Source organism: Pseudomonas sp. B35(2017) (assembly GCF_002113645.1).
In the GTDB taxonomy this organism is placed as follows: domain Bacteria; phylum Pseudomonadota; class Gammaproteobacteria; order Pseudomonadales; family Pseudomonadaceae; genus Aquipseudomonas; species Aquipseudomonas ekonensis.
On record NZ_NEIZ01000001.1, the window covers coordinates 677511 to 791964 of the forward strand.

General features: G+C 65.2%; 97 protein-coding genes and 1 tRNA gene (2 of these 98 only partly in view). 46 read left to right on the plus strand and 52 right to left on the minus strand.

The genetic code is table 11. From position 1 onward, the window contains the following. The 3 genes from creB to creD all read left to right on the plus strand — a co-directional run. Window positions 1–277: the 3' portion of a two-component system response regulator CreB gene (gene creB / locus CAG41_RS03135; RefSeq protein ID WP_085586788.1), read on the plus strand. The gene continues 404 nt to the left of window position 1, outside the view; the window shows 277 of its 681 coding nt (coding positions 405–681); its start codon lies off the left edge, out of view; its stop codon occupies window positions 275–277. Further along, complete coding sequence (gene creC, locus CAG41_RS03140) at window positions 277–1695, plus strand: two-component system sensor histidine kinase CreC (RefSeq protein ID WP_085706695.1); 1419 nt, start codon at window positions 277–279, stop codon at window positions 1693–1695. Before creB ends, creC begins: the two co-directional genes overlap by 1 nt. A gap of 147 nt (window positions 1696–1842) precedes the next feature. Further along, window positions 1843–3210, plus strand: coding sequence for a cell envelope integrity protein CreD (gene creD, locus CAG41_RS03145; protein WP_085586790.1), 1368 nt, complete (start codon window positions 1843–1845; stop codon window positions 3208–3210). 175 nt (window positions 3211–3385) lie between these two features. Here the strand turns inward: creD and CAG41_RS03155 are convergent, their stop codons facing one another. The 6 genes from CAG41_RS03155 to CAG41_RS03180 form a co-directional block, all read right to left on the minus strand. Beyond that, complete coding sequence (locus tag CAG41_RS03155; protein WP_085629971.1) at window positions 3386–4015, minus strand: glutathione S-transferase family protein; 630 nt, start codon at window positions 4013–4015, stop codon at window positions 3386–3388. 302 nt (window positions 4016–4317) lie between these two features. Next, window positions 4318–4497 carry a hypothetical protein gene (locus tag CAG41_RS03160; RefSeq protein WP_085586793.1) on the minus strand — a complete coding sequence of 60 codons (180 nt, stop codon included), beginning with the start codon at window positions 4495–4497 and terminating at the stop codon, window positions 4318–4320. Next, window positions 4494–5624, minus strand: coding sequence for a PepSY domain-containing protein (locus CAG41_RS03165; RefSeq protein ID WP_085655821.1), 1131 nt, complete (start codon window positions 5622–5624; stop codon window positions 4494–4496). The genes CAG41_RS03160 and CAG41_RS03165 overlap by 4 nt, the downstream gene beginning before the upstream one ends. Before the next feature lie 74 nt (window positions 5625–5698). Continuing rightward, window positions 5699–8125, minus strand: coding sequence for a TonB-dependent siderophore receptor (locus tag CAG41_RS03170; protein ID WP_085706696.1), 2427 nt, complete (start codon window positions 8123–8125; stop codon window positions 5699–5701). A 217-nt stretch (window positions 8126–8342) separates the two neighbouring features. Further along, entirely contained in the window at window positions 8343–9314 is a 972-nt protein-coding gene (locus CAG41_RS03175) for a FecR domain-containing protein (protein WP_085629965.1), read from the minus strand. Next, window positions 9311–9829, minus strand: coding sequence for an RNA polymerase sigma factor (locus tag CAG41_RS03180; protein WP_085629963.1), 519 nt, complete (start codon window positions 9827–9829; stop codon window positions 9311–9313). Before CAG41_RS03180 ends, CAG41_RS03175 begins: the two co-directional genes overlap by 4 nt. A 302-nt stretch (window positions 9830–10131) precedes the next feature. Between CAG41_RS03180 and CAG41_RS03185 the strand changes: the two genes are divergently transcribed. Further along, on the plus strand, window positions 10132–10458 hold the full coding sequence (locus CAG41_RS03185) for a hypothetical protein (protein WP_085586798.1): 327 nt from the start codon (window positions 10132–10134) through the stop codon (window positions 10456–10458). 53 nt (window positions 10459–10511) lie between these two features. On the opposite strand, the gene CAG41_RS03190 is transcribed toward CAG41_RS03185, so the two are convergent. Together CAG41_RS03190 and CAG41_RS03195 are read right to left on the minus strand one after the other, a co-directional pair. Then, window positions 10512–11219, minus strand: a complete 708-nt coding sequence (locus CAG41_RS03190; protein ID WP_085586799.1) for a PolC-type DNA polymerase III — start codon at window positions 11217–11219, stop codon at window positions 10512–10514. Then, a complete protein-coding gene (locus tag CAG41_RS03195) occupies window positions 11216–13150 on the minus strand; it encodes a putative nucleotidyltransferase substrate binding domain-containing protein (protein WP_305880213.1) in 1935 nt (644 codons plus the stop codon). Before CAG41_RS03195 ends, CAG41_RS03190 begins: the two co-directional genes overlap by 4 nt. Window positions 13151–13405: 255 nt before the next feature. On the opposite strand from CAG41_RS03195, the gene CAG41_RS03200 reads away from it, so the two are divergent. Then, entirely contained in the window at window positions 13406–13864 is a 459-nt protein-coding gene (locus CAG41_RS03200) for a response regulator (protein WP_085586801.1), read from the plus strand. Between the two features lie 255 nt (window positions 13865–14119). Here CAG41_RS03200 and CAG41_RS03205 read toward each other — a convergent pair whose 3' ends face one another. Beyond that, complete coding sequence (locus CAG41_RS03205; RefSeq protein WP_085586802.1) at window positions 14120–16297, minus strand: malate synthase G; 2178 nt, start codon at window positions 16295–16297, stop codon at window positions 14120–14122. Window positions 16298–16861: 564 nt separating this feature from the next. Between CAG41_RS03205 and CAG41_RS03210 the strand changes: the two genes are divergently transcribed. Further along, window positions 16862–17380 (plus strand): glycine cleavage system protein R, encoded by a 519-nt coding sequence (locus CAG41_RS03210; RefSeq protein ID WP_085693851.1) that lies wholly within the window; start codon window positions 16862–16864, stop codon window positions 17378–17380. A 223-nt stretch (window positions 17381–17603) separates the two neighbouring features. Here CAG41_RS03210 and rarD read toward each other — a convergent pair whose 3' ends face one another. The 5 genes from rarD to CAG41_RS03235 form a co-directional block, all read right to left on the minus strand. After that, window positions 17604–18491 (minus strand): EamA family transporter RarD, encoded by an 888-nt coding sequence (gene rarD / locus CAG41_RS03215; protein ID WP_085586804.1) that lies wholly within the window; start codon window positions 18489–18491, stop codon window positions 17604–17606. 151 nt (window positions 18492–18642) lie between these two features. After that, the gene (locus CAG41_RS03220) at window positions 18643–19617 is read right to left on the minus strand and encodes a serine/threonine protein kinase (RefSeq protein WP_085706697.1); all 975 of its coding nucleotides are present in this window, start codon (window positions 19615–19617) and stop codon (window positions 18643–18645) included. 143 nt (window positions 19618–19760) lie between these two features. Further along, on the minus strand, window positions 19761–21662 hold the full coding sequence (locus tag CAG41_RS03225) for a PhoX family phosphatase (protein WP_085586348.1): 1902 nt from the start codon (window positions 21660–21662) through the stop codon (window positions 19761–19763). Between the two features lie 71 nt (window positions 21663–21733). After that, window positions 21734–22498 (minus strand): TOBE domain-containing protein, encoded by a 765-nt coding sequence (locus tag CAG41_RS03230; protein ID WP_085586346.1) that lies wholly within the window; start codon window positions 22496–22498, stop codon window positions 21734–21736. Between the two features lie 91 nt (window positions 22499–22589). Continuing rightward, window positions 22590–23327, minus strand: coding sequence for a ComF family protein (locus CAG41_RS03235; protein WP_085706698.1), 738 nt, complete (start codon window positions 23325–23327; stop codon window positions 22590–22592). A 91-nt stretch (window positions 23328–23418) separates the two neighbouring features. Here CAG41_RS03235 and bioB point away from each other — a divergent pair, with 91 nt between their 5' ends. The 11 genes from bioB (at window position 23419) to CAG41_RS03290 (ending at window position 38288) form a co-directional block, all read left to right on the plus strand. Continuing rightward, window positions 23419–24474 (plus strand): biotin synthase BioB, encoded by a 1056-nt coding sequence (gene bioB / locus CAG41_RS03240; protein ID WP_085586342.1) that lies wholly within the window; start codon window positions 23419–23421, stop codon window positions 24472–24474. Between the two features lie 154 nt (window positions 24475–24628). Then, complete coding sequence (gene bioF, locus CAG41_RS03245; RefSeq protein WP_085586340.1) at window positions 24629–25807, plus strand: 8-amino-7-oxononanoate synthase; 1179 nt, start codon at window positions 24629–24631, stop codon at window positions 25805–25807. Next, the gene (locus CAG41_RS03250) at window positions 25800–26531 is read left to right on the plus strand and encodes an alpha/beta fold hydrolase (RefSeq protein ID WP_085586338.1); all 732 of its coding nucleotides are present in this window, start codon (window positions 25800–25802) and stop codon (window positions 26529–26531) included. The genes bioF and CAG41_RS03250 overlap by 8 nt, the downstream gene beginning before the upstream one ends. Further along, window positions 26524–27333: a malonyl-ACP O-methyltransferase BioC gene (gene bioC, locus CAG41_RS03255; protein ID WP_085706699.1), complete on the plus strand. Its 810-nt coding sequence runs from the start codon at window positions 26524–26526 to the stop codon at window positions 27331–27333. Before CAG41_RS03250 ends, bioC begins: the two co-directional genes overlap by 8 nt. Then, complete coding sequence (gene bioD, locus CAG41_RS03260; RefSeq protein ID WP_085586334.1) at window positions 27330–28010, plus strand: dethiobiotin synthase; 681 nt, start codon at window positions 27330–27332, stop codon at window positions 28008–28010. The genes bioC and bioD overlap by 4 nt, the downstream gene beginning before the upstream one ends. A gap of 122 nt (window positions 28011–28132) precedes the next feature. After that, the gene (locus CAG41_RS03265) at window positions 28133–28429 is read left to right on the plus strand and encodes a pyrroloquinoline quinone biosynthesis protein PqqE (protein ID WP_085586332.1); all 297 of its coding nucleotides are present in this window, start codon (window positions 28133–28135) and stop codon (window positions 28427–28429) included. A 277-nt stretch (window positions 28430–28706) separates the two neighbouring features. Then, window positions 28707–30512 (plus strand): phenylacyl-CoA dehydrogenase, encoded by a 1806-nt coding sequence (locus tag CAG41_RS03270; RefSeq protein ID WP_085586330.1) that lies wholly within the window; start codon window positions 28707–28709, stop codon window positions 30510–30512. Between the two features lie 263 nt (window positions 30513–30775). Continuing rightward, window positions 30776–32890: a cytochrome-c peroxidase gene (locus tag CAG41_RS03275; RefSeq protein ID WP_085706700.1), complete on the plus strand. Its 2115-nt coding sequence runs from the start codon at window positions 30776–30778 to the stop codon at window positions 32888–32890. A 209-nt stretch (window positions 32891–33099) separates the two neighbouring features. After that, the gene (locus tag CAG41_RS03280; RefSeq protein ID WP_085629952.1) at window positions 33100–34389 is read left to right on the plus strand and encodes a GGDEF domain-containing protein; all 1290 of its coding nucleotides are present in this window, start codon (window positions 33100–33102) and stop codon (window positions 34387–34389) included. Window positions 34390–34480: 91 nt separating this feature from the next. Next, a complete protein-coding gene (locus CAG41_RS03285) occupies window positions 34481–36277 on the plus strand; it encodes an acyl-CoA dehydrogenase C-terminal domain-containing protein (protein WP_085586323.1) in 1797 nt (598 codons plus the stop codon). A gap of 232 nt (window positions 36278–36509) precedes the next feature. Beyond that, window positions 36510–38288, plus strand: a complete 1779-nt coding sequence (locus CAG41_RS03290) for an acyl-CoA dehydrogenase C-terminal domain-containing protein (protein WP_085586321.1) — start codon at window positions 36510–36512, stop codon at window positions 38286–38288. A gap of 256 nt (window positions 38289–38544) precedes the next feature. Here CAG41_RS03290 and CAG41_RS03295 read toward each other — a convergent pair whose 3' ends face one another. Continuing rightward, window positions 38545–39444 carry a LysR family transcriptional regulator gene (locus CAG41_RS03295; protein WP_085586319.1) on the minus strand — a complete coding sequence of 300 codons (900 nt, stop codon included), beginning with the start codon at window positions 39442–39444 and terminating at the stop codon, window positions 38545–38547. Window positions 39445–39613: 169 nt separating this feature from the next. On the opposite strand from CAG41_RS03295, the gene CAG41_RS03300 reads away from it, so the two are divergent. Further along, entirely contained in the window at window positions 39614–40891 is a 1278-nt protein-coding gene (locus tag CAG41_RS03300; protein ID WP_085693856.1) for an aspartate aminotransferase family protein, read from the plus strand. 184 nt (window positions 40892–41075) lie between these two features. Beyond that, entirely contained in the window at window positions 41076–41234 is a 159-nt protein-coding gene (locus CAG41_RS03305) for a YqaE/Pmp3 family membrane protein (protein WP_065259115.1), read from the plus strand. A gap of 48 nt (window positions 41235–41282) precedes the next feature. Here CAG41_RS03305 and CAG41_RS03310 read toward each other — a convergent pair whose 3' ends face one another. From CAG41_RS03310 to CAG41_RS03355, 10 genes are all read right to left on the minus strand, one after another. Further along, the gene (locus tag CAG41_RS03310) at window positions 41283–43091 is read right to left on the minus strand and encodes a S9 family peptidase (protein WP_085706701.1); all 1809 of its coding nucleotides are present in this window, start codon (window positions 43089–43091) and stop codon (window positions 41283–41285) included. After that, window positions 43057–44229, minus strand: coding sequence for a pyrroloquinoline quinone biosynthesis protein PqqE (gene pqqE / locus CAG41_RS03315; protein ID WP_085586313.1), 1173 nt, complete (start codon window positions 44227–44229; stop codon window positions 43057–43059). The genes CAG41_RS03310 and pqqE overlap by 35 nt, the downstream gene beginning before the upstream one ends. Then, a complete protein-coding gene (pqqD, locus tag CAG41_RS03320) occupies window positions 44201–44476 on the minus strand; it encodes a pyrroloquinoline quinone biosynthesis peptide chaperone PqqD (protein WP_085655808.1) in 276 nt (91 codons plus the stop codon). Before pqqD ends, pqqE begins: the two co-directional genes overlap by 29 nt. Continuing rightward, the gene (gene pqqC / locus CAG41_RS03325) at window positions 44473–45225 is read right to left on the minus strand and encodes a pyrroloquinoline-quinone synthase PqqC (RefSeq protein WP_085693859.1); all 753 of its coding nucleotides are present in this window, start codon (window positions 45223–45225) and stop codon (window positions 44473–44475) included. Before pqqC ends, pqqD begins: the two co-directional genes overlap by 4 nt. 134 nt (window positions 45226–45359) lie before the next feature. Beyond that, window positions 45360–46271, minus strand: coding sequence for a pyrroloquinoline quinone biosynthesis protein PqqB (gene pqqB / locus CAG41_RS03330; protein ID WP_085586306.1), 912 nt, complete (start codon window positions 46269–46271; stop codon window positions 45360–45362). 84 nt (window positions 46272–46355) lie between these two features. Further along, window positions 46356–46430 (minus strand): pyrroloquinoline quinone precursor peptide PqqA, encoded by a 75-nt coding sequence (pqqA, locus tag CAG41_RS03335; RefSeq protein WP_003422658.1) that lies wholly within the window; start codon window positions 46428–46430, stop codon window positions 46356–46358. 164 nt (window positions 46431–46594) lie between these two features. After that, entirely contained in the window at window positions 46595–49021 is a 2427-nt protein-coding gene (gene pqqF / locus CAG41_RS03340; RefSeq protein ID WP_085706702.1) for a pyrroloquinoline quinone biosynthesis protein PqqF, read from the minus strand. A gap of 48 nt (window positions 49022–49069) precedes the next feature. After that, window positions 49070–49864: a carbon-nitrogen hydrolase family protein gene (locus CAG41_RS03345; protein WP_085706703.1), complete on the minus strand. Its 795-nt coding sequence runs from the start codon at window positions 49862–49864 to the stop codon at window positions 49070–49072. Between the two features lie 12 nt (window positions 49865–49876). After that, window positions 49877–51559, minus strand: a complete 1683-nt coding sequence (locus CAG41_RS03350) for an NAD(P)/FAD-dependent oxidoreductase (protein WP_085586300.1) — start codon at window positions 51557–51559, stop codon at window positions 49877–49879. Window positions 51560–51780: 221 nt separating this feature from the next. Further along, window positions 51781–52242 carry an Lrp/AsnC family transcriptional regulator gene (locus CAG41_RS03355; protein ID WP_046029956.1) on the minus strand — a complete coding sequence of 154 codons (462 nt, stop codon included), beginning with the start codon at window positions 52240–52242 and terminating at the stop codon, window positions 51781–51783. A 182-nt stretch (window positions 52243–52424) separates the two neighbouring features. Here CAG41_RS03355 and CAG41_RS03360 point away from each other — a divergent pair, with 182 nt between their 5' ends. The 3 genes from CAG41_RS03360 to prfH all read left to right on the plus strand — a co-directional run bounded on the left by CAG41_RS03360 (window position 52425) and on the right by prfH (window position 57055). Continuing rightward, window positions 52425–54782, plus strand: coding sequence for a glucose/quinate/shikimate family membrane-bound PQQ-dependent dehydrogenase (locus CAG41_RS03360; RefSeq protein ID WP_085706704.1), 2358 nt, complete (start codon window positions 52425–52427; stop codon window positions 54780–54782). A gap of 516 nt (window positions 54783–55298) precedes the next feature. Further along, window positions 55299–56435, plus strand: a complete 1137-nt coding sequence (locus tag CAG41_RS03365) for an RNA ligase RtcB family protein (protein ID WP_085586296.1) — start codon at window positions 55299–55301, stop codon at window positions 56433–56435. Continuing rightward, complete coding sequence (prfH, locus tag CAG41_RS03370; RefSeq protein ID WP_085706712.1) at window positions 56435–57055, plus strand: peptide chain release factor H; 621 nt, start codon at window positions 56435–56437, stop codon at window positions 57053–57055. Before CAG41_RS03365 ends, prfH begins: the two co-directional genes overlap by 1 nt. Before the next feature lie 186 nt (window positions 57056–57241). Here the strand turns inward: prfH and CAG41_RS03375 are convergent. The 5 genes from CAG41_RS03375 to rpsU form a co-directional block, all read right to left on the minus strand. Continuing rightward, window positions 57242–57318: transfer RNA gene (locus CAG41_RS03375), tRNA-Ile, on the minus strand. 15 nt (window positions 57319–57333) lie between these two features. Continuing rightward, entirely contained in the window at window positions 57334–61080 is a 3747-nt protein-coding gene (locus CAG41_RS03380; protein WP_085586294.1) for a bifunctional diguanylate cyclase/phosphodiesterase, read from the minus strand. A gap of 123 nt (window positions 61081–61203) precedes the next feature. Next, window positions 61204–63051, minus strand: a complete 1848-nt coding sequence (gene rpoD, locus CAG41_RS03385) for an RNA polymerase sigma factor RpoD (RefSeq protein ID WP_085586292.1) — start codon at window positions 63049–63051, stop codon at window positions 61204–61206. A 67-nt stretch (window positions 63052–63118) separates the two neighbouring features. Beyond that, window positions 63119–65086 (minus strand): DNA primase, encoded by a 1968-nt coding sequence (gene dnaG / locus CAG41_RS03395; protein WP_085637143.1) that lies wholly within the window; start codon window positions 65084–65086, stop codon window positions 63119–63121. Window positions 65087–65561: 475 nt separating this feature from the next. Continuing rightward, on the minus strand, window positions 65562–65777 hold the full coding sequence (rpsU, locus tag CAG41_RS03400; protein WP_002551877.1) for a 30S ribosomal protein S21: 216 nt from the start codon (window positions 65775–65777) through the stop codon (window positions 65562–65564). Window positions 65778–65976: 199 nt separating this feature from the next. On the opposite strand from rpsU, the gene tsaD reads away from it, so the two are divergent. After that, entirely contained in the window at window positions 65977–67005 is a 1029-nt protein-coding gene (gene tsaD / locus CAG41_RS03405; RefSeq protein WP_085586288.1) for a tRNA (adenosine(37)-N6)-threonylcarbamoyltransferase complex transferase subunit TsaD, read from the plus strand. A 20-nt stretch (window positions 67006–67025) separates the two neighbouring features. Here the strand turns inward: tsaD and plsY are convergent, their stop codons facing one another. Continuing rightward, window positions 67026–67595, minus strand: coding sequence for a glycerol-3-phosphate 1-O-acyltransferase PlsY (gene plsY, locus CAG41_RS03410; RefSeq protein WP_085586286.1), 570 nt, complete (start codon window positions 67593–67595; stop codon window positions 67026–67028). Window positions 67596–67669: 74 nt separating this feature from the next. Between plsY and folB the strand changes: the two genes are divergently transcribed. Beyond that, window positions 67670–68026, plus strand: a complete 357-nt coding sequence (gene folB / locus CAG41_RS03415) for a dihydroneopterin aldolase (protein WP_085586284.1) — start codon at window positions 67670–67672, stop codon at window positions 68024–68026. Continuing rightward, window positions 68017–68541, plus strand: a complete 525-nt coding sequence (gene folK, locus CAG41_RS03420; protein WP_085586282.1) for a 2-amino-4-hydroxy-6-hydroxymethyldihydropteridine diphosphokinase — start codon at window positions 68017–68019, stop codon at window positions 68539–68541. Before folB ends, folK begins: the two co-directional genes overlap by 10 nt. 121 nt (window positions 68542–68662) lie before the next feature. On the opposite strand, the gene CAG41_RS03425 is transcribed toward folK, so the two are convergent. The 11 genes from CAG41_RS03425 to CAG41_RS03475 form a co-directional block, all read right to left on the minus strand. After that, a complete protein-coding gene (locus CAG41_RS03425; RefSeq protein WP_085693862.1) occupies window positions 68663–69892 on the minus strand; it encodes a multifunctional CCA addition/repair protein in 1230 nt (409 codons plus the stop codon). Window positions 69893–69955: 63 nt separating this feature from the next. Next, on the minus strand, window positions 69956–71518 hold the full coding sequence (locus tag CAG41_RS03430) for a SpoVR family protein (RefSeq protein WP_085586278.1): 1563 nt from the start codon (window positions 71516–71518) through the stop codon (window positions 69956–69958). Beyond that, a complete protein-coding gene (locus CAG41_RS03435; protein ID WP_007959907.1) occupies window positions 71515–72786 on the minus strand; it encodes a YeaH/YhbH family protein in 1272 nt (423 codons plus the stop codon). Before CAG41_RS03435 ends, CAG41_RS03430 begins: the two co-directional genes overlap by 4 nt. Window positions 72787–72991: 205 nt before the next feature. Continuing rightward, complete coding sequence (locus tag CAG41_RS03440; RefSeq protein WP_085586276.1) at window positions 72992–74914, minus strand: PrkA family serine protein kinase; 1923 nt, start codon at window positions 74912–74914, stop codon at window positions 72992–72994. A 296-nt stretch (window positions 74915–75210) separates the two neighbouring features. Continuing rightward, on the minus strand, window positions 75211–75540 hold the full coding sequence (gene glpE, locus CAG41_RS03445) for a thiosulfate sulfurtransferase GlpE (RefSeq protein ID WP_085586274.1): 330 nt from the start codon (window positions 75538–75540) through the stop codon (window positions 75211–75213). A gap of 33 nt (window positions 75541–75573) precedes the next feature. Beyond that, window positions 75574–76455 carry a symmetrical bis(5'-nucleosyl)-tetraphosphatase gene (locus CAG41_RS03450; protein WP_085706705.1) on the minus strand — a complete coding sequence of 294 codons (882 nt, stop codon included), beginning with the start codon at window positions 76453–76455 and terminating at the stop codon, window positions 75574–75576. Then, a complete protein-coding gene (gene apaG / locus CAG41_RS03455; protein ID WP_085586270.1) occupies window positions 76455–76835 on the minus strand; it encodes a Co2+/Mg2+ efflux protein ApaG in 381 nt (126 codons plus the stop codon). The genes CAG41_RS03450 and apaG overlap by 1 nt, the downstream gene beginning before the upstream one ends. Before the next feature lie 107 nt (window positions 76836–76942). After that, window positions 76943–77761, minus strand: coding sequence for a 16S rRNA (adenine(1518)-N(6)/adenine(1519)-N(6))-dimethyltransferase RsmA (gene rsmA / locus CAG41_RS03460; RefSeq protein ID WP_085586268.1), 819 nt, complete (start codon window positions 77759–77761; stop codon window positions 76943–76945). Continuing rightward, window positions 77758–78747 (minus strand): 4-hydroxythreonine-4-phosphate dehydrogenase PdxA, encoded by a 990-nt coding sequence (pdxA, locus tag CAG41_RS03465; RefSeq protein WP_085657163.1) that lies wholly within the window; start codon window positions 78745–78747, stop codon window positions 77758–77760. The genes rsmA and pdxA overlap by 4 nt, the downstream gene beginning before the upstream one ends. Further along, the gene (surA, locus tag CAG41_RS03470) at window positions 78744–80060 is read right to left on the minus strand and encodes a peptidylprolyl isomerase SurA (protein WP_139831412.1); all 1317 of its coding nucleotides are present in this window, start codon (window positions 80058–80060) and stop codon (window positions 78744–78746) included. Before surA ends, pdxA begins: the two co-directional genes overlap by 4 nt. Beyond that, a complete protein-coding gene (locus tag CAG41_RS03475) occupies window positions 80041–82854 on the minus strand; it encodes an LPS-assembly protein LptD (RefSeq protein WP_085636824.1) in 2814 nt (937 codons plus the stop codon). The genes surA and CAG41_RS03475 overlap by 20 nt, the downstream gene beginning before the upstream one ends. Before the next feature lie 130 nt (window positions 82855–82984). On the opposite strand from CAG41_RS03475, the gene CAG41_RS03480 reads away from it, so the two are divergent. The 3 genes from CAG41_RS03480 to CAG41_RS03490 are packed head-to-tail and all read left to right on the plus strand — an operon-like array spanning window position 82985 to window position 85441. After that, window positions 82985–84004 (plus strand): aminoglycoside phosphotransferase family protein, encoded by a 1020-nt coding sequence (locus CAG41_RS03480; protein ID WP_085586260.1) that lies wholly within the window; start codon window positions 82985–82987, stop codon window positions 84002–84004. After that, window positions 84001–84672, plus strand: coding sequence for an N-acetylmuramate alpha-1-phosphate uridylyltransferase MurU (murU, locus tag CAG41_RS03485; protein ID WP_085586258.1), 672 nt, complete (start codon window positions 84001–84003; stop codon window positions 84670–84672). The genes CAG41_RS03480 and murU overlap by 4 nt, the downstream gene beginning before the upstream one ends. 1 nt (window position 84673) lies before the next feature. Next, a complete protein-coding gene (locus CAG41_RS03490) occupies window positions 84674–85441 on the plus strand; it encodes a TerB family tellurite resistance protein (protein ID WP_085629938.1) in 768 nt (255 codons plus the stop codon). Window positions 85442–85555: 114 nt separating this feature from the next. Here the strand turns inward: CAG41_RS03490 and CAG41_RS03495 are convergent, their stop codons facing one another. Continuing rightward, complete coding sequence (locus CAG41_RS03495) at window positions 85556–86545, minus strand: alpha/beta hydrolase family protein (protein ID WP_085586254.1); 990 nt, start codon at window positions 86543–86545, stop codon at window positions 85556–85558. 73 nt (window positions 86546–86618) lie between these two features. Between CAG41_RS03495 and CAG41_RS03500 the strand changes: the two genes are divergently transcribed. The 10 genes from CAG41_RS03500 to trpE all read left to right on the plus strand — a co-directional run bounded on the left by CAG41_RS03500 (window position 86619) and on the right by trpE (window position 99119). Further along, on the plus strand, window positions 86619–89015 hold the full coding sequence (locus tag CAG41_RS03500; protein ID WP_085636818.1) for a PAS domain S-box protein: 2397 nt from the start codon (window positions 86619–86621) through the stop codon (window positions 89013–89015). Window positions 89016–89063: 48 nt separating this feature from the next. Continuing rightward, window positions 89064–89705, plus strand: a complete 642-nt coding sequence (locus CAG41_RS03505) for a response regulator transcription factor (RefSeq protein WP_170929946.1) — start codon at window positions 89064–89066, stop codon at window positions 89703–89705. 410 nt (window positions 89706–90115) lie between these two features. After that, window positions 90116–91240: an ABC transporter ATP-binding protein gene (locus CAG41_RS03510; RefSeq protein ID WP_085586250.1), complete on the plus strand. Its 1125-nt coding sequence runs from the start codon at window positions 90116–90118 to the stop codon at window positions 91238–91240. 47 nt (window positions 91241–91287) lie between these two features. Continuing rightward, the gene (locus CAG41_RS03515; protein ID WP_085586248.1) at window positions 91288–92331 is read left to right on the plus strand and encodes an ABC transporter substrate-binding protein; all 1044 of its coding nucleotides are present in this window, start codon (window positions 91288–91290) and stop codon (window positions 92329–92331) included. Window positions 92332–92485: 154 nt separating this feature from the next. After that, on the plus strand, window positions 92486–93733 hold the full coding sequence (locus CAG41_RS03520; RefSeq protein ID WP_085586246.1) for an ABC transporter permease: 1248 nt from the start codon (window positions 92486–92488) through the stop codon (window positions 93731–93733). A 13-nt stretch (window positions 93734–93746) separates the two neighbouring features. Next, window positions 93747–94571 carry an ABC transporter permease gene (locus tag CAG41_RS03525; RefSeq protein WP_085586244.1) on the plus strand — a complete coding sequence of 275 codons (825 nt, stop codon included), beginning with the start codon at window positions 93747–93749 and terminating at the stop codon, window positions 94569–94571. A gap of 246 nt (window positions 94572–94817) precedes the next feature. Then, window positions 94818–95966 carry an iron-containing alcohol dehydrogenase gene (locus CAG41_RS03530; protein ID WP_085706706.1) on the plus strand — a complete coding sequence of 383 codons (1149 nt, stop codon included), beginning with the start codon at window positions 94818–94820 and terminating at the stop codon, window positions 95964–95966. Between the two features lie 112 nt (window positions 95967–96078). Then, on the plus strand, window positions 96079–96753 hold the full coding sequence (gene rpe, locus CAG41_RS03535) for a ribulose-phosphate 3-epimerase (protein ID WP_085586240.1): 675 nt from the start codon (window positions 96079–96081) through the stop codon (window positions 96751–96753). After that, window positions 96750–97568, plus strand: a complete 819-nt coding sequence (locus tag CAG41_RS03540) for a phosphoglycolate phosphatase (RefSeq protein WP_085629932.1) — start codon at window positions 96750–96752, stop codon at window positions 97566–97568. The genes rpe and CAG41_RS03540 overlap by 4 nt, the downstream gene beginning before the upstream one ends. 72 nt (window positions 97569–97640) lie before the next feature. Then, window positions 97641–99119, plus strand: a complete 1479-nt coding sequence (gene trpE / locus CAG41_RS03545) for an anthranilate synthase component I (RefSeq protein WP_085586235.1) — start codon at window positions 97641–97643, stop codon at window positions 99117–99119. Window positions 99120–99188: 69 nt separating this feature from the next. Here the strand turns inward: trpE and estP are convergent, their stop codons facing one another. Beyond that, window positions 99189–101099, minus strand: a complete 1911-nt coding sequence (gene estP, locus CAG41_RS03550) for an esterase EstP (RefSeq protein WP_085629928.1) — start codon at window positions 101097–101099, stop codon at window positions 99189–99191. A gap of 428 nt (window positions 101100–101527) precedes the next feature. Between estP and CAG41_RS03555 the strand changes: the two genes are divergently transcribed. From CAG41_RS03555 to CAG41_RS03570, 4 genes are all read left to right on the plus strand, one after another. Then, on the plus strand, window positions 101528–102121 hold the full coding sequence (locus tag CAG41_RS03555; RefSeq protein ID WP_085586231.1) for an aminodeoxychorismate/anthranilate synthase component II: 594 nt from the start codon (window positions 101528–101530) through the stop codon (window positions 102119–102121). Window positions 102122–102130: 9 nt separating this feature from the next. Further along, window positions 102131–103180: an anthranilate phosphoribosyltransferase gene (trpD, locus tag CAG41_RS03560; protein ID WP_085586230.1), complete on the plus strand. Its 1050-nt coding sequence runs from the start codon at window positions 102131–102133 to the stop codon at window positions 103178–103180. Continuing rightward, on the plus strand, window positions 103177–104013 hold the full coding sequence (trpC, locus tag CAG41_RS03565) for an indole-3-glycerol phosphate synthase TrpC (RefSeq protein ID WP_085586228.1): 837 nt from the start codon (window positions 103177–103179) through the stop codon (window positions 104011–104013). Before trpD ends, trpC begins: the two co-directional genes overlap by 4 nt. Before the next feature lie 133 nt (window positions 104014–104146). Next, a complete protein-coding gene (locus tag CAG41_RS03570) occupies window positions 104147–104842 on the plus strand; it encodes a lipoate--protein ligase family protein (RefSeq protein WP_085706707.1) in 696 nt (231 codons plus the stop codon). A 10-nt stretch (window positions 104843–104852) separates the two neighbouring features. Here the strand turns inward: CAG41_RS03570 and crp are convergent, their stop codons facing one another. Next, window positions 104853–105497 (minus strand): cAMP-activated global transcriptional regulator CRP, encoded by a 645-nt coding sequence (gene crp, locus CAG41_RS03575; protein WP_085586224.1) that lies wholly within the window; start codon window positions 105495–105497, stop codon window positions 104853–104855. A 236-nt stretch (window positions 105498–105733) separates the two neighbouring features. Between crp and CAG41_RS03580 the strand changes: the two genes are divergently transcribed. Together CAG41_RS03580 and speD are read left to right on the plus strand one after the other, a co-directional pair. Continuing rightward, window positions 105734–106156, plus strand: a complete 423-nt coding sequence (locus CAG41_RS03580) for an OsmC family protein (protein WP_085586222.1) — start codon at window positions 105734–105736, stop codon at window positions 106154–106156. A gap of 237 nt (window positions 106157–106393) precedes the next feature. Continuing rightward, window positions 106394–107188, plus strand: a complete 795-nt coding sequence (gene speD / locus CAG41_RS03585) for an adenosylmethionine decarboxylase (RefSeq protein ID WP_085586220.1) — start codon at window positions 106394–106396, stop codon at window positions 107186–107188. A 66-nt stretch (window positions 107189–107254) separates the two neighbouring features. On the opposite strand, the gene coq7 is transcribed toward speD, so the two are convergent. From coq7 to hemJ, 6 genes are all read right to left on the minus strand, one after another. Then, complete coding sequence (gene coq7 / locus CAG41_RS03590; RefSeq protein ID WP_085586218.1) at window positions 107255–107902, minus strand: 2-polyprenyl-3-methyl-6-methoxy-1,4-benzoquinone monooxygenase; 648 nt, start codon at window positions 107900–107902, stop codon at window positions 107255–107257. 131 nt (window positions 107903–108033) lie between these two features. Continuing rightward, window positions 108034–108372, minus strand: coding sequence for a histidine triad nucleotide-binding protein (locus CAG41_RS03595; RefSeq protein ID WP_003228789.1), 339 nt, complete (start codon window positions 108370–108372; stop codon window positions 108034–108036). Between the two features lie 80 nt (window positions 108373–108452). Then, a complete protein-coding gene (locus CAG41_RS03600) occupies window positions 108453–109241 on the minus strand; it encodes an SDR family oxidoreductase (protein ID WP_085586350.1) in 789 nt (262 codons plus the stop codon). A 60-nt stretch (window positions 109242–109301) separates the two neighbouring features. Next, entirely contained in the window at window positions 109302–110252 is a 951-nt protein-coding gene (locus tag CAG41_RS03605) for a DUF805 domain-containing protein (protein WP_085629922.1), read from the minus strand. Window positions 110253–110340: 88 nt separating this feature from the next. Then, entirely contained in the window at window positions 110341–111309 is a 969-nt protein-coding gene (locus CAG41_RS03610; RefSeq protein WP_085629920.1) for a nitronate monooxygenase family protein, read from the minus strand. Between the two features lie 33 nt (window positions 111310–111342). Beyond that, window positions 111343–111774, minus strand: coding sequence for a protoporphyrinogen oxidase HemJ (hemJ, locus tag CAG41_RS03615; protein ID WP_085586212.1), 432 nt, complete (start codon window positions 111772–111774; stop codon window positions 111343–111345). A 133-nt stretch (window positions 111775–111907) separates the two neighbouring features. Here hemJ and argC point away from each other — a divergent pair, with 133 nt between their 5' ends. Next, window positions 111908–112942, plus strand: a complete 1035-nt coding sequence (gene argC / locus CAG41_RS03620; RefSeq protein WP_085586210.1) for an N-acetyl-gamma-glutamyl-phosphate reductase — start codon at window positions 111908–111910, stop codon at window positions 112940–112942. 167 nt (window positions 112943–113109) lie between these two features. Continuing rightward, window positions 113110–113460, plus strand: coding sequence for an iron-sulfur cluster insertion protein ErpA (gene erpA, locus CAG41_RS03625; RefSeq protein ID WP_003228776.1), 351 nt, complete (start codon window positions 113110–113112; stop codon window positions 113458–113460). Between the two features lie 72 nt (window positions 113461–113532). Here the strand turns inward: erpA and CAG41_RS03630 are convergent, their stop codons facing one another. Beyond that, on the minus strand, window positions 113533–114454 hold the 3' portion of the coding sequence (locus CAG41_RS03630; RefSeq protein WP_085636803.1) for an anhydro-N-acetylmuramic acid kinase. 170 nt of this gene lie beyond the right edge of the window; only the last 922 of its 1092 coding nucleotides appear in the window; its start codon lies beyond the right edge, outside the window; the stop codon is at window positions 113533–113535.

A 114454-nucleotide genomic window follows, 5' to 3' on the forward strand; every position in this document is an offset into this window, starting at 1 on the left:
TGCCGAGCGCGTGCAGATCTGCTACCGAGGCCAGGCCCTGAGCCTGACCCGCCATGAGTTCCGCCTGCTGCAATGCCTGCTCGAACAGCCGGAGCGGGTGTTCAGCCGCGAACAATTGCTCGATGCCCTGGGCGTGGCCGCCGATGCCGGCTACGAGCGCAGCATCGACAGCCACATCAAGAGCGTGCGCGCCAAGCTGCGCCTGGTGCGCGCCGACGCCGAGCCGATCCAGACCCATCGCGGCCTCGGCTACAGCTACAGTCCGGGGCACAGCTGATGCCGCTGGGGCTGCGGATCTTTCTGGTGTACGTGCTGTTCATCGGCCTGACCGGCTATTTCGTGCTCAACACCGTCATGGAAGAGATCCGCCCCGGCGTGCGCCAGTCCACCGAAGAGACCCTGGTGGACACCGCCAACCTGATGGCGGAGATCCTGCGCGACGACTTCAAGGCCGGCACCCTCAACCAGAACCGCTGGCCGCAGCTGCTGCGCGCCTATGGCGAGCGCCAGCCGAAGGCGACGATCTGGGGCCTGCCGAAGAACCAGGTCAACCACCGCATCTACGTCACCGACGCCAACGGCATCGTGGTGCTGGACTCCAGCGGCGCCGCAGTGGGCCAGGACTATTCGCGCTGGAACGACGTCTACCTGACCCTGCGCGGCGAGTACGGCGCCCGCTCCAGCCGCAGCGACCCGGACGACCCGGCCTCGTCGGTGATGCACGTCGGCGCGCCGATCCGCGACAGCGGGAAAATCATCGGCGTGGTGACGGTGGCCAAGCCCAACAGCTCCCTGCAACCGTACGTGGACCGCACCGAGCGCCGGTTGCTGGGCTACGGCGCCGCGCTGATCGGCCTCGGCCTGCTGTTCGGCGCGTTGCTGTCGTGGTGGCTGAGCCGGGCCCTGCACCGTTTGACCGGCTACGCCCAGGCCGTGAGCGAGGGCCGCCGGGCGCAAGTGCCGCACTATCGCGGCGGCGAGCTGGCGCAACTGGCCACGGCCGTGGAGCAGATGCGCACCCAGCTCGAAGGCAAGGCCTATGTCGAACGCTATGTGCACACCCTGACCCACGAACTGAAGAGCCCGTTGGCGGCGATCCGCGGGGCGGCGGAGCTGTTGCAGGGGGACATGCCGGCGGAGCACCGGCAACGCTTCGTCGGCAACATCGACAGCGAAAGCGCGCGGATGCAGCAGTTGATCGAACGGCTGCTGAACCTGGCCCAGGTGGAACAGCGCCAGACCCTGGAGGAACAGGTGACGGTGCCGTTGGCGGAACTGGTGGACGGACTGTTGCAGGCCCAGGTCGCCCGGATCGAGGGCCGGCGATTGCGCGTCGAACAGGCCGTCCCGGCGGATTTGGCGTTGACCGGCGAGCCGTTCCTGTTGCGCCAGGCGCTGGCCAACCTGCTGGAGAATGCGTTGGACTTCACGCCGGCCGGCGGTTTGCTGCGCTTGAGCGCCGAACGTGACGGCGGGCAGGTGCTGATCCGCCTGTTCAACGAGGCCGAGCCGATTCCCGATTACGCCTTGCCGCGCCTGAGCGAGCGGTTCTATTCGTTGCCCCGCCCGGACAGCGGGCGCAAAAGCACGGGGTTGGGGCTGAACTTCGTCGAAGAGGTGGTCAAACTGCACGGCGGCTCGATGGCGGTCGGCAATGCCGAGAACGGCGTGGAAGTGATCCTGCGCCTGCCTTGAGCGCGTGTCGCTGTCTTTGCTGTCTTTGTGCAGGCGCGAGCCTGCTCGCGATCAGGCAGGCCAAATCTCCACACAAACTCCACACATCCCCCACATTCCCCCCACACCGCCCAACCAGACTCTGCCCACCGAAACAGGGAGAGTCCCATGAACAAGAACCTTGCATTGAAACTCGGGGCGATCGCCCTGCTGATCCTGCTGTTGCTGGTGCCTTTGCTGATGATCGAAGGCGTGATCGATGAGCGCCAGCAGTTGCGTGACGGGGTGCTGGAAGACATCGCCCGCAGTTCCAGCTACAGCCAGCAGGTGAGCGGGCCGGTGATGGTGGTGCCGTACCGCAAGACTGTCCGTATCTGGAAGACCAACGAGAAGACCAACCAGCGCTATGAAGAGCTCAGCGAAGCCCGCGGACGGCTGTACTTCCTGCCGGAGCGCTTCGAGCTCGACGGCCAGGTGCAGACCGAACTGCGTGCCCGCGGCATCTACGAGGCCAGGCTGTTCCATGCCGACAACCGCCTCAGCGGGCATTTCTCGCTGCCGGCGCAATTGGGCATCAAGGAAGACTTCGCCGACTACCGGTTCGAGGCGCCGTTCCTGGCCGTGGCCATCAGCGACATCCGCGGCATCGAAAACGCGCTGAAGCTGGAACTCGACGGCCAGCGCCTGGACTTCGTGCCCGGCACCGAAGTGGGCTGGCTCGGCGAAGGCGTGCGGGTGACGCTGCCGCCGCTGGACGCCGGCAAGGCCACGCAGCTGACGTTCGGCTTCGACCTGCGCCTGCAAGGCACCGGCTCGCTGCAGGTGCTGCCGGTGGGCAAGACCAGCCGTGTGAGCCTGGCCGCGAACTGGCCGCATCCCAGCTTCGTCGGCAACTTCCTGCCGGCCAAACGGGAGATCACCGATCAGGGCTTCACCGCCGACTGGCAGACCTCGTTCTTCTCCACCAACCTGCAGGAGGCCATGCAGCACTGCGTGGCGGGGGATTGCGAAGGGTTCAACGGGCGCCGCTTCGGCGTGAGCTTCATCGATCCGGTGGACCAGTACCTCAAGAGCGACCGGGCGATCAAATATGCGCTGCTGTTCATCGTCCTGACCTTCGCCGGCTTCTTCCTGTTCGAGGTGCTCAAAGGCCTGGCGGTGCACCCGGTGCAATATGCGCTGGTGGGCGTGGCGCTGGCGTTCTTCTATCTGTTGCTGCTGTCGTTGTCGGAGCACATCGGCTTCGCCCTGGCGTATCTGCTGTCGGCCGGCGCCTGTGTGCTGCTGATCGGTTTCTATGTGTGCCACGTGCTGCGCAGCGTGCGCCACGGGCTGAGTTTCTCGGCGGGGCTGGCGGCGCTGTACGGCCTGCTCTACGGCTTGCTGAGCGCCGAGGACTACGCGCTGCTGATGGGCTCGCTGCTGTTGTTCGGGCTGCTGGGCGTGTTCATGGTGCTGACCCGCAAGCTGGACTGGTACGGGATCGGGCAGAAACCGGCCAAGCCGCTGGAGTTCGACCTGGGGGCGGTGCAATGAGCCGGTCGTTGGGGTTGCGCGAGGACCGGCGCGAGGCGCAGGTGCTGGTGACGCTGATCCTTGGGTGGTTGCCGGAGGAACCGAGGTGGCGCCGTCGCGAGCAGGCTAGCTCCCGCACGGAGCCGCAGACACCTGTGGGAGAAAGGCCGCTCGCGGTGAGGCCCGGACGGCCGGCCTAGGCCTTGGGCATCGTCGCGATCATCGAAGGCCGCTGGCTCACCTCGAAGTACCAATCGGCCAGTTGCGGGTTGGCCGTGCGCCAGTCCATGTCCGGGAAGCGCAGGTCGAGGTAGCCCAAGGCGCAGGCCAGGCTGATCGCGGCGATGTCGAAGTGGCTGGTGAGTTCGGCGATGGCGTCGCGCTCCAACAGCGCGAGGGTGCGGCGGATCTTGTCGCGCTGGGCGTCGAGCCATTCTTCCCAGTGCTTTTCCGGGGCGCGCAGGGCCTGTTCGTAGCGCACCGTGACGGCGGCGTCCATGATCCCGTCGGCCATCGAGGCCAGGGTCAGGCGCCGCCAGCGGGCCGAGCCGTCGCGGGGGATCAGCGGGTTGCCGACGTGCTGATGGTCGAGGTAGTCGAGGATCACCCGGCTGTCATGGATGACGTTGCCGTCGGCCAGGCGCAGGGCCGGGATCTTGCCCAGGGGGTTGTCGTGGTTCAGCGCCGCGTCCGGGCTGACGGGGCTGAGGACGCAATCGTGCAGGGCCACGCGGTTCTGCTGGCCGGTCTCGTGCAGCAGCACCATGATCTTGCGCACGAATGGGGACAGGGTGTTGTGGAACAGGGTCATGCTGGGGGCGGACATGGGCAAACCTCGGCAATCGGCGAAAATGCAGAGGTCTAGCCTAGAGAGTTCCGGCGCGGCTGGCGAGGGCTTGATGGTGTCTGGTCAGGCCCTTTCGCGGGCAAGTCCGACCGCGCAGGTCTTGTGCACGACATAGATCCTGTGGGAGCAGCTGTCTTGCTTCTGTCCTGCGGCGCCTGGACTGCCGCCATCGCTGGCAAGCCAGCTCCCACAGAGTTCTCGGTTGAATGCAAAGTGAGGGGGCACCGCAAAACATTGTGGGAGCGGGCTTGCCCGCGATGAGGCCCGGCAGGCCTGCACGCTCACCGGCGCGCGAGCAATCCCCTCATCCCCAGCCACGCCGGCACGCCCAGGCCGATCCAGCTCAAGGCGTCCCAGATCCCGTCCCCCAGCAGCGCCGCGAACAGCCCGGCGGCGCTGAGCAGCGCGATCACCAGCGGCGTGCTGAAGACTTTCCAGAAATTCGACCGGCGCGGCTTCATGCTGACGCCTCCGTCGCTTGCGGCAAGGCCTTGGCCGCCTTGCGCCGCACCACCCACAGGTACACGCCGCTGCCGAGCACGATGATGGTCAGCACATCGAGGGTGGCCCACAGGATTTTCATCGGCATGCCGCCGTAGTCGCCGAAGTGCAGCGGCTGGGACATGCCCATGGCGTCCATGTACCACGGCCGCTCGGCCACGGCCGTGACCTTGAGGGTGCTGGCGTCGATCAGCACCGGCGTCAGCAGGTGCGAGGTCAGGTGGGTGCCGCCCTTCATGAACACCGCGTAATGGTGCTCGCTGGAGAACCGCGTGCCGGGGAAGGCGATGAAGTCCGGCTGCATGTCCGGCGCGACTTCGGCGGCGATGTCGAGCAGGCGGGTGGCCGGTGCCCGCAGGGTCAGCGGCGGCGCGTCGCGGTAGGGCTCGACCAGGGCGGCGAGCGCGTCGTTGCGCCAGGCGGAGATGAGCAGGTCGGCGCAGGCGCTGATGACGCCGGTGACCCCCACCACCAGCGCCCAGGTCAGGGTGACGACGCCGATCAGGTTGTGCAGGTCGAGCCAGCGCAGGCGGGCGGACTTGTCCCGGCGCACGGTGGCGAACTCCAGCCGGCGCATGAACGGCAGGTACAGCACCGTGCCGGAGACGATCGCCACCACGAACAGCACTCCCATGAACGCCAGCAGCAGCTTGCCCGGCAGGCCGGCGAACATGTCCACGTGCAGGCGCAGGATGAACAGCATCAGGCCGCCGTTGGCCGCCGGCGTCTCCACGGCTTCGCCGGTGCGGGCGTCGAGCATGAAGGAGTGCGACGAGTTGGGTTCGGTGCCGGCGGTCTTCGCCATGATCGCCAGCACGCCGTTGGGTTCGTCCTCTTCGAAACCGAAGTACTGCACGACTTCGTCGGGGCGATGGCGTTCGGCGGCCTCCACCAGTTGCGCCAGGTTCAGGCGCGGGGTGTCGGCGGGCATTTCGCGAAACTCCGGCGCGTCGCCGAGCAGGTGTTCGATCTCGTGGTGGAACACCAGCGGCAGGCCGGTCAGGGCCAACAGCAGCAGGAACACGGTGCAGATCAGGCTGGTCCAGGTGTGCACGAACGACCAGCGACGAATTGTTTTGCTTTTCATTTCATGACCTTCAGAAACGCCAAAGCCGTCCCCGGGGGGACGGCCTGGCTGCGGGGCCGGTTCAGCTCAGTCGCTTACCACTTGTAAGTGGCGCTGGCGACGACGCTGCGCTGGTCGCCGTAGTAGCAGTAGAAGCTGTCGCAGGTGGAGATGTAGTCCTTGTCCAGCAGGTTGGTGGCGTTGATGGCCACCGACGCGCCCTTGAGGCTGTTGTCCAGGCGGCCGAGGTCGTAGTGCACGGCGGCGTCGAACACGGTGTAGGCGTCGGCCTTGCCCAGCCAGGTGTTGGCCTTGTCGCCGTAGGTGTTGCCGGTGTAGCGGGCGCCGGCGCCGATGCCGAAGCCGTCGAGCACGCCGGTGTGCCAGGTGTAGTCGGCCCACAGGGACGCCTGTTGGTTCGGCATCAGTTGCAGGCGGTTGCCCTTGTCGTCACCTTTCTGCACTTCGGACTTGGCCAGGGTGTAGGCGGCGATCACCTTCAGGTTGTCGGTGACGTCGGAGACCGCTTCCAGCTCCAGGCCCTTGACCTTCACTTCACCGGTCTGGCTGGTGAGCGGGATGTTGTTGACGGTGGTGGTGACCGACACGTTTTTCTGGGTCAGGTCATACACGGCGGCCGTCAGCAGGGTCTTGCTGCCGGGCGGCTGGTACTTGATGCCCATTTCCCACTGCTTGCCTTCGGTCGGCTTGAGCGATTCGGTGGAGCTGGAATCGGCGCCGCTGGTGGGCTGGAAGGACTCGGCGTAGGAGATGTACGGCACGAAGCCGTTGTCGAACACGTAGCTCAGCGCCGCGTTGCCGCTGAAGGCCTTGTCGCGGTCGGTGCTGGTGGCGTTGCCCTTGTTGAAGAACTTGGTGCCGGTGTGCACCCAGTCCTCGCGGCCGCCGAGGGTCAGGCGCCATTGGTCGAGGGCCATCTGGTCCTGCACGTACAGGCCGGTCTGGTGGGTCTTCTGGTCGTAGTCGTAGAACGCGGTGGAGCGCGCCGGACGGGTGATTGGCAGCCCGTGGATCGGGTTGTTCACGTTGATCGACGGCGCGCTGCCGAAGATCGAGGTGTAGTTGGTGTTGCTGCGCTGGTGATCCAGGCCCAGCAGCAGGGTGTGGCGGATGTCGCCGGTGGCGAAGTCGGCCTGGAAGTTGTTGTCCACGGCGAACTGGCTGATGTCTTCGTCGACGATGGTGGTCGAGCGGCCGACGTTGCCTTCGTTATCCACCTGGGTGAACGGGTAGGAACCGACGGTGATGCCCTGGAACGACAGGTCCGACTTGGTGTAGCGCAGGTTCTGCTTGAACTGCCACACGTCGTTGAGGCGGTGCTCGAAGGCATAGCCCAGCGCGTAGTAGGTGCGGTCGTAGTATTCCCAGTCCGGATCGCCCAGGTTCTTGTGGTGCGAGACCTTGCCGAACGGCATGTCGATCTTGGTGCCCTGCACCGGCAGGAACTGGCTGGTGATGCCGGTGTCGTCGCGGGTGAACTGGGTCAGCAGGGTGAACTTGGTGTCGTCGTCGATGTTCCAGGTCAGGCTCGGCGCGAGGTTGTAGCGCTTGTTGTCGACGTGGTCGATCTGGGTGCCGCTGTCGCGCACCACGCCGCTGATGCCGTAGAGGAACTGACCGGCGTCGTCGATCTTGCCGGTGCTGGCGAAGTTGATCTGGCGGTGGTTGTCGCTGCCGTACTGCAGTTGGATCTCGCTGCTGGCGATGTCGCTGGGACGCCGGCTGACCATGTCCAGCAGGCCGCCCGGCGGGGTCTGGCCGTAGACGGACGAGGCCGGGCCGCGCAGCAGGGCGAGGCGGTCCAGGTTCCAGGTTTCCTGTTTCGGGTTGGCGTAGACGCCTTTGGGCAGCGGCAGGCCGTCGAGGAACTGGGTCGGTTCGAAGCCGCGCACGCGCAGCCAGTCGGCGCGGGTGTCGCTGCCGTAGCTGCTGGCGGTGATGCCGGGCATGTAGCGCACGGCGTCATCGAGGCTGTGCACGCTGCGGTCGTCCATCTGCTGGCGGGTGGCGACGGAGATCGAGCGCGGGGCTTCGACCAGCGCGGTGTCGGTCTTGGTGCCGGCGGCGGTGCGGGTGGCGGTGTAGCCTTCGACCGGGCCCCAGGCGCTTTCCGTGTTCTCGACGCCGATCACCGAGGTTTCCGGCAGGGCCATCACGCCGTCCGGCACGGCCACCAGGGTGTAGGTGCCGGTGCCGCTCTGCTCCAGTTGCAGGCCGGTGCCGCGCAGGGCCGCGCGCAGGGCGCCGGCCGCATCGTACTGGCCGTTGACCGGCGCCGAGGTCTTGCCGGCCGCCAGCGCGGGATCCAGCGACAGCGCGAGGCCGCCCTGGCTGGCGATCTGGTTCAGGGTGGTGGACAGCGGCGCCGCCGGCAGGTTGTACGCGCGTACGTTCGACGCCTGTTCAGCGGCGATCAGTTGGCTGCTCGCCAGCGGGGTGCAGAGGGCGATGGCGACCGCCAGCAAACTGGGGCGCAACAAGGTGTCTAGCGAACGGGACATACGGCGGCTCCTGAATGGAAATATTTCTCAATTGCCTGTGTGCCGGACGAGATTCGAAAAGTGATAGGGCTGGGTGAAATTTTTTCGGGCGGCGGGGTCAGCCCTCTTCGGTGCGGCGGATGGCCCTGTCGCGAGCAAGCCCGCTCCCCCAGGTTTGCGGGTGTTCTCGGGATTCCATGTGGGGGCGCGATGGCGAACGTGCGGACAACGCGATTCTTCAGGGCTTGGCATCGGCCTTGGCGACGGTGACCCACCACGGCGTGTGGTGTTCGATCTGCACCGGCAGGGTCGGCAGCAGGGCGCTCAAGGCCTTGTCGGTGTCGTGCAGCGGGAAGCTGCCGGTGATGCGCAGGTCGGCGACCTCCGGCGCGGTGCCCAGATGGCCGCGGCGGTAGCGGCCGATCTCGCGCACCAGGTCTTCCAGCCGGGCATTGTCCACCACCAGCATGCCGCGGGTCCAGGCATCGGCGCCGGGGTCGAGCGTCGCCACCGGATCCAGGCCGTCGCGGCGGATCAGCACCTGCTGGCCTTCGCGCAGGATGCGCTCCTGCAGGTCGCTCTGCGGATGGGCGGCCACCGCCGACTGCAGCACGCTCAGGCGCGTGCCGTGTTCTTCGCGCTTGACCAGGAACCGCGTGCCCAGCGCCCGCATGCTGCCTTCGCGGGTCTCGACGATGAACGGCCGGGCATCGCCGTGGCCGGTCTCGATGAGGACTTCGCCTTCCTGCAGCACGATCAGCCGTTGCCGCTGATCGAAGCGCACATCCACCGCGCTGTGGGTGTTGAGGTTGAGCAAGGTGCCGTCCGTCAGGCGCACGGTGCGCTGTTCGCCGGTGGCGGTGCGCTGGTCGGCCAGCCAGTAGTCCAGCGGCAGGTAGCGCTCGCTGGCGAACAGGGCCAGGCCGACCACCGCCACCATCCCGGCCAGGCCGCTGCCCAGCTTGCGCACCCGGCGGCGGATGCCTTCGCGCGATTGCAGCAGGGCCGTGCGCGCCGGCCCCTTGGCTACGCTGAAACGCTGGTCGAGCATGCCCAATTGGCGCCAGGCGCGGGCGTGCTCTTCGCTGGCGGCGTGCCATTTGGCGAACTCTTCGCGCTCCAGCGGACTGCTGGAATCCAGGGTCAGTTGCCAGGCGATGGCCGCGTCCAGCACATGGGCCGGCACCGGCCGGGAACCGGCGGGGCTCATGTCGGTTCACCGTACAGGGCGATGTAGCACTGGCGGATGCCCTGGGCCAGGTACTGGCGCACACGGGGCACCGACACGCCGAGCTTCTCGGCGATCTCGGCATGGCCGAGGCCGTCGAGGCGGTTATAGAGGAAGGCGGCGCGGGCCTTGGTCGACAGTTGGCCGAGCATCCGGTCGATGGCCTTGAGGTCTTCGAGGATCAGTTGCTGTTCTTCCACCGACGGCTGTTCGCCTTCGGGGATCAGCATCAGTTCGGTCAGGTAGGCCTGTTCCAGCGCGGCGCGGCGGAAATAGTCGAACAGCAGGCCCTTGGCGATGGCCACCAGGAAGGCCCGGGGCTCGCGGGGCACCGGCAGCTTGTCGCGGCCGAGCAGGCGCACGAAGGTGTCCTGGCTCAGATCCTCCGCCCGCTGCGGACACGCCACATTGCGCCGCAACCAGGCCAGCAGCCAACTGCGGTGGTCGCGATACAACGCACCGACGAGCTCACTGTGGGGGCTTTGGGCTGACGACACGATGCATCACCGACTGGGAAGTGTTAACCAACGAGAATTGTTCGCGATTGTGTCAGAGGTGGGAATCGTTAGCAATTGGCCACCGGTCGGGTAATCCCGAGGCGCCGTTGCCTGTGGATGGGATCGCCGGGCGATCAATCCCGTCGACGGCGTAAGTGAGACGGATGATGAAACTTGATCCGGGCGGTGCCGAACGGGTGGGCAACAAGGTAGGATAGGCGGAGTTTATGGCGATATGATGTCATTCGCCTTTCGTTCGTTCGCTTGCAGACGATCGGACGCCGACCCGGAGAAACACCCTGATGAAACTGATTTACCTCGCATTGCCCAGCCTGATTTTCATGGCGGCATGGATTGGCGCATTACTGCTGGGCGAGGCAGGGCGAGTCGGCTGGAACTGGATCGACGACAACGAGCGGCCCATCGAGCGCAATCCCGTGATGGCCCTGGTGCTCAAAACGTTCTTCCGCGAAGGCGGGGACATGCTGGATGTGTGGCTGCAAGTCGTGCTCATTACGTTGTGGCCCCTCTATCTGGCCGGGGCGCTGGTTTACTTCGTCGGATTGCACGCACGCCAACGGCGCCGTCTCGCCAAGCAAAAAAGCCGGGACGGCGTCGCCGTTCAATGAGCCTGTGAACAGGCCTGCCCTGCGTCTCCCCGCCCTGCGTCGCGGAGCGGGGATCAGAACGAAGGTGCCTGTTGCCGGCGCCTCCACTGGCCCAGGCGCTGCTGCAGGTTCAGCGGGCTGTGGATCTGCTGTTGCCGGGCACGGCTGAACAGGATCAGCGCCAGTTCGGCGGTGGCCAGGGCATCGGCGCTGGCGTGATGGCGCTCGAACACCTCCAGCCGGAACCAGCCGATCCAGTCGTCCAGCCCGGCTTCACGCAAATGCGCCTGCGGACACAGCAGCGGCGCGAGGTCCGCCACGTCGAGAAACACCGACTGCAACTTGTGGCCCAGGTGTTCCTTCACGGCCCGGCCCAGCATGTGCCGGTCGAACGGCGCATGGAAGGCCAGCACCGGGCTGTCGCCGATGAACTCCAGAAGATCGAGCAGCGCCTCGGCCGGATCGCTGCCGGCGGCGATCGCGCTCGGCCCCAGGCCGTGGATCAGCACGCTGGGCCCCAGCTTCATTTCGCGGCATTGCAGGGTGCGTTCGAACTGTTGGCCGAAGTCCACCGCGCCGTCCTCGATCACCACCGCGCCGATCGACAGCACGCGGTCCTTGTTCAGGTTCAGCCCGGTGGTTTCCAGGTCCAGCACCACCCAGCGCTGTTCGCGCAGGCTGCATTCATCCAGCTCGCGGGGCGGCGGCAGCTTCGCCAGCCGTTGCCGCAACGGATCCGGCAGGTCGGGCCCGGCCGGTCGCAGCCACGAGAACAGGTTCATAGCTGATACCGCAACGTCAGGCTGCTTTGCAGGCGTTGGGCCTGGCGCAGGGACTCGCGCAGGATGCGCCGATCCAAGTGGTTGAGGCTGTCGGGATCGACCCGGTTGGAGTACGGCAGGTTTTCCCGGGTCTGGATCTGATGCTGCTGGAGGCGGGTCTGCTGGATGAAGTGGTAGGCCTCCTCGTAGGCTGCGCCGTCCAGGCGGTCGATGACGTCCTTTTCCACCAGGCTGCGGAAGCGTTCCAGGGTGTTGTTGGCGTCGATGCCGTGGGCAAGCGCCAACAGACGCGCGCCGTCGACGAACGGGGTCAGGCCCTGGACCTTCAGATCCAGCGTGGCCTTTTCGCCGCCCTTGCGCGTCAGCACGAACTCGCGCAGGCGCCCCACGGGCGGACGGTTGCGCAGGGCGTTCTCGGCCATCATGCGCTGGAACAGGCGGTTGTCGCCGACCTGCTCGAGAATGCCGCGGCGCAGTTGCTCGCAGCCTTGCCCGTCGCCCCAGACCACCCGCAGGTCGAAATAGATGCTCGATCCCAGTAGGTTCTCGGGTGTCGCCTCGCGGATGAACGCGGCGAAGCGCCGGGCCCATTCGGCGCGGGACAGGCACAGCTGCGGGTTGCCGGCCATGATGTTGCCCTTGCACAACGCGAAACCGCACTGCGCGAGGCTGTGGTTGATCTGCTGGGCGATCGGCAGCAGCTTGCCGCGGATCTCGGCGGCGTGCGCCGCGTCGCGGGCCTCGAACAGGATGCCGTTGTCCTGGTCGGTGTGCAGGGTCTGTTCGCGTCGGCCCTCGCTGCCGAAGCACAGCCAACTGAAGGGCACGCCGGGATCGCCCTTGTCGGCCAGGGTCAGTTCGATCACCCGGCACACGGTGTGGTCGTTGAGCAGCGTGATGATATGGGTGATCTGGGTGGACGACGCGCCGTGGGCCAGCATCCGCTCCACCAGTTGGCCGATCTCGCCGCGCAGGGCCACCAGTTGCTCGACGCGCTGGGCGCTGCGGATCGTGCGCGCCAGGTGCACCAGGTCGACCCGCTGCAGGGAAAACAGGTCGCGTTCGGACACCACGCCGCACAGGCGCTGCTCCTTGACCAGGCAGACATGGGCGATGTGCCGCTCGGTCATGGCGATGGCCGCGTCGAACGCGCTGTGGTCCGGCGACAGGCAGAAGGGCGACGGGGTCATGTGGCGTTCGATGGGTTCGCTCAGGTCGCCGACGCCTTCGGCCACCACGTGGCGCAGGTCGCGCAGGGTGAAGATCCCCAGCGGCGCCTTGTGCCCGTCCACGGCGACGATGCTGCCGACCTGCTGCTCGTGCATCAGCTTCACCGCGTCGCGCAACGGCGTGGCCGGGGCGCAGGTCACCGGATGCCGCATCGCCAGTTCGCCGAGGCGGGTGTTCAGCGAGTATTGGGTGCCGAGGGTCTCCACGGCCTTTTGCTGGACCTGCTGGTTGACCTGGTCCAGCAGGCTGCTGACGCCGCGCAGGGCGAAATCGCGGAACGGGCCGGAGAGCGCGAACAGTTTGATGAACGCCGGTTTGTTCAGTTGCAGGCAGAAGGTGTCTTCGCCGGCCAGGTGTTCGGTGCGGGTCGCCCGTTCGCCGAGCAGGGCGGCGAGGGGAAAGCACTCGCCGGCGGTGATTTCGAACGTGGTTTCGGTGCCGCCCTTGGCGGTATGGGGCCGTTCGCCGACCACCCGGCCCTGCTTGACGATGTAGAAGTGTTCGACCGGCCCGTCAGCGGGCTTGACGATGCTCTCGCCCTGGCCGTAGAAGCGCAGTTGGCACTGCTCCACCAGGTAGGCCAGGTGGGCATGTTCCATCTGATTGAAGGGCGGGAAGCGCTGAAGGAATTGCAGGGTGCCCTGGATGTTCTGCAATACGGCGGTTTTCCCTGCCTGGGTGAAGGCGTCCGCTTTACTCATGACCATGACCGCAGTTTCTTTGAATTGTTGTTGGAGCGTTGTCGCCATGGTCGGCCCCTGCGGCCGGGGTGCCCATTGGACGTAAGTCTAGGTGGGCAATGCCGTTCGGGGCATTTCGGAAATGCCCTACGTTATCAGTCGGATTTTCTTTTTCCGGCCCCTTGGAAAACAATCCGACGAAGTGCACATTGAAGCTCTGTCCAGCGATGTCTGACCACTGTGCCAGGGGAACGACTTGCCTACGTAGAGAACGCCATGTCCGATCACGATATTTTGAGCGACGCCGAACAGGAGGCGCTGCGGGACGTCATGCTCGAGCCCGCGCTGCCGCCTCAACGGGCATTGATCGTCGACGACGACAAGGACGCCCGGGAGTTGCTGGCGGAGATCCTCGCCTTGGACGGCATCGATTGCGTGACCGCCTCCAGCGGCGAAGAGGCGCTCAGGATGCTGATGCCCGACACGGACAACAAACGGCGGATCGGGTTGGTGATCACCGACCTGCGCATGGAGCACGTGGGGGGGCTTGAGCTGATTCGTCGGGTGCGCGAGTCGGAGCGCGCGGCCCTGCCGATCATCATCGTGTCCGGCGACGCCTCGGTGAAGGACGCCATCGCCGCCATGCACCTGAGCGTGGTGGACTTTCTGCTCAAGCCCATCGACACCGCCAAGCTGCTGCAGTTGGCGAGGCGTGAATTGGGGATGGCGCCCTGACCTTGTTGTGAAGGTTTGCGAGGCCGGTATCTGCAGCCTCTTTTTACCCCGGTTCCATGCCCGTTGCGGTGGTCTCGCTGACGCCATCGCCAGCAGGCTGGCTCCCACACGGAATCTTGGGTGAATGCGGTACCTGCGAACGCTGCAAGACCAGGTGGGAGCCTGCCTGCTGGCGATGGCGTCAGCCAAGGCGCACCCCAAAAAAAAGCCCTGACCGCAAGATCAGGGCTTTTTCGTCTCCGGCGTCAGCGCGGGTTACAGGCCGTTGGCCTTCTTGAACTCGCGGCGGCGGCGGTGCAGCACCGGCTCGGTGTAGCCGTTAGGCTGTCGGGTGCCTTCGATCACCAGTTCGACCGCCGCCTGGAAGGCGATGTTGCGGTCGAAGTCCGGCGCCAGCGGGCGGTACAGCGGGTCGTTGGCGTTCTGACGGTCCACCACCGGCGCCATGCGCTTGAGGCTTTCCATCACCTGGGCCTCGGTGACGACGCCGTGGCGCAGCCAGTTGGCGATGTGCTGGCTGGAGATGCGCAGCGTCGCACGGTCTTCCATCAGGCCGACGTCATTGATGTCCGGCACCTTCGAGCAGCCCACGCCCTGGTCGATCCAGCGCACCACGTAACCGAGGATGCCCTGGGCGTTGTTGTCCAGTTCGTGCTTGATCTGCTCCGGCGTCCAGGTCGGGTTGACCGCCAGCGGGATGGTCAGGATGTCGTCCACCGACGCACGTTCGCGCTTGGCCAGTTCGGCCTGGCGGGCGAACACGTCGACCTTGTGGTAGTGCAGCGCGTGCAGCGCGGCGGCGGTCGGCGACGGCACCCAGGCGGTGTTGGCGCCGGCCAGCGGGTGGGCGATCTTCTGTTCGAGCATCGCCGCCATCAGGTCGGGCATCGCCCACATGCCTTTGCCGATCTGCGCACGGCCTTGCAGGCCGGCGCGCAGGCCGATGTCGACGTTCCAGTTCTCGTAGGCGCCGATCCACTTCTCGGCCTTCATGTCGGCCTTGCGCACGACGGGGCCGGCTTCCATGGAGGTGTGGATCTCATCGCCGGTGCGGTCGAGGAAACCGGTGTTGATGAACACCACGCGCTCGCTGGCCGCCTGGATGCACGCCTTGAGGTTGACCGTGGTGCGGCGCTCCTCGTCCATGATCCCGACCTTCAGGGTGTTGCGCGCAAGGCCCAGCACGTCTTCGATGCGGCCGAACAGCTCGTTGGTGAACGCCGCTTCTTCCGGGCCGTGCATCTTCGGCTTGACGATGTAGATCGAGCCGGTGCGGGTGTTCTTGCGCGAGGTGTTGCCGTTGAGGTTGTGCATCGCCGCCAGGCAAGTCACCAGACCGTCGAGGATGCCTTCCGGCACTTCGTTGCCGTGCCGGTCGAGGATCGCGTCGATGGTCATCAGGTGGCCGACGTTGCGCACGAACAGCAGCGAGCGGCCGTGCAGGGTCAGTTCGCTGCCGTCGGCCTTCGTGTAGGTGCGGTCGGGGTTCATGGTGCGGGTGAAGGTCTGGCCGCCCTTGGCCACTTCTTCGGCCAGGTCGCCCTTCATCAGGCCGAGCCAGTTGCGGTAGATCACCACTTTGTCGTCGGCGTCGACGGCGGCCACGGAGTCTTCGCAGTCCATGATGGTGGTCAGCGCCGCTTCCATCAGGATGTCTTTGACGCCGGCGGCGTCGGTCTGGCCGACCGGGGTGGCGGCGTCGACCTGGATCTCGAAGTGCAGGCCGTTGTTTTTCAGCAGGATGGCGAGCGGGGCGTTGGTGTCGCCCTGGAAGCCGATCAGCTGCGCCGGGTTGCGCAGGCCGGTCTCGCTGCCGTTCTTGAGCGAGACGGCCAGTTTGCCGTCAACGATCCTGTAGCCGGTGGAATCGACGTGGGAGCCGGACGCCAGCGGCGCGGCTTCGTCGAGGAAGGCGCGGGCGAAGGCGATGACCTTGTCGCCGCGCACCTTGTTGTAGCCTTTGCCCTTTTCCGCGCCGCCGGCTTCGCTGATGGCGTCGGTGCCGTACAGGGCGTCATACAGCGAACCCCAGCGGGCGTTCGAGGCGTTGAGGGCAAAGCGTGCATTCATCACCGGCACGACCAGTTGCGGGCCTGCGGTGCGGGCGATCTCGTCGTCGACGTTTTGCGTCGTTGCCTGGAAATCGGCGGCTTCGGGCAGCAGGTAGCCGATCTCTTGCAGGAAGGCTTTGTAGGCCGCGGCGTCGTGAGGCTGACCGGCACGGGATTGGTGCCAGCCGTCGATACGGGCCTGGAAATCATCGCGTTTGGCGAGTAGGGCTTTGTTCTTCGGCGCCAGGTCGTGGATGACCTTGTCGGCGCCTTCCCAGAACTGCTCGGCGGTGAGGCCGGAACCGGGAATGGCTTCGTTGTTCACGAAGTCGAACAGGACTTTGGCGACCTGAAGGCCACCGACTTGAACGTGTTCAGTCATTGCTTGCCTCACTCTGCTCAGCTATTTCGCTTTTCAGCTCTTCGAATTGACGATGAAGCCACTGGCCACTTAAACCACAAACCCCTCTACCAGTACATGCCGTCGCCGGCGGCTGGGTTGGCATCCAATCAACGGCTTGGGGCCTTGCTGACGGGGCTTTCGGGGTTGCGGACGTGCCTTGGGCAGACATCGGTCCAACATTATGTAGTGCGCGCTGCGGCATACTACATGATGACCTGCGGTTGTGAAAATCAGACTAATTACGTCGTTCTGCGACCCCATGACGCATTGCGGTCACGGCGCGGAACGGGATGTTCTCAAAAAAGTGCTGGATTGTTCCAGCTAAATATAAAAAGTTGTACACGATTTGTTTTGTGGCCGGGATCGGCGGCGCCTGGGTTCGCGGGCAGGCCCGCTCCCGCAGAAGCTGGGGCGCCCTGGCGGGCGCCATCGCCAGCAGGCTGGCTCCCACCGTTCTGTCGGTGTCGACGGCCCCGCCGCACAGTCTGCCCGCTTGCCTATACTTGCCTTTCCATCACAAAAGTCACGACAGAGGGCTGCGCCATGGATCACCTCGTACTCACCGTCTTCGCCCCGGACAAGCCGGGCCAGGTCGAGCGCATCGCCCAATGCATCGCCGAGCACGGCGGCAACTGGTTGGAGAGCCGCATGTCGCGGATGGCCGGGCAGTTCGCCGGGATCCTGCGGGTGGGCGTGCCGGCGGAGGCTTACGAAGCTTTAGTCGATTCCCTACAGGCGCTGTCGGCCCAGGGCATCCGCGTGCAGATCGCCGAGAGCGGCATCGAGCAGGCCTGCACCTGGAAACCGATCGCCATGGAACTGGTGGGCAACGACCGTCCCGGCATCGTGCGGGACATCACCCGGTTGCTGAGCGAGCAGGGGGTGAACCTGGAGCGGCTGGTGACCGAAGTGCGTCCGGCGCCGATGAGCAGCGAGCCGCTGTTCCACGCCGAGGCGATCCTGGCCGTGCCGCTGACCCTGTCGCTGGATGTGCTGCAGTCGCGGCTGGAGACCCTGGCCGACGACCTGATGGTGGAACTGGTGCTGCGCACAGACCCTTGAGCGCCGGACAGGTTATCCCGTGAAAAACTGAACCTGGCTGTGGATAACCTGTAGAGACCGCGCGCCAGGCCACGCCGGCCGTGGCTTGGCGAAGATTGATCAAAAAATCACCGCCAATCACCGACTTGCGCACAATCGGCGGGGATCACGCTGTGGATAACCTTGGGAAGGAACGGTGCAGGCCACGAGAACCGTGGCCTGCGCAGGGGTGTTCGTTTTTTGATCAGGCGCGCCGGCGCAGGCTCAGCCAGGCATCGACGCTGTACACCGCCAGACCCGCCCAGATGAACATGAACGCCACAAGGGTGCTCGACGACAGGTGCTCGCCGAACAGCAGCACCGCCTGCAGCAGCACCAGGGTCGGCGCCAGGTACTGAAGAAAGCCCAGGGTGGTGTAGGGCAGGTGCCGCGCGGCGGCGTTGAAGCACACCAGCGGCACCAGCGTCACGGGCCCGGCCGCCACCAGCCACCAGGCTTGGGACGTGCTCCAGAATTCGGCCTGGGCGCTGGCCGCGGTCGGGTTGAGCAGCAGCCAGGCGAGCGCGATCGGCACCAGCATCCAGGTCTCCACCACCAGCCCCGGCAACGCCTTGACCGGCGCCTGCTTGCGGATCAGTCCGTAGAAGCCGAAGGACAACGCCAGCGCCAGGGACACCCACGGCAGGCTGCCGACCTGCCACACCTGCTGCGCCACGCCGATGGCCGCCAGCGCCACCGCCAGCCACTGCATGCGCCGCAGGCGTTCGCCGAGGATCAGCATGCCCAGCAGCACGTTCACCAGCGGGTTGATGTAGTAGCCCAGGCTGGCCTCCAGCATGCGGCCGTTGTTCACCGACCACACGTAAGTCAGCCAGTTGGCCGCGATCAGGGTGCCGCTCAGCGCGAGGATGGCCAGGCGCTTGGGGTTTTCCCGCAGTTCGCGCCACCAGCCCGGGTGTTTCCACACCAGCAGCAACAGCGCGCCGAACAGGGCCGACCAGAGCACCCGGTGGATGATGATCTCGACGGCCGGCACGGCGGCGATGGCTTTGAAGTAGAGCGGGAACAGGCCCCAGATGATGTAGGCGCTCAGTCCCAGGATGTACCCGCGGCGCGGGTTGGCGGCTTGCATGCAGAGTCCTTGCTTAGGCAGCTAACAAAGGGGGGATTGTAAGGAGTTTCGCCCTGGAATGTCGCAGTCGATCGCTCAGGAATTCGCGCACAAAAAACGGTGGGAGCGAGCCTGCTCCCACAGGGGAACCTTCCAGGTCGAGGGGGCGGGATCAGAACAGTTTCAGCGGCTCTTCATCCAGCGCCGCCGTTTGCTCGCGCAGCGCCAGCACCTGATCGCCCCAGTAGCGCTCGCTGCCGAACCACGGGAAGCTGCGGGGGAACGCCGGGTCGTCCCAGCGCCGGGCCAGCCAGGCGCTGTAGTGCATCAGGCGCAGGGCCCGCAGCGGCTCGATCAGCGCCAGTTCGCGCGGGTCGAAGTCGTGGAACTCGTTGTAGCCGTCCATCAGCTCGGCCAGTTGTCCGAGGCGTTCCTGGCGGTCGCCGGCCAGCATCATCCAGAGATCCTGCACCGCCGGCCCCATGCGGCAGTCGTCGAGGTCGACGATGTGGAACACGTCGTCGCGGCACAACAGGTTGCCGGGGTGGCAGTCGCCGTGCAGGCGGATGTTGCGGTGCGGGGTGGCGGCGTAAAGGTCTTCGACGTGCTTGAGCAGGTCGCGGGCGACGGATTCGTACGCCGGCAGCAGGCTCTTGGGGATGAAATTGCCTTGCAGCAGCGTGTTCAGCGAATCATGGCCGAAGTTGTTCACGGCCAGGGCTTCGCGGTGTTCGAACGGTTGGGTCGCGCCCACGGCATGCAGGCGCCCGAGCAGTTGGCCGAGGCGGTACAACTGATCGAGGTTGCCCGGCTCCGGCGCCCGGCCGCCGCGACGGGGGAACAGGGTGAAGCGGAAACCCTGGTGTTCGTGCAGGGTGTCGTCGTTGTGGATCAACGGCGCCACCACCGGGATCTCGCGTTCGGTCAGTTCCAGGGTGAAGCGGTGCTCTTCCAGGATTGCCGCATCGCTCCAGCGCTGCGGGCGGTAGAACTTGGCGATCAGCGGCTCGCTGCCTTCGATGCCGACCTGGTACACGCGGTTTTCGTAGCTGTTGAGCGCCAGGATGCGCGCGTCGCTGAGGAAACCGATGCTCTCGACGGCGTCGAGCACGAGGTCTGGGGTGAGGGTTTCAAACGGGTGGGCCATGCTGACTCCTGCGCGCGGCAGGCGGCCGCGTCCGGCCCGGCATGGTAACGCAGGTGGGCGGTGGGTGTCTGTGCTGACGCCATCGCGGGCAGGCTGGCACCCCCGTTTCCTGTGGGAGCCAGCCTGCCGGCGATGAGGGCCGGTCAGGCGCCGACGATCCCGCCGTCCTCACGGGTGATCGCCATCACCGACGAGCGGGGCTTGCCGTTGGGCAGGTGCTCGGGGAAGGTCGAACCGCCGTTCTCGCCCGGATGCTGGATCCCCACGAACAGGGTCTTCTGGTCCGGCGAGAAGCTGATCCCGGTCACTTCGCAGCCGATCGGCCCGACCATGAACCGGCGGATCTCACCGGTGGCAGGGTCTGCGCAGAGCATCTGGTTGTTGCCCATCCCGGCGAAGTCGCCGGCGTTGCTCGAATCGCCGTCGGTGAGGATCCACAGGCGCCCGGCCTTGTCGAAGCCCAGCCCGTCGGGGCTGTTGAACATGTTCTGCGGGGTGATGTTGGAGGAGCCGGCCTTCGGCGTGCCGGCGTGCACGCCCGGGTTGCCGGCGACCACGAACAGGTCCCAGGCGAAGGTCTTGGACGCGTGGTCGTCGCGGTCGGTGCGCCAGCGCAGGATCTGCCCGTAGACGTTCTTCGCCCGCGGGTTCGGTCCGCCCACCGGCTGGCCGTCCTCGCCGCGCTTGGCGTTGTTGGTCAGGGTGCAGTAGACCTGGCCGTCCTTGGGGCTGACCACGATCCACTCCGGACGGTCCATGCGCGTGGCGCCGACCACGGTGGCGGCCATCCGCGCGTGGATCAGGACTTCGGCCTGGTCGGCGAAGCCGCTGCTGGCGTCGATGCCGTTCTTGCCGTGGGTCAGTTCGATCCACTGGCCCTGGCCTTTCGGATGGTCGGGGTTGCCGTCGCCGGCGTCGAACTTCGCCACGTACAGGGTGCCGTGGTCGAGCAGGTCGCGGTTGGCTTTCGGGTTGCGGTGGTTGATGCGGTCGCGGCTGACGAACTTGTAGATGAACTCGCCGCGCTCGTCGTCGCCCATGTACACCACGGCGCGGCCGTCGTCGGTTTCGGCCAGGGCGGCGTTCTCATGCTTGAAGCGGCCCAGGGCGGTGCGCTTGACCGGGGTCGACTGCGGGTCGAACGGGTCGATCTCCACCACCCAGCCGTGACGGTTGAGTTCGTTGGGGTTCTTGGCCATGTCGAAGCGCGGGTCGTACGGGTGCCAGTTGATCTCGCGGCTGGCGGCGGACACGCCGTAGCGCTTCTGCGCCGCATCGAACTGTTGCTGGGCGTTGCTGCTGCCGAAGCAGTCGGTGAAGTTCTCTTCGCAGGTCAGGTAGGTGCCCCACGGGGTCTTGCCGTTGGCGCAGTTCTGGAAGGTGCCGAGGACTTTCTTGCCGTGCTTGTCGGCGCTGGTCTTCATCAGTTCGTGGCCGGCGGCCGGGCCGCTGATGCGCAGCGGCGAGTTGCCGTGGATGCGTCGGTTGTAGCGCGAGCCCTGGACGAACTGCCACTGGCCGTTCCTGCGCTGCACCTCGATCACCGACACGCCTTCGCAGGCCAGGGCCTTGCGCACGTCCTCGGCCGACTGCGGCAGGCCGCCGTGGGGGTAGAGGTAGCGGTAGTTGGTGTATTCGTTGTTGATCGCCATCAGCGCGCGATTCTTGTCGCCGGGGAATTCGAACAGGCTCATGCCGTCGTTGTTGTCGCCGAACTGCACTTCCTGCGCGGCGGCGGTGCCGTTGCCGCTCGGATCGAAGGCCGGGCCGTTCTTGTGCAGGGGCTGGCCCCAGCTGATCAGCACCGACGAGGTGTAGCCCTTGGGCAGGCTGATGCTGTCGGCGGTGGCGGCGGGAATGCTGTCGAAGCCCAGCAGTCGGCTGTTGCCGGCGCTGACGCCGGCGGCCAGGACGCTGCGGCTCAGCAGGTTGCCGCCGAGGAACATCGCCGCGCCGCACAGCGCGCCGGCGCTGATGAAACCGCGGCGGCTGAGGCCGACCATTTTCTCGAGGTCGGTGGATTGGTTTTCTTCTAATAGGCTCACATCAGGCTCCCTGCTTGGTTTTGGCAGCCAACCTTAATGTGGGTCGATGACGCTTTCGTTGCAGGTGCCGGTCAGAGCGGCGTGCCGATCAGCACATTGGAGGGCGAGAACTGCACGCGCACCGGCCGGCCCGGGCCCAGGCCGCGGGTGCGCAGCTCCAGCGGTTCGGCCAGGGCGCAGAGGGTCTGGCCGTTGGGCAGGACGATGCGCACTTCGCTGGGGCCGTCCTCGGCGTCGAGGATCGCTTCGAGGGTGCCGTCCAGAAGATTGTGACCGGGTGTTGCAGGCTGATCCTTGCCCAGCAGTTCGAGCCAGCCGGCCTTGATCAACGCCACCACGCCGGTGCCCGGCTCAAGCTCCAGGTGCACGGTGCTGTCGTGGGTGATCTGCGCCGCGATGCAGAGGTGCTCGGCCAGTTGCAGGCGGATCAGGTCGTTGCGGCCCTGTCCTTCGATGGCCACGACCTTGCCGTGCAACTGGTTGCGGGCGCTGGTGCGCAGCATCAGTCGGCCGAGCAGGTCCAGGTCGCTGGCGTCCTCGGCGGCTTCCAGCACCTGGGCCTGCAGGGCCTGGAGCTTCTGGTACAGGCGCAGCACCCGTTCGCCCTCTTCGGACAGCTTCGCCCCGCCGCCGCCCTTGCCGCCCACGGCCCGTTCCACCAGCGGCTTCTGCGCCAGGTTGTTCAGTTCGTCGATGGCGTCCCAGGCGGCTTTGTAGCTCAGGCCGGCACTCTTGGCGGCGCGGGTGATCGAGCCCTGTTCGGCGATGTGCTGCAGCAGGGCGATGCGCTGCGGGCGACGGGCGATGTGCTGGGACAACAGGGTGGGCAGGGACATGGCGGTGGCTTTGAACTCGGCTGATGGGGTGTGAAGTTGGCGGCTTGCGCCACCGGAGTCAAGCCAGGCGCAGCGCCTGGCAGGCTCGCGCCTAGCGGGGGCCGGGCTTCGGCGTGCGCGCCAGGCAGTAGACGTCCACCCGCGCGGCCCCGGCATTGCGCAACAGCCGGGCGAGGGCCTGGGCGGTGGCGCCGGTGGTCAGCACGTCATCGACCAGCGCCAGGTGCCGCCCCTTGACCGCTGCGTCCGGCGCCAGGGCAAACGCCGTGCGCAGGTTGCGTTTGCGCGCTTTCGCGTCGAGGGCCTGCTGGGCGTCGGTGTCGAGGACTCGCTGCAGTATGTCGTCCTCGCTAGGCAGCCCGAGCCGCTCGCCCAGCCAGCGGGCGAGCATCTGCGCCTGGTTGAACCCTCGTCGGCGCAAGCGCTGGCGCGCCAGCGGCACGGGCAACAGGGCGTCCGGGCGCGGCAGGCCCTCATCGAAGCGATAGTGCAGGAACTGGCCGAGAACGTCGGCGAGCAGGTGGCCGAGCGGCCATTTGGCGTTGTGTTTGAAGCGCGTGATCAGGCTGTCCACCGGAAAGCCGTAGGCCCAGGGCACGGCGACCTGTTCGAACGCCGGCGGATCATTCAGGCAGTCGCCGCAGGTCAGGCCGGGCGCCGGCAAGGGCAGGGCGCAGGTCAGGCACTGATCGCCCAGCCATGGCAACTCGGTTTCGCAGGCCGGGCACAGGGGTGTTTCGGCGTCTGCCGGCTCATCGCAGAGCAGGCAGGTCTGATTGTTTTTTAACCAGATGTAAACCGGCCAATTGACATGTGGTTGACAGTGCATCGCTCTTCCTTAAATATGGCGAACATCCGTGTCGCGCCTGTGGGTATTCCATTGCCTGCGGCGCCAGCCAAGCATAACCAAGGAAACGCCCATGAGCGCGAGCACCACTGCCACCCTGCGTCACGATTGGTCTTTGGCCGAAGTCAAAGCGCTGTTCGTCCAGCCGTTCAACGACCTGCTGTTCCAGGCGCAGACCGTGCACCGCGCGCATTTCGACGCGAACCGCGTCCAGGTGTCCACCCTGCTGTCGATCAAGACCGGCGCCTGCCCGGAAGACTGCAAGTACTGCCCGCAGTCCGGCCACTACAACACCGGGCTGGAAAAAGAAAAACTGATGGAAGTGCAGAAGGTGCTGGAAGAGGCCGCCCGCGCCAAAGCCATCGGCTCCACCCGCTTCTGCATGGGCGCGGCCTGGAAGCACCCGTCGGCCAAGGACATGCCTTACGTGCTGAAGATGGTCGAGGGCGTGAAGGCCCTGGGCCTGGAAACCTGCATGACCCTGGGCCGTCTCGACCAGGAGCAGACCCAGGCCCTGGCCAAGGCCGGTCTGGACTACTACAACCACAACCTCGACACCTCGCCCGAGTTCTACGGCAGCATCATCACCACCCGCACCTACAGCGAGCGCCTGCAGACCCTGGCCTATGTGCGCGATGCGGGCATGAAGATCTGCTCCGGCGGCATCCTCGGCATGGGCGAATCCCTCGACGACCGCGCCAACCTGCTGATCCAGCTCGCCAACCTGCCGGAGCACCCGGAATCGGTGCCGATCAACATGCTGGTGAAAGTCGCCGGCACGCCGCTGGAGAACGCCGAAGACGTCGACCCGTTCGACTTCATCCGCATGCTGGCCGTGGCCCGGATCCTGATGCCCAAGTCCCATGTGCGCCTGTCCGCCGGCCGTGAGGCGATGAACGAGCAGATGCAGGCCCTGGCGTTCTTCGCCGGCGCCAACTCGATTTTCTACGGCGAGAAACTGCTGACCACCGCCAACCCGCAGGCCGACAAGGACATGCGCCTGTTCGCTCGCCTGGGCATCCAGCCTGAGGCCCGCGAAGAGCATTCCGATGAGGTGCATCAGGCCGCCATCGAGCAGGCCCTGGTGGAGCAGAAGAGCAGCGAGCAGTTCTACAACGCCGCCGTCTGAAGTTCGCGCGCATTCCCCTGAAGGAATGCACAAGACCTGCGGGAGCGGACTTGCCCGCGAGAGCGGAGCGTCAGGCAGCCTCAATGCCGGACGCGCCGCTATCGCGGGCAGCCCCGCCGCAGGGGATCCGAGTCAATTGAAAGCCGAGGCCTGCATGTCTTTCGATCTCGCCGCACGCCTTGCCGCCCGCCGTGCCGAAAACCTCTATCGTCAGCGCCCCCTGCTCGAAAGCCCGCAAGGGCCGCAAGTGGTGGTCGACGGCCAGCCGTTGCTGGCGTTCTGCAGCAACGACTACCTGGGCCTGGCCAATCATCCGCAGGTGATCGAAGCCTGGCGCGCCGGAGCCGAACGCTGGGGCGTGGGCGGCGGTGCTTCGCATCTGGTGATCGGCCACAGCGGCCCGCACCATGCCCTCGAGGAAGCCTTGGCCGAATTCACCGGCCGGCCGAGGGCATTGCTGTTCACCACCGGTTACATGGCCAACTTGGGCGCAGTGACGGCGCTGCTCGGCCAGGGTGACACGGTGCTGGAGGATCGCCTCAACCACGCCTCGCTGCTGGATGCCGGGCTGCTGTCCGGCGCACGGTTCAGCCGCTACCTGCACAACGACGCCGAGAGCCTGGCCAAGCGTCTGGAGAAGGCCACCGGCAACACGCTGGTGGTCACCGACGGCGTGTTCAGCATGGACGGCGACCTGGCCGACCTGCCCGCGCTGGCCCGTGAAGCGAAGGCCAAAGGCGCGTGGCTGATGGTCGACGACGCCCACGGCTTCGGCCCGCTGGGCGCCAACGGCGGCGGGATCGTCGAGCATTTCGGCTTGAGCCCGGACGACGTGCCGGTGCTGGTCGGCACCCTGGGCAAGGCGTTCGGCACCGCCGGCGCGTTCGTCGCCGGCAGCGAAGAGCTGATCGAGAGCCTGATCCAGTTCGCCCGCCCGTACATCTACACCACCAGCCAGCCGCCGGCGCTGGCCTGCGCGACCCTGAAAAGCCTGGAGCTGCTGCGGAGCGAACATTGGCGGCGCGAGCATCTGCAGACGCTGATCCGCCGCTTCCGCCAGGGCGCCGAGCAGATCGGCCTGGAACTGATGGACAGCTTCACGCCGATCCAGCCGATCCTGATCGGCGACGCCGGGCGCGCGGTGCGCCTGTCGCAGATGCTGCGCGAACGCGGGTTGATGGTCACGGCGATCCGTCCGCCGACCGTGCCGGCCGGCAGCGCGAGGCTGCGGGTGACGCTCACCGCCGCCCACAGCGAAGCTCAGGTGCAGCAATTGTTGGACGGTCTGGCCGATTGCTGTGCCCGACTGGCCTTGGAGCCGAACCATGCGTGACCGACTGATCCTGTTGCCCGGCTGGGGGCTGGGCGCATCGCCGCTGGAGCCGCTGGCCGCCAAGCTGCGCGGGCTCGACGAACACCTGAAGGTCGAGATCGAGCCGTTGCCGGCGCTGGACTCCGGCGACCCGCAAGACTGGCTGGATGAACTCGACCGACGCCTTCCCCAGGACGCCTGGCTCGGCGGCTGGTCGCTGGGCGGCATGCTCGCCAGCGAGCTGGCGGCGCGGCGCGGCGAACATTGCTGCGGCTTGCTGACCTTGGCGAGCAACCCGTCCTTTGTCGTGCGCGAGCAATGGCCGAGCGCGATGGCGCAGGACACCTTTGAGGCGTTTCTGGCCGGGTGCCGCGCCGATCCGCAGGCGACCCTCAAGCGTTTCTCGCTGTTGTGCGCCCAGGGCGCGCAAGACCCGCGCGGCGTGTCGCGGCAGTTGCTCGGCGGTGCGCCGGAGCCGTCGCCGGCCGCGCTGACGGCCGGGCTGCAGGTGCTGGCCGGGCTCGACACGCGCGCTGCCTTGCAGGCATTCCACGGGCCGCAACTGCACCTGTTCGCCGGTCTCGACGGGTTGGTGCCGGCCGAGGCGGCAGGCGAACTGTTCGCGTTGATCGCGGATGTCGAGGTCGGTCTGGTCGAGCAGGCCAGCCATGCATTCCCGCTGGAGAACCCCGAGGGGGTGGCGGGCGCGATCCAGGCTTTTCTACATGAGTGCGGTGATGACTGAATGGTCCAGCGCTGCACCCGGCGGCTTGCCAGACAAGCGCCAGGTGGCGGCTTCCTTTTCCCGGGCGGCGGGCAGCTACGACAGCGTCGCCGAGTTGCAGCGCGATGTCGGCAACCAGTTGATGCAGCGCTTGCCTGAGGGCTTCGTGCCGTCCCGCTGGCTTGACCTGGGCTGCGGCACCGGGCATTTCACCCGTGCCCTGGCCGCACGTTTCGACGCCGGCCAGGGGCTGGCCCTGGACATCGCCGAAGGCATGCTCAATCACGCCCGTCCTTTGGGCGGTGCCGACTACTTCGTGGCGGGCGATGCCGAGCGTCTGCCCCTGCGGGATTCGACCTGCGACCTGGTGTACTCCAGCCTGGCGGTGCAGTGGTGCGCCGACTTCGGGGCGGTGCTGGCCGAGGCGTCGCGGGTGCTGAAACCGGGCGGAATCTTCGCGTTTGCTAGTCTTTGCACAGGGACGCTGTACGAACTGCGCGACAGTTGGCGTCAGGTCGATGGCCTGGTGCATGTCAACCGGTTCCGCGAGTTCGAGCGGTACGGGCAATTGTGCGCGGCCAGCGGCTTGCGCACGGTCAGCCTGGAAAACCGGCCCCATGTGCTGCACTACCCGGACGTGCGCAGCCTGACCCATGAACTCAAGGCCTTGGGCGCGCACAACCTCAACCCCGGCCGGCCCGACGGGCTGACCGGGCGGGCACGGATTCTCGGGTTGGTCGAGGCGTACGAACGGTTTCGGCAGGCACAGGGACTGCCGGCGACTTATCAAGTGGTCTATGCCGTGTTGGAGAAACCCTTATGAGCGCAGCCTATTTCATCACCGGAACCGACACCGACGTCGGCAAGACCACCGTGGCCGCCGGCTTGCTGCATGCCGCGCGGTCGGCAGGGCTGAGCACCGCGGCAGGCAAACCGGTGGCCTCCGGTTGCGTGGTGACGCCCAAGGGCCTGCGCAATTCGGATGCGTTGGCGTTGCAGGCCGAGTGTTCGTTGCCGCTGTCGTATCAGCAGGTCAACCCGGTCGCTTTCGAGCCGGCCATCGCACCGCATCTGGCGGCGCGGGAAGCGGGCGTCGCGTTGACCGTGCAGTCGCTGCTGGCGCCGATGCGCGAGATCCTGGCGCTGAACGCCGATTTCACCCTGATCGAAGGCGCGGGCGGCTGGCGGGTGCCGTTGGCGGACCAGGACAATCTGTCGGATCTGGCGATCGCCTTGCAGTTGCCGGTGATCCTGGTGGTCGGCGTGCGCCTGGGGTGCATCAGCCACGCGCTGCTGACCGCCGAAGCGATCGCACGGGACGGGCTGCAGCTGGCGGGTTGGGTGGCGAACATCATCGATCCGAAGACTTCGCGGCTGGAGGAGAACCTGGCGACGCTGGCCGAGCGGATCCCGGCGCCGTGCCTGGGCCGGGTGCCGAAGCTCAAGCCGGCCAGCGCCGAGGCGGTGGCTGGGCACCTGCACCTGGATCTGCTCGACTGAGCGGTTCGAAACGCGGCTTTTGCCTATGACAAGGCAGTGTGCCATTAGTGTTTTTGACGGGCGTTTTTCGGGCGGCTCTGGTTCAATGGTCGCCATTGATCCTTCCCAGGGACGAGAGCTCCATGGAAATTTCCGGAAATACCGCTTTCTATGCCGGGCTGAGCACCATTCAGACCGGGCAGAACCGCGTCGATCAGGCGGCCAGCCAGATCGCCGGCAACACCATCGAACGTGCCGCCACCAGCCAGTCGTCGGAGCTGCAGGTCGAGCGCTTGCGCGGCGTTGACCGCAGCCAGCAATCGGACCTGGCCAGCAACATGGTCGAGATGGCCCAAGGCAAATTCCAGGCGGAACTGGGCGTGAAGGTCGCCAAGGCTTCCGATGAAGTGCTCGGTACGCTGATCGACACCTACGCCTGATTTTTTTGTTGCCCCGCTTTGCCCGACGCCGCGACCTGTTCGCGGCGTTTTCGTTGTAAGTCCTTCTTCCTCAACTAATCTTTTTTCATCCTGCGTGCATTCGCCCGGTGCGCGGCGCACGGCTGCGTCCGGCGTTCGCCGATCACCATGACAAACGGCCAGAGATCGACGCTTGACAAGATTTCGGCGTAAACGTATGTTTCAAACAACTGTTTGACCGTCACAACAAATCTACGCGGTCGTTCATTCCCGGTTACATCAGCAGAGGTTTATCGCTATGCCTGACTACAAGGCCCCCTTGCGTGATATTCGCTTCGTACGTGACGAACTGCTCGGCTACGAGGCGCACTATCAGAGCCTTCCGGCCTGCGCCGAAGCAACGCCGGACATGGTTGACGCCATTCTCGAAGAGGGCGCCAAGTTCTGTGAGCAGGTGCTGGCACCGCTGAACCGCGTGGGTGACACCGAAGGCTGCACCTGGAGCGAGTCCGGCGTGAAAACCCCGACCGGCTTCAAAGAGGCCTACAAGCAATTCGTCGAAGGCGGCTGGCCGAGCCTGGCCCACGACGTCGAGCACGGCGGCCAGGGCCTGCCGGAATCGCTGGGCCTGGCGGTCAGCGAAATGGTCGGCGAAGCCAACTGGTCGTGGGGCATGTACCCGGGCCTGTCGCACGGCGCGATGAACACCATCTCCGAGCACGGCACCCCCGAGCAGCAAGAGGCCTACCTGACCAAACTGGTCTCCGGCGAGTGGACCGGCACCATGTGCCTGACCGAGCCGCACTGCGGCACTGACCTCGGCATGCTGCGCACCAAGGCCGAACCTCAGGCCGACGGTTCCTACAAAGTCACCGGCACCAAGATCTTCATCTCGGCCGGTGAACACGACATGGCCGACAACATCGTCCACATCGTGCTGGCCCGCCTGCCGGACGCTCCGGCCGGCACCAAAGGCATTTCCCTGTTCATCGTGCCGAAGTTCCTGCCGAACGCCGACGGCACCGTCGGTGCCCGCAACGCTGTGGCCTGCGGTTCGATCGAACACAAGATGGGCATCCACGGCAACGCCACCTGCGTGATGAACTTCGACGGCGCCACCGGTTTCCTGATCGGCCCGGCGAACAAAGGCCTCAACTGCATGTTCACCTTCATGAACACCGCACGTCTGGGCACCGCGCTGCAAGGCCTGGCCCACGCCGAGATCGGCTTCCAGGGCGGCCTGAAGTACGCTCGCGACCGTCTGCAGATGCGTTCCCTGACCGGCCCGAAAGCGCCGGACAAGGCCGCTGACCCGATCATCGTGCACCCTGACGTGCGCCGCATGCTGCTGACCATGAAGGCATTCGCCGAAGGCAACCGCGCGATGGTGTACTTCACCGCCAAGCAGGTCGACATCGTCAAGTACGGCGTGGACGAAGAAGAGAAGAAGAAGGCCGACGCACTGCTGGCCTTCATGACCCCGATCGCCAAGGCGTTCATGACCGAAGTCGGCTTCGAGTCCGCCAACCACGGCGTGCAGATCTACGGCGGCCACGGCTTCATCGCCGAGTGGGGCATGGAGCAGAACGTTCGCGACAGCCGCATTTCGATGCTGTACGAAGGCACCACCGGCATCCAGGCCCTGGACCTGCTGGGCCGCAAAGTGCTGATGACCCAAGGCGAGGCCCTCAAAGGCTTCACCAAGATCGTCCACAAGTTCTGCCAGGCCAACGAAGGCAACGAAGCGGTCAAAGAGTTCGTCGGCCCGCTGGCCGCACTGAACAAAGAGTGGGGCGAACTGACCATGAAGGTCGGCATGGCCGCCATGAAAGACCGCGAAGAAGTCGGCGCGGCGTCGGTGGACTACCTGATGTACTCCGGTTACGCCTGCCTGGCCTACTTCTGGGCCGACATGGCACGCCTGGCCGCCGAGAAACTGGCCGCCGGCACCACCGACGAGGCGTTCTACACCGCCAAGCTGCAGACCGCGCGCTTCTACTTCCAGCGCCTGCTGCCGCGTACCCGCACCCACGTGGCGGCCATGCTGTCGGGCGCGAACAACCTGATGGACATGAAAGAAGAAGACTTCGCCCTGGGCTACTGAGCCTCGGCGCTGTCCGCTTGAAGACCGCTGCCCCCTGTGGGGCAGCGGTTTTTTTTGCGCTCGGTTTTCCCCGATATCGGGGCAGGTTCCCCACTGGCCGTGGTGCAGGCCGGAGCCGAAACTCTATGTTTATTGATTCCAAATGTTTCAGAAAGGAGTGGCAAATTAATTGCACCGCGCCTGTCAACCGGCGCTGACGAGAACTGCCTGCTCATAGAAGCATCACGCCCGGCCACTTGAACACAACCGTCAGGGTGAAGCCTATGAACATCAGTCGACCCGTTCGTTTGACCTTCTGGATTCCGTTCGCGCTGTGCGCTCACGGCGCCATGGCCGCCGATCCGGCGGAAATCGATCCGCCGGTTCCGGAAGTCCCCAGCCTGCAATCCCTGCGCGGCATGCTGCCGCCGGATCCTTCGGGCACCGAGGGCGGACGCAAGGTCGACCTGATGACCGACTACGTGCTCAACCGCCAGGCGGCGATCCTGCTGGGCAAGGCGCTGTTCTGGGACATGGAGATCGGCAGCGACGGCGCCACCGCCTGCGCTTCGTGCCATTACCACGCGGGCGTCGACCACCGCATCACCAACCAGCTCAACCCCGGCCAGGCGCACACCGACCCCAACGTCGCGTCGATCTTCAACAAGCCGTTCGTGGCCTCCAACATTCCGGGGGACGTGGCGTCCTACGCCACCCTGTCCGGCGGCAAGGGCGGCCCGAACTACACGCTGAAGAAAACCGACTTTCCGACCCATGTGCTGAGCAATCCCCTGGAGCGCAATTCGCCCATCGTGTATTCGACCGATGACGTGGTCGGCTCCCAGGGCGTGTTCGACGCCAACTTCGTCAAGCCCAACCAGGCGCGGTTCGACAAGTGCACCCAGCAGCCGGACGGCATCTTCCAGATCGGCGGCGTCAACGTGCGCCGCAGCACCGGGCGCAACGCTCCGTCGGTGATCAACGCGGCCTTCAACGTGCGCAACTTCTGGGACGGCCGGGCCAACAACGTGTTCAACGGCTTCTCGCCGTTCGGCAACCGCGACCCGGACGCTGGCATCTACGTCACCGCCGGCAGCAGCGGCGTGGCGCAGAAAGTGAGGCTGGCACTCAACGACGCGTCCGCCGCCTCCCAGGCCGTGGGCCCGCCCGGCAGTGCGGTGGAGATGTCCTGCGGCGGCCGCACCTTCGCCGACATCGGCCGGCGCATGCTCGACACGCTGATGCTCAAGCAGCAGCGGATCTCGTCCACCGACTCGGTGCTGGCGCCGGTGTCCGGCGCACGCCGCCCGACCTACCGCGAGCTGATCAAGAACGCCTTCCAGCCGCGCCTGTGGAACGCCACGCAGAACGTGTTGGTGGGTGGTGCGCCGTATACGCAGATGGAGGCCAACTTTCCGCTGTTCTTCGGGTTGGCGATCCAGATGTACGAAGCCACGCTGGTGTCCGATCAGGCGCCCATCGACGCCTACCTGCAAGGCGACACGACGGCGATGAACGCCCAGCAGGTCGAAGGCATGAACCTGTTCCTCGGCAAGGGCAAATGCGTCAACTGCCACGGCGGCCCCGAGTTGACCAACGCCGCCAGCCGCCTGCTGATGCACCCGCGTGAACGCATCGAGCGGATGGTGATGGCGGACAACCTGACCACCCTCTACGACAACGGCTTCTACAACACCGGCGTGCGGCCGACGGCGGAAGACCTGGCCTTGGGCGGATCGGACGCGTGGGGCAATCCGTGGTCGTTCACCCGCCAGTACAACACCGTGCTGCAGGGCGGGCAGATTCCCGACCCGCTGAATGTCGATGTGTGCACCTTCGAGGCGCCGCTCAGCGCCGCGATCCCGTGCGACGCCACGCTCAAGCCGAACGTCGGTTTCCGCGATTCGGTCGACGGCGCCTTCAAGACGCCGACCCTGCGCAACATCGCGCTCACCGGGCCGTACTTCCACAACGGCAGCCGCGCGACGCTCAAGCAAGTGATGGAGTTCTACAACCGCGGCGGCGACCGGCGCGGGGAGGACGCCAACAACACCAGCGGCTTCGAGCACCCGGCGGTGAACCAGCACAACACCTCCAACCTCGACCCGGACATGACCGCGCTGAACCTGACGCCGGACGAGGTCGACGCGCTGGTGAAATTCATGGAAGTGGCCCTGACCGACCCGCGCGTCGCCTGGGAGCGGGCGCCGTTCGATCATCCGTCGCTGGTGCTCCCGCAGGGCCACGTCGGTGACGTGAACGCCGTGACCCAGCGGCCCGCCAGTCCGAAGGTGACGACCCGTCAGGCGGCGGACGCGACGATCAGCCTCAAGCCCTACGGCGCCGAAGGCCGGCGGCCGGAAGAAGGGCCGTTGCTGCCGTTCTACAACGATCTGTGAGGGAGATTGGCCAGCATGGCCACCAGGAATGGTGGCCATGCTGGCCCGCACGTCCGGCCGTTGTAAAAAACCTGAGTCCTGCGCTCAGAAATCGAGGGTTTCGGCCGTTAAAGAGACTGGCTGTGATGTGGATCACATTGTGTGTGCCCATCAGTCCACATTGCAGGCACAATGATATCTCTTTGCTATGACGGGTCGGAGCTTTACCCTTGCCGCGTTCTTCTGCTGTACGTTTCAGTCATTTCCTACCTTCACTGCTGTTGTTGCTCGCGGGGTTGGCGGCTGCGTACGTCAAAGACCTCAACGTGTTCTTCACTTCGCTGTTCAACGTGCTGCCGACCCTGGTGCTGTTGCTGGGCGGTTCGTACTGTGCGGTCTACCGTCGCCAGCGCGAACTGTTCCTGATGGTCACCGTGTACATCGCCTACTTTCTGCTCGACACCCAGACCGACTATTACCGCGACAACGGCCGGGTGCGCGAGGACGCGGCGGTGGTGTTCCATCTGGTCTGCCTGCTGCTGCCGCTGCTGTTCGGCCTGTTCGCCGCCTGGCAGGAGCGCACGCACCTGTTCCAGGACATGGTGGCGCGGTTCGCCGTGCTGCTTGCCTTCGGCAGCGTGGCGTTGGGCCTGGAGCAGAGTTATCCCCAGGCGCTGCTGATGTGGCTGTCGGAAATCCGCTGGCCGGCGCTGCACGGCGCGTGGATGAGCCTGATCCAGCTGTCGTACCCGGTGTTCCTGTCGGCCTTCCTGCTGCTGGCCTGGCAGTACTGGCGCAACCCGCGTCCGCTGCACGCCGCGCAGCTGGTGGGGTTGCTGGGCGTGTTCTGGATGTTGCCCAAGACCTTCATCCTGCCGTTCACCCTGAACATCATGTGCAGCCAGGTGATGCTGATGATCGCCGCCGCCGTTGCGCACGAGGCGTACCAGATGGCGTTCCGCGACGAGCTGACCGGCCTGCCCGGGCGCCGTGCGCTGAACGAGCGTATGCAGCGCCTGGGCCGCAACTATGTGCTGGCGATGACCGACGTCGACCACTTCAAGAAATTCAACGACACCCATGGCCACGACGTGGGCGACCAGGTGCTGCGGCTGGTGGCCAGCAAACTGTCGAAAGTCACCGGCGGCGGCCGGGCCTACCGCTACGGCGGCGAGGAGTTCGCCGTGGTGTTCGCCGGCAAGACCCTGGAGGAATGCCTGCCGCACCTGGAGCTCATCCGCGAGGCGATCGCCTCCTACAACATCCAGTTGCGCAACCAGGAGAACCGCCCCCAGGACGACCACCAGGGGCGTCAGCGCCGCGGCGGTTCCGGGGCGTCCAGCGTGTCGGTCACGATCAGCATCGGGGCGGCCGAACGCCTGGAGCAGCGTACGCCGGAAGAGGTGCTCAAATCCGCCGACCAGGCGCTCTACAGCGCCAAGGGCGCTGGGCGCAACTGCGTGATGGCGTTCGGGCAGACCCGCCGCGGCGCGGTGCGCACGGAGAATGCTGCGGGCTGACTGATGACGGCGCATTCAGCGCCTGTACATTGATTGTGGGGGCAGGGCGGCCGGCGGTAGGTTGAGGGCAAACCGCTGAAGGAGAAGCACCATGCCCGAGTACAAGGCCCCCTTGCGCGACATGCGCTTTCTGATCGACCACGTCTTCGGTTTCCATGCCCACTACGCGGCCCTCGGCGCCCACGACGCCAGCCCGGACATGGTGCATGCGATCCTCGAAGAGGGTGCGAAATTCTGTGAGAACGTGCTGGCGCCGCTCAACCGCAGCGGCGACGAAGAAGGCTGCCGTTTCGACAACGGAACGGTGACGACGCCCACAGGGTTCAAGCAAGCGTTCGCGCAGTACGTCGAAGGCGGCTGGCACGGGCTGGCGGCGGATCCGGCCTACGGCGGCCAGGGCCTGCCGAGCTCGCTGGGGCTGGCGGTCAGCGAGATGGTCGCCTCCAGCAACACCTCCTGGGGCATGTACCCGGGCCTGACCCACGGCGCCATGTCGGCGATCCACGCCCACGGCAGCGACGCACAGAAACAGACCTACCTGAACCCGCTCACCGCCGGCCGCTGGACCGGCACCATGTGCTTGACCGAAGCCCACTGCGGCACGGACCTGGGCCTGATCAAGACCCGCGCCGTGCCCCAGGCCGACGGCAGTTACGCGGTCACCGGCAGCAAGATCTTCATCTCCGCCGGCGAGCACGACATGAGCGCCAACATCATCCACCTGGTGCTGGCCAAGCTGCCGGACGCGCCGGCCGGCACCAAGGGCATTTCGCTGTTCATCGTGCCCAAGTTCCTGCCTGATGCGGCGGGGGAGGCGGGCGAGCGCAACGGTGTGACCTGCGGCTCCATCGAACACAAGATGGGCATCAAGGGGTCGGCCACCTGCGTGATGAACTTCGACGGGGCCAAAGGCTTTCTGATCGGCGAGCCGAACAAGGGCCTGAACTGCATGTTCACCATGATGAACCACGCGCGGCTCGGCACCGGCATGCAAGGCCTGTGTCTGGGAGAGGCGAGCTTCCAAGGCGCGGTCCGCTACGCCAACGACCGCTTGCAGATGCGCTCGCTGACCGGCGCCAAGGCACCGGACAGGCCGGCCGACCCGATCATCGTCCACCCGGACGTGCGGCGGATGCTGCTGACCATGAAAGCCTTCAACGAAGGCAACCGCGCCTTGACCTACTTCACCGCGCAGATGCTCGACATCGCCCACCTGAGCCGGGACGAGGCCGCCCGCCGCGAGGCAGAGGACCTGTTGGCGTTCCTCACGCCGATCTGCAAGGCGTTCATGACCGAGACCGGGCTGGAGGTGACCAACCACGGCATGCAGGTGTTCGGCGGCCACGGCTTCATCCGCGAATGGGGCATGGAGCAACTGGTGCGGGACTGCCGGATCGCGCCGATCTACGAAGGCACCAACGGCATCCAGGCGCTGGACCTGCTCGGGCGCAAGGTGCTCGGCAGCCAGGGCAAGCTGCTGCGCGGATTCACCCGGATCGTGCACAAGTTCTGTCAAGCGCACGCCGGCCATGCGCAGTTGGGCGGGTTCGTTGCGCAGCTCGATCAGCTCAACCGACAGTGGGGCGAATTGACTCTGCTGGTCGGCGGCGCGGCGATGAAGAACCCGGACGAGGTGGGTGCCGCGTCGGTGGACTATCTGATGTACAGCGGCTACATCGTCCTGGCTTACCTGTGGCTGCGCATGGCCCAGGTGGCCCAGGCGCAACTGGAGGCGGGCGAGGGCGACGGCGATTTCTGCCGGGGCAAGCTGGCCACCTGCGAGTTCTATTTCAAGCGCCTGCTGCCGCGCACCGCCGCTCATCGGGCCGCGGTCGAGGCGGGCAGCGATTGCCTGATGAAGCTGCCGGCGGAGCTGTTCTCGCTCTGACATCTCCTGTGGTTTGCTCCCGCTCGAGTGCGCAGCGCTGACTTTGGGTCGGCTGCGCTGTCGGCGGGAGCAAGCGCCCTCGCCACAAGGCCTTCACGTGCGGAATGCGGTGACCAAAAATTACATAATGGTCATCTGTTGACCCTATGTGTCGCAAAAGTTGTTGATGTACACTCCGGCTCAACGAAACCACCACTCCACGAATCACCTGTTTAGATCTGCGAGGTTTGCCATGGCTGACTACAAAGCGCCGCTGCGCGATATGCGCTTCGTCCTCAATGAAGTGTTCGAGGTCGCCAAGCTCTGGGCCGAACTGCCGGCGTTGGCCGAGACCGTCGACGCCGAGACCGTCGAAGCGATTCTCGAAGAGGCCGGCAAGGTCACCAGCAAAAGCATCGCGCCCCTGAGCCGGGCCGCCGACGAAGAAGGCTGCCGTTGGGCCGACGGTGCCGTCACCACGCCGGCCGGTTTCCCGCAGGCTTATCAGACCTACGCCGAAGGCGGCTGGGTCGGCGTCGGCGGCGATCCGGCCTACGGCGGCATGGGCATGCCCAAGGCCGTGTCGGCCCAGGTCGAGGAAATGGTCAACTCCGCCAGCCTCGCGTTCGGCCTGTACCCGATGCTGACCGCCGGCGCGTGCCTGTCGATCAACGCCCATGCCAGCGAAGAGCTGAAGGCCGCGTACCTGCCGAACATGTACGCCGGGGTCTGGGCCGGTTCCATGTGCCTGACCGAGCCGCACGCCGGCACGGACCTGGGCATCATCCGCACCAAGGCCGAGCCTCAGGCCGACGGCACCTACAAGGTCAGCGGCACCAAGATCTTCATCACCGGCGGCGAGCACGACCTGACCGAGAACATCATCCACCTGGTGCTGGCCAAGCTGCCGGACGCGCCGGCGGGCCCGAAAGGCATCTCGCTGTTCCTGGTGCCGAAGTTCCTGGTCAACGCCGACGGCAGCCTGGGCGCCCGCAATCCGGCCACCTGCGGCTCGATCGAGCACAAGATGGGCATCCAGGCCTCCGCCACCTGCGTGATGAACTTCGACGAAGCCGAAGGCTATCTGGTCGGCGAGCCGAACAAGGGCCTGGCCGCGATGTTCACCATGATGAACTACGAGCGTCTGGGCGTGGGCATCCAGGGCCTGGCCACCGGCGAGCGCTCCTACCAGAACGCCCTCGAATACGCCCGTGACCGCCTGCAGAGCCGTGCGCCGACCGGCGCGCAGAACAAGGACAAGGTCGCCGACCCGATCATCGTCCACCCGGACGTGCGCCGCATGCTGTTGACCATGAAGGCCTCGAACGAAGGCGGCCGTGCGTTCTCCACCTATGTGGCGATGCAACTGGACACCGCCAAGTTCAGCGAAGACGCCGCGACCCGCAAGCGCGCGGAAGACCTGGTGGCGCTGCTGACCCCGGTGGCCAAGGCGTTCCTCACCGACCTGGGCCTTGAGACCACCGTCCATGGCCAGCAGGTCTTCGGCGGCCATGGCTACATCCGCGAGTGGGGCCAGGAGCAACTGGTGCGTGACGTGCGCATCACCCAGATCTACGAAGGCACCAACGGCATCCAGGCGCTGGATCTGGTGGGGCGCAAGATCGTCGGCAGCGGCGGTGCGTTCTACAAGCTGTTCGCCGATGAGATGCGCCACTTCACCGCGACCGCCGACGCCGGTCTCGCCGAGTTCACCCAGCCGCTGAACGCGGCGGTCGATGTCCTCGACGAACTGACCGCCTGGCTGCTGGACCGCGCGAAGACCAACCCGAACGAAATCGGCGCGGCTTCGGTCGAGTACCTGCAAGCGTTCGGCTACGCCGCCTACGCCTACATGTGGGCACTGATGGCCAAGGCCGCGCTGGGCAAAGAGGCGCAGGACGATTTCTACGCGAGCAAGCTCGGCACCGCCCGGTTCTACTTCGCCCGCCTGCTGCCGCGGATCCACTCGCTGAGCGCTTCGGTGAAGGCCGGCAGCGAGTCGCTGTACCTGCTGGACGCGGCGCAGTTCTGAGTCAGCCACGTCATGTAAGCTTTCGCTTACATGACGTGCCGCTTTTCTCCCCTATGCGCAGATTGGATCCAGAGCTAATCTTCTTTCCATGGACGTCGCGCAGGAAGCGCAAAGCAACAACACGGACACGTAGGATTCTGCCAGGGTGGCGGAGTGAAATGGATGTCAGGGAAACAGTCTGCAAAGCCCCGCTTCGGCGGGGTTTTCTTATGCCCGCAGAAAAGTTTCCACCCCTCGCCTCAAGGCCTTTCGCGGACTACAGCGGATCGGCCTCACGCTGCATCACCTCTTCCAGCAAGGTTCGCAGCAAGCTCATCGAAGCCTGCTGGCGTTGCACGTCGCGACACACCAGCCCCACCGTCAGCGGCACCCGCGGTTCGCTGAGCGGCTTCCACAGCAGGCCCTGATCGTCGTACTCCTGCTGCGAACGGCCGGGCAGCACCGTCGCCAGCCGCGTGTGGTGCAGGCTGTCGAGAATCCCCACCATGTTGTTCAGTTCCGCCTGCACGTGCGGGCGTCGCCCGAGCCGGGTCAGTTGCGCCTGCCAGATCTGGCGGATCTGGAACTCTTCCCCCAGCAGCAACATCGGCAGTTCGGCGGCCTGGCTCATCGAGACTTTCTTGAATTCCCGCAACGGGTGATCCGCCGGGATGACCAGCGTGAGTTCATCTTCGTACAGCTTCACGCCATGCAACCCGGGCTGGCGCGGCGGCAAGTAGCTGATGCCGATGTCCAGCGAGCCGTTGAGCAGGCGCCGTTCGATCTCCAGCCCCGTCAGCTCATAGATCTGCACCACCAGATGGGGCTGGGCCTTGCGCACCCGTTCGAGCATCTGCGGCACCAGGCTGGTGTGCACGGTCTGCAGCACGCCGATGGCCAGGGTGCGCAGAGCCTGGCCCTTGAAGTTGCCCAGGGCTTCCCGGGCCCGCTGCAGGCCGTCGAGCAACGGCAGGGCGTGGTTGTACAGGGTGTGGGCGGCGAGGGTGGGCAGCAGGCGTTTGCTGCTGCGCTCGAACAGGGTGACGTCGAGGTGCTGTTCAAGCTGGCGGATCTGCTGGGACAGGGCCGGCTGGGAGATCGACAGCCGCTCGGCCGCCCGCCCGACATGACCTTCCTCGTAGACCGCGACGAAATAGCGCAGTTGTTTGAAATCCATAAGCGTTACTTATCGAAAATGCTGGTAAATCGAAATGGCCCGACGCCGGGAACCGGCCTAGTCTAACCGCATTCACAGGGCTTGCAGGGCCGGAAAGGGCAATGACCAGCGTTTGTTTCAACCGAGTTTGCATAGGCAGTTCAAAAAACCTCAAACGAGGTTTTTTCCAATGACGCTGTTCGGATTGCGGCGTCCGGCGCCGAGCCTCGATGACCTGGCTTTCGAAGCCGGGCAAACCGATGCCGGCGACGGCGTGGAGCGCCTGATGTCCGGCGTCGAGCGCCCGCAGCAGGTATTCGTGCGCGGCCAAGGCTCGTGGCTGTGGGACAGCAACGACCGCGCGTACCTGGACTTTTCTCAGGCCGGCGGCGCCAACAGCCTCGGCCACAGCCCTTCGGCCCTGGTCAAGGCCATCGCCGGCCAGGCCCAGGCCTTGATCAACCCCGGCTTCAACCTGCTCAACCGCGGCATGCTCAGCCTCGCCGAGCGCCTGTGCGCCGGCACCGCCAGCGATCAGGCCTACCTGCTCAACAGCGGCAGCGAAGCCTGCGAGGCGGCGATCAAGCTGGCGCGCAAATGGGGGCAGCGGCACCGCGGCGGCGCCTCGCGGATCATCGTGGCCCGCCAGGGTTGCCACGGCCGCAGCCTGGCGACGATCTCGGCCTCGGACAGCGCCAACCTGACCAACCGTTTCGCGCCGCTGCTGCCGGGTTTCGACCAAGTGCCGTTCAACGACCTGCCGGCCTTGCATGCGGCGGTGGACGCGCAGACCGTGGCGATCATGCTTGAGCCGATCCAGAGCGATGCCGGGGTGATCCCGGCCAGCGAGCATTACCTCAAGGGCGTCGAGCGCCTGTGCCGCGAACTGGGCATCCTGCTGATCCTCGATGAGGTGCAGACCGGCATCGGCCGCTGCGGCACGTTGCTCGCGGAGCAAACCTTCGGCGTGCGCGCCGACATCGTCGTGCTCGGCAAGGGGCTCGGCGGCGGTGTGCCGCTGGCGGCGCTGCTGGCGCGGGGCACCGCGTGCTGCTTCGACGCCGGCGAGCTGGGCGGCACCCATCACGGCAATGCGCTGATGACCGCCGCCGGCCTGGTGGTGCTCGACAGCGTGCAGGACCGCGCCTTTCTTCAGCACGTGAACGACAACGGCCAGCATCTGCGAGAAGGCCTGGCCCGGTTGGCCCATCGATACGGGCACGGCGAATTGCGCGGTCAGGGCCTGTTCTGGGGGCTGAGCCTGTCGGACGACTCGGCGGATGCTGTGGTCAAAGCCGCGCTGCATGAAGGCCTGCTGCTCAACGCGCCGCAACCGGACTGCCTGCGCTTCACCCCGGCGTTGACGGTCAGCCAGGCCAACATCGACGAGATGCTGGTTCGCCTGGCGCGGGCCTTCTCCCGGGTGCGCACCGCGCAGGTGCAATGCCGCAAAGGGATTGCCGTCTGAGCTGACGTTTCCCACCCGAATTCAAGAACCGTCTCGCGGTATAACGCACGCCTCACGCCTGATTCTTTTCGCGTGGGGCGTTTTTTTGTGCCGTGAGCGGCGATTGCACTGAACCCCTGACCCGGCGTGCAGGTCGATTGGCTTGTACGGCTTGAGCCGACCCCATCCCGAACAGGAGCTGCCCATGGACTTCATCCGCATCATCATCGCCATCATCCTGCCGCCGCTGGGGGTGTTCCTTCAGGTCGGATTCGGCGGCGCGTTCTGGCTGAACATTCTGCTGACGTTGTGCGGGTACATTCCGGGGATCGTGCATGCGGTGTACATCATCGCCAAGCGTTGAGCGCTACGGCGTCTGACTGACCCCATCGCGAGCCTGCCCGCGATGGGGTCAGTCCATCGAATCCATCACCCGCCGATAGAACGCCCACTCCTGCTCCAGCGCATGGGCCTGGTTCGCGGCGCGGCGGAAGCCGTGGCGCTCATCGGCGTAATAGTGCGCCTCGACCGGAATGCCGTTGCGCTCAAGCGCCGCCACCATGTCGCGGGTCTGCTGCGGCACCACGACCGCATCCAGTTCGCCCTGAAAGAAAATCACCGGCACACCGATGTTGCCCGCATGCAGCAGGGGCGTGCGGGCGGCGTAGCGTTCGGCGTCCCGCTGCGGATCGCCGATCAGCCAGTCCAGGTAATCGCCCTCGAACTTGTGGGTCGCCCGGCCCAGCGCCAGCGGATCGCTGACTCCGTACAGGCTGGCGCCGGCGCGGAACACCCGGTGGAACGCCAGGGCGCACAAGGTGGTGTAGCCGCCGGCGCTGCCGCCTCGGATAAAGGCGCGTTCGCCGTCGATCATGCCGCGTCCGGACAGATGCGCCACCACCGCGCAGGCATCCTCGACGTCCACCTCGCCCCAGTTCAGGTGCAGGGCCTGCCGATATTCACGGCCGTAACCGCTGCTGCCCCGGTAGTTGAGGTCGGCGACGGCGAAGCCGCGTTGCGCCCAGTACTGGATGCGCGGATCGAGAATCGGGTAGCAGGCTGACGTCGGGCCGCCGTGGATGAACACCACCAACGGCGGCCGTGCGTCGCCGTTGGTGGCCGGATAGAAGAAACCGTGGGCCTCCCCGCCGCCGCTGGGGTAGCGCAGGGTCTGCGGTCGGCTGATGCGTTCGGCGGGCAGCGGCGCAGCGCCGCCGGCCAGTACCGTTACCTCGTGCGAGGTTCGGTCGATGGCGATGACCGCCGACGGGCTCACGGGGGAGGCGGCGATGGCGTAGATGAAACGCTCATCCAGCGCGAGATGACGGAAGCGGCTGTAAGCGCCGGTGAAGTCTTCGCCGGCGAGTGCCAAACGACCGAAGCCGCCTTCGCTCCAACTGGCCAGAAACGTCTCGCCCTGCGGCAGCCACGTGCAGCCGCCCATCTGCCAGGGCGCCGGGGCGTGGTCGGCCTCGGCGCTGGCCAATGGCTGCAGGCCGTCTGCGGACTCGACCCATGGCTGCCAATGCCCGCCACGGTCGGTCAGGCACCCCAGCCGTCCGTCAGCATCGAAGCGCGGTTGCTGGACCGACTCTTCTGGCCCGTCCCCGGCGAGGCATCGTGCCGCGCCAACTCCCTGCGCCGTGCGTTCGGCCACCATCAACCGGGTCGACGTCCACGGCTGATGCGGCCGGCTCCATTCGATCCAGGCCAGACGCCGGCCGTCGGGGCTCACGACCGGAGCGGCGTAGAAGTCCGCGCCTTCGGCCAGCACCTTTCGGTGGCCGTCAGCCAGTTCGACGGACACCAAGCGGTGCCGGTCGCGCTGTTCTTCGACCGCCAGCACCTGGCCACCGTAGAAACCCAGGTCGCCATAGCGGCACTCGCCGGAGGTCAGCGCCTCGGGCGCCCCTTCCGGCGTTTGGCGGTAAAGCTGCTGATCCGCCTCGTTGACGAACACCACCCCGTCATCCGTCAGGCAGAACGCCCCGCCGCCGTATTCGTACACGCGGCTGCGCACGCTGAACCCGGGCGGGGTCAGGCATCGGGCCTGCCCGTCCCGCCAGTGCCAGATCCGGCATGCGGCGTCTTGGGGACGGTATTCGTTCCAGAACAGGCCAAGGGCGCCCAGTTGCAGTTCGGCGAAATCCACCCCGGCGGTGACGGCGGCGGTGGCGCTGAACGGTTCAGCCCTTGGCGATGAGGCGCGAGTTTCGTTCATTGCGAAAGGCCAGTTGATCGATGGTCTGGGTGGCGTGCTCGGCCTCTTCGCGGGCGGCCAGGATCACGCCGTGGTGTTCGGACTTGCTGCACACCGGGTCGGCGTTGCTCGCATCGCCGGTGAGCATGAAGGCCTGGCAGCGGCAGCCGCCGAAGTCCTGTTCCTTCTCGTCGCAGGAGCGGCACGGCTCGGGCATCCAGTCGTAGCCGCGAAAGCGGTTGAAGCCGAACGAGTCGTACCAGATGTGCTGCATGCTGTGGTCGCGCACGTTGGGGAACTGCACCGGCAACTGCCGGGCGCCGTGGCAGGGCAGGGCCGTGCCGTCCGGCGTGACTGTCAGGAACAGGCTGCCCCAGCCGTTCATGCAGGCCTTGGGGCGTTCTTCGTAGTAGTCCGGGGTGACGAAGATCAGCTTGCACGGATGCCCTTCGGCCTCCAGTTTGGCGCGGTACTCGTTGGTGATGCGCTCGGCGCGCACCAGTTGCTCGCGGGTCGGCAGCAGGCCGACGCGGTTGAGCTGCGCCCAGCCGTAGAACTGGCAGGTGGCGAGCTCGACGAAATCCGCCTCCAGCGCCAGGCACAGCTCGATGATGCGGTCGATCTTGTCGATGTTGTGCCGGTGGGTGACGAAGTTGAGCACCATCGGATAGCCATGGGCCTTGACCGCCCGGGCCATCTCCAGCTTCTGGGCGAAGGCCTTCTTCGAGCCGGCCAGCAGGTTGTTCACCTGCTCGTCGCTGGCCTGGAAGCTGATCTGGATGTGGTCGAGGCCGGCTTTCTTGAAGTCACTGATCTTCTGCTCGGTGAGGCCGATGCCCGAGGTGATCAGGTTGGTGTAGAAGCCCAGCTTGCGCGCCTCGCCGATCAGTTCGGCGAGGTCCTGGCGCACCAGCGGTTCGCCCCCGGAAAAGCCCAGTTGCGCCGCGCCCATCTCCCGCGCCTCGCGGAACACCTTGAGCCACTGTTCGGTGCTCAGTTCCTGGCCCTGCTGCGCGAAGTCCAGCGGGTTGGAGCAGTACGGGCATTGCAGCGGGCAGCGGTAGGTCAGCTCGGCGAGCAGCCACAGCGGCAGGCCGACCTCGGGTTTGGGCGGCACCTGCACCGACGGTTCAGGCAAGGGTGATCCAGTGCTCTGCACGGGCGACCTCCATGAATTGCTCGATGTCGTCACCGAGCTCCGGCACGCCGGGGAACTGCAGCGCGAGGGTGGCGATGATCGCGGCGACATCCCGCTCGCCATCGATCAGGCCGCCGATCAGCGCGGCACTGTCGTTGAGCTTGATCATGCCCTCGGGGTACAGCAGCACGTGGCCTTTCTGCGCCGGTTCGTACTGGAAACGGTAGCCGGGACGCCAGTGCGGGGTCAGGCTGCGGTCGAAGCTCATAGGGTGATTCCTTTATGCCAGACCCGTTCTCCGGTCACGCTGTGATACGGCGGGCGGTTCAGTTCGTAGGCCATGCTCATGGCGTCGAGCATGCTCCAAAGGATGTCCAGTTTGAACTGGAGAATCTCCAGCATGCGCTCCTGGCCCTCGCGGGTCTTGTAGTGCTCCAGGGTGATCGCCAGGCCGTGCTCCACGTCCCGGCGCGCCTGGCCCAGGCGGGTGCGGAAGTATTCGTAGCCGGCCGGGTCGATCCACGGGTAATGCTGGGGCCAGCTGTCGAGGCGCGACTGGTGGATCTGCGGCGCGAACAGCTCGGTCAGCGAGCTGCTGGCGGCTTCCTGCCAACTGGCGCGGCGGGCGAAGTTGACGTAGGCGTCGACCGCGAAGCGCACGCCGGGCAGCACCAGTTCCTGGGAACGCAGTTGATCCGGGTCGAGGCCGACCGCCTGGCCCAGGCGCAGCCAGGCCTCGATGCCGCCGTCTTCGCCGGGCGCGCCGTCGTGGTCGAGCAGGCGCTGGATCCACTCGCGGCGGATTTCGCGGTCCGGACAGTTGGCCAGGATCGCCGCGTCCTTCAGGGGAATGTTCACCTGATAGTAGAAGCGGTTGGCGACCCAGCCCTGGATCTGCTCACGGGTGGCCCGGCCTTCATACATCGCCACGTGGTACGGGTGATGGATGTGGTAGTAGGCGCCCTTGGCGCGCAGCGCCGCCTCGAATTCGGCGGGGGACATCGGGGTGTCGCTCATGTCGGTTCTCCGGGAACAACCGTTGGATTCTTGGGTGCCGGTCAGGACGCCTTCGCCGGTCAGCCAGCTGCCACAGGTTTTGTGTGTATCACGGAACCTTGTGGGAGCTGGCTGGCCAGCGATGATGCCATCAACTAGAGCACCAGGCTCATGCCGTCATAGGCCACTTCGACCTCACGCCGCGCCAGCTCCGCCCGCTCCGGCGAATCCTCGTCGAGGATCGGGTTGGTGTTGTTGATGTGGATGAGCACCTTGCGCTGCTTAGGCAATTGCTCCAGCACTTCGAGCATGCCGCCGGGGCCGTTCTGGGCCAGGTGGCCCATCTCGCGGCCGGTGCGGGTGCCGACGCCGCGGCGCTGCATCTCATCGTCGTCCCACAGCGTGCCGTCCACCAGCACGCAGTCGCTGCCGGCCATGATCGCCAGCAGCGGCGCATCGACCTTGCCCAGCCCCGGAGCGTAGAACAGCTTGCCGCCGGTGTTCAGGTCTTCAACGATCAGGCCGATATTGTCGCCCGGGTGCGGGTCGAAGCGGTGCGGCGAATACGGCGGCGCGGCGCTGCGCAGGGGCAGCGGGGTGAAGCGCAGGTTCGGGCAGGCGGCGATGGTGAAGCTCTGGTCGAGCTCGATGCGGTTCCAGTCCAGGCCGCCGTTCCAGTGCTTGAGCATGTTGAACAGCGGGAAACCGGTGCTCAGGTCTTCGTGGACCATGTCCGTGCACCAGACCTGATGCGGGCAACCTTCGCGCAGGCTGAGCAGGCCGGTGGTGTGGTCGATCTGGCTGTCCATCAGGATGATCGCGCCGATGCCGGTGTCGCGCAGGGCCCGGCCCGGCTGCATCGGGGCGAAGCCCTGGAGCTGGGCGCGGATGTCCGGCGAGGCGTTGCACAGCACCCAGTTCACGCCGTCATCGGAGATCGCGATGGACGATTGGGTGCGGGCCCGGGCGTTCAGGCTGCCGTCGCGAAAGCCGGCGCAGTTGACGCAGTTGCAGTTCCACTGCGGAAAACCGCCGCCGGCGGCCGAACCCAGAATCTGGACAAACATGAGCGCTCCATCATTTCAACGCGGATAACAAAACGCCCCGGCGGGCCGAGGCGTTGCACTGCTGTGTTCTGCCTGGGGCAGGACTCAGCGGCTGGCGAAGTACATGGTGACTTCGAAGCCGATGCGCAGGTCGGTGTAGGCCGGTTTGGTCCAGGACATAAGGTGACTCCTCAATGGTTTCGGGTGGTTGAGACAGCGCTATCCATAGGTATAGTCCACGGCAGCGCGATGACGTTCAAAATAGTTAGGCGGCTATGTTACTCAAAATTTCAGAGGCTTTGCCCGTGAATCTGCGAGAAAGCTCATTGCAGCTCAGGTAATGATCATTTTGCCGTTCGCCACGGCGCACCCGGCGAAGGGCTGTCGGCCAGGCAGCGCCAGCCGCCTTCGGCGCTGATCAGGCGCTGCGCGGCGTCGGTCAGGGCCACACGGTTCGTCTCGCCGATGGCGCAGGCCAACTGCGCCAGATAATCCGACGGATGGCCGGCCAGCCTGGCCTGCCACAGCAGTTCGGCGGCGTCCTTCAGGGCGAGGCCGTTGACGTCGAACTGATCGGCCAGCGCCTGGCGCTGTTGCCGGAACGCTTGATCGTCAAGGCTTTCGGTAAGCGCCGCAAGCGCGTCCATGAACTGCCGGATGTGTTCGAGCAACCCGGCAGGCGCAACGCTCGGCGACTGCACGCCGAACAGCAGCCCGGTCTGGCCGTGCACCGAGCGGATCCCGCTGAACACCGCATAACCCAATTGCAGCTCGACCCGCAGGCGTTGGTAGAACGGCGTCTGGCCAATGTGGGCCAGCAGGCGCCAGGCTGCTTCGTCGTCGAGTCCGTGGCGGGCGGCCGGGCAGAACAGCAGCAGCGCATGCTCGCGGGACGCGGTATCGATGTGAGTCCAGAGCCGTTCGCCGTTGATCGCCGGCTGCGGCGGCAATTGATTGTCCGCGGTGCCCGGAATGCGGCTCAGGGCCAGGCCCATGGCCGACTGGGTCCTGGCGTTGAGGCCGAGGGCCAGACCGTCCCAGCGCGCCGTTGTCCACAGGTGCGCGGCGTCGTCAGCGCTGCCGACGGATTCCAGGCCTTGCTCCGGCAACGCCTTGAGCAACTGGCGGATCGGCATCAATGGCCTCTCCGGTTCGGCCGGCGGGGCATCGCCGTCCGTTTGCGTCAGCGTTTGCAGCGCAGATTCGAGGACCGCCGGCATCGGCTCCTGCAGGCCGGTGAGTTTCAGCAGCCATTGATTCCCCGTTGTCGCGAAGGTCAGCTCGACCCCGGCCTGACGCGCGTCCTCGCCCACGTCTTGCAGAGCCCGTTGCAGCCTCGCCGGCAGCCCTTCGGCCGGGGCCGATGCGAGCACCCAGCGCACAAACACCGCGCCTTCTTCGCCGGTATCCGGCAAGGCCTGGCTGAACTGCATCGCCGAGCGTTCCCGGCGGCTGCGCGAGCGATCCTGGGCAAAGGTGCGCAGGCCGCGGTGGGCGCTGGTCTGGCCGCGGATCAGGTTGGCGTTGGCCAGCGGCGGCGCTTCACGCAAGAACGGATTGGCGGCGGGCAGATGCCAACGGTCGCTGAAGTTATCCACAACGCCGAGCTGGCGCAGGAGTTGTCCGAGCGCAGCGGCGCCGGCATCGGACAGGCTGCTTTCCGATTGCTCGCTGTCCGCCTGCGCCGATTGCAGCGCGCCGCTGACCTGTTGCCGGCGTTGCAGCAGCGTCGCGTATTCCTGGCGCAATGCCGGCCAGTCCCGCTGCGCGGCAAAGAAGCTCAACCAGTCGTGCAGCGTTTCGACGAGGGCTTCTGCACCCGTGGCGGGAGTGCTGAACTGCACATGCAGCAAGGCTTGCCCGCCGAAGCGGTACAGCGGCTCGGCCTTCAGGGCTTGCGCCAATCCCTGATGGCGCAGGTGGGCGAGCAGCCCGCCGGGTTTGGCGCTGTTCAGCCAATGGCAGAGGAACGCCATCGCTTCGGCGGATCCGTCCGGCAGATCCTCAAGAGCGAACAACTGGTGAAGCACTCCTTCACCGACCTGTTGATAACTTTTCGCCGAGCCAGCCACCAAGGGTACGGGAGGCGTTTGCGCAACCTTATCCCCAACCGGCAGCGCCGCGTCGAACTGCCGGGCCAGGGCCAGCAGCGCGTCGAGGCTCTGCGGGCCGACCAGGCTCAGGGTCATCTGGCCGGTGCGATAGAACCGCTGATGGAAGGCCTTCAGCGCCTGCTGAAATTTCGCCTGGGGCACCGGCAGGCTGTCCCGATTGCCGGCATGGAAGCCGCGCAGCGGATGGTCGGCCGCCAGACCTGCATACAGCGCCTGTTGCTGCTGGGCTGCCGCATCCTGCGACCAGGCGACGAATTCCGCGTGCAGCACTTCCCGTTCGCGCAACTGATCGTCCGGATTCATGCGGGGATGGGCGAGCATGTCCGACAGACGCTCAAGCCCTTCGCTGAAGGACGCAGTCGGTAGCTCAATGAAAAAGTCCGTGGTGCGTTCGCGGGTGCTGGCGTTCACCTGGCCGCCGTGGCGCTGCACGTAGGCCATCAACCCCTGCTGCGCGGGAAAGCGCTCGGTGCCGAGAAACAGCAGATGCTCCAGGAAATGCGCCATGCCCGGCCATGCCAACGGCACGTCATGGCTGCCGGCGGCCACCCGCAGCACGGCGGCGCTGCGCGTCAGGCCGGGCACGTGGCGCAGGGTCACGCGCAAGCCGCTGGCCAGGGTTTCGGTGTGGGGGCGGGAATGAGTCGGCGCAGGCATGGGCACTTCCAGAACGGTGAGGTGCCCATGCTAGCGGATTACGCAGGGTCAGCGTTTGTTCAGTGCGTCGTACAGCTCGGGGCGACGGTCGGTGAAGTAGCGGTTGGCGGCGCGGGAATCGGCCATCAGGCGCCGGTCCAGTTCGCCGACGATCAAGGCTTCGTCCAGGCCGGCCTGGGCGATGCGGCTGCCGTCCGGCGCGGCGATGCTGCTCTGGCCGCAGTAATGGATGTCGCCTTCGTGGCCGCAGTAATTGGCGTAGGCCACGTAGCACTGGTTTTCGAAGGCGCGGGCACGGACGGTGACGTCGGCGATGAAGTCGTACGGCACCATGTTCGCCGTCGGCACCAGGATCAGCTCGGCGCCTTGCAGGGCCAGGCGCCGGGCGTTCTCCGGGAACTCCACGTCGTAGCAGATCAGGAAACCGAGCTTCCAGCCGTTGAGCTCGACGATGGGAAACTCATCTTCGCCGGGGCTGAACATCGACCGGTCGAGATCGCCGAACAGGTGCGTCTTGCGGTAGTTGCACAGGCGTTCGCCCTGGGCGTCGATCAACTGCACGGCGTTGTAGATCTGCCCGTCGGCGGTGCGCTCCGGATAGCCGTAGAGGATCGCCAGGCCGGCGGCCTTGGCGATCCGTCCGATCTGTTGCGCCCATTCGCCGTTGTAGACCTCGGCCAGCGTGCCGACCGCTTCCTGGCCGATGTTGTAGCCGGTCATGAACATCTCCGGCAGCACCAGCAGGTCGGCGCCCTTGGCCTCCATCGCCACTCGCTGGAGGCGCTGCAGGCTCGCGGCCGGTTCCAGGGGCAGCGGCGGACATTGGTAAAGGGCTACACGCATCGGGGGTTCCTCTTACTCAGGCAGGGCGACAGGGCCGATGTCTTTGAACACATCACCCGGGCCCGGGTTCTCTTTATGTGTGGCGCCGCCGAAGTGTTTCATGATTCCCCACACCGCGTTGAGCGAAGTCTGCACCGCGCCTTCGACCCACGCCGGGGTCCACGACACGTCGTCGCCTGCGATGAAGATCCCGCGCTGCTCGGCCGGCATCTCGTCCTGCATGAAGTGCGCGTACATGCGCTGGTTGTAGCGGTAGTGGCCGGGCAGGGCGCCTTTGAAGGCACCGAGGAAGTGCGGGTCGGCTTCCCACGACACGGTGATCGGATCGCCGATGATGCGCGAGGCGATGTCGACCTTCGGGTAGATCTTCTTCAATGCATCCAGCGCCAGTTTCACGCGCTTTTCCACCGGGTGCGGGAGCATCTTCAGCGCATCGCTCATCCACGAGTACGACAGGCAGATCACGCCCGGCTTGTCGTCGCCGTTGTCGAACAGGTACGTGCCGCGGGTGAGGCGGTCGGTGAGGGTCATGCTCATCAGGTCGCGGCCGGTTTCCGGATCCTTGTCCTTCCAGAACGGCCGGTCGACCATCACGAAGGTTTTCGACGACTGCATGTAGCGGGTGCGGTCGAGGGCCATCCACATCTTTTGCGAGAACAGGGTCTCTTCGCACTCGATCTGGGTGGTCAGCAGCCAGCTCTGGCAGGTGGTCAGCACGGCGGCGTATTCCCGGGTGTCGCCGTTGTTGTCGGTGACGGCGAAACGGCCGCCCGGCGCGTGGGCGATCTTCTTCACGCCCGAACGCGGCGCGCCGCGGTGCAGCGACTTCAGGCTGGTGCCTTGCGGCCAGTGCACGCAGCGCTCCGGCACGTGCCGCCAGATGCCCTGAGGCACCTGTTCGACGCCGCCGACCACCAGGTGCTGGTGATCGTCGCAGTTGGTCATCACCACGCGGAAGATTTCCAGCATCGAGTTGGGGAAGTCCGAGTCCCAGCCGCCGGTGCCGAAACCGACCTGGCCGAACACTTCGCGGTGGTGGAACGACAGTTTGGCGAAGGCCTTGGACGTGGCGACGAAGTCATAGAAGGTGCGGTCGTCCCACAGCGGCACGAGGGTGTTCCACAGCTCTTTGAGGCGCGGCACGTCGCGGTCGCGGATCGCCTGCTGGATCTCGCCGAAGCGCGCGCCGTCTTCCAGGGCGTCTGCCCAGGCGTCGGCCACTTCCTGGAACAGTGCAGGAAGATCCGCCAGTTTCTGTGCGTAATGGGTTTTGCCTTCCAGGTCGATCACGGTGCTGCCGGAGGCCGGCGTCAGCGGGTTGGGGAAGGGCTTGGTTTCCAGGCCGAGCTTGTCGACATAGTGGTAGAACGCGGTGGACGACACCGGGAAACGCATCCCGCCCAGTTCCGCGACGATGCCGTCGGTGCCGTTGAACGCCTGGGAGCGCAGGCGGCCGCCCAGCTTCGAGGCCTCGTAGACCACGGGCTTGAGGCCCAACTTCATCAGCTCGTAGGCGGCCACAAGCCCGGCGATGCCGGCGCCGACGATCGCCACTTCCGCGCCGTGGTGCTGCTCAGGAATGCTGCCCAGGCCGGCTGGGTGTTCGATCCAGTCGTCGAAGGCGAATGGGAAGTCCGGGCCGAAGATGGTGACCGGCTTTTTACCGTCTGCAGGATGGCGATTGTTCTTGTTCATGGCTGACCTTGCTGGCGACCCGACGCCGGATGCGCGTCTGAGTATAGGAAAAGATGCCGGCCATTCTAGGGAGCGCAGAACACGTTAATAAGACGCAAAGTGTCGTCGTTATGCTGATTCATCAGTCGATATGACGAAGCTGGTGTGCATAGTGAGCAAAACAGGAGCGAGCCTGCTCGCGATGAGGCCCGACCGCACGACCGAAATGCCGAACCCGACGGTCAAACCGGCTGCCCCCGGTCGATCTTGCTGCTCAGGATGATCGACGTGGTCGTCTTCTCCACCCCGTCCACGCTGCCGATCTGGTCGAGCAACTGATCCAGTTGCTCCGGCGAGTCGGTGCGCAGCCACGCCACATAATCAAATTCGCCACTCACCGCACACAGCTGTTGCACCTGCGCCATGGCGCTGAGCCGGCGCAGCACCTCTTTGCCGGAGCGCGGCTGCACGGTGATGCCCACGTACGCCTGCAATCCGCCGTCCACCACCCGCTGGCCCAGGCGCACGCCATAACCGGTGATGACCTTGGCCTTTTCCAGCCGCGCCAGCCGCGACGTCACGGTGGTGCGGGCGATGCCCAATTGCCGCGCAAGCATCGCCACGCTTTCGCGGGCGTTGATTTGCAGGGCGGCGATCAGCTGGCGGTCGATTTCGTCGAGCACGGGCGGGCGGATGTCAGGCAAAGGGCGTCTCCAGGGGCGCGGACGGATGGGCTGCATGTTACAGATTCAGGCGCGAGAACGCTTACGGCCGATAATCGAACGGTTTTTTGGACTGTCTGGTTCATTTCTATTGCGACAAATTGCCATAAGTAACCGTCCGGTACATTATTCCGCCCTTGTCACAAATGGGAACAACGTCCGACATGAACGATTCTGGGGCTGCCGCCGGCAGCAAATGGCTGCTGCGCGGTCTGGGTGTGTTGATTGCCTTGATCGGGCTCGGTCTGGCCGGCGGCGGTGGCTGGCTCGTCGCCTTGGGCGGCAGCGGGTACTTTCTGCTGATGGGCCTGGCGATGCTGGTGTCCGGGGCAATGATCGCCCGTGGCCAACGGCAAGGGGCATGGCTGTACGGCGTCGCGTTGATCCTCACCGTGATCTGGGCACTGTGGGACGCTGGCCTGGAATACTGGCCGCTGGTTTCCCGGGTGCTGACCTTCGCCGTGATCGGCTTCGTTGTGGCGCTGGTCTACCCGACGCTGGCGCGGGTCTCCGGTGCCAAGGCAGGGCGGGGCGCCCACGGGCTGGCGGGCGTGCTGGGCGTCGGCATCGTCGCGGCCCTGGCCTACATGTTTGTGCCGACCCACGTGGTCGAAGCCTCCAGCGTGCCGGCCGTCACCCCAGTCACGCCGGGCACGGAGCAGAAGGACTGGGCCCATTGGGGCAACACCACCGCCGGCAACCGCTTTGCCGCGCTGGACCAGATCAACAAGGCCAACGTCGACAAGCTCCAGGTGGCCTGGACCTTCCACACCGGCGACATCCCGCAGAGCACCGGTGCCGGCGCCGAAGACCAGAACACGCCGCTGCAGATCGGCGACACGGTCTACGCCTGCACCGCCTACGGCAAGGTCTTCGCCCTCGATGCCGACACCGGCACCCAGCGCTGGAAGTTCGACCCTCAGGGCAGCGCACCGAACTGGCAGCGATGCCGGGGATTGGGTTACTTCGAAGCGCCTTCAGACGGGTCGGCCGCTGCCCCGGCAGCCTGTGCGAAACGTCTGTTCCTGCCGACCGGCGATGCGCGCCTGATTGCGATCAACGCCGAAACCGGCGAGCCCTGCGCCGACTTCGGCGACAAAGGCACCGTCGACCTGAAAACCGACATGGGCGACGTCAAACCGGGTTACTACCAGCAGACCTCGACCCCGCTGGTGGCCGGCGACGTGGTGATCATCGGCGGCCGCGTGGCCGACAACTACTCCACGGGCGAGCCGCCGGGCGTCATCCGCGCCTACGATGTGCGCAGCGGCGAGCTGGTGTGGGCCTGGGATCCGGGCAACCCGAACATCACCAAACGCCCGCCGCCCGGTGAGACCTACACCCGCGGCACGCCGAACGTGTGGTCGGCCATGTCCTACGACGCCAAACTCGGACTGGTCTACCTGCCGACCGGCAACGCCACACCAGACTTCTTCGGCGGCCAGCGCACCGAGTTCGACGACAAGTGGAGTTCCTCCATCGTCGCCCTCGACGTGAAGACCGGTCAGGTGCGCTGGCACTTCCAGACCACCCATCACGACCTGTGGGACTTCGACCTGCCGGCCCAGCCGCTGCTGTACGACCTGCCGGACGATCGGGGCGGCACGCAGCCGGCGCTGGCGCAGGTGACCAAGCAGGGCGAGATTTTCTTGCTCAACCGCGAGACCGGCAAACCGATCGCCCGCGTCGAGGAACGCAAGGTGCCGCAAGGCAACGTGCCCGGCGAACGCTACTCGCCGACCCAGCCGTTCTCGGTGGAGATGCCCTCCATCGGCAACCAGACCCTGACCGAATCAGACATGTGGGGCGCCACGCCGTTCGATCAACTGATGTGCCGCATCCAGTTCAAGGGCATGCGCCACGAAGGCGTCTACACCCCGCCGGGCATGGATCGCGCCCTGCAGTTCCCCGGCTCCCTCGGGGGCATGAACTGGGGCAGCGTGTCGGTGGATCCGAACTCCCATTACCTGTTCGTCAACGACATGCGCCTGGGCCTGGCCAACTACATGATCCCGCGCAACCGGATCGCCGCCGGCGCCAGCGGCATCGAGATGGGCGTGGTGCCGCAGGAAGGCACCCCGTTCGGCGCGATGCGCGAGCGCTTCCTGTCGGCGGCGGGCATTCCGTGCCAGAAGCCGCCGTTCGGCACGATGTCCGCCATCGACCTGAAGACCCGCAAACTGGTCTGGCAAGTGCCGGTCGGCACCGTGCAGGACACAGGCCCCTTGGGCATCCGCATGCACCTGCCGATCCCGATCGGCATGCCGACCCTGGGCGCCTCGCTCGCCACCCAGTCCGGCCTGCTGTTCTTCGCCGGCACCCAGGACTTCTACCTGCGCGCCTTCGACACCGGCACCGGCGACGAAATCTGGAAATCCCGCCTGCCGGTGGGCAGCCAGTCGGGGCCGATGACCTACGTGTCGCCCAAGACCGGAAGGCAGTACATCCTGCTGACGGCGGGCGGGGCCCGGCAGTCGACGGATCGGGGGGATTATGTGATTGCGTATGCGTTGCCGCGGTGAGGGCTGAGACGCAGACATGAAAAAGCCGCGCATTCGCGCGGCTTTTTGGTGTCTGGTGGGCCCACACGGACTCGAACCGTGGACCAAAGGATTATGAGTTGCCTGGAGACGCTGCAAACCCAGTGAAACCGTGCGTAGCTTAGCGTAGGCATAGTTAGCTGGAAGTAACGTGGTTACTGGTGTTTAACGCAATTTGGCAAAATGGGTGGAAGCTGGGCACTGTACCGCCAGTGTATTGTTTTTTGTACCGCGGAGCGGTCAGGTTTTTCGGCCATGACGTTGTTCTCCTGGTAAAAATGTGATCAAGGTTGTTGCAAGGTGGCAATTACACCACCTAAGATGCCCGCCTTCTCTCACCCGACAGCAAAGGAGGTACATCATGCAACAGTTGATCACCCTTTGCAGGTCGCGCCTGGCTTGATCGCATTCGCCGCTACTCGTTAGCGGTACCGCAACGCCCGGCCTCTGGCCTGCCAATCCGAACATCTTTTTGTTTCAACCCATCAGGATTGGACTATGGGCACTTGCATTCGCAATTTGTCCGACGGCGCCGTATTGGTCGCCGCGGACGACACCTGGATCGAAGGAAAAGCGATCCAACAACTCGAAACCACCGCTCGCCTAGGGGGCATGCATCGGGTGGCCGGCATGCCGGACCTGCATCCGGGGCGTGGCTATCCGGTCGGCGCGGCATTCTTTTCCGTGGGGCGTTTGTACCCGGCGCTGGTCGGCAATGACATCGGCTGTGGCATGGCGCTGTGGCGCACGGACATCCCGACCGCCAAGCTGCATCTGGACAAACTGGAGAAACGCCTCGGCAACCTCGACCTGCCGCTCGACGAGACGTGGCAGGAGGCCGTCGCCAGCTTCGGTTTGCCTGCCACGGGGCACGAGCGTTCTCTAGGCACCATTGGTGGTGGTAACCACTTCGCCGAGCTGCAGCAACTCGATGAAAACTACGACGATGCGGCCCTGGCAGCCTTGGGCATCGAGCACAAACACCTGCTGTTGCTGGTGCACAGCGGCTCGCGTGGTTTGGGCGAGGCGATCTTGCGTGAGCAGGTCGACCTGTTCGGTCATCACGGACTGGAGGCGGGCAGCGAGGCCAGTACTCATTACCTGGGCCGGCACGATGGCGCGCTGCGTTTTGCCGAAGCCAACCGTCAATTGATTGCCCGGCGCATGCTCGACCGCTTGCGTGCCGATGGCGATGTACTGCTCGACATCCACCACAACCTGGTGTCGCCAGCGCAGGTCGACGGGCTCGATGGTTGGCTGCATCGCAAAGGCGCCACACCGTCGGATCAGGGGGCGGTGGTGATCCCTGGTTCGCGCGGCGACTACAGCTACTTGGTACAGCCGATCGCCGACGAGCGCAGCCTGTTGTCCCTGGCCCATGGCGCCGGACGCAAATGGATGCGCAGCGAGTGCAAGGATCGCCTCGCCTCGCGCTACAGCGTCGAGCAACTGAGTCGTACGGCACTAGGCAGCCGCGTGATCTGCGCCGACCGGGCGCTGATCTACGAGGAAGCGCCGGAGGCCTACAAGGCTATCGACTCGGTGGTGGGTGCCTTGCGTGAAGCGGGGTTGGTTCGCGTGCTGGCACGACTGAAACCGGTGCTCACCTACAAGACGCGCGGAGGGTGCTGCTGATGATCCTACTGCAACTCTCGGCGGCTCAGGGGCCGGAAGAATGTGCCCTGGCAGTGGCCAAGGCATTGCTCAGGCTGCAGACCGAAGCGGATGCCCAGGCCGTGGCGGTACGGATACTCGAAGAAGAGCCGGGGTCGCGGCGCGGTACCTTGCGCTCGGTATTGCTGGCATTGGATGGCGAGCAGGCCGAGCGCCTGGCGGATCACTGGACGGGCTCGCTGCAATGGACGTGCAGCAGTCCGTACCGGCCGGGGCATGCGCGCAAGAACTGGTTCTTTGGGGGCGCACGGTTTGCGCCACCGGCACCGGAATTGGCGAGCGAGATCCACTTCGAGACCTTGCGTTCGTCCGGGCCGGGTGGTCAGCATGTCAACACCACCGACTCGGCAGTGCGCGCCACGCACCTGGCCAGCGGCGTCAGCGTCAAGGTACAGAGCGAGCGTAGCCAGCACGCCAACAAGCGCTTGGCGCTGCTGCTCATCGGTCAACGCTTGGCGCAACAGGCGGAGCAGGTCGACAGCGAACTGCGCGCGGAGCGGCGGTTGTTCCATCACCGCATCGAGCGTGGCAATCCACGTCGGGTGTTTCGTGGCGATCGCTTCGAGCCGGCTGACAAGTAGATTGTGTGCGAATAGTCGTCGAGCAAAAGTCAGGCCGGGCGGCGTAGGCGATGTAGGCCCCACAAAAACGGATGAGGAAAGGCCCCGGCTCGCACTCGGGTTTACGAGTTGCAAATGAGTATTCCGTATCTGAGGCGATCCCGCCAAAAACGCAAAAGCCGCGCATTCGCGCGGCTTTTTGGTGTCTGGTGGGCCCACACGGACTCGAACCGTGGACCAAAGGATTATGAGTCCTCTGCTCTAACCGACTGAGCTATAGGCCCTCAGTAGGCGGCGGATTATAGCGACGGTTTGGCGGCTGTGCTATCCGAAAAATCCGATACGGCAATGCGCAGAAACGTGGCGGCGAACTCTTCGGGCGGCAGGGGCAGGCTGACGATGTAGCCCTGGATCTGTTCGCAGCCTTCGGCGGCGAGGAACTGCTCCTGGGCCTGGGACTCCACGCCTTCGGCGATCACGGTGAACTGCATGCTGCGGCCCAGGGCGATGATGGCGCGGACGATGGCTGCGTCGTGCGGGTCGTCGGGCAGGCCGCGGACGAAGGACTGGTCGATCTTGAGGATGTCCAGCGGCAGGCGCTTGAGGTAACTGAGCGAGGAATAGCCGGTGCCGAAGTCGTCGATGGCCAGTTGCACGCCCAGGCGCTTGAGCTGGTGCAGCACGGCGAGCGCCTCTTCGGCCTGGCTCATGATGAAGTTCTCGGTGATTTCCAGTTGCAACAGGTCCGGCCTGAGGCGGTTGTCCTTGAGCAGTTGCTCGATGCGGCCCAGCAGGTTCGGCTGGCGCAGCTGGGCGCCGGCGAGGTTGACCGACAGCGGGCCCAGGCTTTCGTAGATCTGGCTCCACTCGAACATCTGCCGGCAGGCGGTCTCCAGCACCCAGTCGCCGATCTGCAGGATCATGCCGTTCTCTTCGGCCAGCGGAATGAAATGCTCCGGCGGCACCTCGCCGAAGTTGGGGTGACGCCAGCGGATCAGGGCTTCGGCGCCGACCAGGCGGTGGTCGTCGAGGCTGATTTTCGGCTGGTAGTAGAGGTACAGCTCATCGCGTTCGATGGCCCGGCGCAGTTCGTGCTCCAGGGCCACGCGTTCGCTGGCCTGGGCGGTGAGGTCGCGGGTGTAGCTTTCGACGCGGTTGCGGCCCTTGGCCTTGGAGCGGTACATCGCCGCATCGGCGTTCTTGACCAGCGTGGCCACGTCGCAGCCGTCCCGTGGATAGAGGCTGGTGCCGATGCTGGCGCTGATGAAGAACTCGTGCTCGCCGGCCTGGAACGGCGCGCTGAAGCAGTGCAGCAGCTTGTTGGCGATGTAGTCGGCGTCGCTGGCCTGCTGCAGGCCGGGTAGCAGGATGATGAATTCGTCGCCGCCCAGGCGGGCGACGGTGTCGATGTCGCGCAGCTGTTCCTTCAGGCGCACGGCGATGCCCTTGAGCAGCAGGTCGCCGACCGGGTGGCCGAGGCTGTCGTTGATGTGTTTGAAGCGGTCGAGGTCCAGGAACAGCACGGCACCCTGGCCACCGTCCTCCTGCTGGCTGTTCAGCGCCATCAGCAGGCGGTTCTCGAACAGGGTGCGGTTCGGCAGGCCGGTGAGGGGGTCGTGGTGGGCTTGATAATCGAGCTTGGCCTGGGCGTGCTTGAGGCTGGAGATGTCGGCGAACACCGCGACGAAGTGGGTGATGGAGCGGTCGCGGTTGCGCACGGCGCTGATGGTCAGCCAGCTGGGGTAGAGCTCGCCGTTCTTGCGCCGGTTGGAGATTTCGCCCTGCCAGTGGCCTTCGTCGGTCAACTGGTGCCACATGGCAGCGTAGAAGGCGCTGTCGTGCAGGCCGGACGCCAGCAGGCGAGGGGTGTGGCCCAGGGCCTCGCTTTCGCTGTAGCCGGTGATCTCGGTGAAGGCACGGTTGACGGCGCTGATGTGCTGCTGGGTATCGGTGATCAGTACGCCTTCGGCGGTGCTTTCGAACACCGTGGCCGCCTGTTGCAGTTTCTCCTGCATCAGGTGCCGCTCGGTGATGTCCCGGGCGATGGTCAGCATGCAGTCGTCCTCGCCGATCGGCAGCGGTCGGCTGGAGACCTCGCAGAGGCGGATCTGCCCGTCGCTGCGACGAATGTGGCAGCTGAAGTCGCGCACGTAGCCGTCGCGGTGCAGCAGGTCGAGCATCTGCTTGCGTTCGTTGAGGTTGACCCAGATCCCCAGATCCAGCGCCGAGCGATCCACCGACATGGCGCTGTTGTAGCCGGTGATGCGGCTGAAGCCTTCGTTGACCTCCAGCAGCAGACCGTCGCTTTGGCGCGACAGGAGCAGGCCGTCCGGCGAGGCATGGAACGCCTTGGCGAACTTTTCCTCGGAGGTCTGCAGCTGTTGCTGGGTTTCCTTGAGCTGGGAGATGTCGCGCACCACCACCACCAGGGCCGGCGTGGTGTCCAGGTCGAACGGCTCGGCGGAGATCAGGCCGGTGAACAGTTGGCCGTTGCTGCGCCGAAAGGGCATCTCCAGGTTGCGGATGCTGCCGGCCTGCAGGCGTTGCAAGAGTCCCGGGCCGACACCGGGAATCCCCCAGATGTTCAGTTCGGTGGCGGTCTGGCCGATCACGTCTTCGGCCTTCAGCCCGATCTGTTCTTCGAAGGCTTCATTGACCTCCAGCAGGCAGCCGTCGGACAGCCGGGCGATGACCAGGATGTCCGGGCACTGCTGGAACACCGAGGCGAATTTCTGCTCCGACAGCCGCAGCGCCTCTTCGGTGCGCTTGGCTTCGCTGATGTCGATCATCAGGCCGCGCATCACCGGCTCGTGGCCGTGCTCGATCAGGCTGACGATGTCGCGGACCCACAGGCAGCGGCCGTCGGCGGTGATCACCCGGTAGTCGAGGCTGTGGTCGCGCCCGGCCTCTACCTCGTGGTCGCAGAAGCTCTGGGCCCGGGTCAGATCCGCCGGGTGGATGATGTTGCGCCAGAAACCCGGGATCAGCCAGTGGGACAGCGGATAGCCCAGCAGATCCTCGGCATGGGGCGAAACGTAGCTGTAGGTGAAATCGCTGATCCGCGCTTCCCAGGCGATGGCCGACAGGCTCTCCACCAGACCGCGGTAGTGGTACTCGCTGCTGCGCAGTTCCTGCTCGAGGTCGATGCGCCGGGCGATCTCCGAACTCAGGCGGCGGTTGATGCGGATCACCACCGCCAGCACGCTGAACAGCAACAACAGGCCTGGCAGGCCGTATATCAGAAGATCCGACCAGAATGTCCGGTGATCGAGGACGTTGCCGACCCAATGCTCCTGGATGCTGCTGATCTCCTCCGGGGACATGTCGGCGAGCACCTTGTCCAGGATGGTCACCAGCATCTTGTTGTCCCGGGGGACGGCCATCGCCAACTGATAGCGATAGGGTGTTTCGCCGCTGACGTACAGGCCGTCGAGCTTGAGTTGGCGCAGGCTCCAGACGCTGGAGGCGAGGTCACCGACCACGGCGTCCACTTCGTCGGTCGCCAGGGCCTGGAGCGCTGAGCTGACGTTGGGCATGGCCACCAGGTTCAGGTCGGGATGGTGGGTGCGCAGCAATTCATGGGGCGCGTAGTTTTCCACCACGGCGATCTTCAGGCCGTACAGGTCGTCCAGCTTGCGCGGCTGCGGGCCGCCGACGTGGGCGAGGATGACGATCGGGAAGTCGAGGTAGGGGCGGGTGAACGCCAGGTAGGTCTGGCGCTCCGGGGTGGACATGATGCCCGGCAGCAGGTCCAGGCTGCCCTCCTTCGCTTGCGCCAGCACCACCGTCCAGCTCACCGGCTCGATGGGCGTGAGCTTGATCGCCAGGCGCTGGCGGATCACGTCGATGTAGTCCGCCGCCAGGCCCTGGTAGCGGTTCTGGTCGTCCCGGAACTCGAAGGGCGGCCACGAGGCGTCCACGCCCAGGCGCAAATCCGGGTGAGCCGCCAGCCAGGCACGTTCTTCGTCGGTCAGAGTCAGCGCGCCAGCCGTTGCGGTCCAGGTGATCAGCGACAGCAAAAAAAGCACGGTCGGCAGTCTGGGCATAACGGTCTCGTTATGGCACGGGGGAATGCTTCGAGTGTAGACGGGCTGCGCGGGGGGAGGGGGAGGCGGGGGATTTAATCTGCCGCAAAACAAAACCCCCGGCCTGGGCCGGGGGTTCTGGTGTCACTCGTCGAGGAAGGAGCGCAGATGCTCGCTCCGCGTCGGGTGGCGCAGCTTGCGCAGCGCCTTGGCTTCGATCTGACGGATCCGCTCGCGGGTCACGTCGAACTGCTTGCCGACCTCTTCCAGCGTGTGGTCGGTGTTCATGTCGATGCCGAAACGCATGCGCAGCACTTTGGCTTCACGGGCGGTGAGGCCGGACAGCACTTCGCGGGTCGCTTCCTTCAGGCTTTCCACGGTGGCGACATCGATCGGCGACTGCATGGTCGAGTCTTCGATGAAGTCACCCAGATGGGAGTCTTCGTCATCGCCGATCGGGGTTTCCATGGAGATCGGCTCTTTGGCGATCTTCAGTACCTTGCGGATCTTGTCCTCAGGCATCTCCATGCGCTCGCCCAGCTCTTCCGGCGTCGGTTCGCGACCCATTTCCTGCAGCATCTGGCGGGAAATGCGGTTGAGCTTGTTGATCGTCTCGATCATGTGCACCGGAATACGGATGGTGCGCGCCTGGTCGGCGATCGAACGGGTGATGGCCTGACGGATCCACCAGGTCGCATAGGTCGAGAACTTGTAGCCGCGACGGTATTCGAACTTGTCCACCGCCTTCATCAGGCCGATGTTGCCTTCCTGGATCAGGTCGAGGAACTGCAGGCCGCGGTTGGTGTACTTCTTGGCGATGGAGATCACCAGACGCAGGTTCGCCTCGACCATCTCTTTCTTCGCGCGGCGGGCCTTGGCCTCGCCGATCGACATGCGACGGTTGATGTCCTTGATCTCGGCGATGGTCAGGCCGGTTTCGGTCTCCAGCGCGACCAGCTTCTGCTGGCAACGGATGATGTCCGGCTGCAGGCGGGCAATGGCTTCGGCGTACTTGCCTTTGCCTTTGGCCAGGGCGTCGGACCAGCTCTCGTCGACTTCGTTGCCCGGGAACTGGCGCAGGAAGTCGGCACGCGGCATGCGGGCATCACGCACGCACAGCTGCATGATCGCGCGCTCTTGCTGACGCAGGCGGTCCAGGGCGCTGCGGACACGCTCGACCAGGCCTTCGAATTGCTTCGGCACCAGTTTGATCGGCATGAACAGGTCGGCCAGGACCAGCAGTTCGGCAATCGCCGCCTTGTTGTGGCGACCGTGCTTCTTCAGCGCCTTGCGGGTGATTTCCATCTGCTCGGCGACAGCGCCGAAACGCTGGGCGGCGATGACCGGATCCGGGCCGCTTTCGGCTTCTTCTTCGTCATCGGAAGATTCGGCCTCGTCATCGTCGTCGGACTCTTCCTCTTTCGCGGCCTTGGCGTCGAGCGGCGGCGGCACTTCGGCGGCCGGCGGCGCGGTGCCGTCGTCCGGATCGATGTAGCCGCTCAGCACGTCGGACAGGCGGCCGCCTTCGGACGTGACGCGGTCGTACTCGGAGAGGATGTGCTCGACGGTGCCGGGGAAGTGGGCGATCGCGCTCATCACTTCACGGATGCCTTCTTCGATCCGCTTGGCGATCTCGATTTCGCCTTCGCGGGTCAGAAGCTCGACCGTACCCATTTCACGCATGTACATGCGCACGGGATCCGTGGTGCGACCGATGTCGGTCTCCACCGCCGCGAGCGCGGCGGCTGCTTCTTCCGCAGCGGCCTCGTCGGTATCGGCGTCGGCCAGCATAAGGGCGTCCGCATCCGGAGCACTCTCGTGTACGGGGATCCCCATGTCGTTAATCATGCGGATGATGTCTTCCACCTGCTCCGGATCTGAAATATCCTCGGGCAGGTGGTCGTTGACCTCGGCGTAAGTCAGATATTTCTGCTCACGGCCCAGTTTGATCAACTCAATAATACGAGACTGCTGTTGCGCTTTTCCGGACATAACACCCTATCCACTGAAGGTCTTGGCGGGCAAAAAACAAGCCGAGGATTATACCTGAGCTATGACCTCACGCGCCAGTTGAGGTCGGGTTTGATGCGGGAGCATTGCGACTCAACAGGTCGCGCAGCTGGTTTTTTTCGTCGCTGCTCAGTTCGCTTTGACGGGCTTTCCTGAGCAGTTGTTCCAGATTCCGTTCGCGTTGACGGGCTGACAGACTGGAAATGGTGTCGAAAAACTGTTGTTCAAGGTTGTCTCCGTCGATCAGCCATTCCTTCTCGGCCAGCGCCCTGAGCAGGCGACCCTGTTCGGTTCCGTGCCATCGCGCGATCAACTGAATTGAGTTTAGCTTGGGATTCTTCTGTACGGCTTCGAGCAGGGCCACCAGCAATTGTGCGTTGGTCTGGCTTTCGTCCGCGAAGTGCCCGGCGTCCTCGACCTTGTCCGCCAGTTGCGGATGATGCAGCAAGGTCCGCAGGGCGGCCTGGATCGGCGGCTCGACGGCGGCAGGCACCCGAGGGGCGCGCGGCTGGTCGCGGTCACCGCCGCGCTTGCCGTTCTTGTCCCAGGGCTTCTTTTCCCATTTCTTGCCGCCGGAACCGGATTTCTTCGGCGTCCACTCCTGCTGCGGCGCGTACATGTCCGCCGCCTGCGGTTGATGGTAGTCGCTGTAGTCCGGCATCGCGCCGTAATCGATGCCGGGATCGTACGCCGGCGGCGCTTCCTGCGGTGCGCTCTGGGCCAGCTGGCTGACGGTTTCGCTGTTCAGGCCGGTGATTTCGGTCAGGCGCTGGCGCATCAGGATCCGCAGGTTGGCGCCTGGCACCTTTTCGATCAGCGGTGCCGCCAGTGTGACCATGTGCGCCTTGCCTTCGAGCGAACGCGGATCGGCCTCTTCGGTCAGTTGCTGGAAGAAGTAGTCCGCCAGCGGCTGCGCATGTTGGTTGATCCGGGCGCGGAAGGCATCGGTGCCCTCGGCGCGGATCAGCGTATCCGGGTCTTCGCCTTCGGGCAGGAACAGAAAGCGCGCGCGGCGGCCGTCCTGCAGGCTCGACAGCGTGGCTTCCAGCGCCCGCCAGGCGGCGTTGCGGCCGGCCTGGTCGCCGTCGAAGCAGAACAGGACGTTGGGCACCACGCGGAACAGGCGCTTCATGTGCTCTTCGCTGGTTGCCGTGCCGAGCGTCGCGACGGCGTTGCGCAGGCCTTGCTGGGCCAGGGCGATGACATCCATGTAGCCCTCGACGACGATGATCTCGTCGAGGTTGCGGTTGTTCTTGCGGGCTTCGTACAGGCCATAGAGTTCCTGGCCCTTGTGGAACACCGGGGTCTCCGGCGAGTTCAGGTACTTGGGCTTGTCGTCCCCCAGCACCCGGCCGCCGAACGCGATGATCCGGCCGCGGGTGTCGCGGATCGGGAACATCACCCGGTCGCGGAAGCGGTCGTAGCGCTTGCCGGTCTCGGCGTTCTCGATCAGCAGCCCGGCATCGATCATGGCCTTTTGCTGCAGGGTGTCGCTGCTCAAGTGCTTGAACAGGTTGTCCCAGCCCGGCGGGGCGAACCCCAGGCCGAAGTCCCGGGCGATCTCGCCGGTCAGGCCGCGGCCCTTGAGGTAGTCCACGGCGGCCTTGCGCGCCGGGTGGCTCTTGAGCGCCTGGCGGTAGAAATCGGCGGCCGCGGTGAGCAGCGGGTACAGCGGCGAATCGGTAGGCTGGCGCGGCTTGTGCGAGCGGCTGCCTTCCTCCCGCGGGACTTCCATGCCGGCGGCCTTGGCCAGGTCCTCGACCGCCTGGGGAAAGTCCAGGTTGTCGTGGTCCATGAGGAAGCCGAGGGCGTTGCCGCCCGCGCCGCAGCCGAAGCAGTAGTAGAACTGCTTGTCGGGGCTGACGCTGAACGACGGGGTCTTTTCCTTGTGGAACGGGCAGCACGCGGTGAAGTTCTTGCCGGCCTTCTTCAATTGCACGCGCGAACTGACCACGTCGACGATGTCGGTGCGGTTCAGAAGGTCGTCAATGAAGCTCTGGGGGATCAACCCGGCCATGGCGTTCTCGTCGTCTGCGCTCAAAGGATCCGATGCGATGGGCGCAAAGGACGTGGCTCATCCGGCGGGGCGCGTGCTTTCGGCGGCTCGACCGGTGTCGTCTGCGTGATCGCTGTCGGGAAGTGTATCTGCCGAAATTCCCTTGGCGTTAGCAGCCATCGGATTTCGACCGTTTGAAAGTGTTGCGCTGAATCCGCTGACGGCCGGATTGCGGCCTCGGATAGCTCATGAAGCAGGCAGGTGCCTTGGGCTGATCGTCGTGAGAGGAATCAGTGGGTGTGCTCGTCGGCAGCCTCGAAAGACCCGTCAGAAAAGACGTGCACCGCTGGCAAAGAAGCCAGGCCTGACGCGGTGAAGCGGATTTGTCTCGGTCGCATGTGCGGCTTCGACGGTGAAGCATCAAGCGTTTTCCGCAAATGCCATAAGCCCGGCGGAAGGCCGGGCTTGGCAGAAGCTTGCTACGAACGTCTGTGTATCAGTACAGACGAACGGCGCGGCGCTGTTCGCGCTGAACTTTCTTGGCGTGACGCTTAACAGCGGCTGCTGCCTTGCGCTTACGCTCGGAAGTTGGCTTCTCGTAAAATTCGCGGCTACGAACCTCAGCCAGTACACCGGCTTTTTCGCAGGAGCGCTTGAAACGACGCAGAGCTACGTCGAAGGGTTCATTCTCTTTAACTTTGACGGCTGGCATCCAGAGCTACCTTCATTCATTACCGGGGTCAACATCCTCGCGGCAAAAGAGCACTTGAAGACGTCGGTTTTTAAGGGTTGCGGATGTTAACCCCTCAACGCTCGGAATGCAAAGCCTCTGATCGAAAACCGCTGGTCGGGGCATCACGCGGCGACTATCATGCGCGCCTTCGAATTTAGCCTAAACAAGGCCAGAACCCATGCTAGTACTGGGATTGGAAACGTCCTGCGACGAAACCGGCGTCGCGCTCTACGACAGTGAACGCGGCCTTCTGGCGGACGCGCTGTTCAGTCAGATCGACCTGCACCGCGTCTACGGCGGCGTGGTGCCGGAGCTGGCCTCCCGCGATCACGTCAAGCGCATGCTGCCGCTTATCCGGCAGGTGCTGGCGGAGGCCGACTGCGTGCCGACCGAGATCGACGCGATCGCCTACACCGCAGGCCCAGGCCTGGTCGGGGCCCTGCTGGTGGGCGCCTCCTGCGCCCAGGCGCTGGCGTTCGCCTGGGGCATTCCGGCGCTGGGCGTGCACCACATGGAAGGCCATCTGCTGGCGCCGATGCTCGAGGCGCAACCGCCGGAGTTTCCGTTCGTCGCTTTGTTGGTCTCCGGTGGCCATACGCAGTTGGTCCGGGTCGATGGCATCGGCCAATACGCCTTGCTTGGCGAAACCCTCGACGATGCCGCCGGCGAAGCCTTCGACAAGACCGCCAAGATGATGGGCCTGAACTATCCAGGCGGGCCCGAGATCGCCAAGGCCGCCGAGCGGGGCGTCGCCGGCCGGTTCACCTTCCCGCGTCCGATGTGCGACCGTCCGGGTCTGGACTTCAGCTTCAGCGGCCTGAAGACATTCGCCCTCAACACCTGGCAGCAGAGCGTCAGCGCCGGGGACGACGGCGAGCAAGCCCGTTGCGACATCGCGCTGGCGTTCCAGCAGGCCGTGGTGGAGACTTTGACCATCAAGTGCAAGCGTGCCCTCAAGCAGGCCGGCATGAAGCGCCTGGTGATCGCCGGCGGCGTCAGCGCCAACCGGGCGTTGCGTGCGTCGCTGGAGAAAATGCTCGGCGACATGAAGGGCAGCGTGTTCTATGCCCGTCCGCAGTTCTGCACCGACAACGGCGCGATGATCGCGTTCGCCGGTTGCCAGCGGCTGCAGGCCGGCCAGCAGGAAAGCCTGGCGATCACCGTGCAGGCGCGCTGGCCGATGGAGCAGTTGTCCGCGTTGGGATGAGCGTCGTTCAAGGGCGGCATTCAAAAATGCCGTTCGCGCCCGGCGAACAGGTCGCGTAGATTGCCCCGGTGCCGCCAGACGATCAGCAGCGTGAGCGTGCTCATCGGCAGCAGGGCGGCCGGTTCCTGCCAGGCCAGCAGCGGCAGGGTGAGGGGGGTGGCGATGAGGGCCGCGAGCGAGCTGGTGCGGGTCAGGTAGAACGTCAGCAGCCAGGCGGCTATGGCCAGCAGTGCGGCGGGCGGATACAGCCCCAGCAGCATGCCGGCCGCCGTGGCGACGCCTTTGCCGCCGCGGAAACGGAAATACAGCGGGAACAGGTGACCGATCACGGCGCAGACGCCGATCCAGGCCTGGTCCTGCGGCGACAGGCCTGCCGCCGAGGCGATCAGCACCGGCAGCAGGCCTTTGCACAGATCGCCGAGCAAGGTCAGGACCGCCAGTTTGCGGCCGGCCAGGCGCAGCATGTTGGTGGCGCCGGCATTGCCCGAGCCGCTCATTCGCGGATCCGGGTTTCCGGTCAGGCGGCTGAGCAAGATGGCGAAGGACAGCGAGCCGAGCAGGTAGGCGAAAACCGCCAGTGACCAAAACATGCTAACTATTCCGGGCGAGGACGCCCTGATTCTAACGGCGCAACGCGCCCTTGTCGTGCAACGGAGAAAAGTGCTTGGACAGAGTGTTTATCGAGGGCCTGGAAGTCGACACCGTGATCGGTGCCTACGACTGGGAGCGCGGCATCCGACAGTGCCTGCGCCTTGATCTGAGCTTCGCCTGGGACAATCGTCCGGCCGCCGCCGGCGACGACCTGACCCTGGCGCTCGACTACGCCAGCGTCTCCACGCGGATCCAGGCCTTCGCCGAGCAGGCGCAGTTCCAGTTGGTCGAGACCTTCGCCGAACGGCTGGTCGAGACGCTGATGGACGAATTCAAGATCACCTGGGTGCGCCTGAAGCTGACCAAGCCGGGCGCCGTGCCGGCCGCCAAGGGCGGCGTAGGTGTGGAGATCGAGCGCGGATGTCGCTGACTCAGGTCTACCTCGGCCTCGGTAGCAATATCGAGCGTGAAACCCATTTGCGCGCCGGGCTCGAGGCCCTGGCCGCGTTCCTGGTGGATATCCGCTGTTCGGCGGTGTTCGAGAGCCAGCCGGTGGGCATCAAGAGCGGTCCGTTCTTCAATTTCGTGGTGTCGGCGTTCACCGACCTGCCCCTGATGGAGCTGGATCGCCGCTTGAAGTTCATCGAGGCGGACAACGGCCGTTACGCGCCGGACCGCAAGGGCCTGCCGCTGGACATCGACGTGCTGCTGTACGGCGACCTGACGGGCAATTTCGACGGGCTGGTCCTGCCGCGGGCGGAGATCCTGAAAAACGCCTTCGTGCTGTGGCCGCTGTCGCTGATTGCGCCGGAGCGGGTGCATCCGGGCGTGGGAAAAAGCTTTGCTGCGCTGTGGGCAGAGGCGCAGATCGATCAGGAACTGGCACCGGTGGCCTTTGAGTGGCGGGGCGAGCCGTTGACCCCCGAGGATCTGTTGTCGGCCTGAGCGGTGTCTTCACTGACGCCCTCTTCAGCAGGCTGGCTCCCTCACTTTTGGGGGAGCACAGAATCCGTGAGCGCCGCCGTTCCCTGCGGGAGCGGCGGCGCGACGATTCGGACTGCCCGTTTCAGGAGGCCGCCGCCTCCTTGTACGCCTTCAACGCCTTGAGCCGTTCGCGCTTGAGCGCCTCGCCCAGTTCCGGGCCTTTGAAACCTTTCTCCAGCAACGGCTGTACCGCCACGCTGCGCGCCACCGTCGCGGCGCCGCGCAAGTAATCCGCCTGTGGATAACTGCGCTGTTCCAGGCCTTTTCGCCCGCGGGCGTCCATCTCGCAAGCGGCAATGAACTCCTCGAAACGCTGCGGCCGGCGGTAGACGTCGAAGCTCTGCAGCAACTCCAGCAGCGTCGTGGCTTTCAGCTCAAGGGCGCGGTGCCCGTGGGTGTGGTACTGGCCGACCAGCAGTGCCAGTTCCTGGCACTCCTTCGGAGCCTTGAAGCGTTCGTTGACCGCTTTGATCAACTTCAGCCCTGTGTGCTCGTGGGCGATATGCCTCGGCCATTCCTCTTGCGGCGTCAGGCCTTTGCCCAGGTCGTGCAGCAGGCAGGCCCAGCGCACGGTCAGCGGTTGCCTGTGCAGCGCCGATTGCTCCAGCACGCTCAAGGTGTGGATGCCGCTGTCGATTTCCGGGTGATGGGCTTCCGGCTGCGGCACGCCGAAGAGCGCATCCACTTCCGGCATCAGCACCTTGAGCGCGCCGCAGTCGCGCAGCACCTGAATGAACACCTGCGGCTGCTCTTCCATCAGGGCGCGGGAAATCTCCTTCCAGCTGCGTTCGGCGGTCAGGGCTTCCAGCTCCCCCGATTCGCTGAGGGTGCGCATCAGTTCAAGGGTCTCGGGCGCGACGGTGAACCCCAGTGCCGCATAACGGGCGGCGAAACGCGCCACCCGCAGCACCCGCAGCGGATCTTCGGCGAACGCCGGGGAAACGTGACGGAGTATGCGGTCTTCAAGGTCGCGCTGGCCGTTGTAGGGGTCGGTCAGGTTCTGACCGTCGTCCTCAGCCATGGCGTTGATGGTCAGGTCGCGGCGGATCAGGTCTTCCTCAAGCGTGACCTCGGGGCTGGCGTGGAAGGTGAACCCGCCATAACCGCGGCCGCTCTTGCGCTCGGTGCGGGCAAGGGCGTACTCCTCGCCGGTCTTGGGGTGAAGGAACACCGGGAAGTCCGCGCCGACCGGGCGAAAGCCCTGGGCGAGCATCTCTTCGGTGGTCGCGCCGACCACCACCCAGTCGATGTCGGTGACCGGTTTGCCCAGCAGGCGATCGCGCACGGCGCCGCCGACCTTGTAAATCTGCATAAAAAACCTCCGTTGGCCCGACAGGATAACCCTTGCGCCGGACTTTCGGAGGCTGGAACGGGATCAAAGATGAATGACGGCCAAGTCGAGCCGACCGTAGTCCCCTTCGCTGTGCTCGTTTCGCGGCGGCACATGGTGGGTCTTCATCACCTGGTCGCCCTGCAGGGTCTCCAGGTGGATGTCGAAGCCCCACAGCCGGTGCAGGTGCTTGAGCACTTCTTCCGTGGAATCGCCCAAGGGCTTGCGGTCATGCTGCTGGTGGCGCAGGGTCAGCGAGCGGTCGCCGCGGCGGTCGATGCTGTAGATCTGCACGTTCGGCTCGCGGTTGCCGAGGTTGTACTGCGCCGCCAGGGTCTCGCGGATGATCCGGTAGCCGCCCTCGTCATGGATGGCCGGCACCAGCAGGTCGTCCCGCTGGTCGTCGTCGAGGATGCTGAACAGTTTGAGGTCGCGGATCACCTTGGGCGACAGGTACTGCAGGATGAAGCTCTCGTCCTTGAAGCTGCTCATGGCGAACTTGATGGTCGACAGCCAGTCGGAGCCGGCGATCTCCGGGAACCAGCGGCGGTCTTCCTCGGTGGGCTCCTCGCACATGCGCCGGATGTCCCGGTACATCGCAAAGCCCAGGGCGTAAGGGTTGATGCCGCTGTAGTAGGGGCTGTCGAACCCGGGCTGGAACACCACGCTGGTGTGGGACGTCAGGAACTCCATCATGAAGCCGTCGGTGACCAGGCCTTCGTCGTACAGGTCGTTCATCAGCGTGTAGTGCCAGAAGGTCGCCCAGCCTTCGTTCATCACCTGGGTCTGGCGCTGCGGGTAGAAGTACTGGGCGATCTTGCGCACGATGCGCACGATTTCCCGTTGCCACGGCTCCAGCAGCGGCGCGTGCTTCTCGATGAAGTACAGGATGTTCTCCTGCGGCTCGGCGGGGAACCGGGCGTTGTCCTTGTCGCTGAGCTTGTCGGTGCCCTTGGGGATGGTGCGCCACAGGTCGTTGATCTGCTTTTGCAGGTGCTCTTCGCGGTCCTTCTGCCGCCGCCGTTCTTCCTCGGCGGAAATCGGATACGGCCGTTTGTAGCGGTCCACGCCGTAGTTCATCAGGGCATGGCAGGAATCGAGCAGATCCTCCACCGCATCGATGCCGTGGCGCTCCTCGCACTGCATGATGTACTGCTTGGCGAACACCAGGTAATCGATGATCGAGCTGGCGTCGGTCCAGGTGCGGAACAGGTAGTTGCCCTTGAAGAAGCTGTTGTGGCCGTAGCAGGCGTGGGCCACCACCAAGGCCTGCATGCAGATGGTGTTCTCTTCCATCAGGTAGGCGATGCACGGATCCGAGTTGATCACGATCTCGTAGGCCAGGCCCATCTGCCCGCGGCTGTAGGATTTTTCGGTGCTGAGGAAGTGCTTGCCGTAGGACCAGTGGTGATAGCCCAGCGGCATGCCGACCGACGCGTAGGCGTCCATCATCTGCTCGGCGGTGATCACCTCGATCTGGTTGGGGTAGGTGTCCAGCGCATAGCGGGCCGCGATGCGGGCGATTTCGCGGTCATAGGCCTGGATCAGCTCGAACGTCCATTCGGAGCCGGTGGAGATGGGTTGGCGCTTCTGCTCTTTGGCGGTCATGTCACTAACCTGCGCTGGAAGAGTTCACGGAAGACCGGATAGATATCCCCGGCCGAGACCAGTTGCTGCTGGGCAAACGTGTCGGAAAAGGCTTCGGCGATGCGTTCGTACTCGTACCAGAGGGCCTGGTGCTCGCGGGGGGTGATCTCCACATAAGTGTAGTACTGCACGAACGGCATGATCTGGTTGATCAGGATGTCGCGGCAGATGGGCGAATCGTCGTTCCAGTTGTCGCCGTCGGAGGCCTGGGCGGCGTAGATGTTCCACTCGTTGCTCGGATAGCGCTCGGCCATGATTTCCTGCATCAGCTTCAGGGCGCTGGAGACGATGGTGCCGCCGGTTTCCCGCGAATAGAAGAACTCTTCCTCGTCCACTTCCCGGGCGCTGGTGTGATGGCGGATGAACACCACGTCGATCTTGTCGTAGTTCCGCTTGAGGAACAGGTACAGCAGGATGAAGAAGCGCTTGGCGATGTCCTTGGTCGCCTGGGTCATGGAGCCGGACACGTCCATCAGGCAGAACATGACCGCCTTGGAGCTGGGGTTGGGCTGCTTGATCAGCAGGTTGTACTTGAGGTCGAACGTGTCGAGGAACGGCACCCGATGGATGCGGGCGCTGAGTTTCTCGATTTCCGCTTCCAGATCCTGGATATCGCCGAAGTTGTCCGGCTCTTCGCGTTTCAGCCGGGCCAGTTCTTCCTTCACCTCGCGCAGTTTCGCCCGGCTGCTGCCGGACAGCGCGATGCGCCGGGCATGGGCCGAGCGCAGGGTGCGGATGATGTTGATGCGCGAGGGGTTGCCCTCGTTGCTGATGCCGGCGCGCACGGTCTTGAAGGTGTCGGTGCCGGTCAGGTTGCGTTTGACCAGGTTCGGCAGTTCGAGGTCCTCGAACATGAATTCGAGGAATTCCTCCTGGGTGATCTGGAAGACGAACTCGTCCATGCCTTCGCCGGAGTTGCCGGCCTTGCCGGGCCCCCGGCCTCCGCCGCCTCCCGGCGGGCGGGCGATGTGTTCGCCGGCGGTGAACTCCTTGTTGCCGGGGTGCACGACGGTCTGCTTGCCCCCGCGGCCGTGGTGAAGCACCGGTTCGTCGATGTCGCGACCGGGGATGCTGATCTGCTCGCCGTGCTCCATGTCGGTTATGGAACGCCGGCTGACGGCTTCTTCGACAGCCTTCTTGATGTGGTCACGGTAGCGCCGCAGGAAGCGCTGGCGGTTCACCGTGCTCTTGTTCTTGCCATTGAGGCGTCGGTCGATCACATAGCTCATGACTGCTCCTTAGAAGCTGTCCTGCAAAGGGCCGAGCGCTCATGCAGCATTGAACCGAATGCCAAGGGACGTACACGCTCCCCCAAGCGCTTTGGGTGCTGCCTGAACCCCGCTACCGCCTTTGGAACACCTTCCTGAGGCCTGTGTAACAGAAAATGCGCACACAGGCCCCGGGCTGACGACAACCGGTCTGACCGGCCGCGGGTTACTGTGATTTCCTGACCCGCAGGTACCACTCGGAGAGCAGCCGTACCTGTTTGTCGGTGTAGCCGCGTTCGACCATCCTGGTGACGAAGTCGTTGTGCTTTTGCTGGTCCTCTTTGCTGGCCTTGGCGTTGAAGCTGATGACCGGCAGCAGGTCTTCGGTGTTCGAGAACATTTTCTTCTCGATGACCACCCGCAGTTTCTCGTAGCTGAGCCAGGTCGGGTTCTTGCCGTTGTTGTTGGCGCGGGCACGCAGCACGAAGTTGACGATCTCGTTGCGAAAATCCTTCGGATTGCTGATGCCGGCCGGTTTCTCGATCTTTTCCAGTTCCTCGTTGAGGGCGACGCGGTTGAGGATCTCGCCGGTTTCCGGATCGCGGTATTCCTGGTCCTGGATCCAGAAGTCCGCGTACAGCACGTAGCGGTCGAAGATGTTCTGGCCGTACTCGCTGTAGGACTCGAGGTAGGCGGTCTGGATCTCCTTGCCGATGAACTCGATGTAGCGCGGGGCGAGGTACTCCTTCAGGTAGCGCAGGTAGCGTTCGCGGGTCTCGGCCTGGAACTGTTCCTGTTCGATCTGCTGTTCCAGCACATAGAGCAGGTGCACCGGGTTGGCAGCGATCTCGTGCGGGTCGAAGTTGAACACCTTGGACAGGATCTTGAAGGCGAACCGGGTCGACAGGCCGTTCATGCCCTCGTCGACGCCCGCCGCATCGCGGTATTCCTGGATCGACTTGGCCTTCGGATCGGTGTCCTTGAGGTTTTCCCCGTCGTACACGCGCATCTTCGAGTAGATGTTGGAGTTCTCGGGCTCCTTGAGGCGCGACAGCACGGTGAACTGCGCGAGCATCTTGAGGGTGTCCGGCGCGCAGTGGGCCCGGGCCAGGGAGCTGTTGAACAGCAGCTTGTCGTAGATCTTCACCTCATCGCTGACCCGCAGGCAGTAAGGCACCTTGACGATGTAGATCCGGTCGATGAAGGCTTCGTTGTTCTTGTTGTTGCGGAAGGTGTGCCACTCCGATTCGTTGGAGTGGGCCAGCAGGATCCCGGTGAACGGAATCGCGCCCAGGCCTTCGGTGCTGTTGTAGTTGCCTTCCTGGGTGGCGGTCAGCAACGGGTGCAGCACCTTGATCGGCGCCTTGAACATCTCGACGAATTCCATCAGGCCCTGGTTGGCCCGGCACAGCGCCCCGGAATAGCTGTAGGCGTCGGCGTCGTTCTGCGGGAATTCCTCCAGCTTGCGGATATCGACCTTGCCCACCAGCGCGGAGATGTCCTGGTTGTTCTCGTCGCCCGGTTCGGTCTTGGCCACGGCGATCTGGTTGAGGATCGAGGGGTACAGCTTGACCACGCGGAACTGGCTGATGTCGCCGCCGAACTCGGCCAGGCGCTTGGTCGCCCAGGGCGACATGATGGTGTTCAGGTAGCGGCGGGGGATGCCGAAGTCCTCTTCGAGGATCGCGCCGTCTTCGGTGGCGTTGAACAGCCCCAGGGGCGATTCGAACACCGGCGAGCCCTTGATGGCATAGAAGGGCACCTTCTCCATCAGTTGCTTGAGCTTCTCGGCCAGGGACGACTTGCCGCCGCCCACCGGGCCGAGCAGGTAGAGGATCTGTTTCTTCTCTTCCAGGCCCTGGGCCGCATGGCGGAAGTACGACACGATCTGGTCGATGCATTCTTCCATCCCGTGGAAGTCCTCAAAGGCCGGATAGCGGCGGATCACCTTGTTGGAGAAGATGCGTGACAGCCTCGAATTGGTCGAGGTGTCGAGCAGCTCGGGTTCGCCGATGGCCAGCAACAGACGCTCGGCGGCGGAAACGTAGGCGCTGCGGTCCTTTTTGCACAGTTCCAGGTATTCCTGCAGCGAGAATTCTTCCTGGCGTGTGGACTCGAAGCGTTGTTGGAAGTGGCTAAAGATACTCATGACGTCACCTCGCTCGATACGTGGAGCCGACGCCGGATCACTCAGTCGATGCTGGCAAGCAGCCGCTTGAGCAGCTGTTGTTTACCCCCCAGAACTCTTCCGCGCCGACAACCGCGAAAGCTACTCCCGATGACCCGTGCGCCGGTGTACCGGCTCTCCCCTGTTTTGGATGGCCTGGGCTTAAGGATAGTTGGGAATTGGCGAGGTAAAGGCGAGATGCGTAATTAGTTGTGGCAGACCGTTCGTCCGCCACCGTGCAAGCCCGCGGGAGCCGGGGCTTGCAGGTCGCAAAAAAATTATTCGGCGGCGCCTTGGGCGGTTTCCGAAGGATAGGTCGCACGCCACAGCTCGAAGCCGCCGTCCAGGCTGTACACGTCGGAGAAGCCCTGGCCCACCAGGTAGGCGGCCGCGCTCTGGCTGGAGTTGCCGTGGTAGCAGACCACCACCGTCGGGGCGTCGAGGTCGGCGTTGCGGATGAAGTCGGCGACCGAGTGGTTGTCCAGGTGGTGCGATCCGGTGACGTGCCCGCTGGCGAAGGCTTGCGGGTCACGGATGTCGACCACCACGGCGCCTTGCTCGCGCAGGGCCTTGGCCTGTTCCGGGGGGATGCGTTTGAATTCGCTCATGGCGGGTTCCTGTGGTCCGGCGGGTGACGCAGTCTAGCGCGGGGCGCTGGCTGACGTGGAGTGGGGGATAAGGGGGGCGACGGTCGGCAGGGCGTTGCCGTGGTCGTCGCATTTGCACGACAGGCGCTCGCCGCTGTCGACGTTCATCAGGGTGAGGCTGCCGCCCCACACGCAACCGGTGTCGAGGGCGCAGATGCCGGGCTCGTGGACGATGCCTTCGAGCGCCGCCCAATGGCCGAAGATGATCCGCAGGCCGCGGGTCCGGCGCTCCTTGTGCTGGAACCAGGGCTTGTAGCCGGGCGGGGCGGTGTCCAGGCCTTCCTTGCTCTTGAGGTCGAGCTTGCCCTCGGGGGTGCAGAAACGCATCCGGGTGAAATAGTTGGTGATCACCCGAAGGCGCGTCACGCCCTTGAGGCTGTTGTCCCATTTCGCCGGATCGTTGCCGTACATGCCGTCCAGGTAGGCGGGGAACAGGTTGTCGTCGCGCAGGGCCGACTCGACCTCTTCGGCGCACTTGAGCGCCTTGCGCAGCGACCACTGCGGCGGGATCCCGGCGTGCACCATGGCGATCTCGCGCCGCTCGTCGTAGTGCATCAGCTTCTGCCGGCGCAGCCAGTCCAGCAGCTCGGGGCCGTCGGGGGCTTCGAGGATCTCGCGCAGGGTGTCGCTCTTCTTCATGCGCTCGATGTTCTGGCCGGCGGCCAGCAAGTGCAGGTCATGGTTGCCCAGCACGCACACCAGCGAGTCGCGCAGCCCGTACAGGTAGCGCAGGGTCTCCAGGGACTGCGGGCCGCGGTTGACCAGATCGCCCACCAGCCACAGACGGTCCAGCGCCGGGTCGAAGGCGACCTGGCGGAGCAGGCACTTGAGCGGTTCGAGGCAGCCTTGCAGGTCGCCCACGGCGTAGGTCGCCATCAGTGCAGGGCTCCGGGCACGGCGAGGCGGAAAGGCTTGATGACGGCGTCGAAATGCTTGCCGTCGTCGGCGACCATTTCGTAGGAGCCCTGCATGGTGCCGACCTGGGTGGTCATCACCGTGCCGCTGCTGTAGGTGTGGCTCTGGCCCGCTTCGATCAGCGGTTGCTGGCCCACCACGCCGGCGCCGCGGACTTCCTCGACATGCCCGTCGCCATCGGTGATGACCCAGTGCCGCGACATCAGTCGGGCCGGCCGGTCGCCGTTGTTCTGCACGGTGATGGTGTAGGCGAAGGCGAAGCGGTCGTGCTCGGGTTGCGATTGGTCTGCCAGGTAGCGGGTGACCACGCTGACGTCGACCTGATAACGGGGATCGGACATGCAAAAGGCCTTAAGAGCGAAGCGCAACGCAGGGGTGCGGCTGATGGGGATTCAGTCTAGGCAAGTATCGGGCAACAGACCAGCGCGGCGGTTGCCCGATGACGCCGTCAGTCGGCCTTGGGCGGCTGCTGGGGTTTCTCGGCGAGCTGGTCGGCCAGGCGTACGAACGCCGCCAGGTCCAGTTGCTCGGGACGCAGGCTGCCGTCGACGCCCGCCGCTTCGATCTCGGCGCTGGTGAGCAGTTGCTTGAGGGTGTTGCGCAGGGTCTTGCGGCGCTGGTTGAACGCCTCGCGCACCACGCGCTCGAGCAGCCGGTGATCCTTGGCCGGGTGCGGCAGCACGGCGTGGGGCACCAGGCGGACGATGGCCGAGTCGACCTTCGGCGGCGGGTTGAACGCGCCGGGGCCGACGTTGAACAGATGTTCGACCCGGCAATGGTACTGGACCATGATCGACAGGCGACCCCAGTCGCCGCCGCCGGGGCCTGCGGCCAGGCGCTCGACCACTTCCTTCTGCAGCATGAAGTGCATGTCGCGGATCAGGTGCGAGTTGTCCAGCAGGTGGAAAATCAGCGGGGTGGAGATGTTGTACGGCAGGTTGCCCACCACCCGCAGCGTGTTCGGCGCGGCGTTGAGGGTGTTGAAGTCGAACTTCAGCGCATCGCCCTGGTGCAGGTTGAAGTTGCTCTTGCCGGCGAACTGACTGTTGAGGATCGGGATCAGGTCCTTGTCCAGCTCGACCACGTCGAGCTGGGCGCCGGCGCCGAGCAGGCCTTCGGTCAATGCGCCCTGGCCCGGGCCGATCTCCAGCATGCGGTCTTCGGGCTTGGCGTGGATGGCGCGCAGGATGCGGTCGATGATGCCCGCATCGTGCAGGAAGTTCTGGCCAAAGCGTTTGCGCGCCTTGTGTTGGTATTGCTCGGTCATAAACGGGTCTCGGCCATCTGGTAGGCGGTTTCCAGGGCGACCTGCAGGCTGCCGGTGTCGATCCGGCCGCTGCCGGCCAGGTCCAGGGCGGTGCCGTGGTCGACGGAGGTGCGGATGATCGGCAGGCCCAGGGTCACATTGACCGCTGCGCCGAAGCCTTTGTACTTCAGCACGGGCAGGCCCTGGTCGTGGTACATCGCCAGCACCGCGTCGCAGTGCTCCAGATATTTGGGGGTGAACAGGGTGTCGGCCGGCAGCGGGCCGCGAAGGTCCATGCCTTCGCTGCGCAGACGCTCCAGCGTCGGTTCGATGATGTCGATTTCTTCATGGCCCAGGTGGCCGCCTTCGCCGGCGTGCGGGTTGAGCCCGCAGACCAGGATGCGCGGCCGGGCGATGCCGAACTTGTCTTGCAGGTCGGCGTGCAGGATCCGCGTGACCCGCTCCAGCCGCTGCGGCGTGATCGCGTCGGCGATCTCGCGCAGGGGCAGGTGGGTGGTGACCAGCGCCACGCGCAGGCCGCGGGTGGCGAGCATCATCACCACCTGGGCGGTGTGGGTCAGGTCGGCGAGGAATTCGGTGTGCCCGGAGAAGGCGATGCCGGATTCGTTGATCACGCCCTTGTGCACCGGGGCGGTGATCATCCCGGCGAAGTCGCCGTTCAGGCAGCCTTGGCCGGCGCGGGTCAGGGTTTCGAGGACGAACGCGGCGTTGGCCTTGTCCAGTTGCCCGGTGACCACCGGGGCGCTCAGCGGCGTGTCCCAGACGTACAGGCTGCCGGCCGGCGCCGGAGCGTCCGGCCAGTGGTCAGGGGTGACGGCCAGCACGTCGACGGCCAGCCCCAGCTGCGCGGCCCGCTCAAGGAGCAGGTCGCGGCTGGTGATGGCGATCAGGGGGTGCGGCTGGGCCTGCGAGGCGAGCAGCAGGCACAGGTCGGGACCGATGCCGGCCGGTTCGCCGGGTGTCAGCGCGAAACGCTTGGGTTTCACTGCGCTGCCTGGTCTGCGCCAGGGAGTTTGATTTCAACGTAGGCTTCGTCACGGATCTGACGCAGCCAGGTCTGCAGCTCTTCGTCGTACTTGCGGTTGCGCAGCACGGTCATCGCTTGCTGCTCCCGCGCCTGGGCGGTGCTGTCGGTGGCGCGGCGGCCAAGGACTTCCAGCACGTGCCAGCCGTACTGGGTCTGGAACGGCTTGGACAGCTGACCCTGCGGGGACTTGGCCATCACGGCGCGGAACTCCGGCACCAACGCGTTCGGGTCGATCCAGTTCAGGTCGCCGCCGTTGAGGGCGGAACCCGGGTCTTCCGAGTATTTCTTCGCCAGCTCGGCAAAGTCTTCGCCGGCTTCGATGCGGTTGTACAGCGACTGGGCCAGCTCTTTGGTCTTCGCCTCGTCACGGACCGGACTTGGCTTGACCAGGATGTGGCGCACATGCACTTCGTCGCGCACCTGGCCTTCGCCGCCGCGCTTCTCCAGCAGCTTCAGGATGATGAAGCCGCCCGGGGTGCGGGCCGGTTGGGTGATTTCGCCCGGCGACATGCTGCTCAGTTCGCGGTCGAACGGCGGCGGCAGCTGGGCGGCCTTGCGCCAGCCCATGTCGCCGCCTTCCAGCGCGTTGTCGCTGGCGGACTTGGCCACGGCCATCTGGCCGAAGTCGGCGCCTTGTTTGAGCTGCTGGTAAACGTCCATGGCCTGGCGGGCGGCGCTCTGAATCGCTTCGGAGTTGGCGCTTTCCGGGGTCGGGATCAGGATGTTGGCCAGGTGCAGCTCTTCGGAGAGCTGCATCTTGCCCAGGTCCGAGGCCAGGAAGTTCTTCACTTCCTGTTCCGACACCTGGATGCGTTCGGCCACACGGCGCTGACGCACGCGGCTGATGACCATCTCGCGGCGGATCTGGTCGCGGGCTTCGTCGTAGGACAGGCCGTCGCGGGACAGCGCGGCGCGGAACTGGTCCACGGTCATGTTGTTGCGCTGGGCGATGGTGCCTACGGCCTGGTTCAGCTCTTCGTCGGTGATGCGGATGCCGGAGCGTTCGCCGATCTGCAGTTGCAGGTTCTCGACGATCAGGCGTTCCAGCACTTGCTGGTCCAGCACGCCCGGAGGCGGCAGGCCGCCGCCGCGCTTGGCGATGGTTTTCTGCACCTCGTGGACGCGTTGGTCCAGCTGGCTCTGCATGACCACGTCGTTGTCGACGATGGCCACCACTTTATCGATGGACTGCACCGCGGCGCCGGCCGAAGTACCGAGGAACAGCGCGCCCAGCATCAGCGGGCGCAGACAATCAGAAAGCTTGGTCTTCACGTTGACGATAACCTTGGATGCCTTTGTCGAGGAAGCTCTCTACCTTGGTGCCTACGACACCGCCGAGGCCTTTCAGGACGATTTGGAGGAAGACGCCGTGGTCGCCTTTTTCGTTTTGCGGAGCCTGCTGACTGAACTCGTCGTAGGACACCCAGTAACGGTTGATCAGGCGCAGTTTCCAGCAGCAGTTGTCGTACTCGAAACCACCGAAGGCTTCCAGCGTGCGATTGCGGTTGTAGTCGTACTGCCAGCGGCTGATGGCGCTCCACTGCGGCACGATCGGCCAGATCGCCGAGAAGTCGTGCTGCTTGATCTTGTAGTAGTCCTTCACGTAGTTCGGATCGCCCGGTACGCCGTAGTCGCCGCCGCCCACCGACCATTTGCCGGTGTTCTGGTCGTAGCGGACCTGGTCGTTGCGGTAGCGGTAACCGAAGTTGACCACCTTGTTCGGGTTGTCTTCAGGCTGGTAGTGGAACATCGCGCTGCCCGAACGCGGGCTGCGGCTGTCCGGATCCCAGTTGTAGTCCGCGGTGGTGCGCCAGTCGCGGTTCCAGCGGTACTCGTATTCCAGCGCGTACGGCGAGACGTTGGAGTGCGCGTCGTCGCGGGTCTTGGCGTCGATGCCCGGCAGCTGGACTTCGCGATCCTTGAAGTAGAGGGCCTGGCCGACGCTGATGCGTTGACGCTCGAAGCCGTCGTCCTCGATCCAGCGGCTGGTCACGCCCAGCGACAGCTTGTTCTCGTCGCCGACGCGGTCGGCGCCGGAAAAGCGGTTGTCGCGGAACAGCGAGGCATAGTTGAACGTGTATTCGCTGGTGTCGAATACCGGGATGTCCTCTTGGTCGACCTCCGGTACGTAGAGGTAGAACAGGCGCGGTTCCAGGGTCTGGCGGTAGTTCTTGCCGAAGTAGGACGTGTCGCGGTCGAAGTACAGGCCGCTGTCGATGCTGGCGATCGGTACGCCGCGGTTCTGGTTGCTGCCGAACTTGCCGCCGAGGTACTTGGTGCCGGCAGCGGCTGCCGCCGCTTCCTGCTGCACGATCTGGTTCTTGCCGGTGCTGTCCAGGTCCAGCTGGTACTGGGTGTACTGGTACTTGAGCGATGGCTTGAGGAAACCATAGGTCCAGTTCAGCGGCAGGCTGACACCCGGCTTCAGGTTCAGGCGGTCGCCGTTGGCGCGGGCCAGGCCGGTAACGTTGTTGTCGAGACGGCTTTCGACGCTGCCGTCCTCGTTCACGAAGTTGCCGTTCTTCAGGTCACGGTCGAAGCGAACCAGCTCCGTCTCGTAGTCGAAGTCCAGGCCTTCCGGATGGTAAGGCAGCTGGCCGTTGAAGGTGATCTGCGGCAGGCGGTCATACGGCGTGATGTTCGACACGGTCGCCAGTTGGTAAGCCTGGGCGTTCAACCGGGCGGTGTAGCTGTCGCCGCGGTAGGTGACCGAGCCTTGCTGGTTCACGTAGTCGGCGCTCTTCACGCCGATCTGGTCGGTTTCCAGGTCTTGGAAGTAGTACGGGTCGCTGATCTTGGTGTAGTCGACCTGGGTGAACACGCGGGAGTCGAGACCGCCCTTGTGCTGCCAGTTGTACATGTACCGGTTCTTCTGGTAGTCGGTCTGCTTGCTGCGGTCGGTGTCCTCGTCATTGAGGTACGCCGCACCGAACTGCCCTTCGCTGGACTTGGTCAGGTAGCGGAACTCGCCTTCCATCAGCAAGCCGCGCTTGGCCATGTAGCGTGGGTACAACGTGGCGTCGTAGTTCGGCGCCAGGTTGAAGTAGTACGGGGTGACCAGCATGAAGCCGGTGTCGCTGCTGGTGCCGATGCTCGGCGGCAGGAAGCCCGACTGGCGGCGGTCGTCGATCGGGAAGTAGATGTACGGGGTGTACAGGACCGGAATGTCCTTGACCCGCAGCGTCACGTTGGTCGCGGTGCCGAAGCCGGTGGCCGGGTTCAGGGTGATGTTGTTGCCCTTGAGCTGCCAGGCGTTGCTGTTCGGTTCGCACGTGGTGTACGTGCCGTCCTTGAGGCGGATGATCGCGTTCTCGGCCCGTTTGGCGTACAGCGCGTTGCCGCGGATGCGCGACTTGTGCATCACGTACTCGGCGTTGTCGACCTTCGCTTCACCGGTGTCCAGCTGCACGTCGGCGTGGTCGCCGACGATCAGCGCGCCGTTGTCGCGGATGCGCACGTTGCCCGCCAGTTCGCCGCGGCTCTCGGCCTGGTATAGGTTGGCCTCGTCGGCCTCGACCTGCATGCTGCCCTGACGCATGACCACGTCGCCGGCCAGGCTCGCGACCTGCGAATCCTGCTGGTAGCGGGAGGCCTTGGCGCCGATGAAGGTCGGTGCGTCACTTTTGTTCGTCTTGTCATTCATGCCAGGACGAATCGGTTCGATATAGGAACCAGAGCAGTAAGGACCTGTCTCGGCCAGTTGGGCGGCGGTGAGCTTCTCGCGCGGCACCCAGTCGAGGTGACTGTAGTCTTCGCTGCGGGATTTCAGGCCACGGCCCTTGGACTCGGTGACGAGCACGGGTTTGGGGCCGGTGTCCTGGCTGGCGCCGCTTTCGGCCGGCGCTTCGCCGGCGGCGCTGACGGCGCTGCCGTCATGCACCGGACGCGGCGGCAAGGCAGCGGCCGTGGACTTGGGCGCACAGGCCCAGCCGCCCGACTCCGAGACGGAGCAGTCATACTGCTCGGCCGCGGTGACGAAGGAACTGGCCAGAGGTTGCATGGCCAGCAGGCTGCCGGTCATCAACAACGGAAATTTTTTACGAAACGCGGGGGATTTCAATGCCATCTTATTAGTCCGGGCTTCCTGCGTGCCATCTGCCCGCGGTGTGGGCCGCACGCCTCTCGATGGTCTGAAAAAGATGCTGGATAATAAAGCATGACCCGCTTGACGGCTAGCGCCGTCGGAGACCCTTGCAATGCCTGACCAAGATGTACGCTTGCAACACCTGAAAGTTTGGCTCGACGAACAGCTGGCGACGCTTTTCGCCGAGCAGCAGTGGGGCGCCGTCCCCCCGGCCACCTTGACCGCGGCCAGCAGCGACGCGAGTTTCCGCCGTTATTTCCGCTGGGAAGGCGCCGGGCGCAGCTTCATCGTGATGGACGCCCCGCCGCCCCAGGAAAACTGCAAACCCTTCGTGGATATCGCGTTTCTGCTGGCCAAATCCGGCATCAACGTGCCGAAAATTTATGCGCAGGACCTGGAACGCGGCTTCCTTTTACTCAATGACCTGGGTAACAAGACCTATCTGGACGTGATCGGCAGCGACAACGCCGACGCGCTTTTCGACGATGCCCTGAAGGCGCTGCTGGCGTTTCAGCAGTTGCCGATGGTGGCGCCGCTGCCCAGTTACGATGTCGCTTTGCTCACGCGCGAGCTGGAGCTGTTCCCGGAGTGGTACGTCAAGCGCGAGCTGGGCATCGAGTTCGATCCGGCCCAGCAACGGCAGTGGCAGCAGGTCAGCGAGCTGCTGATCGACAGCGCCCTGGCCCAGCCCAAGGTGCTGGTGCACCGCGACTACATGCCGCGCAACCTGATGCTCAGCGAGCCGAACCCCGGCGTGCTGGATTTCCAGGACGCCGTGTACGGCCCGGTGACCTACGACGTGACCTGCCTGTTCAAGGATGCCTTCCTCAGCTGGCCGCCGGAGCGTGTGCGCGGCTGGCTGCATGGCTACTGGCAACAGGCCTCGGCGCTGAACATTCCGGTGCAGCCGGATTTCGAGGCGTTCCTGCGTGCCAGCGACCTGATGGGGGTGCAGCGCCACCTCAAGGTCATCGGCATCTTCGCCCGCATCTGCCACCGTGACGGCAAGCCGCGCTACCTGACCGATGTGCCGCGCTTCTTCGCCTATATAGATGAAGTGATCGCCCGCCGTCCGGAGCTTGAGCCGTTGCAGGCGCTGCTCGTCAGCCTGCGTGCCGGGGTGAATGCATGAAGGCGATGATTCTGGCGGCAGGCAAGGGCGAGCGCATGCGCCCGCTGACCCTGACCACCCCCAAGCCGCTGGTGCGCGCCGGCGGCATCCCGCTGATCGAGTACCACCTGCACGCCCTGGCGGCGGCCGGTTTCGATGACATCGTGATCAACCACGCCTGGCTCGGCCAGCAGATCGAGGACTACCTGGGCGACGGCTCGCGCTACGGCGTGCGCATCCGCTATTCGCCGGAAGGCGAGCCGCTGGAGACCGGCGGCGGGATATTCCGGGCGTTGCCGCTGCTGGGCGACGAGGCGTTCCTGGTGGTCAACGGCGACATCTGGACGGACTACGACTTCAGCGTGCTGCATCAGCCGATCGCCGGTCTGGCGCACCTGGTGCTGGCGGACAACCCGGCCCATCACCCGGCCGGCGATTTCGTCCTCGACAACGGGCGTGTCCAGGATGGACAGCCACAGGCGCGGACCCTGACCTACAGCGGCATCGCCGTCCTGCACCCGCAGCTGTTCGACGGCTGCGGGGCGGGCGCGTTCAAGCTCGCGCCGCTGCTGCGCGACGCCATGGCGCGCGGCCAGGTGACGGGCGAACGGCTGAAGGGGCAGTGGGTGGATGTCGGCACCCATGAACGTCTGGCCGAAGCCGAAAAACTGATAGAAGCGAGCCGTTGATATGTTGTGGCCAGGGACTCTGATTGGAGCCGGAGCGGGTTTTGCGATCGCCAGCATTCCGGGGGCCATGCTTGGGGCGTTGTTGGGGCAAGCGCTGGATCGGCGCCTGCACCTGCAGAGCTGGGGACATTTGCGCGAACGGCTCGGCGGCAGGCCGATGCTGCGCAACGATGAATTGCTGTTCGTGCTGCTGGGGCGTCTGGCCAAGAGCGACGGGCGCGTCACCGACGGGCATATCCAGCAGGCGCGCCACGAAATGCGTGCGCTGGACATGGGCGAACCGGCCCAGCGCCGGGCGATCGCCGCGTTCAACCGCGGCAAGTCCGGCAACGACAACCTGCGCAGCTATCTGCGGCGGCTGGGGGCCCAGCCCCATGCGGCCGAAGGCGTGCTGCGCGCGTGTTGGCGGATGGTCTGGGCCGACGGCCGGGCCGGCGTGAGCGAGCGCGAACTGTTGGCGCAGTGGGGCAAGTGGCTGGGCTGGACGACGCATCAGGTGCAGGCGCTGGCGGCGGACTACGAGCCGCACAAGCGGCCCATCGTCAGTGCGGCGGTGAGCTATCAGGAAGCGATGCGCCTGCTCGGGGTGTCGGCGACCAGCGAGCCGGCGCAGATCAAGCGGGCGTACCGGCGGCTGCTCAGCCGCCATCACCCGGACAAGGTCGCCGGCAGCGGCGCGACGCCTGCGCAAGTGCGTGAAGCCACGGAGAAGACCCGCGAACTGCACACCGCCTACACCTTGATCCGTGAACGGCGGGATTTTCGCTAGGCACGGTGTTCCGGGGTGTTTGGATCAGTCGAATCGCGAGCAGGCTCGCTCCTACAGTTGACCGTGTTCAAACTGTAGGAGCGAGCCTGCTCGCGATGGGTTCGACGGGTTCTCTCAGTCCGCGCTCTGCGGATTCAGCCAGCCCTTCACCCGACGGAACAGTTGTTCCTGCTCGGCCTTCTTGTCCGGCAGCGCCTTGAGCCCCACCTGGCTGAACGCCGAGGTCTTCAGGCGTTTGCTGGCTTGCAGGCGCTCCAGAGCCGCGTTGCGGTCCGGCGCCTTGTCCATGTAGTAGAGGTCGGCCGTCGGCAGTTTCAGGGTCGGCGTCAGTTCCGCCAGCTCAGGCTTGGCCTTGAGCGGTGCCTGGGCGGCGACCATCACCAGTTTTTCCACTTGCGCGGTCTGCCGTTCGCTCAGGTAGCGCGCCGCCCAATAGGCGCCGGTGCCGTGGCCGAGCACGACGACGCTGCGGGCGCTCTGCTGTTCGGCGTAGGCGATGGCGGCGTCGATGCGGGCGAAGATCCGCTCGGCGTCGGCCTTGGCCTGCTCTTCGGTGGTTTCGGCGACGACCTTGTCGGCCACCTCGGCCTCGCCGCCGGCGGCCTGTTCGATCGGCTCGGCGGTGGTGGAGTCCTTGCTGCCGGGATCGGCGGCTTTCGGCGCCGCCGGCGCTTCGGCGGTGCGCGGCGCGATGGCGTCGCCTTGCAGGTCCGGCAGGGTGATGCTGAGGCTGCTCCACTGCGCATCCGGCAGCTTCTGCCGCAGCGGCGCGATCGCCTGGGGCCAGTCGGCGGTTTCGCCGGCGCCGGGGACGATGATCACCGCACCTTTGGGTTCAGCGGTATTGGCGGGTTTCCACAGGGCGAGGAAACTGTCGCCGCCGGCCTGCAACTGCTGCTGTTCCTGCGCCGGAACCTTGCGTTCGAGTGCCGCCGACTCTTCCTGACTACGCTCAGGCAGTGGCTGGCGTTCGGCCGGCTTCTCGCCGGCAGGTTGTTCTGCCTGGGCGGCAGGGGCCGGATCGGCGGCTTCGACAGAAAACGCACAAGGCAGGATCAGCGACAGGCACAATGCTGGCATTGCCAGGCGGTAGACAGGGGGCATCGGTTATTCCAGGCCAGAAAGTATCCCGGCAGCCTAATGGGTTGGTCAGAATTTGTCAGTGTACGAGACTTCGATGATGCGATTTTGCTGCCTGTGGGTTATCGGCTGTTTGTGGTTTCCCTTGATGGGCTGGGCCGCGCCTGCGCCCACGGCCCATGCCGCGCAGTTGACAACCGGCGAGCGGCAATGGCTGGCGCAGCACCGCGAGTTGCGGGTCGGCCTGGTGCTGCAGGCGCCGTATGCGCAGTACGACCGGCGCCTGCAGCGGTTGTCCGGGCCCAACGTCGACCTGATGAACTGGCTGGCCAAGGCCCTCGACGTCGAACTGACCTGGCGTAACTTCCCTGACCTGGCGCAGTTGGAGGCCGCCGCCCAGGACGGCGAGATCGACATCGCGCCGGGCCTGACCCAGACGCCGGCTGCGCTGCGCCTGTGGCAGTTCTCCGATCCGTACATGCGCGTGCCGCAACTGGTGGTCAGCGACCAGAAGGCCGGCGGCACGGTGGAGCTGGAGAAGCTCGACAGCCAGACCCGCGTCGCCGTGCGCATGCCGAGCGTGACGGCGGACTATCTGCGCAGCAACTACCCGCACCTCAACCTGCAAGGCGTGCCGATGGAGCGTCAGGCCCTGCAATTGCTGCTCAGCCAGCAGGCCGGCTACGCGGTGGTCGACGAGGCGCAGCTGGGGCGCCTGTCGGTGGAGCCGGAGTTCTCCGGTCTGGTGGTGGTCGGCGACATCGGCCTGCCGCAATTGCTGCGGGTGGCCACGCGCCGGGACTGGCCGGAGCTGGCCGGCATTGTCGAAAGCGCGCTGCGGTCGGTTCCGGCCAAGGATCTGGAGCGTCTGCACAGCCGCTGGCTGCAGCCCAAGTATCCGCGGCTGACGGAGTCGCCGGGGTTCTGGCAGAACCTGAGCCTGCTGTTCGCGGTGCTGCTGCTCATCTGCGCGGCCCTGGTGGCCTGGCAGCGGCGCCAGCAGCACAGCCTCGAACAGCGCCTGCTGGCCGCACGGGAGGACATCGCCCTGCGCGCCGCCAGCGAAGAGGCCCTGCGCCTGACCCAGTTCTCCATCGACCAAAGCACCGTCGGCATCCTCTGGGTCAACTGGGACAGCCATGTGCGCTACGCCAACCGGGCGGCGGAGACCATGCTCGGCTATCCGCCGGGCGGGATCATCGAGCGTCCCCTGATCGACTTCGAACCGGGCCTGCACATGGATCGTTGGCTGAACCTGTGGAAGCGCGCCAGGACCCGCGAGGAAGAACCGCTGAGCTTCGAAAGCCTGTGCGTGCGGGCCGACGGCAGCGTGCTGCCGGCGGATGTGTCGCTGAGTTTCCTCAGGTTCCGCGACAGCGAGTACCTGGTGGTCTACCTCACCGACGTCACCGAACGCCGCCGGGCCCTGGCGGCCTTGCAGGAAAGCGAAGCGCGGCTCAAGGGCATCGCTGCCAACGTGCCGGGCCTGGTGTTCCGGCTGGAGCGGGCGCCGGTGACCGGGCAAATCGATTTCGCCTACATCAGCGAAGGCAGCGAGACCCTGGTGGGCTACGCCCCGGCCGCCATCGCCCACCGCGACATGGGCCTGCGCAGCCTGGTGCATCCGGATGACCGGGCCAGCTATCACCAGACCCAGGACCGCGCCCTGGACACCGACAGCGACTGGTCGTGGCAGGGCCGCATCCTCACCCGCCAGGGCGAGCAGCGCTGGGCCGAGATCAAGGCGATCACCCGTCGACTGGAGGACGGTGCCTACGTCTGGGACGGCATCGTCTGGGACATCAGCGAAAGCAAGCGCATCGAACTGGAGCTGGCGGCTTCCCGCGAGCAGCTGCGTGAACTGTCGGCGCACCTTGAGAGCGTGCGCGAAGAGGAAAAGGCGCGCATCGCCCGGGAAGTGCACGATGAGCTGGGGCAAATGCTCACGGTGCTGAAACTGGAGACATCGATGTGCGAACTGGCCTACGCGCAGCTCGACCCTGGCCTGCACGAACGCCTGAACAGCATGAAGCGCCTGATCGCCCAGCTGTTCCAGTTGGTGCGCGACGTGGCGACGGCGCTGCGCCCGCCGATCCTCGACGCCGGGATCGCGTCGGCCATCGAGTGGCAGGCCCGGCGCTTCGAGGCGCGCACCCAGATCCCGTGCCTGGTGCAAGTGCCGGACAACCTGCCGGCCCTCAGCGACGCCAAGGCCGTCGGCCTGTTCCGGATCCTCCAGGAGGCGCTGACCAATGTCATGCGCCATGCCCAGGCGCATACTGTGGAAGTGACGCTGGCCCTTGAAGGCGACGAACTGTGTCTGACGGTCAGTGACGATGGCGTAGGATTTGTCGCCGCAGCCGGCCGGCCGACATCGTTCGGCCTGGTGGGCATGCGCGAGCGGGTGTTGATCATGGGCGGCAGCCTGCAGCTCGACAGCGAGCCGGGAGAGGGCACCAGCCTGGTGGTGCGGGTGCCGGTGAATGAGGCCTGACGGTGCGGCGCCTTGTCCGCGAATGAAATGGGCTCTGAAACAACAAGAATGGAGAGCGACGTGATCCGTGTACTGGTAGCCGAAGACCACACCATCGTGCGCGAGGGCATCAAGCAATTGATCGGCCTGGCCAAGGACCTGCAGGTGGCGGGGGAGGCGAGCAATGGCGAACAGTTGCTCGACACCCTGCGCAACGTGCCGTGCGAGGTGGTGCTGCTGGACATCTCGATGCCGGGCGTCAACGGCCTGGAGGCGATTCCGCGGATCCGTGCGCTGAACAACCCGCCGGCGATCCTGGTGCTGTCGATGCACGACGAGGCGCAGATGGCCGCCCGGGCGCTGAAGGTCGGCGCCGCCGGCTACGCCACCAAGGACAGCGACCCGTCGCTGCTGCTGACCGCCATCCGCAAGGTCGCGGCGGGCGGGCGCTACATCGACCCGGAACTGGCCGACCGCATGGTCTTCGAAGTCGGCCTGACCGATGCCCGGCCGTTGCATTCCTTGCTGTCGGAGCGCGAATTCTCCGTGTTCGAACGCCTGGCCCAGGGCGCCAACGTCAACGACATCGCCCAACAACTGGCCTTGAGCAGCAAGACCATCAGCACCCACAAGGCGCGGCTGATGCAGAAGCTCAACATCACCTCCCTCGCTGAACTTGTGAAGTACGCCATGGAACACAAGCTGCTCTGACCTTTGCCGTTGCCCTGTGGCCGCCATCGCCAGCAGGCTGGCTCCCACAGGGGGTTTGGTTGAACGCAACGTTTGCGGTCACTGTAGAACCCTGTGGGAGCGGGCTTGCCCGCGAAGGGGCCGTCACATTCAACACCCATGCTGGCAGGTCCGACGCTTTCGCGGGCAAGCCCGCTCCCACAAGGAAAGGTGTCGGCATATCCATCCGCGACACGGCCCCTGCCCGCACTGGCGGCACGTAGCTGCAAGCGTGCCGCTGCATTTGCCCAAACGCGCCATCCTTGTAGGGCGATCCCTACCCCCAACCTTCCATCCGGCTGAGGCGAATCTCTCCTGCACCCCGATTTGCGCGGCTGGGGACAGCCACTAGGCTTAAGCCCACAGCAGTCATCAACAACAAAGGTGCGGGTATGAGCCAGGTCGAAACAAACGCAGGGGCCAGCGATGTGCTGGTCAGCTTTCGTGGAGTGCAGAAGAGCTACGACGGCGAGAACCTGATCGTCAAAGACCTCAACCTGGACATCCGCAAAGGCGAGTTCCTGACCCTGCTCGGGCCGTCCGGGTCGGGCAAGACCACCAGCCTGATGATGCTCGCCGGCTTCGAGACGCCGACAGCCGGGGAAATCCTGCTGGCGGGCCGTGCGATCAACAACGTGCCGCCGCACAAGCGCGACATCGGCATGGTGTTCCAGAACTACGCCCTGTTCCCGCACATGACCGTGGCCGAGAACCTGGCGTTCCCCTTGACCGTGCGCGGCCTGAACAAGAGCGACGTCACCGACAAGGTGAAGAAGGCCCTGGGCATGGTGCAGCTCGATGCGTTCGCCCAACGCTATCCGGGGCAGTTGTCCGGCGGCCAGCAGCAGCGTGTGGCCCTGGCCCGCGCCTTGGTGTTCGAGCCGCAATTGGTGCTGATGGACGAACCTCTGGGCGCCCTCGACAAACAGCTGCGCGAACACATGCAGATGGAGATCAAGCACCTGCACCAGCGCCTCGGCGTGACCGTGGTCTACGTGACCCACGACCAGGGCGAAGCCCTGACCATGTCTGACCGCGTCGCGGTGTTCCACCAGGGCGAGATCCAGCAGATCGCGCCGCCGCGCACCCTCTACGAAGAGCCGAAGAACACCTTCGTCGCCAACTTCATCGGCGAGAACAACCGCCTCCACGGCCGACTGGTCAGCCAGGACGGTGAGCGCTGCGTGGTCGAGCTCGGCCGCGGGGAGAAGGTCGAGGCGCTGGCGGTCAACGTCGGCCAGAGCGGCGAGCCGGTGACCCTGTCGATCCGTCCGGAGCGGGTGAGCCTCAACGGCTCCAGCGACCGCTGCGTCAACCGCTTCTCCGGACGGGTGGCCGAATTCATCTACCTGGGCGACCACGTCCGGGTGCGCCTGGAAGTCTGCGGCAAGACCGACTTCTTCGTGAAACAGCCGATCGCCGAGCTCGATCCTGCGCTCAGCGTCGGCGACGTGGTGCCGCTCGGCTGGCAGGTCGAGCACGTCCGCGCGCTCGACCCTCTTCAAGAGGCGCATTGATCGCCCCCGCAACACCAACACCAACCTGCACGTGGAGAGAACAATAAATGTTGAGATCCCTGAAGTTCACCGCCCTGACCCTGGGCCTGATGGGTGCGGCAAGCGCCATGGCCGCAGGTCCCGACCTGACGGTGGTGTCGTTTGGCGGTGCGAACAAGGCCGCGCAAGTCAAAGCCTTCTACGCCCCGTGGGAAGCGGCGGGCAACGGCAAGATCGTCGCCGGCGAGTACAACGGCGAGATGGCCAAGGTCAAGGCCATGGTCGACACCAAGAGCGTGTCGTGGGACCTGGTGGAGGTCGAGTCGCCGGAACTGTCCCGCGGTTGCGACGAAGACATGTTCGAACAGCTCGACCCTGCGCTGTTCGGCAAGGGCGAAGACTACGTCAAGGGCGCGATCCAGCCGTGCGGCGTCGGCTTCTTCGTGTGGTCGACCGTGCTGGCCTACAACGCCGACAAGCTCAAGACCGCACCGACCAGCTGGGCCGATTTCTGGGACACCAAGAAATTCCCGGGCAAGCGCGGCCTGCGCAAGGGCGCCAAGTACACCCTCGAATTCGCTCTGATGGCCGACGGCGTCGCGCCCAAGGACGTCTACAAGGAGCTGGCCAGCAAGAACGGCCAGGATCGTGCCTTCAAGAAACTGGACGAGCTGAAGCCGAACATCCAGTGGTGGGAAGCCGGCGCCCAGCCGCCGCAGTACCTGGCCTCCGGTGACGTGGTCATGAGCTCGGCCTACAACGGCCGGATCGCGGCGGTGCAGAAGGAATCCAACCTCAAGGTCGTATGGAACGGCGGCATCTACGACTTCGACGCCTGGGCCATCCCGAAAGGCCTGGACAAGGCCCGCGCGGAAGCGGCGAAGAAGTTCATCGCGTTCTCGGTGCAGCCGCAGCAGCAGAAGACCTACTCGGAAAACATCGCCTACGGTCCGGCCAATACCCAGGCAGTGCCGCTGCTGGCCAAGGATGTCCTGAAGGACATGCCGACCACCCCGGAAAACATCGCCAACCAGGTGCAGATCGACGTCAGCTTCTGGGCTGACAACGGCGAGCAGCTGGAGCAGCGCTTCAACTCCTGGGCAGCGAAGTAACACGCCCCGCAGGGGTGGGTTCGCCCCCACTCCTGCGGGAGCGAGCCTGCCCGCGAAAGCGCTCGTCCGGTCAGCCTGAAAGTTGTACGTGCTGACCTCTTCGCGAGCAGGCTCGCTCCCACATTACCGATCCTGAAGATTTGCGGAGTACGTCATGGCCATCGCCGTTCCCCTGAACGAGGGCAACAGCCCCACCTTGAAGCAGCGGCTCAAGCACGCCGAGCGGGTCAACCGCTGGAAGGCCCAGGCGCTGATCGCGCCGCTGGTGCTGTTTCTGTTGCTGGTGTTCCTGGTGCCGATCGTGGCGCTGCTCTACAAGAGCGTCGGCAACCCGGAAGTGGTCGGCGGCATGCCGCGCACCGTGGCGGCCATCGCCGGCTGGGACGGCCGCGGCCTGCCCGCCGAAGCGGTCTACAAGGCGGCCGGCGAAGACCTCGCCGAGGCCCGCAAGAATCAGACGCTGGGCGATCTGTCCAAGCGCTTGAACATGGAGTTGGCCGGCTACCGCAGCCTGCTGACCAAAACCGCCCGGGGCCTGCCGTTCGCCACCGAACCCGCCTCCTATAAAGAAGCGCTGGAAGGCCTCGACGAACGCTGGGGCGATCCGGCCTACTGGCAAGCGGTGAAGCGCAACACCAGCAGCCTCACCCCGTTCTACCTGCTGGCGGCGGTCGATCACCGCATCGACGACCTCGGCGAACTGGCCCCGGCCACCCCGGACCAGGCGATCTACCTGGACATCTTCGCCCGCACGTTCTGGATGGGGCTGGTCATCACCGGCATCTGCCTGGTGCTGGCCTATCCGCTGGCGTACCTGCTGGCGAACCTGCCGTCGCGCCAGAGCAACCTGCTGATGATCCTGGTGCTGCTGCCGTTCTGGACCTCGATCCTGGTGCGGGTCGCCGCGTGGATCGTGCTGCTGCAGTCGGGCGGCCTGATCAACAGCGCGCTGATGGCCATGGGCATCATCGACAAGCCGCTGGAACTGGTGTTCAACCGCACCGGGGTCTACATCTCGATGGTGCACATCCTGCTGCCGTTCATGATCCTGCCGATCTACAGCGTGATGAAGGGCATCTCGCCGACCTACATGCGCGCCGCGATTTCCCTCGGCTGCCATCCGTTCGCCAGCTTCTGGCGGGTGTACTTCCCGCAGACCTACGCCGGCGTCGGCGCCGGTTGCCTGCTGGTGTTCATCCTCGCCATCGGCTACTACATCACCCCGGCGCTGCTGGGCAGCCCGAACGATCAGATGGTCAGCTACTTCGTCGCGTTCTACACCAACACCAGCATCAACTGGGGCATGGCCACCGCGCTCGGCGGGCTCTTGCTCCTGGCCACCGTGGTGCTTTATCTGATCTACAGCTGGCTGGTGGGCGCAAGCCGCCTGCGCCTGGGTTAAGGGGAATACCGAGATGCTGAGTCCTTACATGTCGCCCGTCGAACGGGTGTGGTTCTACAGCCTGCGGATCCTCTGCGGCCTGATCCTGCTGTTCCTGATCCTGCCGGTGCTGGTGATCGTGCCGCTGTCGTTCAACTCGGGGAGTTTCCTGGTGTACCCGCTGCAGGGCTTCTCGCTGCAGTGGTACCACGATTTCTTCGCCTCGGCCGAATGGATGCGTTCGCTCAAGAACAGCATCATCGTCGCCCCGGCCGCGACCGTGCTGGCGATGGTGTTCGGCACCCTGGCGGCCATCGGCCTGACCCGCGGGGACTTCCCCGGCAAGTCGCTGGTGATGGCGCTGGTGATTTCGCCGATGGTGGTGCCGGTGGTGATCATCGGCGTGGCCAGCTACCTGTTCTTTGCGCCGCTGGGGCTGGGCAACAGCTTCTTCTCGCTGATCGTGGTGCATGCGGTGCTGGGGGTGCCGTTCGTGATCATCACCGTGTCCGCGACCCTGCAGGGCTTCAACCACAACCTGGTGCGCGCCGCCGCCAGCCTCGGCGCCTCGCCGCTGGTGACCTTCCGCCGGGTGACCTTGCCGTTGATCGCGCCGGGGGTGATCTCCGGGGCGCTGTTCGCCTTCGCGACGTCGTTCGACGAGGTGGTGGTGACCCTGTTCCTCGCCGGCCCCGAGCAGGCGACGCTGCCCCGGCAGATGTTCAGCGGCATCCGCGAAAACCTCAGCCCGACCATCGCCGCCGCCGCCACGCTGCTGATCGCCTTTTCGGTGATCCTGCTGCTGACCCTGGAATGGCTGCGCGGGCGCAGCGAGAAACTGCGTACCACCCAGGTCTGAGGCCGTCCCATCCACTGCGGGAGCCACTGTCTTGCGGCGCCTTCACCGGCGCCATCGCCAGCAGGCTGGCTCCCACAGGGATACTCGCTGGATACGGCATCCGCATTCAACGCAGCCAACATTGTGGGAGCCAGCCTGCTGGCGATGGCATCCGCGCGGCGGCCATTCATGCGCTGAATGGCAGACAACCCCGAATCCCCAGCTACGCTTGTGCTCAGCTCCCATATCTATAAGAGGCTGCGCACAATGAGTCTTTCCTCGTTCAAGATCGCTCACAAACTGATCACCGGCGCCGGGGCCATCGAGCAACTGGCGGCGGAACTGACGCGGCTGGATGTCGACAACCCGCTGATCGTCACCGACGCCGCGCTGGTCAAGTCCGGCACCGTGGCGCTGGCGCTGGCGCAGATGGGCGGGCGCGACTACGAGATCTTCGACCGGGTGCAGCCGGATCCGGAAACCGCCATCGTCGAGGACTGCATGCGCACCTACCGCGAGGGCGGGCACGACGGGCTGATCGGCCTGGGCGGCGGCAGCGCCATCGACATCGCCAAGAGCGTCGCGGCGTACGCCGGCTACCACGGGGCGCTGGAGGACCTGTTCGGCGTCGACCAGGTGCCGCGCAAGGGGCCGCCGCTGATCGCCATCCCGACCACCGCCGGCACCGGTTCGGAGGTCACCAACGTCGCGATCCTCTCGGACAAGGCCGCGCAGCTGAAAAAGGGCATCGTCAGCGACTACCTGTTGCCGGACGTGGCGCTGGTCAGCCCGCAGATGACCCTGACCTGCCCGCGCGGCGTCACCGCCGCCAGCGGCATCGATGCCCTGGTGCATGCCATCGAATCCTACCTGTCGGTCAATGCCTCGCCGATCACCGATTCCCTGGCCATCGGCGCGATCCGGCTGATCGCCAAGGCGTTGCCCAAGGCCTACGCCAACGGCGCCAACCTGCTGGCCCGGGAAGACATGGCCACCGCCAGCCTGATGGCCGGCATGGCGTTCGGCAATGCCGGGGTGGGCGCGGTGCATGCGCTGGCCTACCCGCTGGGCGGGCGCTTCAACGTCGCCCATGGCCTGAGCAATGCGTTGCTGCTGACCCATGTCATGACCTGGAACAAGATGGCCTGCGTCGAGCGGATGCAGGATATCGCCGAAGCCATGGGGGTGAAGACCGCCGGCCTGAGCCTCAACGAAGCGGCGGACAAGGCCGTGCAGGCCATGGCCGAGCTGTGCGCGGCGGTGGAGGTTCCGGCGGGGCTGCGCAGCGTCGGCGTCACGCAGGAGGCGATCCCGGCCATGGCCGTGGAGGCCGCCGGGATCGAGCGCCTGATGCGCAACAACCCGCGCCGGCTCAGTGCCGCCGACATCGAGAAGATCTACCGCGCAGCCTACTGAGGCGCGGCGGCCGTCCGTCATGGCACAACCCAATCATCGCGGTCACGGTGCGCGCGCCAAAGCATGAGGCTACAATGCGCGCCATCGTGATTTGGCTCAGAAAAGGTGCGTCATGCAGCCCTTCGTAATTGCTCCGTCGATTCTCTCCGCCGACTTCGCCCGCCTGGGCGAGGAAGTGGACAACGTCCTGGCCGCCGGCGCCGACTTCGTTCACTTCGATGTCATGGACAACCACTACGTGCCGAACCTGACCATCGGCCCGATGGTCTGCGCGGCGCTGCGCAAGTACGGCGTCACCGCACCGATCGACGCGCACCTGATGGTCAGCCCGGTGGACCGCATCGTCGGCGACTTCATCGAGGCCGGCGCCACCTACATCACCTTCCACCCGGAAGCCTCGCTGCACGTCGACCGTTCGCTGCAGCTGATCCGCGAAGGCGGCTGCAAGTCGGGCCTTGTGTTCAACCCGGCCACCCCGCTGGACGTGCTCAAGTACGTGATCGACAAGGTCGACATGGTGCTGCTGATGAGCGTCAACCCAGGCTTCGGCGGGCAGAAGTTCATTCCCGCCACCCTCGACAAGCTGCGCGAGGCGCGGGCGATCATCGACGCGTCGGGCCGCGACATCCGCCTGGAGATCGACGGCGGCGTCAACGTCAACAACATCCGTGAGATCGCCGCGGCCGGCGCCGACACCTTCGTGGCCGGCTCGGCGATCTTCAACGCGCCGGACTACAAGGAAGTCATCGACAAGATGCGTTCCGAACTGGCGTCGGCCCGTCCATGAGCGGTTTTGAGCAGCTGTTCCCGGGGCAACTGCCGCGGTTGGTGATGTTCGATCTGGATGGCACGCTGATCGATTCGGTTCCTGACCTGGCGGCCGCTGTGGACAACATGCTGCTCACCCTCGGCCGCGAGCCTGCTGGCCTTGAGGCGGTGCGCGAATGGGTCGGCAACGGCGCGCCGGTGCTGGTGCGCCGGGCGCTGGCCGGCGGTCTGGACCATTCGGCGGTGGACGACGCCGAGGCCGAGCGGGCGCTGGAGGTCTTCATGGAGGCCTACGGCGCCAGCCATGAGCTGACCGTGGTCTACCCCGGCGTGCGCGACACCCTCAAATGGCTGCACAAGCAGGGCGTGGCCATGGCCCTGATCACCAACAAGCCGGAGCGTTTCGTCGCGCCGCTGCTGGACCAGATGAAGATCGGCCGCTACTTCAAGTGGATCATCGGCGGCGACACCCTCCCGCAGAAGAAGCCGGACCCGGCGGCGCTGTTCTTCGTCATGAAGATGGCCGGCATCCCGGCCTCGCAGTCGCTGTTCGTCGGCGACTCGCGCAGCGATGTGCTGGCGGCGAAAGCGGCGGGGGTCAAGTGCGTCGGCCTCACCTACGGTTACAACCACGGGCGGCCGATCGCCGAGGAGTCCCCGGCGCTGGTGATCGACGATTTGCGCACGCTAATTCCCGGTTGCCTGGATCCGGCCGCTGGGATAACGTTGCCCGACGCTTCTCAATCCCCTTCTGGAAACGCCATCGTGGTGGTCACCCGCAAACTCTGGATGAAAGTCATCAAGGCCCTGGCCCGTTGGCGTTGGCGCGCCTGACGTGATCCTGGCCGGCCCTGCCGGCGCGTTTGCACACCTGACCGATTTGCACCTCACACCACGAGGCACCCCATGATCCGCGAAGAATTCCTGCGCCTGGCCGCTGCCGGCTATAACCGCATCCCGCTGGCCTGCGAAACCCTGGCCGACTTCGACACGCCGCTGTCGATCTACCTGAAACTGGCCGACCAGCCCAACTCCTACCTGCTCGAATCGGTGCAAGGCGGCGAGAAGTGGGGCCGCTACTCGATCATCGGCCTGCCGTGCCGCACCGTGCTGCGGGTCCATGACCACCACGTGAGCGTCACCGTCGACGGCGTCGAGACCGAAAGCCACGACGTCGAGGATCCGCTGGCGTTCGTCGAGGCCTTCAAGGCCCGCTACAACGTGCCGACCATCGCCGGCCTGCCGCGCTTCAACGGCGGCCTGGTGGGCTACTTCGGCTACGACTGCGTGCGCTACGTGGAAAAACGGCTGGGCAAATGCCCGAACCCGGATCCGCTGGGTGTGCCGGACATCCTGCTGATGGTCTCCGACGCCGTGGTGGTGTTCGACAACCTCGCCGGCAAGATGCACGCCATCGTCCTGGCCGATCCGTCCCGGGCCGACGCCTATGAGCAGGGCCAGGCGCAACTGCAGGCCTTGCTGGAGAAACTCCGTCAGCCGATCACCCCGCGCCGGGGCCTGGATTTCGGCAAGCAACAGGCGGCCGAGCCGGTGTTCCGCTCCAGCTTCACTCAAAACGACTACGAAAAAGCCGTCGACACCATCAAGGAATACATCCTGGCCGGCGACTGTATGCAGGTCGTGCCGTCCCAGCGCATGTCGATCGACTTCAAGGCCGCGCCCATCGACCTGTACCGCGCGCTGCGCTGCTTCAACCCGACGCCGTACATGTACTTCTTCAACTTCGGCGACTTCCACGTGGTCGGCAGTTCGCCGGAAGTGCTGGTGCGGGTCGAGGACAACCTGATCACCGTGCGCCCGATCGCCGGCACCCGCCCGCGCGGGGCCACCGAAGAGGCGGATCTGGCGCTGGAAGAGGACCTGCTGTCGGACGACAAGGAAGTCGCCGAGCACCTGATGCTGATCGACCTGGGCCGCAACGACACCGGGCGCGTCTCGGAAGTCGGCTCGGTGAAGCTCACCGAGAAGATGGTCATCGAGCGCTATTCCAACGTGATGCATATCGTCTCCAACGTCACCGGCCAACTGAAGGAAGGCCTGACCGCGATGGACGCGCTGCGGGCGATCCTGCCGGCCGGCACCTTGTCCGGCGCGCCGAAGATCCGCGCGATGGAAATCATCGACGAGCTGGAACCGGTCAAGCGCGGCGTGTACGGCGGCGCGGTGGGTTATTTCGCCTGGAACGGCAACATGGACACCGCCATCGCGATCCGCACGGCGGTGATCAAGGACGGTGAACTGCATGTGCAGGCCGGCGGCGGCATCGTGGCCGACTCGGTGCCGGCGCTGGAATGGGAAGAGACCATCAACAAGCGCCGGGCGATGTTCCGTGCCGTGGCGTTGGCCGAGCAGACCCCGGACTGACATCGGGTCACCCTCGCCACAAAAAGAAAGCGGCGCCTGAAAAGGCGCCGCTTTTTTGTTGCCTGCCTGTCAGAAGTCCAGGCTCACCCCGACATTCACCCCTTGCTGGGTGAAGTCGTCGTCCTTGCGGATGTTGTAGCTGGCACGCAGGGCGACTTCCTTGCTGAGGTTGTGGCTCACGCCCAGGTTCAGGCGGTTGAGGTTGGTCTGCGGCTTGTAGCCTTCGAGGGTGAAGCGGTTGTTCGGCAGGCTGTTGAGGTTGATGGTCAGGTCCTGGGCATCGTCGTTGTATTCGCGCTCATGGGCGAATTCGCCGAACACCTGGGTCTGTGCAGTGACCTGGTACTTGCCCTGGATGCCGAGGCCCAACCGGCGGGAGATGCGCGACTGGTCGTCGAAGGTCAGCGCCGTGGCGTCCGCGCCTTTTTCCGAGTAGCCATCCACCTGCGCCTTGCCGAAGTCGGCGCTGACGAACGGCGACAGGTGCCACGGACTGCTCGCCTCGGGCGCGATGTCGTAGCCCACGCGGCCGCCGATGGCCAGCACGTAGCCGTCGGTGTCGCCTTTCTCCCCGCGCTCGTTGACCCCCAGCTGGAACTTGCGCTTGAGGCTGTCGTAGTCCAGCCGGCCGGCGGTCATCGCCAGGTCGCCCCACCAGCGGTTCTGCTGGTACTGGGCGAACACGGTGCCCATGTAGGAATTGAGCTTGTAGTCCGAGTCGTTGTCGCCGGCCTCGAGCTTCTGGTGATAGAGCCCGGCCGCGACGCCGACGCGCCAGGCGTCGTCGAGGCGGTAGCTGGCGCCGATGTTCAGGTTGTAGCCGTTGCCGTCGGCGCTTGCCCCGGCGCTCTGGTCGTCGAAGTCCTGATGCTGGCCGCCGGCGGCCACGATGGCCCGCCATTGGCCCACGCCCTGCCAGTTCTCCCAGTCGGCCAGCCATTGGTTGCGCAGCTCGTCCTGGTGGGCGCGCAGCGAGCCCTGGGCCATTTCCGGCAGCAGGGTCAGTTCCCACGGCGCGGCCAGCAGCGAGTAGGCGTAATCGGCGATCAGGCGTTGCCCGGCCTCGGTCGGGTGCACCGAGTCGTTGAAGATCAGTTTGGTCGGATCCGGCGTGGCGCTGTTGATGCCGTACCGGGCGTTCTCGGTACAGCCGCTGCCGCTGAAGCAGGTGGCGACCAGGTTCTGGTCGGTGGCCAGGCCGAACTGGGCCGGGTTGGCGAACACTTCGCCCAGCAGCAGCGGAATGTTCAGCGGAATGATGTTGGCGTTGACGCCTTGCAGCTGGCTGACCAGTTCGTTGTTGAACTGGGCGCTGAGCTGCGACGTGAAGGCTTGCAGCGGCGAGCCGTTGATGGCCGGGGTCAGGCCGATGTCCGGCAGCAGCCAGACCATGATGTAGCGGGCGCCGGCGCCTTGCAGGGTCTGCACGCTGTCGACCAGTCGGTCGGCGGCGGCGCTGGCCTGGGCGAGGCTGGTGACACGGCCCTGGAGGAAGTCGTTGCCGCCCCCCGTCAGGTAGTACAGCGCGTTCGGATCGGCGCGAAAACCGTTGGACGGCAGGTAGCCGGTGCGGGTGCGTTCGCCGGAGGCGGACGAGCTGGTGATCGAGTCCAGGATCTGGTCGGTGCGGTAACCGCCGACGGCCCAGTTGTTGCCGTCCGGCAGGCCTTGGTTGGCGCGCACCGCCGAGTCGGCGGAGGCGGTCTGGTCCGGCGTGAAACCCAGCCGTCCGCCGAGCAGTTGGGTGGCGTTGAGCGAATAGAATTCGCCGCTGCCGTCCCGGTAGGCGGGACCTGTGCGGTTGGTGAAGCGCTTGCCCGAGCCGGCCGGGCCGCCGCTGTCGGTGAACGTCCCCGCGTCGCTGAGGCTGTCGCCGAAGACGACGAAATTCGAGTAAGGGTTTGGGGCGGCGACCGCCTGGGCGCAGGCCATCGCGAGCAAGCATCCGGCCAGCGGTACGAACAACGTCTGTTTGATCATGAGCAAGTCCGTTTATTTATTGTTGTAGTGAACGAAACGACAGTACCAAAAACATCCGGCGTTTTGCCATCTGTCGCGAACACTCCCCGGGTTTGACGCGCTTTGTCCGATTTGGCCGCCGGCCGGCCCCGCCATCATATTGCACGCTCTGCCCAGCTAAGTTACTGTGCCGGAACGTATGAACGAGACCTTCCCCGTGTTGATCGTCAGCAAACTCCTGGATCAAGTCATCAAGGCGCACGCCCGCTGGCGTTGGCGCGCCTGAATCTTCTCTGCCGGCCCCGCCGGATCTGTACTGCTTTGCCTTCCTTGCCTGTCTGAACCGCCGCTGTGCCGACGCGATCCGCGCGTCCGACATCGTGCAGCGCCCTGCGGGCAAACCGTTCGAAGGCTGTCTCCAAGCCAGAATTCAAGAGGTTCGAAACGCCATGTTGCTGATGATCGACAACTACGACTCCTTTACCTACAACGTTGTGCAATACCTCGGCGAACTGGGGGCCGAGGTCAAGGTCGTGCGCAACGACGAACTGACCGTCGCCCAGATCGAAGCGCTCAACCCGGAGCGCATCGTGGTGTCCCCGGGCCCCTGCACCCCGACCGAAGCCGGCGTCTCCATCGAGGCGATCAAGCACTTCGCCGGCAAGCTGCCGATCCTCGGCGTCTGCCTCGGGCACCAGTCCATCGGCCAAGCCTTCGGCGGTGACGTGGTGCGTGCCCGACAGGTGATGCACGGTAAGACTAGCCCGGTATTCCACGAGGACAAGGGCGTGTTCGCAGGCCTGAACCGGCCGTTGACCGTCACCCGCTATCATTCCTTGATCGTCAAGCGCGAGACCTTGCCCGACTGCCTGGAGCTGACCGCGTGGACGCAGCACGAGGACGGCTCGGTGGACGAGATCATGGGCCTGCGCCACAAGACCCTGAACATCGAAGGCGTACAGTTCCACCCGGAATCGATCCTGACCGAACAGGGCCATGAACTGTTCGCCAACTTCCTCAAACAGACCGGCGGCGTGCGCTAAGGACCTCTCATGAACATCAAGACAGCCCTGAGCCGCATCGTCGACCACCTCGACCTCAGCACCGATGAAATGCGCGATGTGATGCGCGAGATCATGACCGGCCAATGCACTGACGCGCAGATCGGCGCGTTCATGATGGCCATGCGCATGAAGAGCGAGAGCATCGACGAGATCGTCGGCGCGGTCTCGGTCATGCGCGAGCTGGCGGACAAGGTCGAACTCAAGACCCTCGACCGCGTGGTGGACGTGGTGGGCACCGGCGGCGACGGCGCCAACATCTTCAACGTCTCCACCGCCTCGTCGTTCGTCGTCGCGGCGGCCGGCTGCACCGTGGCCAAGCACGGCAACCGCGCGGTGTCGGGCAAGAGCGGCAGCGCCGACCTGCTGGAGGCCGCCGGCATCTACCTGAACCTGACCCCGACCCAAGTGGCCCGCTGCATCGACAACGTCGGCATCGGCTTCATGTTCGCCCAGACCCACCACAAAGCCATGAAACATGCCGCCGGCCCGCGCCGCGACCTCGGCCTGCGTACCCTGTTCAACATGCTCGGCCCGCTTACGAATCCGGCCGGTGTGAAGCATCAGGTGGTGGGCGTGTTCACGCCGGCCTTGTGCCGGCCGCTGGCCGAAGTCTTGCAGCGCCTGGGCAGCAAGCATGTGCTGGTGGTGCATTCGAAGGACGGCCTGGACGAGTTCAGCCTTGCGGCGCCGACCTTCGTCGCCGAGCTGAAGGATGGCCAGATCAGCGAATACTGGGTCGAGCCGGAAGACCTGGGCATGAAGAGCCAGAGCCTGCACGGCCTGTCGGTCGAAGGCCCGGAAGCGTCGCTGGCGCTGATCCGCGATGCGCTGGGCAAGCGCAAGACCGAGAGCGGCCAGAAAGCCGCTGAAATGATTGTGCTCAACGCCGGTGCGGCGCTGTACGCCGCCGACCTGGCCAGCAGCCTGAAAGAGGGCGTGGCGCTTGCGCACGACGCCCTGCACACCGGCCTCGCTCGGGAGAAGCTCGAGGAGCTGGGCGCCTTTACCGCGGTATTCAAAGTGGAGAATGAGGGATGAGTGTACCGACGGTTCTGGAAAACATTCTGGCCCGCAAGTTTCAGGAAGTCGCCGAGCGCAGCGCCCGTGTGAGCCTGAGCGAGCTGGAAAGCCTGGCCAGGACGGCCGATGCACCCCGTGGATTTGCCGGCGCGCTGCTGGCGCAGGCCAAGAAGAAACAGCCGGCGGTGATTGCCGAGATCAAGAAGGCTTCGCCGAGCAAGGGCGTGATCCGGGAGAACTTCGTGCCCGCCGACATCGCCAAGAGCTACGAGAAGGGCGGGGCGACCTGCCTGTCGGTGCTGACCGACATCGACTACTTCCAGGGCGCCGACGCCTACCTGCAGCAGGCCCGCGCGGCCTGTGCGCTGCCGGTGATCCGCAAGGACTTCATGATCGATCCGTACCAGATCGTCGAAGCCCGGGCCCTGGGCGCCGACTGCGTGCTGCTGATCGTCTCCGCCCTGGATGACGTGAAAATGAAGGAGCTGGCGTCGGTCGCCAAGGACGTCGGCCTCGACGTGCTGGTGGAAGTCCACGACGGCGATGAGCTGGAGCGCGCGCTGAAGACCCTCGACACGCCGCTGGTGGGGATCAACAACCGCAACCTGCACACGTTCGATGTCAGCCTGGAAACCACCCTCGACCTGCTGCCGCGCATCCCGCGCGACCGCCTGGTGATCACTGAGAGCGGCATCCTCAACCGCGCCGACGTCGAACTGATGGAAATCAGCGACGTTTACGCGTTCCTGGTCGGCGAAGCGTTCATGCGTGCCGAAAGCCCGGGCACCGAGCTGCAGCGCCTGTTCTTCCCGGAACGCGGCGTTCCGGTGAGCGGTTCGACCCTCGACTGATTTTCCGTTCGTCCAGTCAAGCTTTTCGCGAGCAGGCTCGCTCCTACAGGTTTTGCGCTGTCCCTGTGGGAGCGGGCTTGCCCGCGAAGGCGGCATAAGATTCACCTCAGACCGCAAGTCCCATGGAAACCTTATGATCCCCACCTCCCTGACCATTGAATCCGGACTGCAAGCCGAACAGGACTTGCTGGCCTCCGTCTGCGCCGGCGATTCCGAATGCGGCCTGCTGTTCTGGCAGCCGAGCGACCGGGCGCTGGTCATGCCGCGCCGCCTCAACCGCCTGCCCGGTTTCGATCGGGCCTGCGAAGTGTCGGCCGCGGCCGGCTGGCCCGTGCTGCTGCGGGAAACCGGCGGCGAACCGGTGCCGCAGTCGGCCTCGACCGTCAACATCGCACTGGTGTACGCGCCGCCGCGCAGTGAGGGCGACCTGAACCGGATCGAGACCGGCTATCGGCGTTTGTGCGATCCGATCTGCCAGCTGTTGGATGAGTTGGGTGGCATGTCTTCCCTGGGCGAGATCGGCGGTGCGTTCTGCGACGGCCGGTTCAACGTCAACCTCGACGGACGCAAGATGGTCGGCACCGCCCAGCGCTGGCGCCAGAGTCAGGGCGGTCAGCGGCCGGTGGGGCTGGTGCACGGGGCGATGCTGATGGATGACGAACGTGAGTCGATGGTCGCGGCCGTCAACCGCTTCAACGAAGCCTGCGGGCTGGAGCAGCGGGTGCGTGCGCAAAGCCACATTGCGCTGCATGAGAAATTTCCGGATGCGCAGGCCTTGGCGCGGCTCGACGTGCTCTTGCGGGCAATGCTGGCGCAAATCTACGCTTGAGCCTGCGGGCTCAGCGTGTCCCGAAGACCACCATGGTCTTGCCTTTCACGTCCACCAGGTTGCGGTCCTCGAGATCCTTGAGCACCCGGCCGACCATCTCCCGCGAGCAGCCGACGATCCGCCCGATTTCCTGACGTGTCACCTTGATCTGCATACCGTCCGGGTGGGTCATCGCATCGGGCTGCTTGCACAGTTCCAGCAGGCAGCGGGCCACGCGGCCGGTCACGTCGAAGAACGCCAAGTCGCCGACCTTGCGTGTGGTGTTGCGCAGGCGTTGTGCGATTTGTCCGCTGAGCACGTAAAGAATGTCCGGATCCTGTTGCGACAGTTCGCGGAATTTCGCGTAGCTGATTTCCGCGACTTCGCATTCGACCTTGGCCCGCACCCAGGCGCTGCGCTCCTGTTCCTGGCCGGCCTGTTCGAACAGCCCCAGTTCGCCGAAGAAGTCCCCGGCGTTGAGGTAGGCGATGATCATCTCCCGGCCGTCGTCATCCTCGATCAGGATCGTCACCGAACCCTTGATGATGAAGTACAGCGTGTCGGAACGGTCGCCGGCGCAGATGATGTTGCTCTTGGCCGCATGGCGGCGGCGCTGGCAATGCATCAACAGCTTGTCGAGGTTCTTGATTTTGGGGGTGGGGGTAATACCAACCATGGTTGTATCCCGAAAAGACTGCACGGTTATGTTTGATTTTTTTATGAGGCGCCGAGAGCGGTCGTTGACAGGTCGACCGGGCGTCAGTGATTTGGCGCCAGCTTACCAGACACTTCCTTGAAGATTCGAGAATTTACCTACGTCATGGCCGTATCCGTCCTAGGAATGGCAGTCGCTGTCAAAGCGTAGCCCTGTGCTAAGCTGGCGGCCCTTTTTTCTACAGTGGAGTCTTGGCGATGAAGGCACGCATCCAATGGGCTGGCGAAGCCATGTTCCTCGGCGAATCCGGCAGCGGCCATGTCGTGGTCATGGACGGTCCGCCGGAGGCCGGTGGCCGCAACCTGGGTGTCCGCCCGATGGAGATGCTCTTGCTGGGCGTCGGCGGCTGCAGCAATTTCGACGTGGTCAGCATCCTGAAGAAGGCCCGCCAGGCCGTCGAGAGCTGCGAAGCGTTCCTGGACGCCGAACGCGCGACCGAAGACCCGAAGGTCTTCACCAAGATCCACATGCATTTCGTGGTCAAGGGCCGCGGCCTGAAGGAAGCCCAGGTCAAGCGCGCCATCGAGCTGTCCGCCGAGAAGTACTGCTCGGCCTCGATCATGCTGGGCGCGGCCGGTGTGGCCATCACCCACGACTACGAGATCGTCGAGCTCGGCTGAGCCGACATTCAACTATCATAAAAGCAGTGCAGACTCTGGCGATCCCCCGCCGACGTCTGCATAATGCGCCACTTTTTTCAGGGCTGTGACCGGTCTGCCGACGGGTCATCCGCCTGAACAGATAACCAAAATCGCCATCGCGAAGAGGTGTTAACCGTCCTACGCAGGTGCGTCGTTCGCACTTGACGGGCATGCTTGATCACGCGGCCGTGCCGCATACATAGAGAGTTTTCAACGGTGAAAAGCAAACTCAAGCTCCACGGGTTCAATAACCTGACAAAGACCTTGAGCTTCAACATCTATGACATCTGCTACGCGGAAACCCCGCAAGACCAGCAGGCCTACGTCGAGTACATCAACAAAGAGTACAACGCGAAGCGCCTGACGCAGATCCTCACGGAAGTTGTCGATATCATTGGTGCCAACATCCTGAACATCGCCAGTCAGGACTACGAGCCACAAGGCGCCAGCGTCACGATCCTGATCTCCGAAGAGCCGGTGACCCCGACCGAGAGTCAGATCGAAGAGTCTCCGGGCCCGCTGCCCGAGATCATCCTCGCCCACCTCGACAAGAGCCACATCACGGTGCACACCTATCCGGAAATCCATCCGGACGACGGTATCGCGACGTTCCGTGTGGACATCGACGTGTCGACCTGCGGCGTGATTTCACCGCTCAAAGCGCTCAACTTCCTGATTCACCAGTTCGATTCGGACATCGTGACCGTGGATTACCGTGTGCGCGGCTTCACCCGTGACGTCGAAGGCAACAAGCACTTCATCGACCACGAGATCAACTCGATCCAGAACTATCTCTCCGAAGACACCCGCGACGCGTACCAGATGACCGACGTGAACGTGTACCAGGAAAACCTGTTCCACACCAAAATGCTGCTGAAGAACTTCGAACTGGACAACTACCTGTTCGGCGACGCCACCAGCAACCTGTCGGCCGAGCAGCGTGCCCAGGTGACCGAGCGTGTGAAACACGAAATGCTGGAGATCTTCTACGCCCGCAACATGCCGAGCTGAGATCCCCGAGCACAAAAAAAGGCGACTGCCCCGGGGGCAGTCGCCTTTTTTATTGTGTGGGAGCGTTCAGATCCGGTAGGTGCTCTTGGTCATCACCTTCGCCAGCAGGCTCATCCCGAACTTCACCGGCGCCGGGAAGCGGAACCCGCCGGCCTGCAGCGCGCTTTCGGCATGGTGTTCCTCATCGACGCGCATCTGCTCCAGGATCGCCCGGGACTTTTCGTCCTCGGCAGGCAGTTGCTCCAGGTGCTCGTTCAAGTGCTTGCACACCTGATGTTCGGTCGCCGCGACGAATCCGAGGCTGACCTTGTCGCTGATCAGTCCGGCCACGGCGCCGATGCCGAACGACATGCCGTAGAACAAGGGGTTGAGCACGCTGGTGTGGCTGCCCAGCTGATGGATACGTTGCTCGCACCACACCAGGTGGTCGATCTCTTCTTCGGCGGCATGCTCCATCGCTTCGCGCACCTGCGGCAGCTTGGCGGTGAGCGCCTGGCCCTGGTACAGCGCCTGGGCGCAGACCTCGCCGGTGTGGTTGATGCGCATCAGGCCGGCGACATGGCGGGTGTCTTCGTCGCTCATCTGCGCATCGGGCTGCACGATGGCCGGCGACGGGCGATGCGGCTGGCCGCTGAACGGCAGCAAGGTGCGCATGGCGGCATCGGCTTGCAGCAGAAGACGGTCAATGGGCGAGTAGTGACGTTGGGTAGTCATGCTGACCTCCGGGGGGAATCTCGGCGGCCAGTTTAACCGAATCGGCCCGAGAAGGATTGCGCTGGGTCATCGTGACTCAGAGGGGATGGAGACTTCGGCGGGAGCGGGCAAGCCCCCTCCCGCGGAAAGACTCAGCCCGGCGGCCAGTTCATCTGACGCTGACCGAGCACATGCATATGAATGTGGTAGACGGTCTGTCCGCCCTTTTCATTGCAGTTCATCACCACCCGGAAGCCTTCCTCGCAACCCAGCTCCAGCGCCAGGCGCTGGGCGGTGAACAGGATGTGCCCGGCCAGTGCCTTGTCGTCTTCAGTCAGGTCGTTGAGGGTGCGCACCGGCTTTTTCGGGATCACCAGAAAATGCACGGGCGCCTGCGGGGCGATGTCGTGGAAGGCCAGGACCTGGTCGTCCTCGTAGATGATCTTCGCCGGGATCTCCCGGTTGATGATCTTGGTGAACAGAGTATCCACAGCTGTTTTCTCCGTTGTGTGGGGCGGGTCGAGTGTACCCATGCGGGTTCACCGCGCCCAGCCGATTGCCTGCCGGCCTTTCAGCGCGGGCAGTAAGCCTTGTTGACCATGCCGGTGACGGTGCGGTTGAGCCAGCGCGAGCCCAGGCGCGGCAGGAAGGCGAACCAGCGGTTCATCCGGCCGGGGATGATGATCGCGCGGTTTTTCTCCAGGGCGCGCACGGTGTACAGCGCGACCTCTTCCGGGCTCATCAGCAGTCGGCTGTCGTTGAGCTTTCCGTCGTTCAGTTGGGCGGTGCGGAAGAACGCCGTACGGGTCGGCCCCGGGCAGAGCACCGAGACCTTCACCGCGCACTTCTTCAGCTCGACCCGCAGTGCTTCGGAGAAGTGCAGCACATACGCCTTGCTGGCGTAGTAGGTGCTCATCCACGGGCCGGGGTTGAACGCCGCGACCGAGGCGACGTTGAGGATCTGCCCGCCGCCCTGCAGCGCCATGCTGTTGCCGATGGCGTGGCAGAGGCGGGTGAGGGCGAGGATGTTCACCTCGATCAGGTCCTGCTCGGTCATCCAGTCCTGGGCCAGGAACGGCCCGCAGGTGCCGATGCCGGCGCAGTTCACCAGCAGATCGATCTGCCGGTCGCCTTCTTCCAGTTCCAGCAGGAAGCCGGACAGGCGCAAGGGTTCGCCCAGATCGCAGGCGCGGAACAGCACCTCGACGCCGAAGCGCTGGGTCAGTTCGATCGCAATGCTTTCCAGCTGATCACGCTGTCGGGCCACCAGGATCAGGCTGCGGCCGCGGCGGGCAAGGGCTTCGGCCATGGCCAGGCCGATGCCGCTGGAGGCGCCGGTGATCAGAGCGTAACGGGTCATGCAGTTCTCCATCGCAACAGCTCCGGCCGGCGACGCAGGTGTCGCGGGCCGGAGCGCTGTTCATTCTTTGCCAGAGTCTACAGGGGGCGGGGCCGCTTCGGCTGCTTCGTCCTCGGAAATCGTTGCCGGTTCGGCTACGGCGTCGATCTCGTCGGTGGTCACCGAGCCGCTTTCGTAGCTGCTTTCCAGGCTGGTTTCGTACTCCTCCTGGATCGCCGAAATACCGCCGACCATCGCGCCCGCGAAGATGAGCCCGACGAACACGATCCACAGCGAGCACAGCACCTTGACCGCCGTGGTGTTGGGCGGTGGCGGCGGGCCATAGCGGTTGGCGCCGTCGTTGCCCGGCATGACCATCATCACCAGCGGAAAAATGCTGCCCACGAACGGCACGAGGTTCAGCAGCCAGAGCCAGCCGGACCAGCCGATGTCATGCAGGCGCTGCACGCTGAACAGGATGCTGACGAGGCTGAAGGCCAGGAACAGAAAGAACGCGACGATGCCGCCGATGATCAGCCCGGTGGTGGAGTCCGTGCTGACCAGGCCCAGCCCGATGAACGCAAAGATGCCGATGATCGGCAGGGTCACCAGGCTCAACACCATCGTCCAGGCCAGGAAACGCAGGCGGCCGATCCGGCCTTCGACACTGAACGGCTTGAGGGTGGCGAACTCGGGGAGGCGGTCGCCGACGTCGGCCCGGGGCGGGGCGTAGGGCGAATCCGGTTCCGCCTGAGCGGGCGCCTGTTCGTGCACGTCCGCCAGGTTCAGTTCGACCGTGGTTTCGGGCTCGATCCGGGCTTCGATGCCGGTCTTGCCCAGTGCCTGCAGGTAAACCTGCGCATCGCTGTGGGACAGGTCGCGCTTGAGTGCGACGGTGCGCCCGTTGAACAGCCGCTCGATGGCGGCGACATCGCTCTTGAAAAGATCCGCCAGGTTGAGCTTGGCGGTGGTGATGTCGACTCCGGGCTGCAGAGCGCCGTCGAACACGATCTTGTAACGGGTTTCGCTCATGGCCGGGCATCCTTGTCGCGAGATGGATTGAAGTGGGGTGTCGCAGTCGGTGAGTGTAAGGCCGGCCGCGGATCGGCTGGCCTTTTTCTCAGCGTGGCCAGCGGTTCGGCAACTGCGCCGCGTGCGCCAGTGCCTGGCGATACTCGCTGTCCAGGCGGGCCACCAGTTGCTCCACGCTCGGCAGATCCTTGATTCCGCCTACGCCCTGGCCCGCCGACCAGACGGTTTTCCAGGCCTTGGCCTCATCGCTGAGGGGCTTGAGCTTTTCGCCGAAGTTCACGTCGCCCTTGCCCTGCAGGGCCGCCATGTCGAAGCCGGCGGCCTCCAGGCTCTGGCGCATGAAGCTGGCCGGTACGCCCGACACGGCAGGAGTATGGATGATGTCCGCCGCTTTGGCAGTCAGCAGCATGTCCTTGTATGCGTCAGGCGCATGACTTTCGGTGGTGCCGATAAATCGGGTGCCGAAGTAGGCCAAATCCGCGCCCAGCACTTGGGCAGCAAGAATCTCATGCCCGTGGTTCAGGCATCCTGCGAGCAGCAGGGTTTTGTCGAAGAACTGACGGATCTCCGCGATCAGCGAGAACGGGCTCCAGGTGCCGGCATGGCCGCCGGCGCCCGCCGCTACGGCGATCAGACCGTCGACACCGGCCTCGGCGGCTTTCTCCGCGTGGCGGCGGGTGGTCACATCGTGGAACACCAGGCCGCCGTAGCTGTGGACGGCATCGACCACTTCCTTGACCGCGCCCAGACTTGTGATGACGATCGGCACCTGGTGTTCGACGCAGATGTTCAGATCCGCCTGCAGCCTCGGGTTGGTGGGGTGGACGATCAGGTTCACCGCATACGGCGCCGGGTTTTCCATGAGCGCCAGGCCCGCCTCGATCTGTTCCAACCAGGCCTTGAAGCCGCTGCTTTCGCGCTGGTTCAGCGCGGGGAAGCTGCCGACCACGCCATTGCGGCAACAGGCGAGCACCAGATCCGGGTTGGAAATCAGGAACATCGGCGCGGCCACGACGGGCAGGCGCAGGCGTTGGTCGAGCAAAGCGGGCAGCGACATGGGACATCCCCCGATGAGTTGTGCTTATGAAGGTTAAAACGGCCGAACCACGACCAGAATTACAATAACAAGCAGTATCAGAACTGGCACTTCATTGAACCAGCGATAAAAGACATGGCTGCGGGTGTTTTCGCCACGGGCGAAGCGTTTGACGTACGCGCCGCACACATGGTGATAGCCGATCAGAAGGGCGACCAGCGTGAGCTTGGCGTGCATCCACCCGCCTTGGGTGAAATAGGCGCTCGGGTTGAGGCTGATCAGCCAGCCGCCGAAGATCAGCACGGCGATCATCGAAGGCCCCATGATGCCGCGGTACAGCTTGCGCTCCATGACGCTGAACCGTTCCTTGCTGACGGCGTCCTCGCTTTGCGCGTGATAGACGAACAGCCGCGGCAGGTAAAACAGCCCGGCAAACCAGCAGACCACGCTGACGATATGAAACGCTTTGAGCCACAGATAGAGCATTGGATTGATTCCCAGGTTCACGGTAGCCGGATAGTAGAGGCTCGGGCGGCCGCACGTCACCTTGACGGTTGTCGCAGGGGCGCGCGGCCCCTATCATCGACGGCTTTCCAGTGGGTTCGTTGAGGGCAGGTTCATGGTCAAGGTCGGTATCGTCGGCGGCACGGGTTACACGGGTGTCGAACTGTTGCGTCTGCTGGCGCAGCATCCGCAGGCAGAGGTGGTGGTCATCACTTCCCGATCCGAGGCCGGCATGGCCGTCGCCGACATGTACCCGAACCTGCGCGGCCATTACGACGGTCTGGCGTTCAGCGTTCCGGACATCAAGACCCTGGGCGCCTGCGATGTGGTGTTCTTCGCCACGCCCCACGGTGTCGCCCACGCCTTGGCGGGTGAACTGCTGGCCGCCGGCACCAAGGTCATCGACCTGTCGGCGGACTTCCGCCTGCAGGACGCCGACGAGTGGGCCAAGTGGTACGGCCAGCCGCACGGCGCGCCGGAACTGTTGGACGAGGCAGTCTACGGTCTGCCGGAAGTCAATCGTGAGCAGATCCGCAAGGCGCGCCTGATCGCGGTGCCGGGTTGCTACCCGACCGCCACGCAGCTGGGGTTCCTGCCTTTGCTCGAGGCCGGCCTTGCCGATGCCTCGCACCTGATCGCCGACTGCAAGTCGGGCATCAGCGGTGCCGGTCGTGGTGCCTCTGTAGGATCGCTGTACTCCGAGACGTCGGAAAGCTTCAAGGCTTATGCGGTGAAAGGTCACCGTCACTTGCCGGAAATCCGCCAGGGGCTGCGCCGTGCGGCGGGCAAGGACGTCGGCCTGACGTTCGTTCCGCACCTGACGCCGATGATCCGTGGCATTCACTCGACGCTGTACGCAACCGTGACCGACCGTTCGGTGGATCTCCAGGCGCTGTTCGAGAAGCGTTACGCCAATGAACCGTTCGTCGACGTCATGCCGGCCGGCAGCCACCCGGAGACCCGCAGCGTGCGCGGCGCCAACGTGTGCCGGATCGCCGTGCACCGTCCGCAGGACGGCGACCTGGTAGTGGTGCTGTCGGTCATCGACAACCTGGTCAAGGGCGCGTCGGGCCAGGCGGTGCAGAACCTCAACATTCTGTTCGGCCTGGATGAGCGCATGGGTCTGTCCCATGCCGGCATGCTGCCGTAACACGTCCTTGCGAACAGCGAAAAGGCCCGGAACACGGGCCTTTTCGCATTCGGGCCAGTGAAAGGCTTTATTGATATACCGTAACAATAGTTGACCGATTTTCTAGGACAAGCGGATAATGCGCGTCATCACGCAATATGACGGCTTAGCGCCGGGAGATAGTCAGCATGAGCGTCGAATCCTTCACCCCCACGGCTTTGCAATTCACCCAGGGTGCCGCGCACAAGGTGAAGAGCCTGGTCGATGAAGAGGGGAATGATCGCTTGAAGCTGCGCGTATTCGTTACGGGCGGCGGTTGTTCAGGTTTTCAGTACGGCTTCACCTTCGATGAGGATGTGGCCGAAGACGACACCATCGTCGAGCGCGAAGGGGTCAGCCTGGTGGTCGACCCGATGAGCTTCCAGTACCTGGCCGGTGCCGAGGTGGATTACCAGGAAGGTCTTGAGGGCTCGCGGTTCGTGATCAAGAATCCGAACGCCACCACCACCTGCGGATGCGGCTCTTCGTTCTCGATCTGAATTTTTCTTGCGCAAACAGCAAAACGCCGCAGTTCCTCACGGAGCTGCGGCGTTCTGCTGTTTGCGGTTCGGTCAGTTGGGGTAGATCGCGCCAAGCACGCGTAAGCCTCGGGCGCCGGTGACGCTCGGGCGATTGGCCGTGATGCCTTCGAGACAGCAATGCGCCAGCCAGGCAAACGCCATGGCCTCCACCCAGTCGGGGTCGACCCCGTGGGTCGCTGTGCTGGCAACGGTGGTGTCCGGCAGCCGCTCGGCCAGGCGCTTCATCAGTGTGGCGTTATGGGCGCCGCCGCCGCAGACCAGAAGCTCCCGCGTCTCGGTTTGAGCCGCCTGCAGGGACTGGACGATGGTATGCGCCGTCAGTTCCAGCAGCGTCGCCTGGACATCCTCTGGCGCAACCTGCGGCAGGCGTGACAGGTGTCGCTCCAGCCAAGGCAGGTTGAATACCTCGCGCCCCGTGCTTTTCGGGCCCTGAGTGGCGAAGAACGGGTCGCTCAGCAACGCTTCCAGCAGGGCCGGATCTATGCTGCCGCTGGCCGCCCACTCGCCGTTGCGGTCATAGTTTTCGCCGCGCTGCCGGTGGATCCAGGCGTCCATCAGCACATTCCCAGGGCCGCAGTCGAAACCGGCTACAGGTGCGTTCGGCTCAATCAGGCTCAGATTGCTGAAACCGCCGACATTCAGAACGGCGCGATTGCCGTTACGCTCCTCAAACAACGCTTCATGGAAGGCCGGAACCAAAGGCGCGCCTTGGCCGCCGGCGGCCACATCGCGGCTGCGGAAGTCGCTGACCACCGTGATGCCGGTCAGCTCGGTCAGCAGGGCGGGATTGCCGATCTGCACCGTAAAGCCACGCGCCGGTTCATGGCGGATGGTCTGGCCGTGGCTGCCGATTGCGCGGATGTCGTCGGCGCTGAGCCGCTGCTGTTCGAGAAGGGTGTGAATGCCTTGCGCTGCGAGCGTCACCCAGTGCTGCTGGGCAATGGCCGAGCGG

Excerpts from the sequence above, each read along its gene's own strand:
- creC (WP_085706695.1), top strand. The coding sequence starts at position 277 with ATGCCGCTGGGGCTGCGGATCTTTCTGGTGTACGTGCTGTTCATCGGC.
- creD (WP_085586790.1), top strand. The coding sequence starts at position 1,843 with ATGAACAAGAACCTTGCATTGAAACTCGGGGCGATCGCCCTGCTGATC.
- CAG41_RS03155 (WP_085629971.1), bottom strand. The coding sequence starts at position 4,015 with ATGTCCGCCCCCAGCATGACCCTGTTCCACAACACCCTGTCCCCATTC.
- CAG41_RS03160 (WP_085586793.1), bottom strand. The coding sequence starts at position 4,497 with ATGAAGCCGCGCCGGTCGAATTTCTGGAAAGTCTTCAGCACGCCGCTG.
- CAG41_RS03165 (WP_085655821.1), bottom strand. The coding sequence starts at position 5,624 with ATGAAAAGCAAAACAATTCGTCGCTGGTCGTTCGTGCACACCTGGACC.
- CAG41_RS03170 (WP_085706696.1), bottom strand. The coding sequence starts at position 8,125 with ATGTCCCGTTCGCTAGACACCTTGTTGCGCCCCAGTTTGCTGGCGGTC.
- CAG41_RS03175 (WP_085629965.1), bottom strand. The coding sequence starts at position 9,314 with ATGAGCCCCGCCGGTTCCCGGCCGGTGCCGGCCCATGTGCTGGACGCG.
- CAG41_RS03185 (WP_085586798.1), top strand. The coding sequence starts at position 10,132 with ATGAAACTGATTTACCTCGCATTGCCCAGCCTGATTTTCATGGCGGCA.
- CAG41_RS03190 (WP_085586799.1), bottom strand. The coding sequence starts at position 11,219 with ATGAACCTGTTCTCGTGGCTGCGACCGGCCGGGCCCGACCTGCCGGAT.
- CAG41_RS03195 (WP_305880213.1), bottom strand. The coding sequence starts at position 13,150 with ATGAGTAAAGCGGACGCCTTCACCCAGGCAGGGAAAACCGCCGTATTG.
- CAG41_RS03200 (WP_085586801.1), top strand. The coding sequence starts at position 13,406 with ATGTCCGATCACGATATTTTGAGCGACGCCGAACAGGAGGCGCTGCGG.
- CAG41_RS03205 (WP_085586802.1), bottom strand. The coding sequence starts at position 16,297 with ATGACTGAACACGTTCAAGTCGGTGGCCTTCAGGTCGCCAAAGTCCTG.
- CAG41_RS03210 (WP_085693851.1), top strand. The coding sequence starts at position 16,862 with ATGGATCACCTCGTACTCACCGTCTTCGCCCCGGACAAGCCGGGCCAG.
- rarD (WP_085586804.1), bottom strand. The coding sequence starts at position 18,491 with ATGCAAGCCGCCAACCCGCGCCGCGGGTACATCCTGGGACTGAGCGCC.
- CAG41_RS03220 (WP_085706697.1), bottom strand. The coding sequence starts at position 19,617 with ATGGCCCACCCGTTTGAAACCCTCACCCCAGACCTCGTGCTCGACGCC.
- CAG41_RS03230 (WP_085586346.1), bottom strand. The coding sequence starts at position 22,498 with ATGTCCCTGCCCACCCTGTTGTCCCAGCACATCGCCCGTCGCCCGCAG.
- CAG41_RS03235 (WP_085706698.1), bottom strand. The coding sequence starts at position 23,327 with ATGCACTGTCAACCACATGTCAATTGGCCGGTTTACATCTGGTTAAAA.
- bioB (WP_085586342.1), top strand. The coding sequence starts at position 23,419 with ATGAGCGCGAGCACCACTGCCACCCTGCGTCACGATTGGTCTTTGGCC.
- bioF (WP_085586340.1), top strand. The coding sequence starts at position 24,629 with ATGTCTTTCGATCTCGCCGCACGCCTTGCCGCCCGCCGTGCCGAAAAC.
- CAG41_RS03250 (WP_085586338.1), top strand. The coding sequence starts at position 25,800 with ATGCGTGACCGACTGATCCTGTTGCCCGGCTGGGGGCTGGGCGCATCG.
- bioC (WP_085706699.1), top strand. The coding sequence starts at position 26,524 with ATGACTGAATGGTCCAGCGCTGCACCCGGCGGCTTGCCAGACAAGCGC.
- bioD (WP_085586334.1), top strand. The coding sequence starts at position 27,330 with ATGAGCGCAGCCTATTTCATCACCGGAACCGACACCGACGTCGGCAAG.
- CAG41_RS03265 (WP_085586332.1), top strand. The coding sequence starts at position 28,133 with ATGGAAATTTCCGGAAATACCGCTTTCTATGCCGGGCTGAGCACCATT.
- CAG41_RS03270 (WP_085586330.1), top strand. The coding sequence starts at position 28,707 with ATGCCTGACTACAAGGCCCCCTTGCGTGATATTCGCTTCGTACGTGAC.
- CAG41_RS03275 (WP_085706700.1), top strand. The coding sequence starts at position 30,776 with ATGAACATCAGTCGACCCGTTCGTTTGACCTTCTGGATTCCGTTCGCG.
- CAG41_RS03285 (WP_085586323.1), top strand. The coding sequence starts at position 34,481 with ATGCCCGAGTACAAGGCCCCCTTGCGCGACATGCGCTTTCTGATCGAC.
- CAG41_RS03290 (WP_085586321.1), top strand. The coding sequence starts at position 36,510 with ATGGCTGACTACAAAGCGCCGCTGCGCGATATGCGCTTCGTCCTCAAT.
- CAG41_RS03295 (WP_085586319.1), bottom strand. The coding sequence starts at position 39,444 with ATGGATTTCAAACAACTGCGCTATTTCGTCGCGGTCTACGAGGAAGGT.
- CAG41_RS03300 (WP_085693856.1), top strand. The coding sequence starts at position 39,614 with ATGACGCTGTTCGGATTGCGGCGTCCGGCGCCGAGCCTCGATGACCTG.
- CAG41_RS03305 (WP_065259115.1), top strand. The coding sequence starts at position 41,076 with ATGGACTTCATCCGCATCATCATCGCCATCATCCTGCCGCCGCTGGGG.
- CAG41_RS03310 (WP_085706701.1), bottom strand. The coding sequence starts at position 43,091 with ATGAACGAAACTCGCGCCTCATCGCCAAGGGCTGAACCGTTCAGCGCC.
- pqqD (WP_085655808.1), bottom strand. The coding sequence starts at position 44,476 with ATGAGCTTCGACCGCAGCCTGACCCCGCACTGGCGTCCCGGCTACCGT.
- pqqC (WP_085693859.1), bottom strand. The coding sequence starts at position 45,225 with ATGAGCGACACCCCGATGTCCCCCGCCGAATTCGAGGCGGCGCTGCGC.
- pqqB (WP_085586306.1), bottom strand. The coding sequence starts at position 46,271 with ATGTTTGTCCAGATTCTGGGTTCGGCCGCCGGCGGCGGTTTTCCGCAG.
- pqqF (WP_085706702.1), bottom strand. The coding sequence starts at position 49,021 with ATGCCTGCGCCGACTCATTCCCGCCCCCACACCGAAACCCTGGCCAGC.
- CAG41_RS03345 (WP_085706703.1), bottom strand. The coding sequence starts at position 49,864 with ATGCGTGTAGCCCTTTACCAATGTCCGCCGCTGCCCCTGGAACCGGCC.
- CAG41_RS03350 (WP_085586300.1), bottom strand. The coding sequence starts at position 51,559 with ATGAACAAGAACAATCGCCATCCTGCAGACGGTAAAAAGCCGGTCACC.
- CAG41_RS03360 (WP_085706704.1), top strand. The coding sequence starts at position 52,425 with ATGAACGATTCTGGGGCTGCCGCCGGCAGCAAATGGCTGCTGCGCGGT.
- CAG41_RS03365 (WP_085586296.1), top strand. The coding sequence starts at position 55,299 with ATGGGCACTTGCATTCGCAATTTGTCCGACGGCGCCGTATTGGTCGCC.
- prfH (WP_085706712.1), top strand. The coding sequence starts at position 56,435 with ATGATCCTACTGCAACTCTCGGCGGCTCAGGGGCCGGAAGAATGTGCC.
- CAG41_RS03380 (WP_085586294.1), bottom strand. The coding sequence starts at position 61,080 with ATGCCCAGACTGCCGACCGTGCTTTTTTTGCTGTCGCTGATCACCTGG.
- rpoD (WP_085586292.1), bottom strand. The coding sequence starts at position 63,051 with ATGTCCGGAAAAGCGCAACAGCAGTCTCGTATTATTGAGTTGATCAAA.
- dnaG (WP_085637143.1), bottom strand. The coding sequence starts at position 65,086 with ATGGCCGGGTTGATCCCCCAGAGCTTCATTGACGACCTTCTGAACCGC.
- rpsU (WP_002551877.1), bottom strand. The coding sequence starts at position 65,777 with ATGCCAGCCGTCAAAGTTAAAGAGAATGAACCCTTCGACGTAGCTCTG.
- tsaD (WP_085586288.1), top strand. The coding sequence starts at position 65,977 with ATGCTAGTACTGGGATTGGAAACGTCCTGCGACGAAACCGGCGTCGCG.
- plsY (WP_085586286.1), bottom strand. The coding sequence starts at position 67,595 with ATGTTTTGGTCACTGGCGGTTTTCGCCTACCTGCTCGGCTCGCTGTCC.
- folK (WP_085586282.1), top strand. The coding sequence starts at position 68,017 with ATGTCGCTGACTCAGGTCTACCTCGGCCTCGGTAGCAATATCGAGCGT.
- CAG41_RS03425 (WP_085693862.1), bottom strand. The coding sequence starts at position 69,892 with ATGCAGATTTACAAGGTCGGCGGCGCCGTGCGCGATCGCCTGCTGGGC.
- CAG41_RS03430 (WP_085586278.1), bottom strand. The coding sequence starts at position 71,518 with ATGACCGCCAAAGAGCAGAAGCGCCAACCCATCTCCACCGGCTCCGAA.
- CAG41_RS03435 (WP_007959907.1), bottom strand. The coding sequence starts at position 72,786 with ATGAGCTATGTGATCGACCGACGCCTCAATGGCAAGAACAAGAGCACG.
- CAG41_RS03440 (WP_085586276.1), bottom strand. The coding sequence starts at position 74,914 with ATGAGTATCTTTAGCCACTTCCAACAACGCTTCGAGTCCACACGCCAG.
- glpE (WP_085586274.1), bottom strand. The coding sequence starts at position 75,540 with ATGAGCGAATTCAAACGCATCCCCCCGGAACAGGCCAAGGCCCTGCGC.
- CAG41_RS03450 (WP_085706705.1), bottom strand. The coding sequence starts at position 76,455 with ATGGCGACCTACGCCGTGGGCGACCTGCAAGGCTGCCTCGAACCGCTC.
- apaG (WP_085586270.1), bottom strand. The coding sequence starts at position 76,835 with ATGTCCGATCCCCGTTATCAGGTCGACGTCAGCGTGGTCACCCGCTAC.
- rsmA (WP_085586268.1), bottom strand. The coding sequence starts at position 77,761 with ATGACCGAGCAATACCAACACAAGGCGCGCAAACGCTTTGGCCAGAAC.
- CAG41_RS03475 (WP_085636824.1), bottom strand. The coding sequence starts at position 82,854 with ATGGCATTGAAATCCCCCGCGTTTCGTAAAAAATTTCCGTTGTTGATG.
- CAG41_RS03480 (WP_085586260.1), top strand. The coding sequence starts at position 82,985 with ATGCCTGACCAAGATGTACGCTTGCAACACCTGAAAGTTTGGCTCGAC.
- murU (WP_085586258.1), top strand. The coding sequence starts at position 84,001 with ATGAAGGCGATGATTCTGGCGGCAGGCAAGGGCGAGCGCATGCGCCCG.
- CAG41_RS03490 (WP_085629938.1), top strand. The coding sequence starts at position 84,674 with ATGTTGTGGCCAGGGACTCTGATTGGAGCCGGAGCGGGTTTTGCGATC.
- CAG41_RS03495 (WP_085586254.1), bottom strand. The coding sequence starts at position 86,545 with ATGCCCCCTGTCTACCGCCTGGCAATGCCAGCATTGTGCCTGTCGCTG.
- CAG41_RS03500 (WP_085636818.1), top strand. The coding sequence starts at position 86,619 with ATGATGCGATTTTGCTGCCTGTGGGTTATCGGCTGTTTGTGGTTTCCC.
- CAG41_RS03505 (WP_170929946.1), top strand. The coding sequence starts at position 89,064 with ATGGAGAGCGACGTGATCCGTGTACTGGTAGCCGAAGACCACACCATC.
- CAG41_RS03510 (WP_085586250.1), top strand. The coding sequence starts at position 90,116 with ATGAGCCAGGTCGAAACAAACGCAGGGGCCAGCGATGTGCTGGTCAGC.
- CAG41_RS03515 (WP_085586248.1), top strand. The coding sequence starts at position 91,288 with ATGTTGAGATCCCTGAAGTTCACCGCCCTGACCCTGGGCCTGATGGGT.
- CAG41_RS03520 (WP_085586246.1), top strand. The coding sequence starts at position 92,486 with ATGGCCATCGCCGTTCCCCTGAACGAGGGCAACAGCCCCACCTTGAAG.
- CAG41_RS03525 (WP_085586244.1), top strand. The coding sequence starts at position 93,747 with ATGCTGAGTCCTTACATGTCGCCCGTCGAACGGGTGTGGTTCTACAGC.
- CAG41_RS03530 (WP_085706706.1), top strand. The coding sequence starts at position 94,818 with ATGAGTCTTTCCTCGTTCAAGATCGCTCACAAACTGATCACCGGCGCC.
- rpe (WP_085586240.1), top strand. The coding sequence starts at position 96,079 with ATGCAGCCCTTCGTAATTGCTCCGTCGATTCTCTCCGCCGACTTCGCC.
- CAG41_RS03540 (WP_085629932.1), top strand. The coding sequence starts at position 96,750 with ATGAGCGGTTTTGAGCAGCTGTTCCCGGGGCAACTGCCGCGGTTGGTG.
- trpE (WP_085586235.1), top strand. The coding sequence starts at position 97,641 with ATGATCCGCGAAGAATTCCTGCGCCTGGCCGCTGCCGGCTATAACCGC.
- estP (WP_085629928.1), bottom strand. The coding sequence starts at position 101,099 with ATGATCAAACAGACGTTGTTCGTACCGCTGGCCGGATGCTTGCTCGCG.
- CAG41_RS03555 (WP_085586231.1), top strand. The coding sequence starts at position 101,528 with ATGTTGCTGATGATCGACAACTACGACTCCTTTACCTACAACGTTGTG.
- trpD (WP_085586230.1), top strand. The coding sequence starts at position 102,131 with ATGAACATCAAGACAGCCCTGAGCCGCATCGTCGACCACCTCGACCTC.
- trpC (WP_085586228.1), top strand. The coding sequence starts at position 103,177 with ATGAGTGTACCGACGGTTCTGGAAAACATTCTGGCCCGCAAGTTTCAG.
- CAG41_RS03570 (WP_085706707.1), top strand. The coding sequence starts at position 104,147 with ATGATCCCCACCTCCCTGACCATTGAATCCGGACTGCAAGCCGAACAG.
- crp (WP_085586224.1), bottom strand. The coding sequence starts at position 105,497 with ATGGTTGGTATTACCCCCACCCCCAAAATCAAGAACCTCGACAAGCTG.
- CAG41_RS03580 (WP_085586222.1), top strand. The coding sequence starts at position 105,734 with ATGAAGGCACGCATCCAATGGGCTGGCGAAGCCATGTTCCTCGGCGAA.
- coq7 (WP_085586218.1), bottom strand. The coding sequence starts at position 107,902 with ATGACTACCCAACGTCACTACTCGCCCATTGACCGTCTTCTGCTGCAA.
- CAG41_RS03600 (WP_085586350.1), bottom strand. The coding sequence starts at position 109,241 with ATGACCCGTTACGCTCTGATCACCGGCGCCTCCAGCGGCATCGGCCTG.
- CAG41_RS03605 (WP_085629922.1), bottom strand. The coding sequence starts at position 110,252 with ATGAGCGAAACCCGTTACAAGATCGTGTTCGACGGCGCTCTGCAGCCC.
- CAG41_RS03610 (WP_085629920.1), bottom strand. The coding sequence starts at position 111,309 with ATGTCGCTGCCCGCTTTGCTCGACCAACGCCTGCGCCTGCCCGTCGTG.
- hemJ (WP_085586212.1), bottom strand. The coding sequence starts at position 111,774 with ATGCTCTATCTGTGGCTCAAAGCGTTTCATATCGTCAGCGTGGTCTGC.
- argC (WP_085586210.1), top strand. The coding sequence starts at position 111,908 with ATGGTCAAGGTCGGTATCGTCGGCGGCACGGGTTACACGGGTGTCGAA.
- erpA (WP_003228776.1), top strand. The coding sequence starts at position 113,110 with ATGAGCGTCGAATCCTTCACCCCCACGGCTTTGCAATTCACCCAGGGT.